This window comes from Clostridium sp. BL-8 (assembly GCF_002006495.1).
Classification (GTDB): Bacteria; Bacillota; Clostridia; order Clostridiales; family Clostridiaceae; genus Clostridium.
In genome coordinates this window covers 1-97,869 of sequence record NZ_LZZL01000001.1, presented here as the reverse complement: position 1 = coordinate 97,869, position 97,869 = coordinate 1, and the positions used below count along the sequence as shown (strand labels likewise).

The 97,869-nt window shown below is 29.7% G+C and carries 82 protein-coding genes and 1 other RNA gene; 72 read left to right on the top strand and 11 right to left on the bottom strand.

Annotated features, from left to right (window positions below; all coding sequences use genetic code 11):
• Nucleotides 1–189: 189 nt before the first annotated feature.
• The 5 genes from CLOBL_RS00410 to CLOBL_RS00390 all read left to right on the top strand — a co-directional run bounded on the left by CLOBL_RS00410 (nt 190) and on the right by CLOBL_RS00390 (nt 6,580).
• A complete protein-coding gene (locus CLOBL_RS00410) occupies nt 190–1,932 on the top strand; it encodes a methyl-accepting chemotaxis protein (protein WP_077857174.1) in 1,743 nt (580 codons plus the stop codon).
• Nucleotides 1,933–2,019: 87 nt separating this feature from the next.
• Nucleotides 2,020–4,212: a HAMP domain-containing sensor histidine kinase gene (locus tag CLOBL_RS00405; protein ID WP_077857173.1), complete on the top strand. Its 2,193-nt coding sequence runs from the start codon at nt 2,020–2,022 to the stop codon at nt 4,210–4,212.
• 170 nt (nt 4,213–4,382) lie between these two features.
• Nucleotides 4,383–4,769 carry a response regulator gene (locus CLOBL_RS00400; protein WP_077857172.1) on the top strand — a complete coding sequence of 129 codons (387 nt, stop codon included), beginning with the start codon at nt 4,383–4,385 and terminating at the stop codon, nt 4,767–4,769.
• A gap of 12 nt (nt 4,770–4,781) precedes the next feature.
• On the top strand, nt 4,782–6,170 hold the full coding sequence (locus CLOBL_RS00395; protein WP_077857171.1) for an HD domain-containing phosphohydrolase: 1,389 nt from the start codon (nt 4,782–4,784) through the stop codon (nt 6,168–6,170).
• Between the two features lie 182 nt (nt 6,171–6,352).
• The gene (locus tag CLOBL_RS00390) at nt 6,353–6,580 is read left to right on the top strand and encodes an acyl carrier protein (RefSeq protein WP_077857170.1); all 228 of its coding nucleotides are present in this window, start codon (nt 6,353–6,355) and stop codon (nt 6,578–6,580) included.
• Between the two features lie 168 nt (nt 6,581–6,748).
• Here CLOBL_RS00390 and CLOBL_RS00385 read toward each other — a convergent pair whose 3' ends face one another.
• On the bottom strand, nt 6,749–7,162 hold the full coding sequence (locus CLOBL_RS00385) for a bacteriohemerythrin (RefSeq protein ID WP_009168645.1): 414 nt from the start codon (nt 7,160–7,162) through the stop codon (nt 6,749–6,751).
• Between the two features lie 279 nt (nt 7,163–7,441).
• Nucleotides 7,442–8,353 carry an AraC family transcriptional regulator gene (locus tag CLOBL_RS00380; protein ID WP_077857169.1) on the bottom strand — a complete coding sequence of 304 codons (912 nt, stop codon included), beginning with the start codon at nt 8,351–8,353 and terminating at the stop codon, nt 7,442–7,444.
• 180 nt (nt 8,354–8,533) lie between these two features.
• On the opposite strand from CLOBL_RS00380, the gene CLOBL_RS00375 reads away from it, so the two are divergent.
• Both CLOBL_RS00375 and CLOBL_RS00370 read left to right on the top strand, forming a co-directional pair.
• Complete coding sequence (locus tag CLOBL_RS00375) at nt 8,534–9,454, top strand: DMT family transporter (RefSeq protein ID WP_242953758.1); 921 nt, start codon at nt 8,534–8,536, stop codon at nt 9,452–9,454.
• A gap of 351 nt (nt 9,455–9,805) precedes the next feature.
• Nucleotides 9,806–11,869 (top strand): MASE3 domain-containing protein, encoded by a 2,064-nt coding sequence (locus tag CLOBL_RS00370; protein ID WP_077857167.1) that lies wholly within the window; start codon nt 9,806–9,808, stop codon nt 11,867–11,869.
• A 127-nt stretch (nt 11,870–11,996) separates the two neighbouring features.
• On the opposite strand, the gene CLOBL_RS00365 is transcribed toward CLOBL_RS00370, so the two are convergent.
• Nucleotides 11,997–13,043, bottom strand: coding sequence for an NADH:flavin oxidoreductase (locus tag CLOBL_RS00365; protein WP_242953757.1), 1,047 nt, complete (start codon nt 13,041–13,043; stop codon nt 11,997–11,999).
• Between the two features lie 212 nt (nt 13,044–13,255).
• On the opposite strand from CLOBL_RS00365, the gene CLOBL_RS00360 reads away from it, so the two are divergent.
• The 5 genes from CLOBL_RS00360 (at nt 13,256) to CLOBL_RS00340 (ending at nt 23,270) form a co-directional block, all read left to right on the top strand.
• Nucleotides 13,256–14,167, top strand: a complete 912-nt coding sequence (locus CLOBL_RS00360; protein WP_179117658.1) for an AraC family transcriptional regulator — start codon at nt 13,256–13,258, stop codon at nt 14,165–14,167.
• A gap of 245 nt (nt 14,168–14,412) precedes the next feature.
• Complete coding sequence (locus CLOBL_RS00355) at nt 14,413–16,710, top strand: YhgE/Pip domain-containing protein (RefSeq protein ID WP_077857165.1); 2,298 nt, start codon at nt 14,413–14,415, stop codon at nt 16,708–16,710.
• Nucleotides 16,711–16,804: 94 nt separating this feature from the next.
• Entirely contained in the window at nt 16,805–19,096 is a 2,292-nt protein-coding gene (locus CLOBL_RS00350; protein WP_077857164.1) for a YhgE/Pip domain-containing protein, read from the top strand.
• Nucleotides 19,097–19,374: 278 nt separating this feature from the next.
• Nucleotides 19,375–21,273 (top strand): HAMP domain-containing sensor histidine kinase, encoded by a 1,899-nt coding sequence (locus CLOBL_RS00345; RefSeq protein ID WP_077857163.1) that lies wholly within the window; start codon nt 19,375–19,377, stop codon nt 21,271–21,273.
• A 2-nt stretch (nt 21,274–21,275) separates the two neighbouring features.
• Complete coding sequence (locus CLOBL_RS00340) at nt 21,276–23,270, top strand: HAMP domain-containing sensor histidine kinase (RefSeq protein ID WP_077857162.1); 1,995 nt, start codon at nt 21,276–21,278, stop codon at nt 23,268–23,270.
• Between the two features lie 80 nt (nt 23,271–23,350).
• Here CLOBL_RS00340 and CLOBL_RS00335 read toward each other — a convergent pair whose 3' ends face one another.
• Complete coding sequence (locus CLOBL_RS00335; RefSeq protein ID WP_077857161.1) at nt 23,351–23,854, bottom strand: TspO/MBR family protein; 504 nt, start codon at nt 23,852–23,854, stop codon at nt 23,351–23,353.
• A gap of 366 nt (nt 23,855–24,220) precedes the next feature.
• On the opposite strand from CLOBL_RS00335, the gene CLOBL_RS00330 reads away from it, so the two are divergent.
• The 10 genes from CLOBL_RS00330 to holA all read left to right on the top strand — a co-directional run bounded on the left by CLOBL_RS00330 (nt 24,221) and on the right by holA (nt 36,479).
• Entirely contained in the window at nt 24,221–26,527 is a 2,307-nt protein-coding gene (locus CLOBL_RS00330) for an AAA family ATPase (protein WP_077857160.1), read from the top strand.
• 400 nt (nt 26,528–26,927) lie between these two features.
• On the top strand, nt 26,928–27,263 hold the full coding sequence (gene spoIIAA, locus CLOBL_RS00325; protein ID WP_009168655.1) for an anti-sigma F factor antagonist: 336 nt from the start codon (nt 26,928–26,930) through the stop codon (nt 27,261–27,263).
• A gap of 14 nt (nt 27,264–27,277) precedes the next feature.
• Entirely contained in the window at nt 27,278–27,709 is a 432-nt protein-coding gene (gene spoIIAB / locus CLOBL_RS00320) for an anti-sigma F factor (RefSeq protein WP_009168656.1), read from the top strand.
• Nucleotides 27,710–27,719: 10 nt separating this feature from the next.
• Complete coding sequence (sigF, locus tag CLOBL_RS00315; protein WP_009168657.1) at nt 27,720–28,475, top strand: RNA polymerase sporulation sigma factor SigF; 756 nt, start codon at nt 27,720–27,722, stop codon at nt 28,473–28,475.
• A 374-nt stretch (nt 28,476–28,849) separates the two neighbouring features.
• On the top strand, nt 28,850–29,299 hold the full coding sequence (gene spoVAC / locus CLOBL_RS00310) for a stage V sporulation protein AC (RefSeq protein WP_077857178.1): 450 nt from the start codon (nt 28,850–28,852) through the stop codon (nt 29,297–29,299).
• A gap of 130 nt (nt 29,300–29,429) precedes the next feature.
• Nucleotides 29,430–30,449 carry a stage V sporulation protein AD gene (gene spoVAD / locus CLOBL_RS00305; RefSeq protein WP_077857159.1) on the top strand — a complete coding sequence of 340 codons (1,020 nt, stop codon included), beginning with the start codon at nt 29,430–29,432 and terminating at the stop codon, nt 30,447–30,449.
• Between the two features lie 91 nt (nt 30,450–30,540).
• On the top strand, nt 30,541–30,897 hold the full coding sequence (gene spoVAE, locus CLOBL_RS00300) for a stage V sporulation protein AE (RefSeq protein ID WP_009168660.1): 357 nt from the start codon (nt 30,541–30,543) through the stop codon (nt 30,895–30,897).
• Nucleotides 30,898–31,105: 208 nt separating this feature from the next.
• A complete protein-coding gene (locus CLOBL_RS00295; RefSeq protein ID WP_077857158.1) occupies nt 31,106–33,628 on the top strand; it encodes a cation-transporting P-type ATPase in 2,523 nt (840 codons plus the stop codon).
• Nucleotides 33,629–33,632: 4 nt separating this feature from the next.
• Complete coding sequence (locus CLOBL_RS00290; RefSeq protein WP_077857157.1) at nt 33,633–35,324, top strand: ComEC/Rec2 family competence protein; 1,692 nt, start codon at nt 33,633–33,635, stop codon at nt 35,322–35,324.
• A 120-nt stretch (nt 35,325–35,444) separates the two neighbouring features.
• The gene (holA, locus tag CLOBL_RS00285; RefSeq protein WP_077857156.1) at nt 35,445–36,479 is read left to right on the top strand and encodes a DNA polymerase III subunit delta; all 1,035 of its coding nucleotides are present in this window, start codon (nt 35,445–35,447) and stop codon (nt 36,477–36,479) included.
• Between the two features lie 41 nt (nt 36,480–36,520).
• Here the strand turns inward: holA and rpsT are convergent, their stop codons facing one another.
• Nucleotides 36,521–36,784: a 30S ribosomal protein S20 gene (gene rpsT, locus CLOBL_RS00280; RefSeq protein WP_009168664.1), complete on the bottom strand. Its 264-nt coding sequence runs from the start codon at nt 36,782–36,784 to the stop codon at nt 36,521–36,523.
• A 173-nt stretch (nt 36,785–36,957) separates the two neighbouring features.
• Here rpsT and gpr point away from each other — a divergent pair, with 173 nt between their 5' ends.
• The 12 genes from gpr (at nt 36,958) to CLOBL_RS00220 (ending at nt 50,536) form a co-directional block, all read left to right on the top strand.
• Nucleotides 36,958–37,941 (top strand): GPR endopeptidase, encoded by a 984-nt coding sequence (gene gpr / locus CLOBL_RS00275; RefSeq protein ID WP_009168665.1) that lies wholly within the window; start codon nt 36,958–36,960, stop codon nt 37,939–37,941.
• A 301-nt stretch (nt 37,942–38,242) separates the two neighbouring features.
• Nucleotides 38,243–39,265: a stage II sporulation protein P gene (locus CLOBL_RS00270; protein ID WP_143323826.1), complete on the top strand. Its 1,023-nt coding sequence runs from the start codon at nt 38,243–38,245 to the stop codon at nt 39,263–39,265.
• Between the two features lie 131 nt (nt 39,266–39,396).
• Complete coding sequence (locus tag CLOBL_RS00265; protein WP_077857154.1) at nt 39,397–39,819, top strand: GNAT family N-acetyltransferase; 423 nt, start codon at nt 39,397–39,399, stop codon at nt 39,817–39,819.
• 109 nt (nt 39,820–39,928) lie between these two features.
• Nucleotides 39,929–40,246 (top strand): hypothetical protein, encoded by a 318-nt coding sequence (locus CLOBL_RS00260; protein WP_077857153.1) that lies wholly within the window; start codon nt 39,929–39,931, stop codon nt 40,244–40,246.
• 204 nt (nt 40,247–40,450) lie between these two features.
• Nucleotides 40,451–42,256, top strand: a complete 1,806-nt coding sequence (lepA, locus tag CLOBL_RS00255; protein WP_077857177.1) for a translation elongation factor 4 — start codon at nt 40,451–40,453, stop codon at nt 42,254–42,256.
• A 199-nt stretch (nt 42,257–42,455) separates the two neighbouring features.
• Nucleotides 42,456–42,896 carry a hypothetical protein gene (locus CLOBL_RS00250; protein WP_077857152.1) on the top strand — a complete coding sequence of 147 codons (441 nt, stop codon included), beginning with the start codon at nt 42,456–42,458 and terminating at the stop codon, nt 42,894–42,896.
• Between the two features lie 123 nt (nt 42,897–43,019).
• Nucleotides 43,020–44,144 carry a radical SAM family heme chaperone HemW gene (gene hemW / locus CLOBL_RS00245; protein ID WP_077857151.1) on the top strand — a complete coding sequence of 375 codons (1,125 nt, stop codon included), beginning with the start codon at nt 43,020–43,022 and terminating at the stop codon, nt 44,142–44,144.
• Between the two features lie 233 nt (nt 44,145–44,377).
• A complete protein-coding gene (gene hrcA / locus CLOBL_RS00240) occupies nt 44,378–45,409 on the top strand; it encodes a heat-inducible transcriptional repressor HrcA (RefSeq protein WP_009168672.1) in 1,032 nt (343 codons plus the stop codon).
• 36 nt (nt 45,410–45,445) lie between these two features.
• The gene (gene grpE / locus CLOBL_RS00235) at nt 45,446–46,033 is read left to right on the top strand and encodes a nucleotide exchange factor GrpE (protein WP_009168673.1); all 588 of its coding nucleotides are present in this window, start codon (nt 45,446–45,448) and stop codon (nt 46,031–46,033) included.
• Between the two features lie 82 nt (nt 46,034–46,115).
• On the top strand, nt 46,116–47,954 hold the full coding sequence (gene dnaK / locus CLOBL_RS00230; protein WP_077857150.1) for a molecular chaperone DnaK: 1,839 nt from the start codon (nt 46,116–46,118) through the stop codon (nt 47,952–47,954).
• Between the two features lie 351 nt (nt 47,955–48,305).
• Nucleotides 48,306–49,439, top strand: a complete 1,134-nt coding sequence (dnaJ, locus tag CLOBL_RS00225; RefSeq protein ID WP_009168675.1) for a molecular chaperone DnaJ — start codon at nt 48,306–48,308, stop codon at nt 49,437–49,439.
• Between the two features lie 320 nt (nt 49,440–49,759).
• Complete coding sequence (locus CLOBL_RS00220; protein ID WP_077857149.1) at nt 49,760–50,536, top strand: GNAT family N-acetyltransferase; 777 nt, start codon at nt 49,760–49,762, stop codon at nt 50,534–50,536.
• A 162-nt stretch (nt 50,537–50,698) separates the two neighbouring features.
• Here the strand turns inward: CLOBL_RS00220 and CLOBL_RS00215 are convergent, their stop codons facing one another.
• Nucleotides 50,699–52,507, bottom strand: a complete 1,809-nt coding sequence (locus CLOBL_RS00215) for a multicopper oxidase (protein ID WP_077857148.1) — start codon at nt 52,505–52,507, stop codon at nt 50,699–50,701.
• A 395-nt stretch (nt 52,508–52,902) separates the two neighbouring features.
• On the opposite strand from CLOBL_RS00215, the gene trmB reads away from it, so the two are divergent.
• The 17 genes from trmB (at nt 52,903) to ppdK (ending at nt 69,397) form a co-directional block, all read left to right on the top strand.
• Complete coding sequence (gene trmB / locus CLOBL_RS00210) at nt 52,903–53,562, top strand: tRNA (guanosine(46)-N7)-methyltransferase TrmB (RefSeq protein ID WP_077857147.1); 660 nt, start codon at nt 52,903–52,905, stop codon at nt 53,560–53,562.
• A gap of 91 nt (nt 53,563–53,653) precedes the next feature.
• The gene (gene prmA, locus CLOBL_RS00205) at nt 53,654–54,598 is read left to right on the top strand and encodes a 50S ribosomal protein L11 methyltransferase (protein ID WP_009168681.1); all 945 of its coding nucleotides are present in this window, start codon (nt 53,654–53,656) and stop codon (nt 54,596–54,598) included.
• Between the two features lie 32 nt (nt 54,599–54,630).
• Entirely contained in the window at nt 54,631–55,398 is a 768-nt protein-coding gene (locus CLOBL_RS00200) for an RsmE family RNA methyltransferase (protein WP_077857146.1), read from the top strand.
• Nucleotides 55,399–55,457: 59 nt separating this feature from the next.
• Nucleotides 55,458–56,801: a tRNA (N(6)-L-threonylcarbamoyladenosine(37)-C(2))-methylthiotransferase MtaB gene (gene mtaB / locus CLOBL_RS00195; protein ID WP_179117659.1), complete on the top strand. Its 1,344-nt coding sequence runs from the start codon at nt 55,458–55,460 to the stop codon at nt 56,799–56,801.
• A gap of 89 nt (nt 56,802–56,890) precedes the next feature.
• Nucleotides 56,891–57,235 carry a histidine triad nucleotide-binding protein gene (locus CLOBL_RS00190; protein WP_009168751.1) on the top strand — a complete coding sequence of 115 codons (345 nt, stop codon included), beginning with the start codon at nt 56,891–56,893 and terminating at the stop codon, nt 57,233–57,235.
• A 144-nt stretch (nt 57,236–57,379) separates the two neighbouring features.
• On the top strand, nt 57,380–57,556 hold the full coding sequence (gene rpsU, locus CLOBL_RS00185) for a 30S ribosomal protein S21 (protein ID WP_008429643.1): 177 nt from the start codon (nt 57,380–57,382) through the stop codon (nt 57,554–57,556).
• A 30-nt stretch (nt 57,557–57,586) separates the two neighbouring features.
• Complete coding sequence (locus CLOBL_RS00180; RefSeq protein WP_077857144.1) at nt 57,587–58,039, top strand: GatB/YqeY domain-containing protein; 453 nt, start codon at nt 57,587–57,589, stop codon at nt 58,037–58,039.
• Between the two features lie 158 nt (nt 58,040–58,197).
• Nucleotides 58,198–58,488: a sporulation protein YqfC gene (gene yqfC, locus CLOBL_RS00175; RefSeq protein WP_009168753.1), complete on the top strand. Its 291-nt coding sequence runs from the start codon at nt 58,198–58,200 to the stop codon at nt 58,486–58,488.
• Nucleotides 58,478–59,608, top strand: coding sequence for a sporulation protein YqfD (gene yqfD / locus CLOBL_RS00170; RefSeq protein ID WP_179117657.1), 1,131 nt, complete (start codon nt 58,478–58,480; stop codon nt 59,606–59,608). Before yqfC ends, yqfD begins: the two co-directional genes overlap by 11 nt.
• A 65-nt stretch (nt 59,609–59,673) precedes the next feature.
• Nucleotides 59,674–61,776, top strand: coding sequence for an HDIG domain-containing metalloprotein (locus tag CLOBL_RS00165; RefSeq protein WP_077857143.1), 2,103 nt, complete (start codon nt 59,674–59,676; stop codon nt 61,774–61,776).
• A 7-nt stretch (nt 61,777–61,783) separates the two neighbouring features.
• Nucleotides 61,784–62,284, top strand: coding sequence for an rRNA maturation RNase YbeY (gene ybeY / locus CLOBL_RS00160; RefSeq protein ID WP_077857142.1), 501 nt, complete (start codon nt 61,784–61,786; stop codon nt 62,282–62,284).
• A 69-nt stretch (nt 62,285–62,353) separates the two neighbouring features.
• A complete protein-coding gene (locus CLOBL_RS00155) occupies nt 62,354–63,055 on the top strand; it encodes a diacylglycerol kinase (RefSeq protein ID WP_077857141.1) in 702 nt (233 codons plus the stop codon).
• A gap of 277 nt (nt 63,056–63,332) precedes the next feature.
• Nucleotides 63,333–64,223: a GTPase Era gene (era, locus tag CLOBL_RS00150; protein WP_009168758.1), complete on the top strand. Its 891-nt coding sequence runs from the start codon at nt 63,333–63,335 to the stop codon at nt 64,221–64,223.
• Nucleotides 64,224–64,314: 91 nt separating this feature from the next.
• A complete protein-coding gene (gene recO, locus CLOBL_RS00145; RefSeq protein WP_077857140.1) occupies nt 64,315–65,055 on the top strand; it encodes a DNA repair protein RecO in 741 nt (246 codons plus the stop codon).
• Nucleotides 65,056–65,061: 6 nt separating this feature from the next.
• On the top strand, nt 65,062–65,688 hold the full coding sequence (locus tag CLOBL_RS00140) for a DUF4342 domain-containing protein (RefSeq protein ID WP_077857139.1): 627 nt from the start codon (nt 65,062–65,064) through the stop codon (nt 65,686–65,688).
• A gap of 199 nt (nt 65,689–65,887) precedes the next feature.
• On the top strand, nt 65,888–66,526 hold the full coding sequence (locus CLOBL_RS00135) for a helix-turn-helix transcriptional regulator (protein WP_009168761.1): 639 nt from the start codon (nt 65,888–65,890) through the stop codon (nt 66,524–66,526).
• A gap of 243 nt (nt 66,527–66,769) precedes the next feature.
• A complete protein-coding gene (gene ppdK, locus CLOBL_RS00130; RefSeq protein WP_009168762.1) occupies nt 66,770–69,397 on the top strand; it encodes a pyruvate, phosphate dikinase in 2,628 nt (875 codons plus the stop codon).
• 206 nt (nt 69,398–69,603) lie between these two features.
• Here ppdK and CLOBL_RS00125 read toward each other — a convergent pair whose 3' ends face one another.
• Nucleotides 69,604–70,215 carry a helix-turn-helix domain-containing protein gene (locus CLOBL_RS00125; protein WP_077857138.1) on the bottom strand — a complete coding sequence of 204 codons (612 nt, stop codon included), beginning with the start codon at nt 70,213–70,215 and terminating at the stop codon, nt 69,604–69,606.
• A 145-nt stretch (nt 70,216–70,360) separates the two neighbouring features.
• Here CLOBL_RS00125 and CLOBL_RS00120 point away from each other — a divergent pair, with 145 nt between their 5' ends.
• From CLOBL_RS00120 to CLOBL_RS00105, 4 genes are all read left to right on the top strand, one after another.
• On the top strand, nt 70,361–71,344 hold the full coding sequence (locus CLOBL_RS00120; RefSeq protein WP_077857137.1) for an aldo/keto reductase: 984 nt from the start codon (nt 70,361–70,363) through the stop codon (nt 71,342–71,344).
• A gap of 403 nt (nt 71,345–71,747) precedes the next feature.
• Complete coding sequence (locus CLOBL_RS00115) at nt 71,748–73,661, top strand: PTS sugar transporter subunit IIA (protein ID WP_077857136.1); 1,914 nt, start codon at nt 71,748–71,750, stop codon at nt 73,659–73,661.
• A 13-nt stretch (nt 73,662–73,674) separates the two neighbouring features.
• Entirely contained in the window at nt 73,675–74,136 is a 462-nt protein-coding gene (locus CLOBL_RS00110) for a PTS sugar transporter subunit IIA (RefSeq protein WP_077857135.1), read from the top strand.
• A 2-nt stretch (nt 74,137–74,138) separates the two neighbouring features.
• A complete protein-coding gene (locus CLOBL_RS00105) occupies nt 74,139–75,530 on the top strand; it encodes a PTS fructose transporter subunit IIBC (protein ID WP_077857134.1) in 1,392 nt (463 codons plus the stop codon).
• Nucleotides 75,531–75,789: 259 nt separating this feature from the next.
• Here the strand turns inward: CLOBL_RS00105 and CLOBL_RS00100 are convergent, their stop codons facing one another.
• Entirely contained in the window at nt 75,790–77,139 is a 1,350-nt protein-coding gene (locus CLOBL_RS00100; protein WP_077857133.1) for an MFS transporter, read from the bottom strand.
• Nucleotides 77,140–77,436: 297 nt separating this feature from the next.
• Nucleotides 77,437–79,434 carry a beta-L-arabinofuranosidase domain-containing protein gene (locus CLOBL_RS00095; protein WP_077857132.1) on the bottom strand — a complete coding sequence of 666 codons (1,998 nt, stop codon included), beginning with the start codon at nt 79,432–79,434 and terminating at the stop codon, nt 77,437–77,439.
• 241 nt (nt 79,435–79,675) lie between these two features.
• Here CLOBL_RS00095 and CLOBL_RS00090 point away from each other — a divergent pair, with 241 nt between their 5' ends.
• Entirely contained in the window at nt 79,676–80,614 is a 939-nt protein-coding gene (locus CLOBL_RS00090) for an AraC family transcriptional regulator (protein ID WP_179117656.1), read from the top strand.
• A gap of 351 nt (nt 80,615–80,965) precedes the next feature.
• On the opposite strand, the gene CLOBL_RS00085 is transcribed toward CLOBL_RS00090, so the two are convergent.
• Nucleotides 80,966–81,526 (bottom strand): TetR/AcrR family transcriptional regulator, encoded by a 561-nt coding sequence (locus tag CLOBL_RS00085; RefSeq protein ID WP_077857130.1) that lies wholly within the window; start codon nt 81,524–81,526, stop codon nt 80,966–80,968.
• 302 nt (nt 81,527–81,828) lie between these two features.
• Here CLOBL_RS00085 and CLOBL_RS00080 point away from each other — a divergent pair, with 302 nt between their 5' ends.
• The 9 genes from CLOBL_RS00080 to CLOBL_RS00045 all read left to right on the top strand — a co-directional run bounded on the left by CLOBL_RS00080 (nt 81,829) and on the right by CLOBL_RS00045 (nt 89,420).
• A complete protein-coding gene (locus tag CLOBL_RS00080) occupies nt 81,829–83,022 on the top strand; it encodes a multidrug efflux MFS transporter (protein WP_077857129.1) in 1,194 nt (397 codons plus the stop codon).
• Between the two features lie 109 nt (nt 83,023–83,131).
• Nucleotides 83,132–83,728, top strand: a complete 597-nt coding sequence (locus CLOBL_RS00075; RefSeq protein ID WP_077857175.1) for a hydrolase — start codon at nt 83,132–83,134, stop codon at nt 83,726–83,728.
• Nucleotides 83,729–83,767: 39 nt separating this feature from the next.
• Complete coding sequence (locus CLOBL_RS00070; RefSeq protein WP_077857128.1) at nt 83,768–84,412, top strand: MBL fold metallo-hydrolase; 645 nt, start codon at nt 83,768–83,770, stop codon at nt 84,410–84,412.
• Nucleotides 84,413–84,686: 274 nt separating this feature from the next.
• A complete protein-coding gene (locus CLOBL_RS00065; protein WP_077857127.1) occupies nt 84,687–85,739 on the top strand; it encodes a substrate-binding domain-containing protein in 1,053 nt (350 codons plus the stop codon).
• A 227-nt stretch (nt 85,740–85,966) separates the two neighbouring features.
• Nucleotides 85,967–86,044: a CAT RNA binding domain-containing protein gene (locus CLOBL_RS27395; RefSeq protein ID WP_242953759.1), complete on the top strand. Its 78-nt coding sequence runs from the start codon at nt 85,967–85,969 to the stop codon at nt 86,042–86,044.
• Between the two features lie 256 nt (nt 86,045–86,300).
• Nucleotides 86,301–86,513, top strand: a complete 213-nt coding sequence (locus tag CLOBL_RS00060; RefSeq protein WP_179117655.1) for a hypothetical protein — start codon at nt 86,301–86,303, stop codon at nt 86,511–86,513.
• 25 nt (nt 86,514–86,538) lie between these two features.
• Complete coding sequence (locus tag CLOBL_RS00055; protein WP_077857126.1) at nt 86,539–87,252, top strand: protein kinase family protein; 714 nt, start codon at nt 86,539–86,541, stop codon at nt 87,250–87,252.
• A 97-nt stretch (nt 87,253–87,349) separates the two neighbouring features.
• On the top strand, nt 87,350–87,916 hold the full coding sequence (locus CLOBL_RS00050; protein ID WP_077857125.1) for a hypothetical protein: 567 nt from the start codon (nt 87,350–87,352) through the stop codon (nt 87,914–87,916).
• A gap of 265 nt (nt 87,917–88,181) precedes the next feature.
• Nucleotides 88,182–89,420 carry a GNAT family N-acetyltransferase gene (locus CLOBL_RS00045; RefSeq protein ID WP_077857124.1) on the top strand — a complete coding sequence of 413 codons (1,239 nt, stop codon included), beginning with the start codon at nt 88,182–88,184 and terminating at the stop codon, nt 89,418–89,420.
• A gap of 151 nt (nt 89,421–89,571) precedes the next feature.
• On the opposite strand, the gene CLOBL_RS00040 is transcribed toward CLOBL_RS00045, so the two are convergent.
• Entirely contained in the window at nt 89,572–90,636 is a 1,065-nt protein-coding gene (locus CLOBL_RS00040) for a CotS family spore coat protein (protein ID WP_077857123.1), read from the bottom strand.
• A 233-nt stretch (nt 90,637–90,869) separates the two neighbouring features.
• Here CLOBL_RS00040 and CLOBL_RS00035 point away from each other — a divergent pair, with 233 nt between their 5' ends.
• The 7 genes from CLOBL_RS00035 (at nt 90,870) to rnpB (ending at nt 97,846) form a co-directional block, all read left to right on the top strand.
• The gene (locus CLOBL_RS00035) at nt 90,870–91,895 is read left to right on the top strand and encodes a deoxyguanosinetriphosphate triphosphohydrolase (protein WP_077857122.1); all 1,026 of its coding nucleotides are present in this window, start codon (nt 90,870–90,872) and stop codon (nt 91,893–91,895) included.
• Nucleotides 91,896–92,169: 274 nt separating this feature from the next.
• On the top strand, nt 92,170–93,951 hold the full coding sequence (gene dnaG / locus CLOBL_RS00030; protein WP_077857121.1) for a DNA primase: 1,782 nt from the start codon (nt 92,170–92,172) through the stop codon (nt 93,949–93,951).
• Nucleotides 93,952–93,956: 5 nt separating this feature from the next.
• The gene (gene rpoD / locus CLOBL_RS00025; protein ID WP_009168776.1) at nt 93,957–95,093 is read left to right on the top strand and encodes an RNA polymerase sigma factor RpoD; all 1,137 of its coding nucleotides are present in this window, start codon (nt 93,957–93,959) and stop codon (nt 95,091–95,093) included.
• A 188-nt stretch (nt 95,094–95,281) separates the two neighbouring features.
• The gene (locus CLOBL_RS00020; protein WP_077857120.1) at nt 95,282–95,974 is read left to right on the top strand and encodes a class I SAM-dependent methyltransferase; all 693 of its coding nucleotides are present in this window, start codon (nt 95,282–95,284) and stop codon (nt 95,972–95,974) included.
• 11 nt (nt 95,975–95,985) lie between these two features.
• Nucleotides 95,986–96,777: a Nif3-like dinuclear metal center hexameric protein gene (locus CLOBL_RS00015; RefSeq protein ID WP_077857119.1), complete on the top strand. Its 792-nt coding sequence runs from the start codon at nt 95,986–95,988 to the stop codon at nt 96,775–96,777.
• A gap of 147 nt (nt 96,778–96,924) precedes the next feature.
• A complete protein-coding gene (locus CLOBL_RS00010; RefSeq protein WP_009168779.1) occupies nt 96,925–97,224 on the top strand; it encodes a hypothetical protein in 300 nt (99 codons plus the stop codon).
• 274 nt (nt 97,225–97,498) lie between these two features.
• Nucleotides 97,499–97,846, top strand: an RNA gene (rnpB, locus tag CLOBL_RS00005) — RNase P RNA component class A.
• Nucleotides 97,847–97,869: the final 23 nt, after the last annotated feature.

Below are 97,869 nucleotides of genomic sequence, written 5' to 3'. Positions count from 1 at the left end.
GTATGACACAAAATAGGCAAGCATACTGGTCTGTTATTTTTTTGATTGTGCCTTATATGATAATAAAATATGCAGTTGGATACAAAAATGAGTTTTGTTTAAATTGATACAATGATGTATCAAGCCAGCAATTAATTGGGGTTAATTGCTGGCTTTTTTGGAATTATTTGATAAAGAGGAGATGTAGCAATGTTCAATTTTATGAGTAAGTTAAAAATTAAATATAAATTATTATTAATAACAAGTTTTTTCGTAGTAGGATTTATTATTTTTGGAATATATGCATTATATTCTTTATCAAAAGTCAAAGTAAATGGAGCAATGTATAATGAAATCGTCCAAGGTAAAGATTTAGTAGCAGATATTTTACCACCACCTGAATATATAATAGAATCAGATTTGTTAACATATCAATTGTTAAATGAAACTGATAAAAATAAAATAGAAGATCTAATTAAGAGAAGTGAAGAATTAGAATCAGAATATAATGAAAGACATGAATATTGGGTTAAAGTTTTACCAGAAGGAGATATGAAAAAATATATGGTGGAGGATGCATATAAATATGCAGCTGAATTTTTTAAGATAAGAGATGATGAATTCTTCACAGCAATTAGACAGGGTGATAAAGAAAAAGCAGAAAGCTTAGTAAATGGAAAACTTCTAGATGCTTATGATAATCATAGGCAATACATAGATAAGGTAGTTAAACTCGCAGATGAAAAGAATAGCTCAGTTGAAAAGCAGGCCTCAGTTTTTATAAATAGAACTGTTATAATTTTAATTGGACTAGCTTTTGCTATGGCTTCTATTGTAATTTTAATTTCAGTAATTATTAGTAAAAGTATCACGAATCCATTAGCCTTTGCTCTTAATAATTTACAGTCTATTGCAAATGGAGATTTTTCAAGAGAATTACCTGGAAAAATGACAGTAAGAAAAGACGAAATAGGGGATATAATCAATGCTATAGACTTAATGAAAAATTCATTAAAAAATTTAATTAAAGAAATAAATACAGAAAGTAATAAGATAAAAGAAATTGGTTCAAATGTTGCAGACAATATGAATAAACTAGATTCAAATATTGAAGATGTAGCAGCAGTAACAGAGGAATTCTCAGCGAATATGGAAGAGAGCTTAGCATCAACTGAAGAAATGTCAGCATCATCAAAAAAAATTGAAAGTTTCATTGATAGTATGACTAAAGAATCCAGAAACGGATTAAATGAAGCAAAAACCATAAAGGATAGAGCTGAAAATATAAAAAGTAATTTTACTGAATCTCAAAATAAAGCTCAAGGTATCATTAAAGATGTCATAACAGAAGTTGAAGAATCAATAGAAGATTCAAAGGTCATAGAAAAAATAAAAATATTGTCAGAGACTATAATGGAGATTACGGCTCAGACTAATTTACTTGCATTAAATGCATCTATAGAAGCATCTAGGGCTGGAGCTGCCGGAAAGGGGTTTGCTGTAGTAGCAGAGGAAATTGGAATATTAGCAGAAGAATCTAAAGCTACTGTAGTTGAAATTCAAAATGTAACAAATATCATTACTGAATCAGTAAATAATTTATCAGTTAATTCAAAGAATTTAATTGGTTTTGTAGAAAATGAAGTTGTTAAAGATTATAAATCAATGCTTAATGTAGCAGATCAATATAGTATAGATGCAAATTTTGTTAATTCTCTAGTGTTAAAATTTACTTCAACAACTGAGGAATTAGCATCATCAATTAATAATGTAATAAGCGCTATAGATAATGTGGTAAAGGCTTCGGCAGATGGAGCAGAAGGAACACAAAATGTTGCACAGAAAGTAAATGACATCACAGTACAATCTAATGGGGTAAAAACTCAATGTAATAAATTAGATAAAAGTATACAGAATCAAAAAGGGCAGATAAGTAAATTTAAGATTTCATAGAAGGTTATGGATATATATTGTAAATTATCAATCTCAACATATATATTAAACTTAGTAGTAGAAATTTTCATTGTAGGAGATTAAAATATGAAGAACTTTTTTAACCTAGGGATATTAATGATGAACAAGCTTAAGATATTTTCCAAATTCTTATTTATAAGTTTTTTCCTGTTTGCATTACTGTGCATTGTTATCTATCAATTTTTTTCGACTAATAATGCGAATATAAAATTTAATGAACAAGAACGCTATGGAGTGGAATATGCCGCCTATTCAAAAAAATTAACCTTAAGCATTCAAGAATATATGGAACTAGATAAGCAGCTTAAGGCAGATGATCCTTCTGCAAAGGAAAAACTAAATAAAGTTGAAGCAGATATTGATATGTATTTTAAAGAAATAAGAGAACTTGATGATAAAAGAAACCATGTTTTAGATAACTCCGCTTCAAAAAAGGAAGTTAGCATAGATATAGAGGACAGCTTCAAGCAATGGGAAAATATAAAGTCTTTAAATCCTAATATAGATGCATATTCAGAAGAAATAGATAAAAAATATTCTGACATTATTTTAAGTCTTTTAACTATACATAGAGATATATCTGACAACTCAAATCTTACACTAGATCCAGATCTAGATAGCTATTATTGTATGGATGTGACAATGTTTAGACAGCTGGATTTATCAGATGCGCTTTTTGAATTAAGAAGAGTAACTAATGATATAGCTTTAAAGAACTATATTACGGGTGATGATACAATTAAATTGGTCACTTTATCAACTAGAATATCTATATTAAATGATACTATAAAAAATGACATGAATACTGCAATTAAGTTTAATGAGAGTAAGGAAACTACAACTCTTACTTCATCAAGGGAAGAAGTTGCAGAACTTACAGATAGTCTTCAAAATCTTACAGATAAATTAAATAAAGAACTAATTAAGTCTAATGATTCTATGATTAACTATGAGGAATATAATAATCTTGTTAACAGCTCTATAGATTTAAATTCAAGGTTTTTTGATGATACTCAACAGAAATTAGATAAATTAATTGAAATGAGAGTCGATAATTATAAAGCACAAAACACTAGGGTTATGATTGGTATTTTTACCATATTACCTATAATATCATACTTATATATAGCCTTTACTATGTCTATAATTAATTCTATTAAGAAGCTAAAAATAGCTACTTCAAAAGTATTAGAAGGAGATTTATCTACAAAAGTATATATTAATACTAATGATGAAATTAACGAAATTGGAGAAATGTTAAATAAGATGATAGAATCTTTTAGAAATCTTATTGAACAGCTAGTTAGTTCAGAAAAAATGGCGGTTTTAGGTCAGCTGGTTGCAGGGGTTGCTCATGAAATAAATACACCTCTTGGGGCAATTCAAGCTTCAAGTACAAATATATCAAGCTATTTAGAACAGTTCATTACAAAATACAGAGAATTGCTCAATATATTATCAGAGAAACAGCAAGATTTGTTTTTTGAATTAGTTAATCAAACTATAGGTCAAAATATATATCTTACATCTAGAGAGCAGCGTAGATATAGAAAAGCATTGACTAATGAATTAGAGGAAAATGACATTGAAGATGCTAGCGAAATAGCTGATAACCTAGTAGATATGGGGATATTTGAAAATATATCGAGTTTTTTGCCTATTTTGAAATCTCCTCATAGGGAATTTATATTACAAATGGCCTATAATTTATCCGCACTTCAAAGGAATAATCTAAATATTACTATGGCGGTTGGGCGTGCATCAAAAATGGTTTTTTCTCTTAAAAATTATTCTCGTCAAAATCAATCTGAGGAATTCGTGGAAGAAAATATAATAGACTCTATAGAAACTGTACTTCAAATATATTATAACCAAATCAAGCAAAACACAGAGATTATAAAAAATTATAGTGAGATCCCTAAAATATTATGTGACCCAGATCAATTAAATCAGGTCTGGACTAATATAATTCAAAATGCGCTGCAAGCCATGAATTATAAAGGGATTATACAAATAGATGTACTAAATGAGGAAGAATACGTAGTAGTTGATATTTCTAATAATGGTAAGGAAATTCCTGAAGAAATTAAAGATAAAATATTTGAGCCATTCTTCACAACAAAGCCGTCAGGAGAAGGGACAGGCTTAGGGCTGGATATAGTAAAAAATATTGTTTCAAAGCATAAAGGTAGTATAAGTGTAAATAGTAATTCAGAAAAAACAACCTTTATAGTTAAGCTCCCTATTAAACAAGCATAGAATTTTATATTATATATTCATTCTACTATATATGTTGCAATATATATAGTATGAAGAAAATCTTATATATATATTCAAAAATGTTTATTCATTAGAATTGATCCATAATTTTAGTTATTTGAATAAAATAAGGTTTGAAAAATAAATTATAAAGGAGAGAATATATTTGTATGGATAAAAGAACATTGCTATGTGTAGATGATGAAAAAATAATATTAGACAGCCTTAAATCACAGCTGAAAAAAAGATTTGGCAATATGTTTAATTATGAAATTGCTTCAGATTCAGAGGAGGCAATGGAGATTATTGAGGAGTTAAATGAAGATGGAGTAGTAATATTAATAATAGTTTCTGATTGGCTTATGCCAGGCATAAAGGGGGATGAATTTTTAATAAAGGTTCATGAAAGGTTTCCTAATATCATTAAGATTATGCTTACTGGTCAAGCTGATGAAGCGTGTATTAAAAATGCCTTTGATAATGCTAATTTATACTGCTGTATAAATAAACCCTGGAAAGAAGAAGAGTTATTCCGAGCCGTTGAAGATTGTATTTAAGGAGACAGACTTATGAAAAAGCCAGTTATTTTGTGTGTAGATGATGAGAAAATAATATTAAACAGTATAAAGGATCAGATTAAAGAAAAAATAAATGACTATTCTATAGAAGTAGCAGAGAGCGGCCAAGAAGCACTTGAAATAATAGATGAAATGCTAGAAGAGAATGTAGAAATTCCAATTGTAATCTCTGATTATATTATGCCAAGCATGAAGGGAGATGAGTTTCTAGGAAAGGTACATAAAATAATTCCAAATACTATGAAAATACTTCTTACAGGACAAGCTACCACTGAGGGAATTTCTACAGCTGTAAATAAAGCAAATTTATATAGATACATTTCAAAGCCTTGGGAAAAGGATGACTTATGTATGACAATAGCAGAAGCAGCGAAGAGCTACTACATGGATAGGCAGCTTGAGAAGCAAAATAAGGATCTGATAAAGCTTAGAAACGGTATTGTAGAAATAATGGTTACTGCACTAGACACGAGAGATAAAACTACATCTGGTCATTCAAAGCGTATTGCAAATTATGCTGTGAAATTTGCTGAAGCTATAAACAGTATTGATTATGGTAAATACAAAGATGTTAATTTTTCTAAAGAAAAAATACAAGAAATATACTTTTCAGGATTATTGCATGACATAGGCAAAATAGGCATTAGTGAAAGTATTCTACAGAAAGAATTAAGGCTTTCAATAGAACATCAAAATGAAATAATGTATAGATTTAGCTATTATAAAAAATGCCTGGAAATAAAAAAATTGCTTAAAGAGATAAATGAACAAGAAATGTTGATTTTGGATAATATAGATCATTATTTATCAATTGTACTTGAAATGAGTAAACGCTCTTACATTAATAAAGAAGAGATTGACGAAATAATATTAATACATTCAATTAAATACATTAATCCTAATGATGAACTCTTAAGTCTATTAGATGATTTAGAGGTAGAGAATTTAACAATAAAAACTGGAAATTTAACCGAAAATGAAAGGCAGATCATAAACTCTCATGTCCAAAAAACCTATGATATATTAAAGAGAATTCCTTGGACAAAAGATCTAGAGCTAATTCCTGAAATAGCCGCAAGTCATCATGAACGTATGGATGGCACTGGATATCCCAGGGGCTTAAAGGCAGATGAAATTTTAATTGAATCAAGAATGCTTGCAATAATAGACATTTTTGATGCCTTAACCTCTCGAGATAGACCATATAGAAAATCTGTACCTGTCTCAAAGGCATTAAATATACTATGTGAAGAAGTAGAATTAAATCATTTAGACAGAGATTTATATGAAATTTTTGTGAAAGAAAAAATATATGATATTATTGGTGATGAAATTAATTTATATAAAAAATCAAACGAGAAACAGGTACACCTTATATAAACTTGAATGGGGGCAAGTAATTTTGAAAAGCTCAAAATTACTGCCCTTATTATTTTATAAGTCTTCTAAAAAATTTTGGCTTCTAATTTATTTTAAGGTCAATTTAATAAGCTTAAACAAGGTGAGTTCTAGTTTCCAGTAAAATTATTAGGATTTTTAAAAGAAAAAGAAATTAATATAATATACTGGGTTCCTTCGGCATATTAAAAGGTGTTAGAGATGATATTGATTTTAGAGAATGTAGAACTTTGATTGATGAAGGGATTTTAGATTCATTTGATATTGTTGAAATTGTCAATTTAATTGATGAGGAATATGATATTGAAGTTCCTGCCATTGAAATAGTTCCTGAAAACTTTAATAGTGTAGAGGCAATTTTAAATATGATACAGCGATTGCAGGAAGAATAAATATTATATGCACCAATCTACATCGTAGGTGATATAGAAAATGAACACACGATTATTTCGGAAAGACAACCGAATCGTGTGTTATTTTTTTGTGTAAATGTGGTTTATGTGTTGAAAAGAAAAATATAGAAATTAGGCATAATAAGTATAAAATATTAATAATAAATTTTATTTATTATATCCGATTTCAATCAAGAAATCTCCTAAATCTTTATCAAGATTCATTATATGGTTTTTAAGCCAATCAATTAAGCTTTGTTGAATATTTAAAGCTAATAGAGTTGAAGCACCATGTGTCTCAAATACTCTTTTAAATTCTTTAAGATCATTTTTGAAATTTTCATGTTGTATATGTTGAATATCAAGCAGAGGATAATTTGTTTTTCTTTGAATTTCTTCCTCTTCATTAAAATGTTTAATTACATAATCTTCAAGAAATTTTAAAGTCTTAATAACCTCATCATCACTTTTCAGATTTTCAATAGACACTAATAATTTATCAATACAATTAAACAATTCTTTATGTTGATTATCAATATTATCAATTCCTATAGATAAGCTGCCATCCCAAATAAAATTCATAAAAACCACCTTCCATAAAATATATTATTAATCTCAATATAATTTTCGACATATTATGTGAAATACCTTTATTTTAGAGCTTGTTTTGTTTGTGCATATAATGTTTATCATAACACATATGATGGATGAATACGAGTCAGAAATAGGTTTAAGAATTACACTTTTATTTAAATAAGCGAGTTATGTTGCATTAAAGACTTTAGTAGAGATATTAAGAACTTTCTTGATCAAATAAAGTGGTAGATAAGGTTTTATCCCTCATTTTACTAAATTTTCGATTTAAATTAACTTGCATTCAGAATATTTATTTCTATATTCAGAGGGTGTATAGTTTGTATGTCTCTTAAATATTTTTCCAAAATAGCTTATCCCATTAAAGCCTACATCAAGGGCAATATTAGAAATAGGAGCTTCACTTTTTATAAGCAGTTCTGATGCTTTTGAAATTCTGTATTCAATTAAATATTCAAAAGGTGTTACATTCAAAAGTCTTTTAAAACAGCGGCAGCATTCACTTTTACTGATATGTGCAGCCGTTGCAATGTTATCTAACAAAATATTATGTGTATAGTATTTGTGTATATATTGCATAGCTAATTTTACACGTTCATCATCATTTGACATTGTAAGAGGTGAACTATTTATTTCATTTTTCATTTCTTTAATTAAATTTAACCAAGCAATACTTAAATAATTTCGCATTTCTAATTCATATCCATATGTTTTTTCATGAGATAAGGTAAATACCTTTTTTAAATGTTTTAGTATGCTTTTTTGCCATGGAATATTAGGTTTTAAAGAGATATATTTTAAGTTTCTATTTTTAATAATTGGAGTTAAATAGTTCTTTTCAATGAGCGACAGTTCGGCACCTCCTATTAAAGTTGAATTGAAATCAATAGAAAACATCATACAATTATTAGTGGTATATGGCTTAATTTGATGAAGTACATTTGAATTTATCATAACTCCTTCATTAGGAGATAAAATTATCTTTTCATCCTCAATAAAAATAACTACTCTATCATGAAGTGAATATGAGAATTGTATTTCTTTATGCCAATGCCATCTGATATATCCTTCTTCAAATAGATTAAATTTATCAGTATAAATTGCTATTGGGAAATCATTAGAACCATGTTTTAATGTTTCCTGTAAATCATCGTTTACTTCTATTTTTGTTGCTTGCATTTTTATCATCTCGCTAATATAGTTTTAATCTTTGACAATATAGTAATTGTTATATATTTGAAATAATATTAGAATTATTACAGATTTATTTAAATAAGTCAATATATCAACAATATTAACTTAAAAAAGAATAGTAAAGAAAATACTAAATTTATGGAGATAGGAGGTGAGTTAAAAGTTATGCAGCATTTACGTTATAAAGGATATACAATGGCCATGATCGGAGCTACCTTGTGGGGAGTATCCGGTACCGTTGCACAAAAGCTTTTCCAAAATGAGGGCTTTCAGCCTGGTTGGTTAGTTACAGTAAGAATGATAATAACGGGTATACTATTACTTTTATTTGCTGGCATTAAGAACAATAGGCAATATAAAGTTTGGTCAATTTTGAATGATAGCACTGGAAGAGTAAGTATATTAATATTTGGAATAGTTGGGATGCTTGGAGTACAATATGCTTATTTTATGTCTATTGAATCAGGAAATGCAGCTACAGCTACATTGTTGCAGTATTTAGCTCCAATGTTTATAGTAATATATTTAGCAATACGATTCAGAAAGATTCCAAGTTTATATGAAACTATTGCAGTTTGTTTAGCAATTTTGGGAACATTTCTTCTAGTAACAAACGGGACGCTTCAAAGACTTACTATTTCATTATCAGCAGTTGCTTGGGGAGTTGGATCAGCTATTGCCCTCGCATTTTATACATTATATCCGAAAACATTACTTGAAAAATGGGGGGCTGTTATTGTTGTAGGATGGGGGATGATTATAGGAGGAATTGGGCTGAGTTTAATAAATCCACCATGGCAGATGTATGGTCAAAATTGGTCCTTAATTTCTGGTGCATATGTAGGATTTGTAGTTGTATTTGGTACTTTGATTCCATTTTATTTGTATATAGATAGCTTACGATATATTGGACCAACTGATGCTAGTTTGTTAGGAAGTGCAGAACCATTATCAGCCACTATTGTATCTGTATTTTGGTTACATGTTCCATTGGGGGTGTTCGAAGTAATTGGAGGATTATGTATTATAGGCACTGTAGTTACTTTAGCCTTAAGATCTGAAAATAGAAGTAAATCTTCAATTTGAGAGAAAATGAGAATGTAGCAATAAGCATTTTCTTAACTTAGTTGAATTTATCTAATATTGAACTTGAAAGTAAATACACTTTATCTTCTAATTTAACAAAACTTAATGAAACAACATCGAACATGCGAAAATAACTGTCCTGCAATTAATATTAGTTGTGTGACAGTTATTTTTTATAAAAGCGAAAAAATGCATGAAATATACTTAAAACATGTTTTTATTTAACTTAATTTTAAGAAAACTACAAATATTCAATAAAAAGTAAAAACTTTACATAAAATAAATAATATAGTAAAATTGTTATTAAGAAGCAAAAGAAGTTAAATAATAAACAATATTTGGAGGGGAATTATGAGACATATGATGAAATTTGAAGAAAAATTAAAAAACACAAAATTTGAGCTGTTAATAGAATGGAGTATATTTCTAATTTTTATGGTATTCTTATTAATAATTAATTTTCACAGTAATCTATTCTTTCATACAGCAATTGAACTATTTATTAATGTTATGTTTATATTAGTATTTGTGTTTACGTTTAATACGTATGGCATAAATAGAAATAATTCAATACTTATTCTTGGTACCGGTTGTTTTTTCGTAGCTGTAATTGGAATATTTCATCTATTAATGTATCAAGGAATGCCATTTTTAGAGAATGCTAATAATACAGATATTTCAGCTCAATTATGGATTGCTGCAAGGTATTTAGAGGCTTTTACAGGTTTAATTTCATTAAATTACATATTAAAACCTAGCAAGAAACTTAGTGTTTACGGTATGTTGATAATATATATTTGCATTAGTATATCTTTACTATTATCAATAGTAATTTTTAATATATTTCCTACTTGCTATATTGGAAAAATTGGTTTAACACCATTTAAGATAATCAGTGAATACATAATTTCTATAATGTTTTTAAGTATGGCTGTCATTTATTTTAGATTAAAAGCAAAAATAGATAGATATTTATTTTTTTGTATTGAATCTTTTTTTATATTATCAGCAATAACTGAAATGTTTTTTACAAGCTATGTGTTTTGGGGTGAGTGGAGAACTGTTGTAGGGCATATAATTAAAGTTATTGCTGTGTATTTCTTATACAAGGGAATTGTTGAAACAGGCTTAAAAAAGCCATATTATGATTTAAATTATGATTTGGGTTTAGCTGATAATAAATTAAAACAATTCGAAGAGATTTTATATAGAAATGAACAATGTTTTAACATGATAATAAATAATTCAGATAACGCTATTTTTGTTATTAATGACAATAAATTTATATTTGCCAATAAAAGAATGGCAGAGCTTATGGGGCTAGAGAAAGTTAACGATGCTATAGGATTGGATGTAGAAACAATAATGGTTAAAGAAACTAAAAATTCAGCTTATGATAGAATTAATAATGCAATATATAATAAGCTAAGTACTCCATTTACTGAAAGCAAAATGTTAAGGATGGATGGAAAAATCATTGATATTGAAGTCACAAATTGTTTTTGCATGTACAAGAATAAGCCATCAGCTATGGTTATGTTTAGGGATATTACTTTAAAAAAACAATTGCATACTCTTGAACGTAATGTATTGGAGAATAAAAAGATAATAAATGAAACAAATGAACACAATAAAATGATGGTTGAGTTTTTCTCTAACATATCCCATGAGCTTAAAACACCTTTAAATGTTATACTAGGTGCTATTCAATTATTATCTTTAGCAGATAATGCTTTAATTAACTATACAATTGAAGCAAAATTAAGTAAATATTTGAAGACTATGAAGCAAAATTGTTACAGGCTTGTAAGACTTGTGAATAATTTAGTAGATATGTCAAAATTTGATTCGGGTTATTTTAAACTTGACTTACATAATCATGATATAGTAAACGTTGTTGAAGGTATAACTCTGTCAGTTGTGGATTATGCGAAAAATAAGGGAATTGAGTTATTGTTTGATACTGATGCAGAGGAAAAAGAAATGGCAATAGACTTAGATAAAATTGAGAGAATTATGTTAAATTTATTATCTAACGCTATTAAGTTTACAAATGAAGGTGGACAGATATTAGTAAGTTTATGGGATAAGGAAGATAAAATAGTTATATCTATTAAAGATAATGGAACTGGTATTCCAGCAGATAAATTGGATTTTATTTTTGAAAGATTTGGACAAGTAGATAAAACGCTTGCAAGGAATAAGGAAGGCAGCGGCATAGGATTGTCACTTGTGAAATCCATTGTAGACATGCATGAAGGGAATATTAAAGTTCTTAGTGAATTTGGACAAGGAAGTGAATTCATTATAGAATTACCTTCTAAACTTGTTGAGGATGAGCAGGTATCTGATAGGTGTATATATGAAAGCAGAGTAGAGAAGATAAACGTAGAATTTTCAGATATATATTCATGATAATTTTTTTAAATAAAGGGGAATGTAAAATCAGACGTGAAATACATTATTTTCACGTCTGGTTTTTCCACATAACGAAGCTAATAAAAACACATCCATAGTTAGCTTCAAAATTTTTTGGATTTTTCTATACCTTATTAAAAACGCATTGTCCTGAATTTTGAGCGCATCCGCTACATCTGATACATTTTGGTTTGCTTGTATCACCATCAGCCCAACGGTTTATTAGATCTGGTTCAGCAATTAGAGGTCTTGCCATAGCAAAATACTCGATATTTTTATCATTTAATATTGTGTTTAATGTTTCAAAATCATTGACTCCGCCTACTAGAATAACTGGTATTCCAAGCTCTTCTGCAATTTTAGTTGTAGAATCCACAAAATAGTAAGAAGATTTAGGGTTAAATGTCGTAAATGCACCGCTTACTTCAATAGCATCTGCACCGGCCTGTTCTAACTGCTTACATGCTATACGGAAACCATCATAAGTAATGCCATTTCCAATATCGTCATTACAGTTAATTTTTACAAGTATCGGATATTCATTACCAACCTTTTCTCTGATAAGTTTAACAGTTTCCACTACCATCCTTGCTCTATTTTCATCTGTGCCACCATATTCATCGGTACGGTGATTATAATATGGTGTTAGGAATTGACTAAATAACAAACCGTGGGCAGCATGCAACTCTATTCCATCAAATCCAGCTTTTTTAGCCCTTAAGGCTGCATCTACAAATCTTTGTTGAACATTTTTTATATCCTCTTTTGTCATTTCAAAAGGAACTTTTTTAGAAAGAAGATTCTTAACTTCACTTGGTCCTAATATTCTAGCCCCTTGCGTGTCTACTAAAGTTACAGAACCAGGATGTACTAATTGAAGTATAATGTTAGCATCTTGTTGATGTATCGCATCTGTAAGCTTGTTATATTCTTGTATAAAAGAATCATCATAAATACCGAGCATACCATCGGCTACAGCATAGTCAGATATATAAGTATAACCAGTGATTATTGTACCAGCACCTCCTTTAGCTAAATTTTCATAAACTTTAAAATCTTTTTCTGTCATATGCCCATCAATAGCATGAAAGCTAGTAACGGCTGCTGCGATAAATCGATTTTTCATATTCATATTTCCAATTTTAGTGTTATCAAACAAGTTTTTTATCATAATAGGTATTTCATCTCCTTCATAATGTTAATAAGTGATCATTTTTTAAGCTATTAGAATTCTTATATAATAAGCTTATATAGATAACCTTGTATTTAAATATAAATGATTTATAATTGAGATTATAGTTAAATAATGCTTATTTATTGCCTAAAACTACGATTTGTTTATGAAATAAAAATATATGATGATAGAGGGAGAAAAATATGTGTTTGGATTCTAAAACAACAAATTCTGTGATAAATGATCTTTTAGAAATAACCTCAAAGTTTCAATTTAATGATGGATTCTTTAGAACTAACATACCATTTCTCTCTGTATTGCGAGCAGTTAAACCTACTGAATTTGAGTATGGATTTCTTAATCCACAAATATGCATCTTAATTCAAGGAAATAAAAAATTATACATAGGTAACAAATCTATTGATCTAGAAGCAGAAAACTATATTGCTTCAAACATTGATATGCCAATTAGCGGGCATGTTTCAAAAGCTTCCCATGAAGCACCTTACATGGCTATTAAAATTGAATTTACACCAGATGAATTTGCCTCTGTAGCATTAGAAGCAAATATTAAACCAAGGAGGGAAAGTGAACTAAAAGAGGGCGCATGTGTTGGGAGAATAGGAGTTGATGTACTTTTAGTAATTGAAAAATTGTTCGATCTCTCAGGTGATATTAAGGCTGCTGAATTTCTTGCACCAGCAATGAAGAGGGAAATCATATACTATCTTCTAACAGGAGAAGATGGAAATATGTTTTATAATAATATGCTCTTACATAATGAAGCTTTAGGAATAAATAAGGCAATTCACTATGTTAAAAGCAATTTTAAAAATCAGCTCAGCGTGGATGAAATTGCTCGTGCCGGTAATATGAGTGTTTCTACCTTACATCATAAATTTAAAGCAGTTACCACACTGAGTCCAATGCAATATCAAAAGCAGCTTAGACTTCAAGAAGCGCGAAGAATACTTTTAAGTGGTGGAGTTGATGTCACTAGAGCTGCTTTAAAGGTTGGCTATGGAAGTTTGACTCAATTTAATCGAGAATATAAGCGGTTATTTGGATTGCCACCTCTAAAAGATATTCAACTTATCCGAACACAGTCAAATCTAAATTGAAAAACATTAAAATGGCAAAAATTATACCAAGTTGAAAAATGGAAGCCTTATAATATATAGAAGGCTTTTATTTTTTTTGTACTCAGAAGATTTCCAAGCTCATAAATTTAAATGTAATATAATTGATAATATTAAAAAAGTAATTATCAAAATGACTATTGGTCATTTTGGTGTTATAATTTATATAGATAAATTATTCATAAATTTGACTTATATATAAAATAATTACCTTAGAGGGATAAGTTATGAAGAATGTAGTAAAAATTTTTATAAGGGACATAAAAAATATATTTACTAATTGGGCAGCTTCAGTTGTGGTAATTGCATTGATGATAATACCCTCGTTGTATTCTCTAACCAATATAGAAGCATCATGGGATCCCTATGACAATACAAAGGGAATAGAAGTTGCAGTTATCAATGAAGATAAAGGTGCGGTGTATAAAGATCAAGATATAAATCTGGGTAAGGAATTAGTTGATAAACTTAAGGATAATGATAAATTAGGCTGGGTTTTTGTGGATAAGCAAACTGCAGAGGAAGGGCTAATTAATGAAAAATACTATGCAACAATTGAAATTCCAGAAGATTTCTCAGAAGATGTTGTTACAATAACTAAAAAAGATCTTATAAAACCTAAGCTCATATACACAGTAAATGAAAAGAAAAATGTAATAGCATCTAAGATAACTGATGCAGGAGTAGAGACAGTGAAAACTGAACTGGATCAAAATATAGTTAAGAATATTTCAGGAATAATGTTTAGATTATGTGATGAAATTGGAGTGGATATACAGAATAATAGACCTCAGCTTAGAAATATAATGGATTCGGTTTATAAGTTAGACGATAATATGCCAGAACTTGAACAGATGTTAGATGAAGCAATTAACGGAACTATAAGTGCATCGGATTTAATAGATAAAACTAATGAACTTATACCTACAGCTGCAGATACCATAGATGAGACTACAGAATTTTTAAATAACACTCAAAATGTTTTGGATGAGAATCAAGAGGATTTACAGAAAGAATCGCCTAAAATTAAAGAGGATTTAATAGAAGCTGAAAATGCACTTGATACCACAAATATAGAACTTAAAAATATTGATGAAAAAATAATGCCCGAAGTTGAAAAGAAGACATTACTTCAAGCTCTAGATACTGTCAAGGCTACTAAGACAAGCATTGATGATGCAAAGACAAAACTCAAGGATATTAAGAAAGCCATTGATAAGCTTAGTGAGATTGAAGTTCCTAAACTTTCAATTCCAGCAGGGCTTCAAAATTCAGAAGAAATTAGTAAAATTCAAGAAAGTCTTGATAAGCAGAGGGAAGCATTAAAAAATTCACAAGATGCATTAAAGGAAGAAAGCAGAGAAATATCAAAAGTTATTGATAGGCTGGATACTATTGATGATAATTTAGATAAATTGCTTGATAGAATTAATGGAGATCTTGATAAATTGAATAATGGCGTTAATCCAATAGATACACAAAATTTAACTGATACTATAAAGGTATTAGATAACGCTGATACTTTAGTTTCAGATATAACAGGCAGCTATGATTCTAAAATTGTACCAACAATCAATAAGGGCTTCGATTCAATGAGAGAAATTTTAGATGATGGATTAAATCTATCAGCTCAAGGAAAGAAGACATTACCAGATGTTCAGGAAATGTTAAATACATTTAGAAATACGGCAGATCTATCTAATGACGAGCTGAAAAAGTTAAAAGAAAAATTTCCGGATATTAAGGATAATGTTCATGAATTGGCTGAGAGACTAAAAAAGATAGATAATGAAGGTGATATAAATGAGCTTTTAGATATGATAACCAATGATTGGAATACTCAAAGTGATTTTCTATCTAGTCCAGTGGAAATTCAAGATAATAGACTATTTCCATGGCCTAATTATGGTTCTACAGTAACACCATTTTATACAGTTCTTTGCCTTTGGATTGGAGGATATATACTTTCAGTATTAATTGAAACAGAGGCGCAGCCATTTGAGAGTGAAAAGGAATTAAAAAATTATGAAAAGTATTTTGGAAGATTGTCATTATTTATATTCATAGGAATAGGACAAGCACTTGTTGCAAGCTTAGGAGCTTTGCTTCTTCTACATTCTTATGCAGTACATCCTATAATGTTTGTATTATATTGTATATTCGTAAGCATTGTGTTTAATTGCATAATTTATACTTCGGTAAGTCTTTTGGGTTATGGGGGAATAGTAATTGGAGTAGTACTTCTGGTAATACAGGTTGCAGGAACTAGTGGTAATTTCCCTATAGAAGTTAATCCAGTAGGTTTTCAAGAGTTATTTCCATTCCTTCCGTTTACATATGCTATAAGCGGAGTTCGTCAGATAATGGCTGGAATAGTATATGCCATCTTATTTAAAGATAGTATCATATTGGGTTTGTTTATGATAGGATCAATTATCATTGGTGTGCTATTTAAGAAGTCAATAAATGAGAAAAGAATAAATATAGTTAAAAAACTTAAGGACAGTTCGATTATGAATGGTTAAGGCACACAAAAGAAAATAACAGATCAAAGGCTGCACGCAATATTTCTAAAGGTGCCTAAAGCAAGTAATATTATAAGTATCAGAGGAATTAATTATGAAGAATGCATTTAAAATTTATAAAAGAGATATAAATAAAATACGAACCAATTGGGTAGCAAGGCTTATGATTATAATAATTATAATTATTCCATCAATGTATGCCTGGATTAATATTAAAGCTTCATGGGATCCATATTCTAATACTGGTGGTATTAAGATTGCAGTCATTAATGATGATAAGGGAACTGTTTATAAAGAACAAAATATAAATTTGGGAAATGATTTAGTTGATAAGCTTAAGGACAATGATAAATTAGGCTGGGTGTTTACAGATAAGGAAAGTGCACAGAGGGATCTGTTATTGGAAAAATATTATGCAACAATTGAAATTCCAGAAAACTTTTCGGAGGATGCAACTACTTTAATGGAGAAAAATATTAAAAAGCCAAAGCTCATATATACAGTAAATGAAAAGAAAAATGCAGTTGCTCCTAAAATGACGGATTCAGGAATAAAAAGTGTAAAAAGCCAAGTAGATGAAAATATAATAAAAACTGTTTCAGGAATAGTTTTTAGAGTCTGCAATGAAAGAGGCGTTGATATACAGGATAATAGACCAAAACTAAGAAAAATTGTAGATAATATTTATGAATTAGATGATAATATGTCAGAGCTAGAAACTCTTTTGGATACTGCAAGCAGTGGAACAGAAGATATGACAAAGGTACTAACAAAAACCAGCGATATGCTTCCAACTATATCAGATTCTTTATATTCTTCACAAGATTTTTTAAAAAACAGTGAAGGAGTTTTGAATGATACTCAAGGAGAATTGTCAGACATTTCACCAATAATAAAGGAAGATTTAGAGAAATCGGAGAATGTCCTTGATAATTCAAGTGTGGAATTAAAGAATTTAGATAATAATATAATTCCAGAGGTTTCTAAGAAAACTTTGTTAAATGTACGAGATACTGCAAAGGCAACAAAGGAAACTCTTAATGATACTGAATCTAAACTTAGAAGTACAAAGAAGTTTATTGATAAATTAAGTAAAATAAATATAGAGATACCTTCATTTGGTGATGAGGTAGATAATTTAGATGAGGTGAAGGGATTAAGAGATCAACTTGATAAACAGGCAGATACAATAAACAATATGCAGGATGATTTAAAAGATATAAGTAAAATAATTTTTAATACTATAGATAAATTAAATACTATGGAGGATAAATTGCAAATAGTAGTTGATAGATGCAATAAAGACATCGAGAAAATAGATAATAAAGAATTATATACTCAAGATCTTAAGGATCTTACAGAAGTAGTGGATGAAGTTCATACTTTAGTGGCGGATGCTGAAGACAGCTATGATTCTGAGATTGTACCAGGAGCCCAAAAGGGATTTGATTTAACTAGAAGTATTGTAGAAAACAGTTTGGACATTATACAAGAAGCAATAAATACATTACCAGATGTTGATAATTTGTTAAACGTTTCTCAGGATGCAGCTCATATATCTCTCGATGAATTAAATAATTTAAAAAATAAGTTTCCAGAGAATAGAGATAAAGTTCATGAATTAGCCGATGATCTTAGAGAGAAAGATGAAGATGATAGTATAGATGAATTACTGGATATGATGATAAATAATTGGGAAAATCAAAGTGATTTCGTAGCAAGTCCAGTTGAAATACAAGATAATAGATTATTTCCGTGGGTGAATTATGGTACGGCTGCAACTCCATTCTATACAACACTGTGTTTATGGGTAGGAGCGTTGCTGGGGTCAGCACTATTGTCTTTAAAAGCACCAGAATTTGAGGATGGCACAAAGATTAGACCCTATGAAATGTATTTAGGAAAGCTGTTTTTGTTTCTATCTGTTGGGGTATGCCAGGCGGTTATTGCAAGTGCAGGAGTGTTACTTATATTAAAGAGTTATGCAGTCCATCCGATAATGTTTGTTTTATATAGTGCATTTATAAGCATAATATTTATAAGTATTGTTTATACTTTTGGTAGTTTATTAGAAGCAGTAGGAAAAGCAATTATGGTAGTTGTGCTTGTATTACAGATGGCTGGATCTAGTGGGAATTTCCCGATTGAGGTTACGCCGCCTATATTCCAAAAAATTTATCCATATTTACCTTTTACTTATGCTATAAATGGAATGAGACAAGTTATGGCAGGAATTATATATCCAATATTGTTTAAGGACATGGCCATGTTAAGTGTTTATGCAGTTATAATACTTATAGTTGGAATAGTAGCAAAAGGTACAATAAATAAACTAACATCAGTAACAATGGAAAAATTGAATATGAGTGGTATAATGCGCCACTAAATTTTTAAAAATAAAATATTAGAATAGCCAAAGTTATCATTTGTCGGCTATTCTTTTTTTAAGTTTTTATGAGACATCATATAAACGGCAGATTGAGATAAATAAGTGACATAAGTTATAAAAAATTGATAATACTTAGCAAAAAGCTTTGAAAAAGTATTACTTTAAATAAAATTAGTCTCATTTAGTTAAATTTTAAGGAAAATGAAGAAAAAGATAGTAAAAAATGGTATTATAAATATTGGTATATACATTATAAATTTAAGGGGGAGAAGAGTATGGAGACATTAAAGAAATTTCTTATGAATAAATATATGATTGCATATCTGTATATATCTAGCATACTTGCATATTTTATATTAAATTTTGTAGTTAGTGATAAGATGCATATATTATTAATATTTAGAATCTTTTATATAAGCCTAAGTATAGTTATATTTATGTTTTTTAAACAAGTAAGAAAAATTCGTGAGGAATATATTTCTCGAATTGTAATAATATTTTTCTCCTTGATAATTTTTATATGTACATTTGAATTTATAATGGATATTGCTGGAGTTAGCGTTGCAAATGAACATTTTAAAGGAGTAGAATCGAGCAGAGACAGCATGCTTTTAATGGAAAGTTTTGTAGGATACATGCTAAGTGAATACTATTTAAATAAAAGAGAGCTGAAAAGATTATCATATTTTGTATTTAATTTTATTATAATTCTTACTATATTAACTTATTTTAATGATATATTTTTAAATTTCATAGAAAAAGTTTATCCTGCCATTGAAGGCGTATTTTTTATAAAAATAGCTTTAAGTTTAAAAAATGCAGATCCATTAAAGGAATATGGATGGAATATCATTAAAACTTATGTCTTTTATACGGCAGTTATAGTTATGATAAATATATATGACTTTGTTTGCAATGACTCAGATTTACCTTTAATATTAACTGAAGTTATTCATCTAATAAGCTTTAGAATGGCATGGAATATTGTTATATTTCAATTAGTACGAAAACCATATAAAGCCTTGTCAAACTCATTAGGTAAGCAAAATAGTGAATTAGATGAATTAAATTATAGAATATCAGCTAGCAATAAAAGATTAGAAAAATCAATAGATCTTTTGAAAAGTAAAGAATATTTATATTATACATTTTTTAAATTTATGCCACATCCAATTATTATGTTAAATTCAGAAAATGACAGGATTATATTTGTAAATAAACAATTTTTAAAATTTGCTGGTATTCATAAAGAAAGGAATATAATAAACAAACATATAAACAATTATATTGAATTTATAGATGGAAGTCATGATAAGACAGATTATAATGCAATCTTTAATATTGGAAGTGAGAAAAAATACATTGAGGCAAAATATTTATCCAATTATGAAGATTTTACAAAAAAATTATTATTAATTAAGGATAATACAACTAAAGTACAAATTGAAGAAATAAAAAAAGAAGTTGAGAGTAAGAAAATTGATGAGAGTATTAGGAAAGAATTCCTTTCAAGCATAAGCCATGATTTGAAAACTCCTGTGAATGTAATTTATTCAGCAATGCAGGTGGAAAAAATATATATTGAGAAAGCGGATGTATCTTTATTAACGAAATATCATAATATATGTAAACAAAATTGTATCTCACTTATTAAATTAACTAATAATTTAATAGATAATTCTAAAATAAATTCTGATTATCTTATTCCAAGAATAGAGAATATTAACGTAGTAGAAGCTATTGAAGATAACGTAATGTCACTAGTTGACTATGTTAAGCTTAATAATATAGATTTAATTTTTGATACTAATACAGAAGAATGTTATTTAAATATTGATATTGAGTTTATGGATAGAATAATCTTAAATTTAGTTTCAAATGCTGTGAAATTTACTCCAGATGGAGGGAAGATAGAAGTAATAGTAGATGATAGAGGTGAAAAGGTTGAAATTTTAGTAAATGATAATGGGAGCGGAATTGATGAAGAATTCATTAGCAATGCATTTAACAGATATGCAGTAGGTGAAAATTGTAAGTTCAGTCGCAAGAGTGGGACAGGAATTGGTCTTTGTGTAGTAAAACAATTGGTTGAACTACAAAGTGGAAATATAGAAATAAAAAGAAATAAGGATATAGGAACAACTGTAAAAATGGAATTCCCAAAAGGAGAGTAGTAATGGATAATAATGTTTTTCTTTTAGTAAGCAAAATAAGTATAGATAATAGTATGAGAAAGTATATAGTTGGAAGTATATTATTAATTATATCTGTAGTTTTTGTGAAACATTTTGAAATTTATCTGCTATTAGATAATGTTATTACAATAGCAGCAATTGTGGCTTTTATGTATGTTAATATGATAAGAACAAAATTTGTTGATAATACATTTATGAAGGGCTTTGGAATCATGTATTTAATGTTAACTTCAATAATAAGCATAAATTTTATTGGGATTATGTCTGTAGTTGAATTTGTTCCAAAACATTATATATTTCTCTTGAGTAGTATTCAAGCTATCTTTGAGTACTGCATAATAGCAAATGTTCTTAGATTAAAAAATAGTAATTTAATGAGTCTTATAATCTGTATATTTTATACTGTGATAGTTGCAGTATTACTTGCTGCCAGGGAGGATTATAGAGAGACATTTTTAATAAATAGTATTGTTTTAAGTCTATTATTAAGTATAGGTATATGTATAACATCTTTAAAAAATATTTTAGAAATTAAATCTAAGTTTTCAAGTGAAGAAATTACTCAAGTAGTAGTTTATGCAATTTCTATAATGAGCAATTATATAGGGCTGATATCTTTTATTTATGGCTATATTGAAATCACTGAAATTATAATAACTATAAAGACTTTCGCTTTGCTAAGGTTTTACAAGTATATGACAAATGAAATACTTTGTAATTCGTCGGAAGAAATCAATAACAATATAAAAAGAGCAATTAAAACAAAGAAAGAGCTTAATAGTATATTAAAAAGAAGAAATGCAATTTTAAATGATATTAATATTATGCTTAAAAGGAGTGGAGACAAAAATAATAAATTAATAGATTCTATTTATGGAGGGGTATTTTTATTCTATTCCAATAAGCTTCAATATATAAATAAAAGCGCTTCAGAAACTTTAAATATAAGTATAGATGAAATTTTAGGAATTGATTTATGTGATTTTATAAATAAGTATTTTGATATAACTTTAGAGTATATAAAAGAATCACAAAATTATATTCCATGGACAAAGATGCAAGGCTGCAATTTAGATGTAGAAGTATTTTTAATTTCTATAGATAATAATAGTAAAGTTTTATATATTCACGATATAAGTGAAGTAAATGAAAATAGAAAGATAAAAGAGGCGCTTGAAGAATGTTTAGAGGAAGATGAAATTAAAAAAGAATTTTTTGCAAATACTTCTCATGAGCTTAAGACACCTATAAATTTAATATTTTCCGCATTACAAGTTGATCAGATTTATTTAAAGGAAAATAATATGGATGGGGTAAACAAGAATAGGAAGATAATAAAACAAAATTGTCTTAGATTAATAAGGACTATAAATAATTTTATAGATGCTAATAAAATTTCAGAAGGTTACGTAAATCCTGATTGTAGAGTATACAATATAGTAGAACTTGTAGAAAGTGCTACACTAGCATCAAATAAATATATAAGATTAATTGAAAATACTCTGACTTTTGATGCAGATGAAGAAGAAATTTATGTTTATTGTGATAAGGATATGATTACGAGAATTGTACTAAACATACTTTCAAATTCTGTTAAGTATGGAAAAATGGGTGGGAATATAAATGTTAGTGTAAGAAATGATATGGATAATTATGTGGTTATAAAAATTGAAAATGATGGTTTAAAAATTGATAAGGAAACAATTCCATATATATTTGATAAATTCACTAAATTGAATAAAGCTTTCAATAGATTGAAGGAAGGCAGTGGATTAGGTTTATTTTTAGCTAAAGCACTGATTGAGCTTCAAGGTGGAAATATAAAACTTTCATCAGATGAAAGTGGAAATAAATTTATAATTACTATGCTTAGAGTAGCGAATCCAGAATATAAAGAATCAATTGAAGATCACTGGAATATGAATCCATTAGAGGAGAAAGTGGATGTAGAATTTTCTGATATATATATAGAATAACAATATAAATACAGTTAAGAGTTAAGGATGAAATTCAAAGAGAAAGCTCGGGCTTTTCTTCCATAACTCCTAATTGTATTTTACATTTCATTCAGCATCCAGATAAAGAAGTTAAGTACTGCTGCATATATGAGCCAGATTAAGTATGGAAGCATTAATAATGCTGCTTTTTTACCAGCTTTATCATAAAATCTTTTGATTGTTAAGATTACAAATATAATAAGTATAAATAATTCTAAAAAGGCTAAGCCATAAAGTCTGAAGCCAAAAAAGATTATTGTCCATAAAAAATTAAGAAGTAATTGTATTAAATATACAAACATAGCAGAACTCACATCAACAGGTTTAAACTTTTTTATATATACTATATATGAAGCTATTCCAATAAGTATATAGAGAATAGTCCATACAATTGGAAATACAATTGGCGGAGGCGCAAAAAAGGGTTTATTTAAGCCTGTATATATTGAACTCATATTTGGAATTATTAATGATGATATGCCTCCAATCAGAAGAGGAAGTCCTATGGATATAATTAGTGGGATAATTCTAACTTTTCTATTTTTATCGGATTTACCAATCATATATTATATCACCTCGAATTTTAATGGTTCAGATTTTTTCTATTTATAATTAAATATATGTTATTAAAGACAAACTATGAATGTTGATTGAAATTCTTTATTGAAAGACTGCTTTTTATTTTTTTATATAAATAAATATTTCATAAGTTAGGCTTAAATATAGATAGAATTATATGTATGTAATTTCGATTGATCATCAAATAAGCTATATTCATATTCGAATAATATATATTAAAATTTTCGAAAAAAAAATATATCTATTTTGATATCTAAAGAATATTAATATTATATACTATTAATTTAGGGAGGAGTCTGCTTTGAAATATTTTAGTTATATTTAGTTGTAGCTTCAAAGTAGAGCAGAATATGAAGAAAGAATTAACTCCAAGTGAAATTATTTTTTGTGCATCTTGCACAGATACAATTAAAAAAAATAAGAATGATAGAATACCTGAATTAACGCCTACTTTAAATAAAATCAAGAAGAGTTTAACCATTCAAAAAGACGGATACAATATATATTATGTGGATTCATTTTCAAAAGAAAAAATGAAAAAATTAATAGAAAATATCAATGGTGTATATGAAACTCTTCCTCCGCCAAAAGATATTTGCTATGCGACATCTTTAGAGCAACTAAATCCTATTGCTCTATTTTTACCAAATGGTAAAGGTAGTTTACTAAAGGAAATGATTGAAGATATTAAAGAGAAATATCTTGAATGCATAATAAATTTTTATAGTAACTCTTCAGATGATGAGAAGGAAGAGATAATTGAAGAGATAAGTGAAAAAAGAAGTAATTATATAACTAAACTCATGGAATCTGCAAAAACTAAAAATTTTGATGTTAAAGCAACTAGCGGTGGATTTGTTTTCATACCATTAAAGGACGAGGGCAATGAAATGACTGAAAATGAGTATGAAAAGCTAGAATCTACGACTCAGGAAACTATAGAGAATCAAGCAACAAAATTAAAAAAGGAAGCAGAAGGTATTTTAGAAGCATTAAAGGACATTGAGATAAGATCAATTGAAAGACTTAAAAATATTTATAAAGATTTTATTAAAAAGAGTATGCAGAAATATAAAGATGATTTATTATTACAATTTATTTCTCAGGATGATGTTTATAAGTATTTGCTTCAAATGTATGATGATGTAGAGGAAAAAATAATTGAATGTTATACAATAAATCTAGATGAAGATGAGGAATATATAAAAGAAATATTTTCTAAATATGATGTAAATGTAATTGTTGATAATTCTAGCATAGATCATCCAAGAGTCATTTATGAAGATGATCCAACCATTACAAATTTAATCGGAAATATTGAATATAGAAACAGTAATGGAGGGTATATCACGGATGTTTCATTGATTAGTGCAGGCAGTTTGTTAAAGGCTAATGAAGGTTGTTTAATATTAAGATTAAATTCTTTAATAAGCAGTGGGGTAAGTTATTATTATTTAAAAAAGACATTAATCCATGGGAAAGTAAGTTACAATTATACCAGGAATTATCTAGAAATGATTTCTATTGCAGGATTGAAGCCGGAATCTATTCCAATAAACCTAAAAGTGATTTTAATAGGAGATTATGAGAGTTTTAGAATACTTTACGATAATGATGAAGATTTTAAGAGAGTCTTTCCAATTAAAATTGAAGCGGAATCTGAAGTGAAATATAATATAGCTATCAGGAACTCTATTGAATCAATAATTAAAGAAAAAATAAAGAAGGATAATTTATTAGAAATAGCAGATGATGCATTTGATGAAATAATAAAATTCTTATCTAGGATTAGTGGAGAAAAATATAAGATATCAGTAGATGATTATTATATAAATAAGTTATTGTATTTAGGTAATAATAATGCAAAAGAAGCTGGAAGGAAAGTTATAAAGAAACAAGATATAATAGATGTTGCATATGAGGATGAAAAGATTTTAGAAGATATGATGGAAGGGTATAAAAATAAGAAAATTTTAATCACCACAAGCGGAAAAATGGTTGGAGTAATCAATGCTCTTTCAGTAATTGGGAATGGATCGTATAGTTTTGGAAAGCCAATGAGAGTAACATGTTTGTCATACATGGGGGATGGAAGAATAATAGATATTCATAGGGAATGCAAAATGAGTGGAAATATTCATGAAAAATCTATTAGTATACTTCGGGGATTAATAACCAAATTAGTAAGCCCTTATGAAAGGCTTCCGGTAGATCTTCAATTGAGCTTTGAACAAACCTATGGAATGGTTGAAGGTGACAGCGCATCTGTCGCAGAAATTATTTGTATTCTTTCAGCTTTAAGTCAAAAGCCTATAAGACAAAATATTGCGGTGACTGGATCTATAAACCAGTTCGGAGAAATTCAGGCAATTGGAGGCGTTAATGAGAAAGTTGAGGGGTTTCATAGAGTCTGCAGTATAGTAGATAAAATAAATGATAAGGGTGTTTTAATTCCAAGTGCAAATGTAGATGAATTAATATTAAGAAGTGAAGTTGAAGAAGATATTAGAAAAAAGAAATTTCACATTTATACAATGGAAACTTTAGATGATGCTATTGAATTATTAATGTTAAGTGAAGGGGAAACTGTAAAAAGTTTTTATAAAGAAATAGAAAATGAAATGCTAAAATATAAGAGTGGGAAAAAGAAGAAATAGTTTAAAGCATGTTTAGATAGGAAATTCAAAAAGAAGTTATTAGAAATATAAAATTAATATAGTCTTTTGATTAGATATATATGATAAAAAATAGATGAAAGAGAGATATCCCAGTATGAATTCAAAGTTTGTGCAGGGATATTTTTAATGTAAAAATAGAAAAAAATGTAAAAAATGTTTGACGTTGAATAAAACAGTATGCTAAAATATGGTAAAAGGGAAAATGGAAAATGGATATGAGAAGGAGGTGAAGGGAGGATATCTCTTATTATATAGGTTCACATAATATTATAGGAAGTTACAATGATAAGTAGTTTATTTTTCATTGAGCATACCAATAAATGATATTATTTTGAATATTATAAGTTTAAAGTGTTAGTATGAGATATTCTTAAATAATATGTATTTGAAATTTGAAAAGCATGGAAATGCTTTAATAGTTATTCTTAGCGGCGAATTAGATCATAATAGCGCTGAAGAAGTTAGAGTTAGGATAGATGATAGGATTGATAGAGATAATATAGATAAAGTTATTTTAAATTTTTCAGAGGTTACCTTCATGGATAGTTCTGGAATAGGAGCCGTTCTTGGAAGATATAAAAAAATATCTAATAAGGGTGGAAAACTCTGCATTGCAGAACCAAATAAAAACGTTAATAGGATATTTGAACTTGCAGGTTTATATAAAATTATTAAAAATTATAATACTGTAGATGAAGCAGTAAGGTGCATTTAGATGGAGGGGTTATCATGGCTGACAATAAAATGAGCATAGAATTTGTAAGCAAATCTCAAAATGAGGGTTTTGCAAGAGTTGCGGTTGCGGCTTTTGTTGCTCAATTAGATCCAACAATTGACGAAATCAATGATGTTAAAACAGCAGTATCAGAAGCGGTTACTAATTCTATAATACATGGATATGAAAATAGAGAAGATGGAATTATTAAAATCGAAGCAGAGACTAATGAGAATGAAGTAACCATAGCAATTACTGATAAAGGAATTGGCATTGATGATGTAAAGCAGGCTATGGAACCACTATATACATCAAGACCGGATTTAGAAAGATCAGGCATGGGATTTACTGTAATGGAAACATTTATGGATGAGTTAGAAGTAGAGAGTAAAAAGGGAACTGGTACAAAGGTGGTAATTAAGAAGAAATTCAACATGGTAAGTTAGGTGAAATAATATGGACAAAGAGGATTTAAGTAGAGAGGATTATAATTATAATAAGAATCCTGAGTTATTAATTTTAGCAAGAAATGGTGATGCCGATGCAATGAATAAATTAATCGAGATGAATCTGCCATTAGTATCATCCATAAGCAAAAAGTTTTTAAATAGGGGATATGACTATGAAGATATATTTCAAATTGGATCAATTGGACTTGTAAAAGCTATAAATAATTTTGATTTAACTTATAATGTTAAATTTTCAACTTATGCAGTTCCTATGATTATAGGAGAAATTAAAAGATTTTTAAGAGATGACGGAATGATAAAAGTAAGCCGTAATGTTAAAAGTCTGGCACGAAAGGTACATTTTTATAAAGAAATTTTAACTAAAAAGCTTAAAAGATCGCCAACGATAGAGGAACTTGCGGAATATGCCAATGTTGATAAAGAAGAGATTTTATTTGCAATAGAATCTTCTAATAGTTTACAGTATTTGTATGATACAATACATCAAGATGATGGAGCACCAGTGCTTTTAATAGATAAACTAAGTGAGAAAAGCATAGATGATGGGAATCTCATTGAGAGGATAGCGCTGAAGGAGGCACTTAGAAGCTTAGATAGCAAAGCAAGACAAATTATAATGCTGCGCTATTTTAAAGACAAAACCCAAGTTCAAGTGGCTAAAATGCTTGGAATAAGCCAGGTTCAAGTATCAAGAATCGAAAAGAAAGTCTTATCTGAAATGAAAAAGAAATTAGAAGAATAAATTCACATTTACAAGACTTAAGCCTAGCGGCTAGTCAAGATTACAATAAAAAGTTAAACAAATGCAAGCTTCTTTTGTATTTAAATTGTTTTTTATGGTGTATTAGCAGGCAGTCTAGCTTCAGCTCGAATTTAGACTGCCTGTTTTTAGCATGAGTATCAATAATTTATTCTCTAATAGCTATAAATTAGAATCTAGAAGACGTATATTTCAAAAATTAATTTTTTACTTTTTGAAAAATCAGCGGCTTTTTCTTTATCAACTGTAAACTGAGATAACTGTGGGAAAAAATAACACGATTAATTTTTATGATTGCGCAAATGCTAGATATATAGATAAAAAGGAGGCTGATCATTTTGAATATTAATGAAACTATGAAAGAAGAAAAAGTTAAGCAAAAGTTTCAAACTATGGCAGCTGAAGCTACACCAAAATCTAAAATAATTACAGATTGTTTAAAAGCATTTTTAGTTGGTGGGTTAATTTGCGATGTAGGTCAGTTTATTTATAATACAGCAGCAGGATTTGGATTTCCAGAGGAGCAAGTGATGAACATTGTCCCAATAATAATGATATTTTTAGGAGCACTACTCACAGGAACAGGTGTATATTCAAAATTGGCAAATTTTGGAGGAGCGGGTACAGTCGTTCCAATAACAGGCTTTTCAAATGCAGTAGTGTCACCAGCTATAGAGTTTAAGAAGGAGGGCTTTATATTTGGAGTTGCGGCTAAAATGTTTACTATTGCGGGTCCTGTATTAGTATATGGAATTGGAAGCTCTGTGATTGTAGGGATAATCTATTACATAATTACATTATTTTGAAAATGGTTAAAAATGTTTTTAGACAAATATTTTTTGAGAAAAATTAAAGACTTTTCAAGATCAACTGTAAATCGCCCACAAGATACCTAAAGGGCATAAACTGTAACTGATTGAAGGAGTGGTGTTTAATATGCAAATTCATAATAAAAAGATAGGTGGTCAGACAGTAAAATTGGATAATCCACCAAAGATAATAGCAGCACATTCAATAGTAGGACCTAAGGAAGGTGAAGGACCTTTATGTAGTTACTTCGACGAAATATTAAATGATGACACTTTAGGAGAAGAGAGCTTTGAGAAGGCAGAAAGTCAAATGATGTTTACAGCTATATCAGAAGCTTTAAAAAAAGCAAATTTAAAGGAAACAGATATAGATTATTTATTCTCTGGAGATTTATTAAATCAAATAATATCGTCAAGTTTTGCAGCTAGAGAATTTAGTATTCCTTTTTTTGGATTGTATGGAGCATGTTCTACTATGTCAGAATCATTGAGCTTAGCGTCGATAATAATGGATGGCGGCTTTGCTAAATACGTGGTTGCAACGACTTCTTCTCACTTTAGTTCAGCTGAAAGACAATTTAGATTTCCACTTGAATATGGATCACAAAGGCCACAGACATCACAATGGACAGTAACCGGCTCAGGAGCAGTAGTTCTTGGACATGAAGGAAATTATCCTGAAGTAACCTATGTAACAACTGGGAAAGTAAAAGATTATGGTCAAAAGGATGCAAATAATATGGGAGCAGCTATGGCACCAGCTGCTGTTGATACAATCGCAAGTCATTTTAAGGATACAGGAAGAAAACCCGAGGATTACGATATTATAGCAACAGGAGATTTGGGTGTAATAGGAAGAGAGCTTGCAGATAAGTTAATACAGGAATTTGGGTATGATATTAGAAAACAACATATAGACTGTGGGGAAATTATATTTGATAATGAAAAACAAAATACTAAGTCTGGCGGAAGCGGATGTGGATGTTCAGCGGTTGTATTTACCGGATATTTATATAAAAGGCTTATAAAGAAGGAAATTAAGAAAGTATTACTAGTTTCAACAGGTGCACTTATGAGTACGACATCATCACTTCAAGGAGAAACTATTCCAGGAATAGCTCATGCGGTTGCTATTGAAATGAATTAAGCATATAAAAAAGCAATTATCTTATAGATGTTTATTAATATAATTATTAAATTTTTAGAAAATATTTTATTAGAAAGGAATGAAAATTTATATGAATTATATAAGTGCATTTATAGTTGGCGGAATTATCTGTGTTATAGGACAAATACTTATAGATACTACTAAATTAACACCAGGAAGAATATTAGTAGTATTTGTGGTTATGGGAGTTGTTGTAGGAGCTTTTGGGTGGTACGATAAATTAATAAACATTGGCGGTGCAGGTGCTACAGTTCCTCTTCCGAGTTTTGGAAATGCATTAGCTAAAGCAGCAATAAAAGATGTAAAAGAAACTGGACTTATAGGTGCTTTCACAGGGGGAATAAAAGGAGCTGCCGGCGGGATAACAGCATCAATATTTTTTGGTTATTTAATGGCACTTATATTTAACCCAAAAACAAAAAAATAGTATTATATATATAGTATATATTTCATGAAAGTGTTAAGAAAAGATAAAAATATATCGAAAAATAAATAAAGTGATACTAATATTTTGCCTTTTAATGTATAAGAACGTATAATTATACTATATATGAATATTTACATATAAAATGATAAATATAGTATAATAATTTAGGGATATATAATGAAGTGAGTTAGAATGGTGGGGGTTGTTATTGGAAAAGTATTGTAATAGTTCTTGGGCTGAAATAGTCGAATTATTAAATAGTAATATTCAACAGGGGATTAGCGAAAATGATTGTGAAGCTTTGAGATCCAAGTACGGTACAAATAAAATTGATTTACCTAGTGGAAATAAACTTTACAAACATATATTTAATGGATTAAAGCAAAAATCTATGATTGTATACATATTGATTGCAATAATTTTATTTGTATTAAAAAGTTATTTACTTGGAGGACTGGTAACATTATCGGTAATATTAAATTTAATAATGCTTATAATTCATACTAGTAAAAGAGATAAGGAAATTGATGCTTTAGAGAGATTAAATTCAGCAGATGTAGTCGTCATTAGGGATGGCGTACAAAGAGTTGTCAAGTCTGAGGAACTAGTAATTGGAGATATAATTAAATTCGATGTTAATTCTGTTATTCAGGCAGATTTGAGAATTATAAGTGCTAATGATTTAAAAGTAGATGAAAAGAGCATAACTGGAGAAGCTTTTTATAAAGAGAAATTTGAAACAAAAATAATAGGAACTATTTCTTCACTTGCTGAGATGAAAAATATATTGTTTAAGGGTTCTGCAATAAAGTCAGGAAGCGGGCTTGGAATAGTTATTTCTGTTGGGAATTCTACTCAATTAGGAAGAATGCTTGCTATGCTTACATATGCAAGCAACAGAAAACATAATTTTGGGAAGATGATAGCTAAGTTTTTAGAGAAATATTTATTAACATATTTTATAGGAACTGTCCTTATAGGTTTATATTTTATACATTCAGGACAGGATGCTAAAGGAAATTACATATCTATAGCATTATTTGCACTTGGATTTTTCCCAGTTACGATAATTGCTAAGTTCGTTTTAAAGAATGTAGTTAAGAATTTTTCAAATGAAAATATTGAGATAATTAATTTTTCAGTATTTAATTTGGTTAAGGACATAAATATTTTATTTTTGGATAAGGTTGGAGCAATAAGTAAAAAGGAAATGATAGTAAAAAAGTTATTTCTTAATAATACTTTAGTATCAACTAATGATCCGTATGTAAAAGAGATAACTTTTGATAGAATAGTTGAGATATCGTTAATATGTAATAATGCAATTTATAATATAGATGTTGAAACTGGCGGAAAAGGTGAATTAGATGAACTTGCTTTTTTAGATTATGCTGCTAAAAAGAAAATATATAAAGCTTCTATTGATAGCAAGAACCAAAAGGTTTTGGAAATACCTATGGATTCTGATAAGAGATTTCTAACTGTTGTATCCAGAGTTAACAAGAGATATAGAGCTAATACCAGAGGAAATGTTGATGCGGTTTTAGATCAATGTACTTACATTATGATTGAAGGTGTAGAAAAAGAACTTACAGAGGAATATAAGTCTAGGATAAAAGAAATAGATATGAGTTTATCTATTGAAGGTCTTATAACTCAAGGCTTTGCCTACAGAAATTTTAATTATGAGCCATCTAGGTCGGAAAATATAGAAAGTCACATGGTTTTTGTAGGAATAATAGGACTTGAAAATCCGCTTGAGGAAAGCCTTGAAGAAAGTATAAATCGAATTAAAGATAAAGCGATAGTTCCAATTCTCTTCACTGAGGAAAGTAAATTAAGTGCTATAACAAATGCAAAAAAAGCTAATATAATAAGAAATAAAAACCAAGTAGTAGCGGGTATAGAGTTAGACTCTTTAAATCAACAAGAGCTTAAGGATCTCCTTTGCAGAGTAAGAGTATTTTGTAGGGTGAATCCTGAAATTAAGTCTAAAATAGTTTCGTTATTCATTAGAGATGGCCATAGTGTTGCGACTACAGGAGAAACTTTAGGCGATTTACCAGCTCTTAATTTATCAAATGTGGGAATAGGAAAAGGAAAAGCGTCTTCAATAGTTAAAAAAGTAGCTGATGTGTATATTCAAGAGAATTATCTAGATGGTTTTTTCAAAATAAGAGATTTCTCTAAGTCTTTTGCTAGAAATATAGATAGAGGTTTCAAAATATATTTTATGACTATTTTTGCAGAACTTTTAGTTCTAGTAGGAAGTTTGATAATGGGACAAACAGCGGATTTAAATTTATGGAATGTTTTGATTATAAATGGAATTTTATTTATCCCGTTATCTCTAATGATATTATTAAAAGATGGACGAGAAATTAGTACTAATGAAATGATATTTAGAGGATTAGTATTAAGTATAATAACGATGATTTCTATTTATAGAGTTGATGATAAAGAAGGAGCAATAGTACCTTTGGTTATTTTGTCTATAGGAGTTCTACTGTTTACATTTTTTAATGGAAGTATTTCTATAAGAAGAAAGTCTCATGAACTTATTATGGGATTAATAGCATTATTAATAATAATTATAGGCTCAGCTAGCATTATTTTGATTAATAATTTCATTCCAAGAAATATAATTTTCTTAGAATTAGGAGTTTCAATAATATTTTTGATTATTTTTGAAATTTTAGCTAGAAAGTGGCAAAACTCACTAATGAGGTGAGCAAATGTTTCATAAAAAAATAAATGAAGTGGGAAATCCATTAGTATATGTTTTTTTATCATTAATGGTTGGATGCATTTATTATGGGATAAATGAAGAATTAAGAGGGCTTGCAATATTTATTGTGGCTTCTTTTTTTATTTGTATGTTTTATTATTGTGGGTTCAGCTTCAGCTGTATTATGAGTATATTTTTTATAATAGGAGTTTTAATCAATTATTCGTATTATGAAGTTCCTAGTGAAATAAATGATGAAGTAAGGATAACAAAGGTAAGCAGCTTTGGTATTCAAGGAGAATTTGAAGGAAAGAGCATCACAATAAAAACTAACAGGAAAGATTTAAAGGTGGGAGAGAAGTATAAAGTTGCAGGAAAAATTAATAGAATACAGGATAAAGTAAGTGGAGTTGTTGGAGAGGTTGAACCTAAATTTATAGTAAAGACAAAAGATGATCTTATAACAAAGCTTTATAATGTTAAGAGAAATATATACTATAGACTAGAAGAAAACTTAGGGGAAAGGAAAGCTGGATTAATATCATCAATTGCTTTTGGTTATTCAGATTATCTAGATGCAGAAGATAAAGATGATATGAATAATTTAGGTATTATACATAGTATAAGCGTTTCAGGCCTGCATGTAGTTATAATATATGGTTTTTTTAGAATTTTTCTAGGCAGCAAACTAGGGATTATTTTAACAGGGGCATATGTTATATTTACAGGCAGCAGTTATTCTAGTATAAGAGCCTTTGTAATGCTTGCCTGTGTTGAAGGAGCAGAGATATTAAAAAGAAACAAAAGTTCAATTTCTGCATTGTGTTTTTCAGCTATAATATTAGTTGTTTATCAGCCCTATTGTATTTTTAATATATCCTTTCAACTGTCGTATGTGGCTACTCTAGGAATAATAATGTATAATAAAAAATTAAATGAAAAACTTTATAAAATGCCTGGTAAATTAAGAGAATCATTAAGTTTGGCATTAAGTGCTCAAGTGTTTACTTTACCGTTTTTGATATTGATATTTAAGAATTTTTCTGTAAATTTTATTGTTGGAAATCTGTTTTTAGCACCTTTTGTTGATCTTATGGTTATCACAGGAAATATATTAGTAATCACATATATTTGGCCTAAAGTATTTGATTTCTGCAGTTACTTAAATTTATATATAATAAAAGCTTTTGATTGGACCTTAGATATTATTGATAAAGTCTCACTTCCAATGTTCTACGGAAACGAATATATAGTACTTTTTTATTTCTTTATAATGCTGAGTTTTTATTTTGTAAGAAAAGGATATAGGAGTTTTATTTATATTCCTCTTATATCAATTCTTGCAATAGCTATTCAGATATACAGCCCGATTTTAAATATTTCATATTATAATGAAGGTGCTATATTGATTAGTTACAGGGGGGAGAGAGTACTTCTGGCTAATAAAAACCAAATTGACATAAAGAAGTTATCAGAAGCAGCTTTTGCAACTGAATACTATAGAGAAGAAAAGTTAATTAGGATAAAAGATATAGGAAGTATTAAATCTCAAGGGAAAAATTATATCTTAGAAACGCCTGAGAAAAAATATTTATTAAAAATGACAAGTACTGAGAATGAATCTAAAGAGTATGATATAATAAATTTTAAAGATGCACCCATTAACAGAATATTTGTAATAAATGGGAAAGTAGTATAGAAAGAATTATGAGTTATAAGTTATGAATTTAGGAAAAGCCAGAGGTTTTTCTTCATCAACTCTTAACTTATAATTTTTAACTCATAACTGAAATAAGTGTTGTTTGAGAGGAAAATTAAAGTGATTAATTATGAAGTTTATGAAAAAGAAATTGAAAAAGGTAACATAAAGAATGGATATGTTTTTTGTGGATTAGATGAAGAGCTTATTAAGGACGGGATAAGTTTAATTACAAAAAGAGAGATACCAGAAGAGTTAGAAGAACTTAATTTAATTAAAATAGATGGAATGAATACGAGTTTAGATGATATTGTGAATGCTTGCGAAACAATGCCTTTTATGGGAGAGAAAAAAGTTGTTCTAGTGTATAGAGCAAGTTTTTTGCAGGAAAAAAATGATTCGACAGGTACTAAGATATATAATGAACTTAAGAAATACATTTTGGATTTGCCTCCATATACTATTTTAATCATGTATTATTTGTTAAATGATAAAAGAGAAAGACCTAATAAGAATAGAAAATTAAGCACCATTGAGAAATCATTAACTGTAGTTCATTGTGATAAATTAAAGAAGGATAAATATTTAAAAAAGGTTTCTGATATATTTAAAGATAAAGGAAAAACAATTGGGCGTGTTGAATTAATGTACTTTTGCGAAAAGGTGCAGAACAATTTTGATATCATAAAAAGAGAAATTGATAAACTTGTTTCATATTGTGAAGGTAGGGAAATAAGAAAAGAGGATATTAATTTACTTATTTTAAATTCTAATGAAGAAGATATTTTTGATTTGGTAGAATTAATAGCTATGAAAAAAGTTGATAAGGCTATAGACATAATGAAGGAAATTTTATATAAGTCAGATCAGCATATGCTCATAATAAGTGCAATTCAAAAACATTTCCTAAGGTTATATGAAATAAAAATAAAAATAATGAATGGGAAAAGAGTAGAAGATATAGTATCTGATTATAAATTGCCTCAATTTGTATGCGAAAAACTAATGGGCCAGGCTAGTAAGTTTACCCAAAGGCAGTTATCACAATTGATTAAGCTTTGTGTAAGCGCTGAAACAAAATTAAAATCAACAGGAATGGATAAGACTATGGAAATGGAATTCCTGCTCATAAATACACTTACTGTTAAGAAATAATATAAAAAAACAACCCATCTGTAAGTAGATGGGTTTTAAGATTATGCCATAGCGTTTAATCTAGCAGCTAATCTTGATTTCTTTCTAGCAGCCATGTTCTTATGGACAACTCCCTTAGTAGCAGCCATGTCTAATGACTTAACAACTGATGTATATAAAGCTTTAGCTTCTTCATTATTCTTAGCTTCTACAGCAGCTTCAAACTTCTTTATAGCAGTCTTTAAAGCAGACTTAACCATTCTGTTCTTTAAAGTCTTAGTTTCAGTAACTTTAATTCTCTTTTTTGCTGATTTTATATTTGCCATTCTTAGTTCACCCCCTTAGATTTTTATAGGGTCTCTGCAGTTTTTGGGGAAATCTGCGTACGAGTTCATATTCAACAAACCTTATTATAACATCACAAGTTATGTAATTCAAGTATTAAATCTAAAGAAAAAGGAAAAATAATACTAACTAAATTTATAACGAGGTGTTAATTATGATTAATGTTAGAACAGATTTGGTACTTGAAGCAAGAGATATTTATAAAGAAAGCCATAAAGGTGAAAAAGATATTGATGGTATAGAAGTTATTGAAGAAAGTGAAAAAGATATTAAAGTAACTACTGTAAAAATAAAAAATGATGAAGGAGCTGAAAAACTTGGAAAACCGAAAGGTAATTACATAACAGTAGATATGCCAGAGTTTACAGCTTATGATGGTGAGACTATGGATAGAGTTTCAGAGGTTGTTTCAGAGGTTTTGGGAAGATTAATTAAGGTTGATACTGAAAAGACGGTGTTAATTGTTGGACTTGGAAATTGGCAGGTAACGCCTGATGCATTAGGGCCTAAAGTTGCAGAAAAAATAATGGTAACAAGACATTTGCAGACAGTAATGCCTGAAGCCATTGATGATTCGGTTAGACCAGTCTGCTCAGTATCACCAGGAGTATTGGGAGTAACGGGTATTGAAACTGTGGAAATAGTTAAAGGAGTTGTGGAAAAAGTTAAACCAGATTTAGTAATATGCATAGATGCATTAGCAGCAAGGAAGGTTGAAAGGGTAAATGCAACAATCCAGATTGGTGATACAGGCATATCACCAGGTGCCGGGGTAGGCAATAATAGAAAGCAGATAAATGAGGAAAACTTAGGAATTAAGGTAATTGCTATAGGAGTGCCTACTGTAGTAGATGCTACCACAATTGCTAATGATACCATAGACTCCGTTATAGATTCTTTAATTAATAACTCATCAAGTGGTGGAGACTTCTATAAGATGTTAAAATCTCTTGACAAATATGAAAAAGAAAGGCTTATTAGAGAAGTAATGTCATCAAAAACTGGAATGGATATGATAGTTACACCTAAGGAGATAGACCTGGTTATTAATTCTTTATCAAAAATAATAGCTAATGGTATAAATATGGCAGTACAACCTAATATGAATATGGAAGAAATTAATAAATTTATGGGATAATTTATTAAGTTTATAGTTAACAGTTTATGTTTTTAAGGGTATCCTGTGGCAATTTACAACTAATGAAGAAAACCTAAAGGATTTTTCTTGAAAATAATTTCGAAGCGAGCCTTTTGGCTCGCTTTTGCTTTTATATAATTTTTTTTATCATATGAAGAAATTATAGGAAGGCAGTTAATTGAAAATTAAATCAGAATAATTATGTAAATTGATTAATATAAATATAAAAGAAATACAAGGGGGGATCAAGGTGGCATACATTAGTAGAGAAAAAAAAGGTGAAATTAATAGAAGAATAAGAATGAAATCAAATACTAGTATTGGAGTAATAGTATTAATACTAATTACAAGTTTATTATTTATAAGGCTTGGCAATGTTTTGAAAAATAGCAAGGAAAGAGGAGCATTTGCTTATGTACAGATGTTAAATTTAGGAGCGCCAATAGTAGAATCTCAAATTTATGATGAAGGGACTTACTCGGAGAATAAGCTTTCATTAAGTAATGTATGCTTACAGGTTTTAGGAATTAATAATTTGAGCTACAAAGGGATAATTCAAAATGAAGTCAGTTATTTCACTGATGTGGATAGTGATAGTGTTAGTAAACCAGATTCTACATTTAGTTTATTTCAAATAAATGATGATAGTATTTCAAAGGTACCAGCTAATAATACTGATAGTACAAATTCAAAGATTTATGATCCGAGCTTAAAAAAAGAACTGAATGAATCAAAGCCAGAAGTATTAATATATCATAGCCATACAACTGAAAATTACGATGCCTCACAGCCTGAAAGTTTAGATGAAGATACCAATGTAGTAGGGGTGGGGGATGTTCTTGCGGATGAACTTGAAAAGAATTATGGGATATCGGTAATTCATGATAAAACAAATCATTGCATTTCATATAATGATAGTTACACGAGATCTGGTGAAACTGTAGATAAATACCTAAAACAATATGGGGATTTTAAAATGCTTATAGATCTTCATAGAGATTCTGTAGAGGATAAATCTGCAACAACCACAGAAGTAGATGGAATGAGCGCATCTAAGATAATGTTTGTAGATGCAGAAAATAGTACAAGATATGCAAAAAATAAAGAGCTTACAGAGAAGGTGTTTAATAAAACAGCAGAATTATTTCCGACACTGCCAATAAAAATATTAACATACCATAGAGGGAAAAATGCATTTAATCAAGATAAGAGTGATGGATGTTTACTTTTTGAAATAGGTTCTCATACTAATACACCAGAGGAATCAAAGGTTACAGCACAGTGTATGGCCAGAGTAATTGCAGAAATTTTAAATAAAAAATAAAACTTGCGTAAAATGTAGAATTACTATTGCAATATATATACTTAAAATTTGCTAGTTGACTTCTACCTTAGGTATGGATATATACTATGTATTAAATAATTAGACTAATATTAACACTAGGAGGAAAAAGGATGAATATAAAATTTAAATATAATTGTTCAAATGTCAATTGGAATGATGTATCTAATATATTAAAAGAGGTTGGAATGACATATTTTGAAGGAGAAGTGCACAAGAAAGCTTTTGAAAATAGTCATACTACTGTATTTGCTTTTGATGGGGATAAGTTAATTGGTTTTGGTCGTGCAATTTCGGATGGAGTTTATCAATCAGCAATTTACGATGTTGCAGTATTGCTAGAATATCAAGGGAAAAAGATAGGTTCAGCAATTATTGATCACATATTAAGATTTACTCCTAATTGCAATTTTATTTTATATGCTTCACCGGGAAAAGAAACTTTTTATGAAAAACAAAGCTTTAGAAAAATGAAAACAGGAATGGCGATATTTATTAATCCAGAGAAAATGAAGACGAGAGGGTTTATTGAATAGAATGCTATAAATTAATAGTATTGAATAATAAACTTTAAAAATGGAGATAATTTAAATAAAATTTTTATACGATGAAGTATTAAAAAATATTATTTAAAGGGTGTTTTTATTGAAGAAGATTTTTAGTAGAAAAGTGCTGCCGGTATTTTTTATTTTAGTGTTAGTTTTTATTGGAATAATTAAGATAGATTTGATTAATACTAAGGCATTATCTCCGCTTGGAAATACAAATGAAAATTATAAACTTGTAAGTGATGAATTTGGAGAGGATTTTTCTAATTTTATTAAAGATAATTCATTTTTAAAGATTTATGAGGAAGATGGTAAAGATATTTTAGTAAGATTAGGGGACAGTGATTTTAAAATTAAAGAAGAATCTCCTTATATAAAAAAAATACAAGAGATGTTTAAAAATATAAAACTATAGATGAGTAAATTATAAATCGAAGGCTATTTTAATTTAAATGTAAGCTTAAGGCACATGAAAATAGACTGGCAAATGGACTTGTTATTTATTTGATTGTACCTAAAGTTTTAATAGCCTTTTTTTATGTATGTATGTTATAATTTAGCTGATTTAATTATAACGGGGGTGAAAGGACTGTTTTAAAGAGAAAAGACAGTCATGCATATGAAAAGTGAAAGACAAAAACATATCAGGAATTTTTCAATAGTAGCACATATTGATCACGGTAAGTCAACCCTTGCGGATAGATTACTTGAAACTACAGGAACCTTAACTAAAAGGGAAATGGAAGAGCAAGTTCTAGATAATATGGAGATAGAAAAAGAAAGAGGAATTACAATAAAGTCTCAAGCAGCGAGACTTGTATATAGAAGAGATAACGGTGAAGAATATATTCTTAATTTAATTGATACTCCGGGACATGTAGATTTCAATTATGAAGTTTCAAGAAGTCTTGCAGCTTGTGAAGGTGCAATATTGGTTGTTGATGCGACTCAAGGTATTCAGGCTCAGACTTTAGCTAATTGTTATTTAGCTTTGGATAATGATTTAGAGATTGCGCCAGTAATAAATAAGATTGATTTGCCTTCTGCAAGACCAGATGAGGTTAGGAAGGAAATTGAAGATGTAATAGGTATAGATGCAGAGGAAGCACCTGCTATATCTGCGAAAACCGGACTTAATATAGGAGATGTTTTAGAGAGCATTGTTAAAAATATACCTAGCCCAGAGGGGGATGAAGAAGCTCCTTTAAAAGCACTTATTTTCGACTCATATTATGACAGCTACAAGGGTGTTGTATGTATAACAAGAGTTTTTGATGGAAGCGTGAAGGTTGGAAGCAAAATTAAGTTAATGGCAACTAATAAAGTTTATGAAGTTACTGAAGTTGGAGTATTTACTCCGGGAGTTCTTCCAATTGGCAGCTTAAGTGCTGGGGATGTTGGATATGTAACAGCATCAATTAAAAATGTGAGGGATGCGAGAGTTGGAGATACGATTACAGAAGCTGACAGACAAACAGACAAAGCACTTCCTGGGTATAAACCTGCTATACCAATGGTTTATTCAGGAATATATCCGGTTGATGGAGCAAAATATGATGAACTTAAAGAAGCATTAGAAAAATTACAGATAAATGATGCAGCTTTAAGTTTTGAACCAGAAACATCTATAGCACTTGGCTTTGGATTTAGATGTGGATTCTTAGGATTATTACATATGGAAATAATTCAAGAAAGAGTTGAAAGAGAATTTAACTTAGACATAATTACTACTGCACCATCAGTTATATATAAAGTAATAAAAACAGACGGAACCATTCTTGAAATAACAAATCCAACAAATCTTCCACCTGCAACAGAAGTAGATTATATGGAAGAGCCAGTAGTTAAGGCATCTATAATAACGCCTAAAGATTATGTAGGGGCAGTTATGGAATTATGCCAGGATAGAAGAGGAACATATATTGATATGCAATACATAGAAGAAACTAGGGCAGTTGTAAACTATGATATTCCTTTAAATGAAATAATATATGATTTCTTTGATACCTTAAAATCAAGAACAAGAGGCTATGCTTCTTTGGATTATGAATTCAAAGGATATACTCAGACTAAGTTAGTTAAGCTAGATATATTATTAAATGGAGATATAGTTGATGCATTATCAATGATAGTTCCCGAAGAAAGAGCTTACCATAAAGGAAGAGGAATTGCAGAAAAATTAAAAGAAATTATTCCAAGACAGTTATTTGAAATTCCAATTCAAGCTGCGGTCGGATCTAAAATCATTGCGAGAGAAACCGTAAAAGCAATGAGAAAAGATGTATTGGCTAAATGTTATGGTGGAGATATTTCAAGAAAGAAGAAGCTGCTTGAAAAGCAAAAAGAAGGAAAGAAGAGAATGAGGCAGGTTGGTTCTGTTGAAGTTCCACAAGAAGCATTTATGGCTGTTTTAAAGGTAGACTAGATTATAGATAGATATAAAAGCTTAATTTACAAGTTACAAGTAAGAAGTAAATCTTATGATTTATTTCTATATACTAGGCATAAGACAATATAGATTCCTAAAATTATTATAAATAAAAGATATTATTTTCAAGGAATTATTTGTATAATAGTAGATAGTAGTATGCAAATAATTATTGGTAGAAAGATGGAGGGGTTATATGTTTTTGAATGAACTTAGTAAGAATGAAGGAATTGTATTTATGCAATTAGTTAAGAATCTTGCGAATATAGATAATACCTTTGCTAAAGAAGAAAAAAATCTTTATTATGATTATTTAAAGGAATTAAATATAGAGGAAAACGAAGTAGCTGATGATGATTTAAACTCAATATGCAGAGTTTTAGAAGATTCTTCTGAAAGAACAAAGAATATAATTTATTTTGAATTGATAGGTCTTGCACTTATTGACGGAGAGTATGATGAAAAAGAAGTTACTTTCTTAGAAGAAGTAGGAGATAAATTAAGCATAAAACGTAATAAAAGGATAGCTTTTGCCAATTACTTCTACAATTTTATTGATGTATATGGTTTTTCAGTTGTTGATGCAGAGAGTAAAATAGCTTTATTAAAGGAACAAGCAGAAAAATTATTAGTTTAGTAAGTTAAAATAAAATTACTTAAAATAAATATTGAGCAAAGAAAGGAAATGTACAGCATAAGTTCCTCTCTTTGCTCAATTGTTTTAGTGTACAGATAAATAGTGAATTGGAGGAGATTTTAATTGAAAGATATTTCATTATATATACATATACCATTTTGTAAGCAGAAATGCCTTTATTGTGATTTTCCATCGTATTCAGGAAAAGAAAAATTAATGGATAAATATATTGATGCACTAAATAAGGAAATACTGCAAAAAGCAGAGGCTTATTCTATAAACAGCATATTTATTGGTGGAGGCACGCCATCTCATCTTAATGATTCCAATCTGAAAAGTCTGCTAGATACTTTAAATAAGCTTAATTTGAAGACAGATATAGAATTTACAATAGAATGTAATCCTGGAACAGTAAATAGAAGTAAACTTAGTATTATGAAAGACGGTAAAGTAAATAGAATAAGCTTTGGATTACAATCTGCAAAAGATTCTATTCTAAGGGAAATTGGAAGAATACATAATTATAAAGAATTTAAAAGCAATTATTTATTAGCCAGAGAGATTGGATTTGATAATATTAATGTTGATTTAATGTTTGGCTTACCGAATCAGAGTAGTGAGGATTTTAAAGAGACCTTAGAAGAAATTGTGAAGCTGAATCCAGAGCATATATCGGCATATAGCTTGATAATAGAAGAAGGAACTTATTTCTACGATTTATATGATAAGGATAAGCTGAAACTCCCCGATGAAGAGCAGGAAAGAGAGATGTATTTATTAGCAAAGGAAATTCTAGGTCAATATAGTTACCATCAATATGAGATATCTAATTATGCAAAGAAAGGAAAGGAATGTTTTCATAATAAGGTCTATTGGAAGTGTAATGAATACTTAGGATTAGGTGTGTCTGCTAGCTCTTTCATAAATGAAAATAGAATCAAAAATATAGATGATATTGAAGAATATATAAAAAGAATAAATGAAGCTGAAGATGTTACGCAGGAAGTTCATGTAAACACTATAAAAGATGATATGGAAGAATTCTTATTTATGGGACTTAGAATGATTGAAGGTATAAAAATAAGTGAATTTGCCAAAAGATTTAATAAAGATATATATGAAGTCTATGGAGATGTAATTGAAAAAAATATAAAAAAAGGATTATTAATTTCAAGTTCGGGGAAACTGTATCTGAGCTCGAAAGGAATAGAATTATCCAATTATGTGATGAGCGATTTCATTTTATAATGTGATATTTAAATAAATCTTTTATTGTGAAATAGATTGCAAAAAGATTACTGGAGAAAACTAAAGAAAATAGCAGTAATATAGAGATAAATTTATAAAATCGAAAAAATAATAACTAAATAAAGTTATAATAAAAATAAATAGAATTGACAAAAAACATCATAAATAATATATTAAAAACATAGTCATTAGCACTCGAGCTTAATGAGTGCTAACAAAAAGAGGGTGAGGTTATGAGTATTGATGAAAGAAAGATAAGGATACTTCAAGCTATTATCAATGACTATATTCGCAGCGGAGATCCTGTTGGATCTAGAACTATTGCGAAGAACTATAATTTGGGCATTGGATCTGCAACTATTAGGAATGAAATGGCTGATCTTGAAGACATGGGATACTTAGAACAACCTCATGCTTCTGCAGGAAGAATTCCTTCTAGCAAAGGATACAGATTATATGTTGATCAGCTTATGGAGAGTCAAAGATTGACAGTTGAAGAAGACTTGAAGATTAAACAATATATAATTGATACTGCAATGCTTGAAGTAGATAAAATAGTTAAGCAGACTAGCGCTTTATTATCTGAGCTTACTAAGTTAACTTGTATAATAGAAGCTCCATCGGTTAAGAAGAGTTTTATTAAATCTATTCAGCTTATTAAGGTTGATGAACACAATTTAGTATCAGTTTTTTTAACAGACACAGGGCTTATTAAAAATCATATAATGAAGCTCAATAGCAAGGTTCCAGAAGTAGAAACTTTAAATCAAATAAACAAAGTTATCAATAATAGATTGGTGAATCTTTCTATACAGGAAATTAATCTAGAAGTAATTAATAATCTGAAGAAAGATTTAGGACAATATGAAGAAATATTTAATGCAATTTTACCACTATTATATGAAACATTAAATTCAGCAGATACTACAGAAGTGTTTATGGAAGGAACAACCAATATATTCAATTATCCAGAGTACAATGATATTGATAAGGCAAAAGAGATGCTGTCGCTTCTTAATGATAAAGAAGCTTTAATAGATTTATTTGATCCACAGGATAATATAACAGTCAGCATAGGCGATGAAAATTATAAGCTGCAGGCTAAGGATTGCAGTATAATATCAGCCGAATATTCTTTCAGAGATAGGCCTATTGGAAAAATTGGATTAATTGGGCCTAGAAGAATCAATTATTCAAAAGTAATAGCAATCATGTCTGAAGTTATAAAGGAGCTTAATAATATATTAAGCAATGATAAAATATAAGTCCTAGATTAAAGAGAAGAGGTGTTACTTAGATATATGGCAGAAAATAATGTTAAAGATGAAGAACTAAAGAATGAAGAAATTAAAGAGGAAGAAGTAACTGAAGCTACAGCTAATGATGCAGTAGAAAATCAGGAAACTAGCGAGGCTGTAGATGAAACTTGCAAAGATGCAGGAAATAATTTAGAAGAGGAAAATAAAAAATTGCAGGAAGAATTAGATAATACAAAAGACAGATTATTAAGATTAACAGCTGAATATGACAATTATAGAAAGAGAACTTCTAAAGAAAAAGAAGGAATATATAGTGATGCATATGTTGATGTATTAAAAGAAATTATTCCTGTTCTTGATAATTTAGAAAGAGCTATTGCAGCAGATGGAAGTATAGAAGATTTGAAAAAAGGAATTGAAATGACTATTAAAGGCTGCAAGGATGCATTTGCAAAACTTGGAGTTGAAGAAATAGATGCTTCAGGAGAATTTGATCCGAACCTTCATAATGCAGTAATGCATGTAGAAGATGAGAACTTAGGCAAAAATGTTGTAGCTGAAGTTTTCCAAAAGGGATATAAAAAAGATGACAAAATAATAAGACATACAATGGTTAAAGTAGCTAACTAAAAAAGTAAAATTACTTATTAAAATATTTAATTGAAAAATTCAAATTAAAATAAACTAATAGAGTTTTAGGAGGAATAATATCATGGGAAAAATTATAGGAATTGATTTAGGAACTACAAATTCATGTGTAGCCGTTATGGAAGGTGGAGAACCAACTGTTATAGCAAATTCAGAAGGAGCTAGAACTACTCCTTCAGTAGTATCATTCCAAGCAAATGGAGAAAGATTAGTTGGTCAAGTTGCAAAAAGACAAGCGATTACAAATCCAGATAAGACAGTTATCTCAATAAAGAGACACATGGGAACAAGTTACAAAGTTGATATAGATGGAAAACAATATTCACCACAAGAAATTTCTGCTATGGTACTTCAAAAGATCAAAGCTGATGCTGAAAGCTATTTAGGTGAAACTGTAACACAAGCAGTTATAACTGTACCAGCTTACTTTAACGATAGCCAAAGACAAGCAACTAAAGATGCAGGAAAAATTGCTGGTCTTGAAGTATTAAGAATAATCAACGAGCCAACAGCAGCATCACTTGCTTATGGTTTAGATAAAATGGATTCAGCACACAAGATTTTAGTTTACGATTTAGGTGGTGGTACTTTCGATGTATCTATCTTAGATCTTGGAGATGGAGTATTTGAAGTATTATCAACTAACGGAGATACTAAACTTGGTGGAGATGACTTTGATGAAAAAGTAATGCACTATATTGCTGATGATTTCAAAGCTTCAAATGGAATTGATTTAATGCAAGATAAGATGGCAGTTCAAAGATTAAAAGAAGCTGCTGAAAAAGCGAAGATTGAATTATCTTCATCAATGCAAACTAACATTAATTTACCATTTATCACAGCAGATGCAACAGGTCCAAAGCATATAGACTTAACTTTAAGTAGAGCAAAATTCAATGAAATCACTCACGATTTAGTTGAAAGAAGTATTGAGCCAATGAAAAAAGCATTAGCTGATGCAAAACTTTCATTAAGTGATATTGATAAGATAATCTTAGTTGGTGGATCAACAAGAATTCCAGCAGTACAAGATGCAGTAAAGAACTTTACAGGAAAAGAACCATCAAAAGGAGTTAATCCAGATGAATGTGTTGCAGTCGGTGCAGCTATTCAAGCAGGTGTACTTACTGGAGAAGTTAAGGATGTAGTATTACTTGATGTTACACCATTAACACTTGGAATTGAAACAGCAGGAGGAATCGCTACTCCATTAATCGAAAGAAATACAACTATTCCAACAAAGAAGAGTCAAGTATTCTCAACTGCTGCAGATAATCAAACATCAGTTGAAATCAACGTAGTACAAGGTGAAAGACAAATGGCTGTAGATAATAAGTCACTTGGAAGATTCACATTATCAGGAATAGCTCCAGCTCCAAGAGGAATTCCTCAAATCGAAGTTACATTTGATATAGATGCTAATGGTATTGTTAAAGTATCAGCTTTAGATAAAGGAACTGGAAAAGAAGCTAACATCACAATTACAGCTTCAACTAACTTAAGTGATGATGAAGTAGATAAGGCTGTAAAAGAAGCTGAAAAGTTTGCAGAAGAAGATAAAAAGAGAAAAGAAAAGATTGAAGCTGTAAATAACGCAGATCAAACAATTTATCAAATAGAAAAGACATTAAATGAAGTAGGAGATAAAGCTACAGAAGATGAAAAAGCTACTGTAAAAGCTAAGATTGAAGATCTTAAGAAAGTTAAAGATGGCGATGATGTAGAAGCAATTAAAGCAGCAATTGAAGCTGTAAATCAATCATTCTATCCAATAGCTACAAAGATGTATCAACAAGCTGGAGCAGAAGCAGGTGCTGACCAAGATGCAGCAGGTGGAGCACAAAGTGCACCACATGATGATAATGTAGTAGATGCTGATTTCAAGGTTGATGAAGATAAATAATATAGTTTAGTTGTAATAAAACTTAATTATTAATATAAGTGAGAATCAAAATCTTGTATTTTGCAATTCGAACTTACCCAGCGAACGCATGTGAGTCGGGTTTCATTAGAGATAGGGGAAGGCAATTTCGTCTTCCCTTTTCTAAAGTATGCAGAGAAAATAATAAAAGTTGCACATTTTACTATTGTAAATTGTATATTTATAATTGGAGAAGTTATTATTTATACATTTATGATCTGGATTGTGTGGAGTTTAAATTTAAATTATGCATTGTACATTGCATGCAGTTCGCTGTAAATCGTGAATTGCGAACTGTACACTGATAAAGTACTAGGTGGTGAATATAAACAAATGGCAAATAAAGACTATTATGAGGTGCTTGGACTTGAAAAAGGTGCAAGTGATGATGAAATAAAAAGAGCCTTTAGAAAATTAGCAGTAAAATATCATCCAGATAGAAATCAAGGGAATGCTGAAGCTGAAGAAAAGTTTAAAGAGATAAATGAAGCTTATCAAATTCTTTCAGATCCAGAAAAGAAGGCTAAATATGATCAATTTGGATCTGCCGCTTTTGATGGAAGTGGAGGCTTTGGAGGCGGTGGCTTCGGAGGTTTCGATGGCTTTGATATGGGAGGTTTTGGAGATATTTTTGAATCGTTCTTTGGTGGAGGGGGATCAGGTTCTAGAAGAAGAAATGGTCCTGTAAGAGGTAATGATCTTGAATATACAATAACCTTAACATTTGAAGAAGCTGTTTTTGGAGTAGAAAAAGAAATTTCAATAACTAGAAATGAAAATTGTGAACACTGTAATGGAAGCGGAGCTGAGCCTGGAACTAGTGCAAAGACTTGCCCAACTTGTGGAGGTTCAGGTCAAGTAAGAGTTCAAAGACAAACTCCTCTTGGAAGCTTTGTTTCAACTTCTACTTGTGATACTTGTAGAGGAACAGGTAAAATAATAGAAAAACCATGTTCAAGTTGTAGAGGAAATGGTAATGTTAGAAAGACAAGAAAGATAAAAGTTAACATACCAGCAGGAGTAGATACAGGCAATGTTATGCCACTACGTGGTCAAGGTGAACATGGATTAAGAGGTGGAAACCCTGGAGACTTATATGTTAGAATTAATGTAACTCCATCGAAGGTATTCACAAGAAAAGGAAATGATATATATATTGATGCTCATGTTTCTATGGCTAAGGCTACTTTAGGTACAGAAATAACTGTAGCTACAGTAGATGGAAATGTTAAATATTCTGTTCCAGCAGGTACTCAATCTGGAACTATGTTTAGATTAAAAGGTAAGGGAATACAAAGAGTTAATTCAGGTGGCAAAGGAGATCAATATGTAAAAGTCATAGTTGATATTCCTAAGACATTAAATAAAGAACAGAGAGAGGCATTGTACAGCTTTATGAAAGCATCAGGTGAAGAAGTTGATGAAGCTGTGGCTCCAAAGAAAAAGTTATTCGGGAAAAATAGATAAAATAAGTAAAATTTTTAAGAAACTGTTTAAGTAGCGGCTATGCTGTGAAAATTTAAGCAGTTTCTTTTTTATATTGAATCAGTAAAAACTAGCAGTTAAAGATGAAATTTCACAATCAGTTAAAGATGAAAAATTCACAGATTATTTAAGATATATGAAAAATAAGAAAAAAATTACAGTTTGTGCTACAATTGATTTATAATGTTGATTAGTAAAACAATAAAATAATTTATTAAAAAGAAGATTTAAATGAAGGAAAATAAAATGATTTTATTTTCAAGAAGGCCACTATTTTTGATAATAATGAGAGGGCTTAGGATATGATTAGAGTAAAGAAGGTAGAATACATAGAATTAATAGAAGAGCAAAGAGAAGTGTATATGAGGTCGCTGCCTTTTGCTCAAGAAGAATATCTTGAGCAGATAGTTAATAGATGTGATTATTATAAAATTGAACTAAAATCAAAAACACAGGGATATTTTTGTGTGGATAAAGATAAAGTGCTGTATGAGTTTTATTTGAATGATGAAGTGGTAACATTTGCGCAAGATATATTTAAAACTTTGCTAGAGGAAGAATATTTTATAGCAGCAGAATGTAAATCATTTGATTATTTGTTGATGTCATTATGTTTAGATTTTAATAAAAAGGCTTTTTGTTCAGGATATTTGTTTAGAAATTTTGTTAATGTAAAAAATTCATTGAATGGATTTAAGAATATATGTTTTAGGTTAGCAAATTTAAAAGATAAAGAAAAAATTTCTGATATGAGCGAAGACTTTTTTGAAAATTTAGAAGAACAAATTTTAACAGAAGAGATATTCGTATTGTATTCTGATGAAATTTTACTTGCAGCAGGTGTTGCTCAGAAAGTTTTCAGAAGCATGGATTATTATGATATAGGTATGATAGTAAAAAAGGAGTATAGAAACAGGGGGATTGGAACATATATTATAACAAAATTAAGAGAAAACTGCTGTGCACATAATGTGGTACCTATTTGCGGCTGCTGGTATTATAATCATGCTTCAAAAAGAACTCTTGAAAAAGCTGGATTTATTTCAAAACATAGAATCATAACATTTAATTTTAAATGAGTAATAAAAATACTATAAGCTGTAATATTACAAAATAATACATATAAATTTAATGCACTAGACATTATTAAATTTAATGTTTAGTGCATTTGGTTTTAGGCCAATATAATTCTAAGATATTAATGAATGGGTTAATACGGTATTTTCTAGTGTAAAATTAGATTATTCTTCTGATTTAATCTGATAAGGTCTCATCATGTCATTATCTTCGTGGTCTAAGATGTGGCAGTGCCATACATAACCAGGACCAGCGGAAGGATCAAATGGAAATAAATTTTCACCAGGATGTGAATTAGCATTTTGAGGAGCAAAGCGAATTCGCATTTTTGTTATTTCTCCAGGATATGCTTTTACAGTATCCTTCCAGCCAGCTTCGTTATCTTCTGGAGGGATAGGATTACCTATTATATATGGTGTTGTATAAAGTGTTTTCGGTTTAACCATCCATGGTGGATTTCCTAAATCAGAATTTAATTTAAGCCAGTCCTGGGTATATTCATCTACCTCAAACTTTTGCCTGCATGATAATTTGAATTCTACAAGATGCAAGTGGATAGGATGTGCATCAGCGGTTAGATTAACTATATACCATTCCTCTGTTGAACCTACAACTGGCAATTCGGAAATTGGAGCTGACCAACGTTGTCCGTTTAATGTTACTATTAATGGACCATTATCTCCTGCAGTTTCATAAAGCGTAAATATTCTTACTTTTGATGGAACAGGCAAATATGGTATAGGATTACTTCTTAGTGTCTTTGGTAAAGGAGGAGGCATTGTCATGTCGGTATTATGGTTGATGGTAAACTGCATTATTTGTCCTACAGTATCAGGATTAGGTTTATCACCTGTAGGATAAGGTGCATTTGCATCATTACAGAGAATTATTTTAGTACAGCTAGGAATCTCAGAAAAGTCTACAAGTATATCCGCACGTTCTGCAGGAGCAAGAAGAATGGAAGTTAGTGGTATAGGTTTGTTAAGATAACCGCCATCTGTTCCTATTTGCCAAAATTGCATTCCATTTGAAAATTTAAGATTATAGAATCGTGCATTTGAACCATTTAAGATTCTAAAACGATATCTGGTCATGTCAACGTCTAGATTAGGCCATACTGTTCCATTTACCATAATGGTGTCTCCAAAAAACTCAGGCTGCCAATAAGGATGGATTTCTGGATTGTCACCTTGAGTAGGAAAATTTAAGCTGCCATCAGCATTAAAGGAACGGTCTTGAATAACTATTGGTATTTCATATTTTGAGTTTGTAATTAATGGACCTGGGTAATCAAAAGGATTAGCAGGATCTTTAATAATATAAAAACCGGCAAGTCCCATTACTACATTAAGACGAGTCACGCCTAGTGCATGGTCATGATACCATAATGTAGTTGGCTCTTGAGTATTTGGGTAGTGAAAAGTGTCAGTGATATATTTTGGGCCAGTTAGACCATTTGCAGTCCACCATGCTTCAGGGTGACCGTCAAATGTTGATTGCTGTTCACCTCCATGAAGATGTGTTACTAATGGGACATCTTTTTGAGCACAGTAAACTCCAGGTGGAAAATCAGGCCATTTCCCATCAGGAGGCATCATTGAGGTGTCATTAGGATTTGCCCAATGAAGACTTGGATCAACTGCTAATGAATAAGCGTCTGTAATTTCATTTATCCATTTAACATTTACAGGAATGCCTCGTATGGCTTCAAAAGTTGCTCCAGGAGAACTCCTAAATTGAATTTTTTCTCCAGTGAATTTATCTCTGATTATACCGCTATATCCCCATACAGTAGTTTGAGCAAATTCAGAAGGGAGAATTTGCTGTTTAAATTGACACATACTGATTTTATAATTATCGCTTAGAGCACCACTCACAGAATCAGTTACTCTATTAGGCAAGAATACTGGAGGAATAATTAGTTCCTGCGTGTATTTTGGTATTGTTTCAGGATCGAGTGTTTCCTTTGTCATAAGTACCTCTCCTTGTTTTTGAATTTAGTTAATAAAAATATAATACATTATATTCATTAGGAAGTATTATTGATACTGTTTAAACATATTGTTAAGCAATATTAATTAGAAAATAAAAAATTGCAATAAAATTTTTTATAGGTATAATTATTATGAAAGCATATGGCCATTTTAAAAACGGCAAGTTACCATGCAGATAATGCACAATCAAAAAAATAACAAGTCCATCTGCAAGTTTTGGAATTATTATTTTATTTCTGTGCTTAAAGTTATTTTGTGATTATATCCTTAATGGAAAGAGTAATTATAATGTAAGATATTTCTTTGTCTTACTCGCGAAATATAAATTGCATTATTTACTTGTTGTTTTTGGCCCAAAGATGGAGTGAATTGACATGAGAATGAGAAAAAAGCCATGGGCAAGACCTGAACTTGAAGCAAGTGATTTTTTTGTTGTAAATCCTAAGGATTATAAAGGTAAATGGAAAGAGTTTTTTGGAAATGACAAACCTATATATATGGAACTTGGATGTGGAAAAGGTACTTTTATAGCAGTACATGGTTCAAAGAATCCTGAGATTAATTACATTGCAGTTGATATAAAAGATGAGGTTTTAGGTTTAGCTAAGAGAAATATAGAAAGAGCTTATAAAGAGAAAAATAGATCAACAGATAATATAAAGTTAATGGCTCATGAAATAGGGATTATTAATGAAATGCTAAGCGAAGATGATGTAGTAAGCAGAATATACATAAATTTTTGTAATCCTTGGCCTAAAAAGAAGCATAAAAAGAGAAGATTAACCCACATAAATCAATTAAATCAATATAAGGTTTTCTTAAAAGATGAAGGAGAAATATATTTTAAAACAGATGATGACGAATTATTTGAAGAATCTCTTGAATATTTTAAAGAAGCTGGGTTTAGAATTAAATACATAACTTATGATCTTCATAAAAGTGACTTTGAAGGAAATGTAGAGACAGAACATGAAAAGATGTTTACTGAGCAAGGAATAAAAACAAAATTCTTAATTGCTACAAAAAACGATTAATTGGTTAATAGTTGACTGAATTACGGGGGCGTATTGTAAAGTTGATGATATAAAAATTATTACAAAATCAAAGAGAAAGGTTGATACAAAGATGGATGGAATATGGATTGAAGTAAGTATAATAACAAAAAGTGAGGCATTAGAGCCTATATCAGGAATATTTTATGGATTAGGATGTCCGAACGTTGCAATTGAAGACCCTGAGGATTTACTTTCAAGAGAACAAGGCCCATTGACTTGGGATTTTGCAGATATAAATATCTTAGAACATAAAGGAAACGCTGCTGTTGTAAAAGCATATTTTTCTCAGGATGATAAGGTTGAAGAAATAGTTGAGCAGGTTAAAGAAAAGCTTGAAGAAATAAAAGATCTTGGAATTGATATTGGTGAAGGTAAAGTAGAAGCAAAGAAAATGCATGAAGAGGATTGGGCAAATAATTGGAAGCAATATTATAAGCCAGTTAAAATAACAGATAAAATTGTAATTAAACCTATTTGGGAAGAGTATGAAAAAAAGAAAGACGAAATAATTATTGAATTAGACCCAGGAATGGCATTTGGGACAGGAACTCATGAAACTACTAGGATGTGTATTCAGGCACTAGATAAGTACGTAAAGCCTAATACAACAGTATTTGATGTGGGATGTGGCTCAGGAATACTTGCAATAGCGGCTGCAAAGCTTGGAGCTAAACATGTAGTAGGTGTTGATTTAGATCCAGTAGCAGTTGATTCATCTAAAGAAAATATAAGCTTTAATGATTTAGATAATATTGAAGTTTTAGAAGGAAATCTTTTAGATGTAGTTGAAGGAAAAGCAGATATAGTTGTTGCAAACATAATTGCAGAAGTTATATGTATATTAACAGAGGACGTTAAAAAGGCATTGAATGAAGGCGGTTTGTTTATTACATCAGGTATAATACATGATAGAGTTGATATGGTTACAAAGAAGTTTGCAGAGTGCGGCTTTGAAGTTATAGAAATAAATAAAGATGGAGAATGGAACTGCATAGTGGCTAAAGCGGTTAATTAATCTTAACTTGTAACTGAATGAAGGGTGGTTTTATGCATAAATTTTTTACAGAACCTTATAATATCACAGATATAGAAGGAAGAATACTTGGAGATGATGTAAAACATATATATAAAGTTTTAAGATTATCCGAAGGTGAAGATGTAGTATTAAATAATTGTGAAGGCATAGAATATTTAGGAAAGATAAAGACTATAACAAAGAGTGAAGTTGTAGTCAGCATAATTAAAAAATTAGATATAAATAATGAAAGCAAAATTAAAGTGCATTTATTTCAAGGATTACCAAAAGGGCAAAAGATGGATTTAATAGTGCAGAAGGGAACTGAGCTTGGAGTGCATGAATTTATCCCAACAATCACAGCAAGGGTTGACGTTAAGCTTAAGGGAGAATTTAAAAAACTTGATAGATTAAATAGAATAGCATTAGAAGCATCTAAACAATCTAAAAGAAGCATTATACCACAAGTTAGAGAAGTTATTGACTTTGAGGAAGCATTAAGCAAGCTAAAAGATATGGATTTAGCTTTAGTACCTTATGAAAATGCGGAAGCTTTCGGCATTAAAAGTCTTATGAGACAGCTTGAAAAAGAAAATGTAGATTTAAGTAATATTAATGATGTTGGAATCTTAATTGGTCCAGAGGGTGGATTTGAAGAGGAAGAAATAAATACATTAAAAGCGCAAGGAGCTTATATTGTAACTCTTGGAAACAGGATACTTAGAACGGAAACAGCAGGATTTATAAGTGCAGCATTAATTCAGTATGAATTAGGAGATTTAGGAGGAATGCTACTATAATGGAAGAAAATCAAATGAAAAAATTAAAAGTAAGTAATGGAAAGACTGTATTAAAAAAAATGACATATAAAGAGCCAATAAAATCTTCAAGTGGGAAAAGATTAGTTGCTTTTGCTACTCTAGGCTGCAGAGTAAACCATTATGAAACAGAGGCTATGGCAGAAAAATTTATAAGAGAAGGTTATGAAATCACCCAATTTGAGGATTTTGCGGATGTTTATGTAATAAATACATGTTCAGTGACTAATATGAGCGATAAAAAATCCAGACAGATAATAAGTAGGGCGAGAAGAAGAAATAAAGAAGCTATAATTGCTGCAGTTGGCTGCTATTCTCAAGTAGCACCAGATGAGGTTTCTAAAATAGAGGGCGTAGATGTTGTACTTGGAACTAGAAACAAGGGAGATATTGTTTATTACGTAAACAAGGCTAAAGATGAGCATAAGCCTCAATTAATGGTTGGAGAAGTTCTTAAAAATAAGCAATTTGAGGAATTAAATATAGAAGAGTATCAAGATAAAACCAGAGCTTTCTTAAAGATACAGGATGGATGTAATAGATTCTGTGCATATTGTTTAATACCATATACAAGAGGAACAACCTGTTCAAAAGATCCTGATAAAGTGCTAACGGAAATAAAGAAGTTAAATGAACATGGGTTTAAGGAAATAATATTATCTGGAATTCATACTGCGTCTTATGGTGTTGATTTAGATGGAAATGTAAGCTTAATAACTTTATTGGAAGAAATTGAAAAACTGGATGGTATAGAAAGAGTGAGAATAGGCTCAATTGAACCTAGTTTCTTTACTGATGAAGTCATAGAAAAAATAAAGAACATGAAAAAATTATGTCCGCAATTTCATTTATCTCTTCAAAGTGGATGTGATGCTACTTTAAAGAGGATGAATAGAAGATATACGGCTAAAGAGTATGAGGATGCAGTGAATAGAATTAGAGAAAATTTGAAAGATGCATCAATAACAACTGATGTAATCGTAGGATTTCCAGGTGAAACTGACGAAGAATTTAATGAAACCTATGAATACTTAAAACGAATAAAATTAACTAAAACGCATATATTTAAATTTAGTCCGAGAAAAGGAACTAAGGCAGCAGATATGTCAAATCAGGTTGATGGAAATGTTAAGGAACAGAGAAGCAAAGCTCTAATTGAGCTTAACGAAAAAAATGAAGGCGATTTTAGTAAATTCTTAGTTGGAAGAGAGCTTGATGTCTTAATTGAACAAGAAGTTTCAAATAAGCCTGGGGTATTTGAGGGATATACAAGAAACTATGTCAAAGTTGAGATTTTTATTGGAAATGAAAACATGATAGGTAAATTGGTTCCTTGCAAAATAGTAGAAGCATGTGGAAATTATGTGGTTGGAAAAAAAATATAAATTTGGTATAATGATTGTTAAGAAAAATAAATACAAGAAAACTAAGTTGGAAATTTGTCACTTGTAACTACTTAGAGGGAGGTGAAACCATGGAAGATTGTATATTTTGCAAAATTGCGATGGGAGAAATTCCAAGTAAAAAGTTATATGAAGATGATAAGGTATATGCTTTTTACGATATAAATCCAGAAGCTCCTGTTCATTTTTTAGTGATACCTAAAGAACACATTGAAAGTGTAAATGCTTTGAATGATAATAATATTAATATTGTTTCACACATATTTAATGTTATTAACAAGTTAGTTGTGGAACTTAATATATCAGATACAGGGTATAGGATTGTCAATAATTGCGGTGAAGATGGAGGTCAAACAGTGAAACATATTCATTTTCATGTACTTGGAGGGAGAAGTTTAAAGTGGCCTCCAGGCTAAGAATTAAGGGGATAAGTAATCCGCAAATCAATGGAGATTTTTTCTTAATTTCTTGACATTGTTTATTTAAATATTGTATAATATAGCATGTGTTATTAAGCCCATAGCTGAGTTAATTTAAGCTAGCGGAGGGAGGGATAGTAAATGTCAGAAATTAAAGTTGGAGAAAACGAAACACTTGAAAGTGCGTTAAGAAGATTTAAGAGAAAATGTGCTAGAGCTGGGGTTCTTTCAGAAGTTAGGAAGAGAGAACATTACGAAAAGCCAAGCGTTAAGAAAAAGAAAAAATCAGAAGCTGCTAGAAAGAGAAAGTTTAAATAGTGAGATTTTCTTTTGAAAGAAGGTACAATTATGCTAACAATTAAAGATAAATTACAAGATGATTGGAAAGCTGCTTTAAAGACAAAAGATAAATTCACAGCTAACGTAATTAGTACTGCTAAGTCTGCTATATTATTGGTTGAAAAGACTGATAATAGAAAGCTTGAAGATGATGAAGTTATTAGTATATTAGCTAAAGAAATCAAGCAAAGAAGAGAATCCATGCTTGAATTTGAAAAAGGAAATAGGCAAGATTTAGTAGATCAGTGTAAAGCTGAAATAGAGATTTTGTTAAAATACCTTCCTCAGCAATTAGGTGAAGAAGAGATAAAACAAATAGTAAAAGAATCGGCTGAAGAGTTGGGTGCAAATAGCATTAAAGATATGGGAAAAGTTATGTCAGCTGTTAAGCCTAAAGTAGTAGGAAGAGCTGATGGTAAACTTGTAAGTCAAATTGTTAAAGAATATTTAAATAATAAATAATAAAAGAACTCAAGGTTTTCTTGAGTTCTTTTATTATTTATTGCTGAAAAGATTCTAAAATTAATCATATATAAAAAATACTTAAAGATAATAATTTGTGTATTAATTTCCAGGCGCCATCATAAATTACAATGAAGAAGTTTATGAGGGAGGCAATTATGGAAGAAAAATTTCAAAAGGGAAGAGAGAAGATACTAAATAAATTAGATTTTCCAAGTGATATTTCATTAGATTTACCGAAGATAATAGTTGTAGGGGATAGAGAGATAACAATTGAGAATCATAAGGGCATTATATTTTTTGAAACTAATATGGTTAAAATAAATTCAAGAATTGGAGCTATAGTAATAAGTGGGAGAGATTTTGAAATACTTTTTATAGCAGAGACAAGCATTACAATAAGTGGTGTGTTTAAGGGTATTTCATATGAGGCAAAAAATGATTTATAAAAGTCTGAAATCGGGAATGATAACCATAGAAGTTAATGCGTTAATGCCAGAAAAAATGTTAAATTTGCTTTGGAATAATGAAATCTACACTTGTAATATAATTAAAGTTAACTTGACAACAATCAGATTTACTATATACTTTAAAGATTACAAAGAAGCAGAAATGCTTATAAAGAAACATAAAGGAAAGGTAAAAACAATTAGAACGAGTGGTATAATAGTCTTACTTATGAAAATGAAAAAGAGAATCTCTTTAGTTATTGGGGCAATGTTATTTTTTGTTGTAATATATTTACTATCTAATTATATATGGGCTATAGATATTCAGACAGAGAGAAATCTAAGTCCTTTTGAAATTAGGCAGCAGCTTTCATCAATTGGAATTAGACCGGGACTTAGTAAATCAAGAGTAAATGTGTATCAACTTGAGAAAAAGATGGAAGATTTAAATGATCAGATAATGTGGATCAGGGTAAGAATAGAAGGATCAACTTTAAAATTAGTTATAAAGGAAAAAGTCAATCCGCCCTCTACAGAAAAAACATTATATAATCAGGTTGTTGCCAGTATGGATGGTGAAGTAAAAAGAGTCTATACCAATTCTGGAAATCCAGCGGTATCACCAGGAGACATAGTAAAAGAGGGAGATGAGTTAATATCACCAGTTCAAGGAAGAGAAGGCTTTGAAAAAGAAGTGAAACCAAGTGGAACTGTAATAGCTAATACCTTCTATGAAAAACTCATGGAAATTCAAGTTAGCGGGGAAAAGCTTGAAAGGTCTGGAAGAAAAAACAGTGATATATACTTGAGTTTCTTTGGGAAAAAAATTTACTTGAAAAAAGCTATAAATGCATTTGATTATTATGATAAAATAGAAGAAAAGAATGGATTTTTTAACAAGATAACATATTATGAGAAAATAGGAACAAATGTAAATTTAGATAAAGATGCTGCGGTTGTAGATGCTGCTGATAAGTTACAAGCATCATTAATTAAAACACTTAGTAATGATGCTAAGATTACAGATAAAAAAATTACTGTAGAGGATATAGAAAACGGAAAAATATTAGTTAAAGTTATATTTACTGTGGAGCAGAATATTGCAAAAAACATATCATAAATGACATCTTTAAATGTTATTTTTAATACCTAATAACTTTATTACAGGATGAAAAGGTGAAAAGCATGAATATAGGACAAAATAATAAAATTAATAATAATAAACTTCAAAGAGTTATATTGTTTGTGCTTGTGTTTATTATAGGTTATTTATTGCTTGTTACTGCAATAACACCAAAGCAATATAGCTTGAAGGAAGGGGATATCCCTAGAGTGGATATAAAAGCACCTAGGGATACAGTAGATGAAAAGGCTACAAAAGAGAAAGAAGATCAAGCTCTCGAAAAAGTTGGAAAGCAATATACATTAAAACCAGAAGTAAAAAAACAAGCAGAGGATAATATTAAAGCTTTATTTGATAAGCTGATTTCTTTGAGTAGTACGGCGAATTCTGCAAGCGGTGAAAGTGATAAAATAGCAGAATTAAAGAAATTAACAGCATTTCAATTGACAGATGATCAATGTAAGGTATTGGTGAATATTCAAGCGGATAAGCTATCGGATTTAGAAGAGAAAATAACCAATATAGTTGATAAGGTTTATGAAAAAAATATAAATGAAAATGATGATGCGGCTCTTAGCGAGGCAAAAAACTCAAGTATGACTCAAATAGATGCTTTGAATTTAGATGTTGCAACAATCAATGCGTTAAAACAATTGGTTCCAACACAGATAAATCCTGATGTCTTTTATGATGAAGAAAAGACACAAGAAAAGATTCAAGAAGCTCAAAAAGGTGTTTCAAAGGTAATAATAAAGCAAAATCAGACCATAGTGAAAGAGGGAGAACCCGTAACTCAAGATCAATTAGATATCTTGTCAGATTTAGGAATGTTGGATAACCAGAATAAAACTGTATATATATATGTATATTTGGCAGTTGCAGTGTTTTTAGCTATAATACTATTTCTGCAATACAATTACGTTAAAATGAATTATAATGATATATTCATGAATACTAAAAAGCTTACTTTAATAAGTACCATTAATATAATTTCATTATTATTTGCAAGAATAATAGGAGTTATATCACCATTTCTAATTCCTTTTGCTTGTGCTCCAATGATGATGACTTTGCTGTTTAATTATAAGATAGCAATTGTGTTAAGCACCCTAAATATAATAATTATAAGTGCAGTGAATGGATTTGACGTTCAGGTTATAATATTAGGTATAGTAAGTTCCATATTAGGTGCTGCACTGCTTAGAAGAATGCAGCAAAGAAATGAATTATTATATTCAACTGTATATATTGCAGTTATCAGTGCTATATTATCATTGTCTACAGGAATATTAGTTTCAAGTAACTTTAGTGATGTTTTATTAAAAGGTGGAATCGCAATTGCCGGAGGGCTTTTGTCTGGTGTATTTGCATTAGGAATATTGCCATTTTTAGAGGGAACCTTTAATGAAGTTACATCCTTAAAGCTATTAGAATTATCAAATCCGAATAATCCACTTTTGAAAAAATTATTAATGGAGGCACCAGGAACTTATCATCATAGTATGCTTGTTGCAAATCTCGCAGAAATGGCAGCAGATGTTGTAGGTGCAAATTCTGTAATCACAAGGATTGGATCATATTTTCATGATGTTGGAAAAATAGAGAGACCATATTTCTTTGGTGAGAACCAAATGGGAGGAGACAATCCACATAATAATATACCCCCTAATTTAAGCACAATGATAATAAAATCCCATGTAAGTGATGGACTTGAACTGGCAAAAAGATATAAATTGCCAAAGGTAATTCAGGATATTATAGCTGAACATCATGGAAAAACATTGGTAAAATATTTTTATTATACAATGAAGAACAGTGCTGAAGATCCAAATGAAATAAAGGAATCAGATTACATGTATGAAGGCCCAATACCGAGTTCAAAGGAAGCTGCTATAGTAATGCTTTCAGATAGCGTTGAAGCTGCTGTAAGGTCAATTAAGGAGCCTAACAAGGAAAAAATCAATGAAATGGTTAATTTCATAATAGATGATAAATTGTCATCAGGACAGCTTAATAATTGCAATTTAACATTAAAGGATATAGAAAAAATTAGAGAATGTTTTTGCACTGTATTAAATGGAATATATCATCAAAGGATAGAGTATCCAAAAGAAAAGATTAAAGATTTAAACAGTGAAAAAAATAAAGCAGAGACTAAGGAGTAACATAATAATGATATATGTAGACAACAGACAAGATAAATTGGAAGTAAAAGAGGAATTTATAAAGGGATTAGAGGAAGTAATAGAATTTGCATTAAAAGAAGAAGAAGTTGATATAGAATGCGAAGTTTCTCTAGTATTTGTAGACAATAATGAAATTAAAGAGATTAATAATGATACAAGAAAAATAAATAAGGAGACTGACGTACTTTCTTTTCCTATGCTCGAATATGACGATAAGAAGGTTTTTAAGGACGTATATAAAAATTATAAATTTTCAGCAAGTGATTTAGATGGAGATGAACTTGTCCTTGGAGATATTGTATTATCTTTAGAAAAAGCATTAGAGCAAAGCATAGAGTTTAATCATTCATATGAAAGAGAAGCATCATATTTAGTAGTGCACTCAGTACTGCATTTATTGGGATATGATCATATGGAGGATGAAGAAAAACAAATCATGAGAAAGAGAGAGGAAGAGATTTTAGCTAAACTTAATATAAGTAGATAAAAGTTAATTTGGTATTAGCGGGTATGTTATTTTATTTAAAGAGTTAAATATGAGAAGCAGGGGTAAACTATGAAAATAAAAAAAACATTAGAAAGCTTTAATAATGCAATAAATGGGATTATAGATACAGTAAGAACAGAAAGAAATATGAAAATACATTTGTTTGTAGCTCTGGGTGTATTAATTGCCAGCTTTTTCTTTGATATAACAAGAAATGAGTTTCTAATACTGGCAGTAACAATAACTATGGTAATAGCAGCAGAACTAGTAAATACAGCTATAGAAGCAACTATAGATATGACTACAAACTATTATCATCCATTAGCAAAAATAGCTAAAAATGCAGCAGCTGGCGCAGTGTTAATAACGGCTATAAATGCATTATTAGTTGGGTATATTATATTTTGGGATAAGTTAGCTAAGTTTTCATTTACTACAATCAATAAATTCAAAAATTCTGAACCATATACAATATTTATAGTACTAGTAATAGTATGTATAGCAACATTAATTGCAAAAGCTATTTTTGGAGAAGGAACTCCTTTAAAAGGAGGAATGCCTAGTGGTCACAGTGCATTAGGATTTTCTATTGCAACTGCAATATCTTTGATTACAGAAGAGCCAATATGCATATTACTTAGCTTTTTACTAGCATTCATAACAGCGCAGAGTAGAGTCGATTCAGAGGTTCATAGCATTTTTGAAGTAATAGTTGGAGCAATTTTTGGAATAGTGCTGACCCTATTTATTTTTACTTTATTTAGACTATAATTAAGGTTTCTTATAATAAAGATGTTATTTTTAGGATAAGATATATGATAAAAAATATATGGTGAGCAGCATTAATAATGATGAAGAATATAAAATTAATAAATTATAATATACATGATAATTAGAGCAAGATAAATAAATTATCATAGTAATGAGAATACCACATTGTCAATTAACTTATAAATAGAGTATACTATTTGTAAAATCGTATAACATTAGCTATGCCTTTTAGCACAATCATGTGCCTTAAGGTAAAGCTTATTTTGAGGAGGAAAAAATGTTTAAATCAGGATTTGTTACAATAGTTGGAAGACCTAACGTAGGAAAGTCAACTTTGTTAAATTATATAATGGGAGAAAAGCTATCAATAGTATCTAATAAACCGCAAACTACAAGAAATAATATTCAAACAATATTAACTGGTGATGATTATCAGATGGTTTTTGTAGATACTCCAGGTATACATAAACCTAAGCATAAATTAGGAGAGTACATGGTAAATTCTGCAAAAGAATCTACTAAGGATGTTGACCTAGTACTATTTTTGACTAATCCAGATGAGGAAATAGGACGAGGAGATAAATTTATATTAGAAACCTTAAAGGACAAAAAATGTCCAATATTTTTGGTCTTAAATAAAATTGATGAAAATACACAGGATAGAGTGGCTAAAAGCTTAGAGATGTATGCAAAAGAATTTAATTTTGCAGAGATAATACCTATTTCCGCAGTTAAGGGAAAAAATGTCGATAAGTTAGTAGATCTTATGAAGAATGTAATGCCTGAAGGACCTAAATATTATCCAGATGATATGATAACAGATGTTCAAGAAAAATTTGTTGTATCAGAAATAATTAGGGAGAAAGCCTTGAGAACACTAAGAGATGAGGTACCACATGGTATAGCTGTAGACATAATTCAGATGAAACAAAATGAAAAAGGTACATATCATATAGAAGTAGATTTAATTTGTGAAAAAGACTCTCATAAGGGAATAATAATAGGTAAGAATGGGCAAACCCTCAAAAGAATTGGGGAAACCTCAAGATACGAATTAGAAAGATTTTTAAGATGTAAGGTTAATTTAAAAATATGGGTTAAAGTCAGAAAAGAGTGGAGAGATAACCAACTACTATTAAAGGAGCTAGGTTATAAGGCAAAAAAATAATAGCAGGCAAAATTAGTGGTAAATGATAAGTGACAAATTATATTATTTAACTTGTCACTCATAGCTTATCACTAAATAAGGGGGTGGTAGTCTGGCGATTTTTAAAACTAAAGCTGTAATTATTAAAACTCAGGATTTTAAGGAGAATGATAAGTTAGTTTGGTTTTATACAGAGGAACTCGGAAAGATTACAGCAGTGGTTAGAGGAGCCAAAAAGAGCAGGAGTAAGTTTTTATCATTAACACTGCCATTATGCTATGGAGAATATGTTGTGTATAAAGGGAAGAACTTATATACTCTTCAAGAAGGAAAGATAATTAATTCATTTCAAGGACTTTTAAATAATTTATATAAACTTACCTATTCATCATATTTATGTGAGCTCATAGATATTGCCTGCACAGATAATGAAGAAAATATTGAAATTTTTAGAAATTTGGTTACGACATTATATTTATTAAATACAGATGCACTAGATTATGAACTGCTTATAAGAGCTTTTGAATTAAAGTTATTAAGAGCTACAGGATATTCTTTGACATTAGATCATTGTAGTATCTGTAGAAAGAAAATATCAACTTCAAACTATATAAGTTTATCTTATTATGGAGGGGTATGCGATGAATGTCCTAAAGAACACGGGGTATTTATATCAAAAGGTACATACAATGCACTAAGGTTTTTAATGAATATGAATGTTGATAAATTGTATAGATTAAATTTAAATGATGAAATAAAAGCTGAAATAGAAAAAGTTATTACTTTTTTAATATCCAACAATTATGCAAAAAGACCTAAAAGTTTAGATATGTTAAAGTTTATTAAGGAGTGATGAATTATGGAAAATGTAACATTAGAAAAAGTTGATATGATACGAGAAAGAACAGGTATTAGTTATGAAAAGGCAAAAAATGCATTAGAAATATGCGAAGGAGATGTATTAGAAGCTTTAATATACATTGAGAAGAATGAGAAAATATCAGAGAATAATAAATCTGCTGATGATGAAAAAAATAAAACTTCGATTTCTATAGAAGAGTTAAAAGCATGGTTTAAACAGATTATAGAAAAAGGTAATGTGACAAGGATAAAAATTAAAAAGGATGAAACTGAACTAATTGATATTCCAGTTAATGCAGGAATCGCAGCAGGAGTTGTGGCAGTTGTAATACCACCAGTCCTTGCAGCAGGTGTTATTGCAGCAATAGCGACAAAAATTACAATAGAAATAACTAAAGAAGATGGTTCAATAGAAGTAGTAAATAAATATGTTTCAGAAGTTGCTAATAATGTTAAAGATAAAGCAACAGATTTTGCAGATAAGATTAGAACTAAAGTTAATGAAGTGAAAAATGATGCTAATTGGCACAATAATGATTCGAAGCAAAAAGGAACTACAGGTTCTGATACAGTATATAGTTATACTGTTAATTTTGAAGACGAGAAAGAAAAATCAGAAAATTAACTGATATTATAAGTAAAATGAAGAAAAACAGATTTAAAAGTGATATAAAATAATTAAACAAGAAATATTTGGTGAATTTATTTGATTTTTCTGAAAATTAAGTCTAGTCAAACAATAATTACATGATATAATTAGAGTGTAATAAAAATTATTGAATGTGTGCCAAATATTTCTTGTAAATGTAGAAAGAGGGATAAGATTGGAATTATCACCTAGGCAAGAAGAAATAGTATGTTTAGTAAAAGAAGGTGCACCAATAACAAGTGAAGCACTTGCTGAAAAAATTGGCGTGACTAGGGCTGCACTTAGAGCTGATCTAGCAGTACTTACAATGATAGGAGTTTTAGATGCTAGACCAAAGGTTGGATATGTATATACTGGAAAGCCTTCTAGTGGATTAGTTTATCAACACATAAGCAAAATAAAAGTATCCGAAATAATGTCAAAACCTGTGACTGTAAGTGAAGATACAATGGTATATGATGCAATCGTATACCTGTTTCTTAACGATGTAGGGACATTATTTGTAGAAAATAACGGGGTACTTACAGGGGCAGTTTCAAGAAAGGACTTCCTTAAAATTTCAATAGGGGGAACTGATATACATAAGGTACCAATTGGTGTAATTATGACAAGAATGCCAAATATAATTTGTGCAAATGAAAATGACAATGCCTATGATTTAGCTAAGAAGATTATTGAACATGAAATTGATAGTATTCCAGTTGTTGATGTTTTGAAAAAAGCAGATGGAAAAGATGGGATTAAAATAATAGGCAAGGTTTCTAAGACCAACATAACAAAATTATTTGTTAAACTTGGAGAAAATCAAAACTAATTAATAGGGTGACTACGAAGTCGTTAGGCATATGAAAGAAAATAATAGGTCCATGATGCGATGTATATTTCTAGTTAGATAGGAAGGATGTTTACCTCATAATGGGCTTTAGATCGAGGGTTAACATGCTTACGAAATAAACTAAAAGTATAGTGGCATGCTGACTTATTATTTTTTTATATGGTTTAGTCAGGCATCGATAGTAAATATATTGAGAATAACAAGAAGAGAGGGAGTATTGAAATGACAAATAAGTATGTATACCTTTTTAGTGAAGGAAATGCTTCAATGAGAAATCTGCTTGGAGGAAAAGGTGCTAATTTGGCAGAAATGACGAACTTAGGTATTCCAGTTCCTCACGGATTTACTGTTACTACAGAAGCATGTAATAAGTATTATGAAGATGGTAAGAAAATTTCTGATGAAATTATCGACCAAATTTATAATGCTTTAGCAAAGCTTGAAGAAGTAACAGGAAAGAAATTTGGAGATAACTCAAATCCTTTACTAGTTTCAGTAAGATCTGGAGCAAGAGTTTCAATGCCAGGTATGATGGATACTATTCTAAACTTAGGATTAAATGATGTAGCTGTAGAGGCTATGGCAGAATTAACTAAGAATCCTAGATTCGCTTATGATTCTTATAGAAGATTTATTCAAATGTTCTCAGATGTTGTTATGGGAATAGAGAAGAGATTATTTGAAAATAAAATTGATGAAATTAAAGAAAAAAAGGGTGTTGAGTTTGATACAGAATTGACAGCTGAAGATTTAAAGGAATTGGTTAGTCAATTTAAGGAAATTTATAAGAAGGAAAAGGGAGAAGAATTTCCAAGTGATCCAAAAATTCAATTGGTTGAATCTGTTACAGCTGTATTTAGGTCATGGGATAATCCAAGAGCAATAGTATACAGAAGACTAAATGATATACCAGGTGAGTGGGGTACAGCAGTTAATGTACAACAAATGGTATTTGGTAATAAAGGAGAAACATCAGGAACAGGAGTTGCATTTTCAAGAAATCCAGCTAATGGTGAAAAAGCTATTTATGGTGAATATTTGATGAATGCACAAGGTGAAGATGTTGTTGCTGGTATTAGAACACCACTTGTAATTGGAAAGTTAAAAGAACAAAATCCAGAAATATATGCTCAATTTGAAGGAATCGTTAATACTCTTGAAAATCATTATAAAGATATGCAAGACATGGAATTCACAATAGAAGAAGGTAAGTTATACTTCTTACAAACTAGAAATGGTAAGAGAACTGCTCAGTCTGCTTTAAAAATTGCAGTTGATTTAGTTGAGGAGGGAATGCTTACTAAAGAAGAGGCAATATTAAAAGTTGAACCAAAACAATTAGATACATTATTACATCCAGCATTCTATACTGAAGATTTAAAGAAAGCTACTCCAATTGCAAAAGGATTACCAGCATCTCCAGGAGCTGCATGCGGTAAGATTGCATTTACTGCTGATGAGGCTAAAGATAGAGCAGCACTTGGTGAAGATGTAGTGCTTGTAAGACTTGAAACTTCTCCAGAAGATATCGAAGGTATGATAGCTGCACAAGGTATTCTTACAGTAAGAGGAGGGATGACTTCTCATGCAGCAGTTGTTGCAAGAGGAATGGGAACTTGCTGTGTAGCAGGATGCGGAGCTATTAAAGTCGATGAGGAAAAGAGAATAATAGAAGTCGACGGAAAAGTTTATACACCTGATGATTATATTTCAATTGATGGTACTAGTGGTAATGTATATGGAGAAAAGATAAAGACAGTTACACCAGAAATCTCAGGTCATTTTGCAACATTCATGGAATGGGCTGATGAAATAAGAAAATTAAAAGTTAGAGCTAATGCAGATAGTCCAAGAGATGCAAAGCAAGCAGTTGAATTTGGAGCACAAGGAATAGGGCTTTGTAGAACAGAGCATATGTTCTTTGCAGAAGATAGAATAATGGCAGTAAGACAAATGATTACATCTAAAGATGTAGAACAAAGAAAAGTAGCTTTAGATAAGATATTACCAATGCAAAAATCAGATTTTGTAGGAATTTATGAAGAAATGGGTGAAAGACCAGTTACTATAAGATTATTGGATCCACCTTTACATGAATTCTTACCAACTGCAGATCAAGATATTAAGGATTTAGCAAAGGAAATCGGTATAACTTACGAGGAATTAAAAGCTACAGTTTCTGAATTACATGAGTTTAATCCAATGATGGGTCATAGAGGCTGCCGTCTTGCAGTATCTTATCCAGAAATTGCTGAAATGCAGGCAAGAGCAATTATAGAAGCAGCTATAGAGGTTAAAAAGGATAAGGGATATAACATTACTCCAGAAATAATGATTCCATTAGTTGGAGAAATTAAAGAATTGAAATATGTTAAAGATGTTATAGTAAAGACTGTAGAAGAAGTTATGAAAGAAAAAGGAGTGACTTTAGAATACAAGGTTGGTACTATGATTGAAATACCAAGAGCAGCTTTAACAGCTGATGAAATAGCTAAAGAAGCAGAATTCTTCTCTTTTGGTACAAATGATTTAACTCAAATGACTTTTGGATTCTCAAGAGATGATGCAGCTAAATTCTTATCTGCTTATTATGATAAGAAGATATATGAACAAGATCCATTTGCTAAACTAGATCAAACAGGAGTTGGTTCTTTAATTAAGATAGCAGTAGAAAAAGGAAAGGCCACTCGCCCAGACATTCACTTAGGAATTTGCGGAGAGCACGGTGGAGATCCATCATCAATTGAATTCTGCCATAATACAGGTCTTGACTATGTATCATGCTCACCATTTAGAGTACCACTTGCAAGACTTGCAGCAGCACAAGCACAAGTTAAAAAGCCAAGATAAATCTAATAAATAAAATAGCAGAAGATAATTCATAAAGCGTTATGACATTAAGGCTTAGAATGAATAAGTGAAAAATAAAGTATGGGTATTGGCCTTAAGAAATTTTAAGGTCGATACCTATTTTTATTCTACAGAAAATTATAGATAAATTGTAGTAATATTTTATTTTTTAAGGGATATTTTATGTATGCCATACTTTATCTGTTCTAGATACTATAAGTTTTAGATATCTTCTCCTGTATCTCTTCACGAAATACTACTTTGCCTTTTTCTGTGAGTATAGGATAGATTATGCTCCAAAAGCAGGTCATAATATCTACTTGACCTAACAAATCATTGGAAGGCATCCAATATATTTTAATCAAATTTAGTACTTCAATTATACCATTGATTTGTTCTGGAATTTCCTCTTTTATAATAAATCCGCTTTTTTGCAAAATAGTGAAGGAACTTTGAAGTACCTCATGTCGTTTTTTTATATTAGATACCTGAATTTGATAAACTTGTGGACTTATTTTTGCGAGTTGATCAAAGTGACGATAATAGTAGGAGTTGTTTTTTTGATGCTGTATTCCATGGATAAAAAATTCATTTAATTCTATTAATGTCGTTGGAATTTTGGGAATACTAAAATTCTTGTTTTGTTCAAGAATAACTGCCTCAATCAAGTCCTCTTTTTTTTTAAAATAATAGGTAAGATTTCCAACACTGATATTAATGGCATCTGCGATATTTCGCATAGAAACATTATTATACCCCTGCTCATTAAATAATTGTCTGCTCATTTCTAGGATTTCGCTTTTTCTGTCTTCATTCATAGATATACCTCCTCAATTTGAATTACTGTTCTTATATTGACATGTTAGTACAGTTGTGCTAATATGTCAATATATTAGTACGGCTGTACTAGTACATAATCTAGAATTTTTAATGAAAACTAAAAACAAAAGGAGGTTTTTTACTATGAATTACAAAAAAAGCGGGATTGAAATATCAAGACTTGGACTTGGATGTATGCGTATGACAAATACTACTGGATATGCTAATAAATCTGAAAGCATAGCTACAATCCATGCTGCCCTAGATGCTGGAATACAACTTATTAACACTGCAGATTTCTATAGTAGCGGTTATAACGAAATGCTAATTGGAGAAGCATTGAACGGCTATAAGCGAGACAAAGCGTTTATATCTGTAAAGTTTGGTGGGTTAAGTGATCCTAAAGGAAATTATTATGGTTTGGATGTAAGACCACTAACAATAAAGAACTATATCACTTATTCTCTTAAACGGTTAAAAGTGGATTACATAGATCTTTATCAACCTGGAAGAATTGATCTAGGAATACCTGTTGAGGAGACTATAGGAGCTATTTCAGATTTGGTTAAAGCTGGATATGTAAGGCATATTGGACTTTCAGAAGTTGATGCTGATACTTTAAGAAAGGCGAATTCAGTTCATCCAATAAGCTTTATAGAATCGGAATATTCTCTTTTCAATCGTAGAATAGAAACGGAAATTTTGCCTACAGCAAGAGAACTGGGAATTGGTGTTGTAGCTTTTGGGTCATTAGCTTATGGCTTGCTTGGAGGCAATTGGTCAAAAGAACGTATAGTAGAGGGTGCTAATGCCAGAATTCCACTGTTTGCTAAAGAGAATATAGAGAAAAATCTTTCTCTTGTTGAAGCATTACGTGAAATAGCCGAAGAAAAGCAAATTACTTTGTCACAGATTGCTGTTGCTTGGGTTTTAGCAAAAGGCGAGGACATTATACCGCTAATTGGTGCTAAAAAGGTGTCACAAATCCAAGATGCAATAAAAGCTGAGGATATTACTCTGAGTGAAAATGAAGTAAAACGAATTGAAGCGGTTATACCGGAAAGTGCCATAGCTGGAGCTGCTAAATCTAATGGATTGTTATTCAAAAATGGAATAATGGTCCGTTAAGAATATTGTCATAGGTGAGGGGATAAATCAAACTATCACAAAAGGCTAAAATTTGATTAATTTTGTACCTTATACGGATCAGAAAGTACTGCTTGATCTTATGAAACGCAATGTTGTTTATAAAAATATGTATTAGGCTTATTATCTTAAAGCAAGTAAGTTGAAGTGTATTCAGATTAACTAAGGATTATATTATAGAAAGTAAGGTATTGTAACTTAATTTCATTTTTGATTTTAAGTGCAATACCTTATTGTACTTTTAATGCAATTTGTACGCAGATTGTTATAATATATAAACTCAAAACTTTTTAATTTTTATAAAAAATCATGTGTTTTAGTTCGGTTTAAATTATATTATTATATTATCAGACAAACAATAAAAATCTGTAAAGAGAGGAACGTTATGGAAGTAACGAAACGTCAAGTGAACATTCTAAAATGTTTAAATGAATATCCTAATATAACATTAAAAGTGATTTCCAATAGGCTAAACATTTCAATGCAGACAGTTAAAACTGAATTGAAGAATTTGGAGGAATTATTAGCTTCTTTTGACATTTTTATAGAAGTTTCTCAGGGAAATAAATTAGATATTAATGGAATTGAAAATATGACAAAGATGATAAAGTCTACAGAAACTTTTTTTGAATTTTTTCTTGAAAATCAGATATTGCTTGTTTTAGTGTTGAACAAAGATTTTATAACTTTGCAGGAAATAGCAGATAACTTGTATGTTAGTAAATCATTAATAGAGAAACAAATGGTTACATTATTAAAAAAATATAACGCTGAATTACAATCAGCAAGGCATTATGGAGTTAAGTATGTATCATCTCTAATGGAGAGAGGACAGCTATTTGTAAAATTGATTGAAACATATATATGCGGATTAGATTTTAAAGTAGAGTTAGCTCAATTTCATGAAAATCATTTTTCAATTATGAATTATTTTGATAATGAACAAATTGAAAAAAGCATTGAAGTAATTAAATTTGTTCAGCATAGGAGTAAATTTAGCTTTACTGATGAATCGATTAAACAACTATTTTTATATATTTTATTTTTTATTTACTATAATGAGCCGGAAAATGAGGTATCCAGTCTTGATACTTTTGTGACACTTATAAAAGATCAGATAAACATAGGTTTATATATAGAGTTTGTAGAGCTTTTAAATGAATCATTAGGAATTGGATTTACTGAAAAAAAGAGATATTATGTTTGCTATCTTTTATTAAGCTTGCGAAAACAGAGGGTTCAAGATAATAAAGATATTATTTTAGAAATGAGCAGCTTAATACATCAAATCTTAACTAAAATTAAAGAATGCTTGGAAATAGATTTTTTTGAAGACAAGGTGTTATTTGAAGGATTATCTCTGCATATCTATGCAACAGTATTAAGAAAGAGTATGGTAAAGCCATTTGACGAATTTTATAGCTTGAATGATATTAAAAATCAGTATGCATTAGGATTTGAAATGTCAACTATAACTGCTGATGTAATAAAAGATAAATTTAAATATTTGGTCTCAGAAAATGAAATGATTTATTTAACACTTCATTTTCAAGCAGCAGTTGAACGAATGAATACAAAAGTTCGGAAAGTTAAAACAATAATAGTTTGTCATTATGGTGTAGCAGCGGCTAGTTTGATTAGTATAAAAATAGAGAGAATGATTCCAGAAATAGAAGTGATTGGAGGGTATTCTGTTCAAGAATTTCTAAAACTGAAGGAAGTATTCTGCGATTTAATATTAACAACAGAAATACTACCAAACAGCAATATTCCTATCATATATGTAACTCCAGATTTAAAAGAAACCCAGTTGAAAAATATTAGTGATTTTTCGGAAAAGAAAAAAATAAATAACATACTTTCGGAAAAAATTTTAGAAGCGGATATATTAAATATTAAAAGTGCTAAATCTGTTGAAGAAGTTATATATAAAATGATAAATCCATTAGTAGTTTCTAATTATGTTACGATTGAATATTACATGAGTATTATTGAAAGAGAAAAAATATCTTCTACAAATATAAGAAACATAGCTATTCCACACGGCAATCCTGATTTTGTAAAACAAACAAAATTAGTTATTTCAAGGTTGAACAAACCCATAAAGTGGAATGATTCTTATGTAAAATATATATTTTTATTTGCTTTTTCAAAGGAAGTATTAAGTAAAAATCAAAATGCATTTTCTACATTCTATAGAAAACTTGCGACTCCAGAGTTAGAAGAATATTTATTTAATTTAGAAGAACCATTAGGAGATAAATTTAAAAAAACTTTAGTAAATTTAGTTAAAAAGTGAAGGAGAAATAGAAATGATTAACACAATCTTAGAACCAGAAAACATATTTATAGAAGTAGAAATAGACCAAGCTGAAAAAGAGTATGCAGTTAGGGAAATTAGCAGATTATGCTCAGAAAAGACAGGGATAAAGAGTGAAGTTTTATATAAAAATTTTATGGATAGGGAGGCATTAGATTCTACTGGATTTGGAAATGGTGTAGCTATTCCTCATGCTAAAGTTAAAAATTTGAAGAAACCAATGATTGGAATTATTAAATTTTCAAAACCAATTGAATGGGATGCTATTGATGGCAATCCTGTAAACGTTGTAATACCCTTGATTATGCCAGCAGAAGATGAAAATAACTTACATCTAAAAATAATATCATCTTTTGCAAGAAAATTAGCTCATAAAGAATTCATCGAAAAGTTAAATACTGAGATGGATACTATGAAATTATACAAATATATTATTAAAGAAGTGGGGGAATAAATATGAAAATTATTGGTGTAACTAAATGTCCTACTGGTATAGCACATACTTATATGGCTGCAGAAAAATTAGAGCAAGCGGCTAAAGCATTGGGACATGAAGTGAAAATCGAAACTCAAGGGTCACAAGGAACTGAAAATCTACTAAAGCCAAAGGATATTGAAACAGCGGATTATGTTATTATTGCGGCAGATGTTGCTATAGATGATAAAGAAAGATTTAATGGCAAAAAAGTATTGGAAATGGGAATAAAAGGTGCTATTAAAAATCCAGAAGAAGTTATAAAAAATATTGCTAATACTTCAAAGGTTCAAAAGGCAGGCGTTTCTCAAATAGATTATTCAACTGGAGGAGATGTAACTAATGCATTAAAACAATTAACTAATGGTGCATCACACATGATTCCATTTGTTGTAGTTGGTGGCTTATTTATAGCATTATCACTTGCAGCAGGGGGAAATCCAACAGCAGATGGAATGAAAATCACTTCACCATTCTGGCAAAAAATTAGTGATATAGGAGCAGCTGGATTTGGCCTAATGTATCCTATTTTAGCTGGATTTATTGCATTTTCTATTGCAGGTCGTGCAGCATTAGCACCCGCAATGATATCAGCTCAAGTAGCTGTTAGTCCAAGCATATTAGGAACAACAGCAGGTACAGGATTTTTAGGTTGCATAGTTGTTGGGTATGCAGCAGGACACTTAGTAAAATGGTTTAATACATGGCCTGTTCCGAAAGCTATAAAACCTATAATGCCAATATTTGTAATACCGTTACTTGGAGTTGGAATAATATCTGCAGCATTTATTCTATTACTAGGAGCTCCTATTTCTTGGTTAATGACAGGATTAAATTCATTACTTGCGGCTTTATCAGCTAATTCATCAACAGCAATTATTTTAGGACTAGTACTTGGTGCAATGGTAGCTGTGGATATGGGAGGTCCTGTAAATAAAGTAGCGTTTCTTTTTGGCGTAGCTTCAATAGCATCAGGAAATCCACAAATTATGGGATCAGTTGCATGTGCAATCCCTGTTCCTCCATTAGCAATGGGGCTTGCAACATTAATAAATAAGAAGAAGTTTACGGAGGAGGAACATGGCTCTGGTATTTCAGCTTTATTAATGGGATTAATCGGAATTACAGAGGGGGCTATTCCTTTTGCATCAGCAGATCCTAAACGTGTACTTCCAAGCATTATTGTAGGAAGTGGTGTTGCAGGAGCTTTAGGTATGTTAATGGGAATTACAGATAGTGTTCCTCATGGTGGACCAATTGTTGGGGTATTAGGAGCAACAAACAATTTATTATTATTCTTAGTATGTATACTTGCAGGTACTTTAGTTGGAGCCTTTATGGTAGTTGGATTGAAAAAAGAAATAAAAGGTTAAATTATTATTAAAGATATTATTACTATAATAGCAAAAGGAGTAGTTGTTTTTTCATTGCAGCAGCACAAGCTCAAGTTAAAAATTCGAGATAAATTTAGAAATAAAAATATAGAAATATAATAAAAGTTAGTTCTTCTTATATAATTAATTATTGTGAAAGGCAAAAAATAAAATAGTGCATTAAAATCATTGCTAATTTTAAATGCACTATTCTATTTTGTTAGTAATTATGATTAGTACTAGTAGTACAAAACATTAATTAACTTATACATCTTTCTTCAAGTTGATTCTTTAGCGTTTCTTCATTATTTTCATATTTTCCATAGAAAAGCATAGGGATAGTTGCCAAAATGAATAAAATTGCAGGAAGCCATATGAAGCTTATTTGAATCCCGAATAATGCTGAAGCTGATTGAGCCTTATTTGCCACATATCCAAAGGAAGACATAATTTGTGCTGGAATAAATCCACAAATACCGCTACCAGCTTTAATACAAAAAGCACTGCCAATTGAAGTCAAAAAACCACTAGCTCTTATACCTGTTTTCCATTCTCCGTAATCTACAGCATCTGATAGCATAGCAAAAGGCATAGAACATGCTACTCCTGAACCAATAGAACCTAGTACATATAAGGTAATAACTGCAGTTACATTATTTGATGCAAATTGTATTGAGATATTTGAGATAGCAGCAACAAGAAGCGAACCAATCATAACAGTTCTTTTATTTGATAGCTTAACCATAAATGGAATAAGCATCATACCAAATACTGTAAGTGTAGATAATGAGCCAACTATAGAAACTAAATATTTCATATGCAAATTATATTCAAAATAATATATTAAGCCTGAAGATCTAACATTGCTTCCGATCCAATATATTAAATTAGCAGAAACTATTAAAATCCAAGGCCAATTTCCTTTTACAGCTTTTACACTGTTTTTAATTGGAATTGATTTCATTTCAGTAGTATGATTCTCTCTCAAATTCATAAAAGCTGTTATAAGCATTATAATAGCGACAATTCCAAAAATGGCTAAAGTTAAAGAAAAGCCTTTTTTATCGTTTCCAGCGCCTAAAATTGCAACTAATGGCAAAGTAAGATTAGTAAAAAGAACTCCTATATTTCCACCAACCATTCTATATGAATTTAAAACAACTCTTTCTGTAGAATTCTGTGACAAGTTAGGTAATATCGACGTTATTGGAGTAGCAATTCCTGTATAACAAATACCTGCAAAAATATAAGTTACTGCGGCATAGAAGACTTTCCAGGTGCCAGATATATTAGGAGTTGTAAAAGTGAGCCATGTAAAAAATGCAAAAGGAATACATAACCATAAAAAATATGGTCTGCTTTGTCCCCACTTTGTATGAGTATGATCCACTAAAAACCCCCATATTGGAGCATCAATGGCATCTACAAGTCTAGTTGCTAATAATAAAGTTCCCGCAACAGTAACGGATAATCCAAAAACGTCTGTAAAAAAATATAGTAAATAAGTACTTATTACGACATAAAGTAAGTTACCCGCGCAGTCAGTCATTCCATAACTGATTCTTTGATAAAAAGGAACTGGTTTAAATTCAATATTTTTATTATTCATTGCATATTTTCTCCTTTGCAAAATATTTTTATATTCATTTGTGAAATTCAGTAAATTTTAACTTACCTGAATTCTCAGACTTTCATATCTTCATTTGATAAAGTATAATGTAATTACACCACATAATACAAAATACCATAATTGAAGGATTTATCATTTTGAACAAGTGCTTTAATTAAATGGATTTTGTAATTTGCACAAAGCAGAATTATTTTAAATATGCTTTGGCATTAAAACATAGCTAAATATCCATAATATGATTTAGATAGTATCTTAGATTATGTTATGGGTATTTTACTATCTATCATCCTTATCTATCCATACTCTCATTTCACCAGCAGACCGATTTGCCCAACTGTAATAAGGAATGAATGTAAGGATAGAATTCTCATAGATAGAAGCTTCCACGTTTCTCTTATATAACTGATTTTCCCAATCGTTATTTATTGTCATTTTTTTGCCATGAACTTTGATTTTCCCAACGCCACCAAGCATTTCTGAATCAAATTCAAATTTATATTCAGCATCCTTAGGCAGTGTAATTAGGTGTAAGTTTTTACCGTTATCAACTTCTTCTAAGCAGTATACAAAAGGTCCTTTTTGTATAGCAACTTTTCCTACGTTATATTTAATATATGGGTTTGCTCTTACTTCCTGGATTTCCATTTCAAAATGAATTTCTATTATATCAGACTTACTCCAAGTTCTTGAAATATAAGCGTAACCACTACAAATACTATATTTAGAAACTTCACCATTAACCGTGATGGAATAGGAATTGCACCATTCTGGTATTCTAAAAGCTAAACTGAAGTTAACGTTTTCTTCAGCGGCTAGAGATATTTTAATATTTTCAGACCATGGATAGTTTGTCTCTTGTTTGACAGATATTTTATTGTTATTTACTAAAATATTTGATTCATTAGAGATATATAAGTGAATGTATAAAGTACTATTGGACACAGTATATATATACTTACCTAAAGAAGTTAAAGTTCTTGCAACATTTGGAGGACAACATGCACATCCAAACCAGGCTGGTCTTGTTGGTTTTACATGACTTTTTGTAGGATCTTTCTCGCTGGCTTCAGGATTAACTTCTAAGGGATTTACATAAAAGAAGTGTTTACCATCCAGTGCCATTCCACTAATGACAGAATTATATAAGCATTTTTCCATAACATCTCCATATATACTTAGAGGTTCGTTTTTAAGCATATTATAAGCAAAAAATATTAGTCCAACTGAAGCACAGGTTTCGCTGTACATTGTATCGTTAGGTAAGTCATAGTCAAATGTGAAAGATTCACCTATAACAGTAGAGCCAATACCTCCTGTTATATACATTCTTTTTTCTGTTATGCTTTTCCACAATGTTTTACAAGCATCTAACATTTCTGTATCATCTGTCAAATAAGCAACATTTGCTAGAGCTGTACACATGTATACTAGTCTTACTGCATGTCCTTCAGCATCTTTTTGTTCTAAAATTGGTTTGTGGACCTGAAAATATTTATATGAGAATCTTTCCATTCCTGGCAATATATAATTTTTATTAGGATCTTCATTTATTTGATTTTTAAGAAAATCTTTATTTTTCCCTCTCTCGGTTAAAAAATATTTGCTAAGTTCTAAATATTTTATATTTTGAGTTACAGAATATAACTTAGCTAAACCGATTTCTATCTCTTCATGACCATCATATCCATGAATTTTAGATTCCTCTGGTCCGAAACAACTGTCAATATTGTCAGCTAAGCGGCAAGCTATTTCCAATGCTTTTCTTTTATTAGTAGCTTCATAGTAAGCTATAGCTGCTTCAAGAAAATGACCTGCACAGTATAATTCATGACTTTCTAGTAGTCTTTTGAATTTTCTTTCACGAGCATCAATAGAAAAATAAGTATCGAGATACCCGTCTTTTTCTTGTGCTAGAGCTATTAAATCGATAACATTATCAGCAATAGCCTCCAATTCAGAATCTGGATGGTTAACTAAAGAATATGATACAGCTTCTAACCATTTATAAACGTCACTATCTTGAAAAACATATCCATAATGGTGACCTTCTTTCAAACCAGCAGCGATTTTAAAGTTTTCAATTGCATGGCTTTTTTCAGATGGAATATTTTCGTCATCTCTTTCTCTTTCAATTACTATATCAGCTTCATCATTCAAAACTTTCCATTGGTAGGGGAGCATTTCATTTTTAACTAAATCAATATAATTAGTCCAAAATTCATCAGTGATGTTAATGCTTTTTAAATTTATTTCATTACTTTTTGTACGTTCCAAAATTATCTCTCCTTATAACATGTTTTTTAGGTGGACAAATACGACATTTAGTGTTGAAAATATCTAGTAGATCATTATGTAATTCACCTCCATTAAATATTATTTTTTTCTTTGTTTGACATTAAATTTTAAGCAAATTATAATGTAGGTAGGAATTAATAGGGTATTTTTGATTTTATTATAAATCGTTTACTTTTATCGAACAACTGACAAAATCATGTTTTTGGTGGTGAAATCAGATATGTTATATTTTAAAACAAATGTAAGTAAACCTCTTTCTTATTTTAAGTCAGGAGAGTTTGTTTGTGGGAGGAATTGGTACCATAAATCTTTTACTTTTATAAGAGATTATGAAATCATTGTTGGAATTAAAGGAACAATATATATTCAGCAAGGAAATGAACAATATGAAATAAATCCAGGAGATGTTTTATTTTTAGTTCCTAAAGTATTACATTTTGGATATGCACCTTCACAAGAAGGCAGTAGTTTTTATTGGATTCATTTTTTTTGTAATGCCGAAGAGAAAATGATAAATAAGTCTGAAATTTATAAAGAAATTATTTCAATGTTAAATTCAAATGAGTCAGAGAATATTCTATTACCAACTTTCTTTTCATTAACTGATCTAGATAAAGCATTAATTTATTTGAAACAGATACTACACACGGCTAATTCATCATATTATACTCATTTATCAACTGATTATCTGGTATCAGAATTAACAGTTGAGTTAACTCAACAATTCATAAATTCAGTTAACACATCTAGTGCAGAGAAAAATGTATTAAATCAAAAATTCTTTCAAATGCTAGAGTGGATACGGGTAAACGTGGGGAAAGACATATCAGTGCAAATGTTAGCAGATAGATTTAATTTTACTGCTGATCATGTAAACCGTTTGTTTAAAAAAAATACGGGTATAAGTACATTAAAATATATAAATAATGTTAAAATAAACAAAGCAAAAGAATTATTAATAAGCTCCGATAAAAGCATTAAAGAAATCTCTCATATACTAAGCTTTAAAGATGAAAAATATTTTATGAAACTTTTTAAGAAATACGAAGGCGTAACTCCGTCGAAATATAGAGATGCATACCCTAAAACGTATATTAATACTGACTCTCACGATCCAGATATCCCTTTGCCAGATTATTTGCAATCTAAAAACTTATAAAAGGTTTATAGCAATATACATTTAATATTTACAAGTTTTAAATTAATTAAGTATATTTCATAATTTGAATATCTGAATATGCATATAACTTTTAGAAACTTTTCGAAAAGTTATATGGAAAAATATAGTAAAATGGTCATCTATTTTTGCTATTCTAAATTAAAGTAATTAAGCCACAGATAGCATAAAGTTTTTAACACAATCTATAGAAATTATTATGCAACAATACACTTGAAGAAAGAAAATGATTTTACTTTCTTCAAGTGTATTGTTGTATGAGGACATCTATATTTTAAGTGATTTCAATTTTTGGTCTGCATAAGAATATAATAAATATGCAATGAAATCGTCTTATTTATCCTTAAGTGATGAAATAAAATCATCGATCATTACTTGAAAGCTTTCATCTATATTTATTTCACCCTGGAAATATCCAAAAGCATGTAAAGATACAAAACCATGTAGAAGACTTCGTAAGGTTCGGCTCTTATGAACCAAGAGAATTTCATCTTTAATATAAAATTCTAAAAGCTGACGAATAATATGAGTAGTTTCTCTTGCTAAACGAAACAATTCAGTATTTTCTGTACTTGGAATACTAATAAAAAGCCCATAAGCAACGGTATTTTCAAAAGCAAATTCTTTATAAATAGAGGCATATTCCATTATAGCATCGTCTCCGCTCTTGCCAACTAATCTATGCATTAATTTCACATTCAATTCATTTAAAAGATACACAGTCATTTCTGTTTTTAGGTTATCCATATTAGTAAAATAATTATATAAAGATTGGTATTTTATATTTAATTCCTTTGCAATTTTTTGAAAGGTGACTTGATTAATGCCAATTTCATCTGCCAAAGAAAAAGCAATTTTAATAATTCTTTCTTTTGTTAAATTTCTTTTTTGCATTCGATTTTCACTCCTATAATCTTACGTTATAATAGTAGTTTAACATTATAAAATGTACTTATCAAATTATAATTATAAACTATAATCTATATTTTATAATTTACAAACTATAAAATATAGTTTATAATAAAAGTGCGGATATGAGATGACTAAAAAAATAAATAATGCACAATTTAGTGTTGTGTTATTTAATAAGACTTTTGTTGCATATTATTCTATTTTATATTGTGTTATAAATTAGGATAATTATTATCAAAAAATTTTATCATATATTAATTTATACAAAAGAGAGGAGTATATTTATGGAAATGTGGAGGAAGAATTTAATAGTATGTTGGTTTGGAATATTTGTGGCTGCTATAGGAATGAGCCAGATTGCCCCAGTATTACCACTTTACATACAACATCTTGGTGTTCAAGATACAGCAACAATTACAAAAATTTCAGGAATTGCCTTTGGGATTACGTTTATAATTTCTGCTATTTTTTCACCAATTTGGGGAAGTGCAGCTGATAAATATGGACGAAAGCCAATGATACTTAGAGCAAGCCTTGGTATGGCAATAACCATAGGCTGCATGGGGTTTGCACCAAACGTGTATATACTCATAGGCTTAAGGTTGCTTCAAGGAGTAATTACTGGTTACAGTACAGCCTGTACTGCACTAATTGCAACTCAAACTGATAAGGAACATGCGGGATATGCGTTAGGTACACTATCAACAGCAAGTATTGCAGGTTCTTTACTAGGCCCAACAGTTGGTGGTTTTATAGATGAGATATTAGGACTACAAAGTGTATTTTTCATAACAGGGGCTTTACTTTTAATTTCATTTATTACAACGCTTATATTTGTGAAAGAATCCTTTGTTAGAGAAGAGAAAAAGGTACTTACTATTAAAGAAATTTGGAGTTCTGTTCCACAAAAAAGCTTAACTGTTACAATGTTTTTAACTTTCTTTATATTATCTGTAGCATTGTATTCTGTAGAACCAATTGTAACAATATATGTTAAGCAGTTATCTAATAATAGTTCACATATCGCCCTTCTAGCGGGAATTACATTTTCAGCTTCTGGTCTTGCAAATATAATTGCTGCTCCAAGGCTTGGAAAACTTTCAGATAAGATAGGAGCTCATAAAGTAATGTTAGCATGTCTTATAGGTGCGGTGATTATTTTTATACCACAAGCTTTTGTACAAAATACTTGGCAGTTAATGGGACTTCGATTTCTATTAGGACTAGCATCTGCGGGGCTTAATCCATCTGTAAATATTATATTAAAAAAAATAACACCGTCTTCTCTTACTGGCAGAGTATTTGGTTTTAATATGTCAGCAGGATATTTGGGAGTATTTGGAGGTTCAGTCTTAGGTGGGCAGATTGCAGGAATTTTAGGAATGCAATATGTATTCTTTGTTACAAGTGCGTTGTTACTTGCAAATGCAATTTGGGTTTACTTTAAGGTTTATAAAAAACTTAGTTTAAGCGAATAATTATTAGATTATGGAATTATTAATTTTCATAGCAAGTATTTAAACAATTCTTATTTAATAGATAATTAATTCTATAAAAAATAAAATTTAAAAGGAGATATGAATGAATATGGAAAATATAAAATTAAATGAAAATGAATTTATTAATGCAGAAAAAAGTGCTCTTGTACTTATAGACTTACAAAATGGAATTGCATCTAGAGAGCTTTCCCCTTCACCTTATACAAGTGAAGAAGTTATCCAAAATGCAAGCAAGTTAGTTAAGACGTTTAGCGATAAAGGTGCATTTATAGTTCTTGTAAGAGTGTCTACTATAGACGGTAAAGATATGGTTAAACCAAAAACTGATTTAAAGGCTGCTGGGATGAAATATCCAGAAGGCTGGGATAACCTTGTACCTGAAATAGCAGATACTAAGAATGCACATATTATTACTAAGAAACAATGGGGAGCATTTTATGGTACTGACCTAGACTTACAATTAAGACGTCGAGGAATTGATACTATTATATTAGGTGGGGTTTCTACTAACATTGGTGTGGATACTACAGCAAGAGAGGCTTATCAACATGGATATAATCAAATTTTTGCAGAAGATGCAATGTCAGCTATAACTAAAGAAGAACATGATTATGTTTGTAAGTATATCTTCCCTAGGATAGGCAAAATTAGAACGACAAAAGAAATAATTTCATCATTAAAATAAAATGAAAACTTAAATATCAAAAAAGATTGGAGAATTAAGATGAAAATTAAATGGTTTGGTCAATCATGTTTTATGATAACATCTAAAAGTGGAATAAAAGTATTAACAGATCCATATAAGAAAATGCTTGGTTATAAGCTGTCTGAAATGGAAGCTGATATAGTATCTACAAGTCACGATCATAGTGACCATAATAACACAAGTATAGTCAAGAGTAGTTTCGTACACATAAATGAGCCGGGAAGTTTTTCAGAACATGGAATAGAAATAAAAGGTGTCCAAACATTTCATGATAAAACTTCTGGATCTAAGAGAGGGAAAAATACTATATATAATTTTAAGATTGATGATATAAATATTTGTCATTGTGGTGATCTTGGACATCTTCTAAATTTCAATCAGATAGAGGAGTTAGGAAATGTAGACATACTACTTCTTCCTGTTGGGGGATTAGCCACACTTAATGCAGTTGATGCGGTTCAAGTAATGAAGCAGTTAAACCCAACAATTGTTATACCTATGCACTACAGGACAAAAGCACTAGGGCTAGTTGGTTATATCTTTGGAAAGGTTGATAAATTCATTTCAGCTTCAGGACTAAAAGCAAAAGAGTATGAAAAGCTTGAATTAAGCAAAGCAAATATTAAGGATTATTCAGGGATTGCTGTGCTTAAATATGATTAGAATTTACGTACAAAATTAATAATTAATGAAACGTAACAGATGAGCAATGCTTAAGATATAATTCATCTATATATTAGAAACGTATAAATTTCGTATCATAAAATAATACTAGATATCATAGATAGAATTTTTATAATTCTATCTGTATAAGTTTAAATAATGAGATTACATCACTATTATTTACATGAAGACGAACTTAAAATATGCAATGTGAACTATTTAATTTAACTTATATATGATATAGAATGTACGAAATTAATATGAGGAGAATAAGATGAACATCTTAAAGAAAACAACTTCAATAAGTATAATATTTTTTATTATAATAGCTGTATTATTACAAGGATGTAAGAAAAATTTTAGAAGCATTGAAACTGCCAATACCAAACATACTATTAGAGTTGGTGTGTTATTTAGCAATTACAATATATCTTCTATAAAGTTACTTACTGAAGATATGAAAAAAATTGAACAGGAAAATCTGGGAAAGGTAGAATATACTTTCTATGATGGAAAGGGAGATCAAAAGGTACAGGATGACCAACTTGAAGATATCCTTTCAAAACAAAATGCTGACATTATAACTATAGACATAGTGGATGCAACCCATACAAAATATACTATAAATAGAATCAAAGAATTTAATATACCAGTAATTTTTGTTTATAATGCTGAGCAAGAAATGATAAAATCCTATGAAAAAGCTTTTTTGGCAAGCATAAATCCAGCTGAACAAGGAACTTTAGAAGGTGATATTATTGTAAATGCATGGAATAAGAATAAAAGAGCCATAGATAAAAATGGAGATAATATACTAAGCTATATTATGTTATTAGGCTCACCCGATAATGTAATTTCTATCAACAGAGCAAAATATTATGCTTTGAAAATAAATAGCAGTAATATACAAAGTAATAAAATTGGCGAGAAATTTTGTTATTGGGATCAGGATGTGGCTAAAAATGATGTAGATGAATTTTTTTTAAGATTTGGAAATAGAATAGAAGCAATAATTACTGTTGAAGATGGTATGGCTATAGGTGCTATAAAATCTTTGCAGGAACATGGTTATAATTTAGGAAATAATGAAAAAAAGATAGTTGTCATTGGATGTGATGGTATACCAGAAGCGTTGGATTTAATAAAAAAAGGAGAAATGACAGGTACTGTTGTTACAAATACATATAGTGTTGCTAAAGATTTTTACACATTTGAAATGAATATATACAATAATAAAAATATTATTGAAGGAACAAACTGCACAATTGATAGTACTGGAAAATTAGTAACTATTCCTCTCGATGGAGTAGTCACTAATTTAGACTAAATTTATATTATAAAAGTCTATTTCATATACTATAATGATGTTAATGGATGGTGATTGCAAAAGCAATCTATACCTGTTTATGTATTATTATGAAATGTTTTATATTCATAATAATACATAAACAGGTATTTTTTTTATACATGATTGCAAATGTTAGTATGATAGTATAAAAATTATATTTAGCGTTTATTATATAAGAATCAAATTACTATAAAGGGTGGTGTACAATGGTAATTTATAAAATTTTCAATAATAATGCTGTAGTAATTAAAGATGAAAATAATACAGAAAAAATTGTTGCTTGATGTGAACTTGCATTTTATTGGTATAAAAAAGTTATTGAAATGAAGGAGAAGAATTAGAATAAAAAAAGTCTACTTAAATTTTTAAATGTAGAAGAAAATGAGTAACATAAGATTTAGTTAATTCATACTATATAACATAAAGATAACTTTATAGTTATTAAAAAAACAAAAGAGGTGTTATGTATGAATTCTTATATAAATGAATCATATAATGGTCATAGCTATTACAAAATTAGCGCATCAAGAAGTAATTCGAATGTATCAGGAAGCAATTCTAGAAGTAATTCAAATAGCAATTCCAATAGTAATTCAAGTAGATCCAATAGTAATTCAAGTAGCTCAAGAAGCCATTCAAGCAGTAGATCAAATAGTAGTTCAAATAGTAGTTCAAGATCATGGAGTAATCCAAGTAGATCAAGTGAGTCATATAGCAGACCATATAGTGAATCATATAGCCGATAATATTTAAGATAAAATGGCGATAAGATTTTATTATGGATAGGTATTATGAGGTAGGAGAAAAGGTAAGTGGATACTCTGTTCTTAAAATAATAGGTGAAGGCAGATATGGAATTGCATATTTAGGTGTCAATAACGAAGATGAAAAATGTGTAATAAAGCAATTAAAGAAAGAAATGCTTGAGGAAACTAGAAAAAAGTTGTTTTATGAAGAGAAAATATTGCAAGATTTAAACTATCCTAATTTTCCTAAATTTATATCAAAATTTAAAGATGAAGATAGGGAAGGCTATATATTAGAATATGTGGAAGGAAAAGTATTTCAAGATTTATTAGCTAGAGAACAATATGAATTTAGCAAAAATGAGATTTATAAAGTTGGGAGCCAGCTTTTAGATCTAGTTGAGATACTGCATAATAATAATATAGTACACCGAGATATAAGGCCCACTAATGTAATTTTGAAAGAAAATGGAGATATAGCATTAATTGATTTTGGATTAGCTCGAATTATTGATAATAAAAGGTATGTAAAAGATGTGGATTATTGGTTTATAGGTGACTTTTTAATTCATTTGTATTATTCATCTTATAAAGAAACAGATGAAGAAGAAAAACCCTGGTTTGAAGAACTTGACTTAAATTTAGAGGAAAAGATTTTCTTAAAGAAACTAATGAATATTGAAGAGAGTTACAAAAGCATTGGAGAGATAAAAGAACAACTTGATAAAATTAAAAATGTAAATTGATATTAAAGATGGACCATGTGATTGAGGAGACTTTTACTAATATCACATGGTTTATCTCCTAATAGAACTCAAAAGATTAAATTGAGGAGGTATTATTATGCCAAATTCAATCAAGATATTAGGAATTTATCCGAAAACCTTCGTAGCAAATTTATATTCAGAAAGACCTTTTAGAATGATTGGGTTAATAGACGTTAGTATTGAATATATATACGGAATAGAGAGAGTTACTTTAGCTTATTTTAGATCATCAGGAACTAATAGTGGAAAGATAAAAGGCTTATGGTATCCTATTGTTGGAATAAAAACTCATACAGGAAGATTTACGGAATTTACAGAGTATTTAAATTTTGTCTTAACAAATACTACAAGAAGAGGAATGGCAGAAGAAGGCTGGCTGGCTAAATCTTTATTTTTTTTCAGCCAAGATGATGAAAATCCTATAATTAGAGGCTTCTCAAACGGAAAACATTATGAAAGTCTTTTAAAAATAGGAGAAACTTTAAGAGATTTATATGAAAATAATAAATATGATGAAATGTATTCATTAGACGCTGATGAATTAAACTTAGTAGTAACTTCAAAACAAATATATCAAGATAATGAGCATACTCAAAGAGAAAATTTCGAGAAATTCATAGAAGATATATTTAATGAAGATTAGTAATATGTTAGATCAATTATGTAAATAAAAGTTTATTAATAATTCTTGTATAGAGAAAATTTAAATCTATTAATACAAGAACAAGTACAGGCATTATAGTTTAAAATTATTAATTTTGAATTTAATGCCTTATTTTTATTATAGGGTAAGTATTAATTTTTAACATAAATGGAATATAATAAAGATATAAAATAAAGAGCAAAATAGTAAAAATAAAGTTAGTTATATACTAGCAGGCAAATGATATAAATCATAAGGAGGAGTTATGAAGGATACAAAGAAATATCTTCAAGTATATGGTGATTTTAAAATGAGAAAGCTTACAGAAGATGACTTGGAGCAGTTTAATGGGCTTTTGCGTTATGCTTTTCAGATAACCATGGAGGAACTTTTGCGCTCTGGCTGGACAGAAGATCAAATTATGAGAGCTAAAATGCCAATTCTTAAAAATGCTTATGTGCTTGGATGGTTTTATCATGAAAAATTAGCTTCAATGATTGTAGTATATTCAATGAAGGTGAATATTCATGATAATATTTGTAAGATGGGCGGGGTTACTGGAGTGGCTACTTATCCAGAGTATACAGGTAAAGGATTAATTCATTCACTAATCAAACAAGTTATTACTCATATGCATAAGGAAGGGCAAACAATTTCTTTTTTATATCCATATTCTATACCTCTTTATAGAAAACATGGTTGGGAAATAATTTCTGATAAAATTACTTTCAGAATAAAGGATTCTCAGCTCCCTAAAAAAAGACTTGTAGAAGGTATGATGGAACGTGTGGATTTAGAATGCGAGGATCTTTCAAATGTGCATGATTATTTCTCGATGCAGCGTCATGGAGCAATGATTCGTGATGAACTAGCGTGGGATGAATATTGGCGCTGGGATAGTGATGATATTATAGCAGCTATTTATTATAATAAAAATCACAAGCCTCTTGGATATTTAATCTATTATATTAGAAATGATACATTTTATATTAAAGAAATGGTCTATTTAAATACAGAAGCACATCATGGAATTTGGAATTATATAAGTGCTCATTATTCAATGGTAAATGAAGTGAAAGGGTATAACTATTCTGGAGAACCAATGGCTTTTTTGTTTGAAGATAGTGAAATAGTTGAAACTATTGAACCTTATTTTATGGCGAGGATCATAAATGTTCAGGAATTTATTTTAAGATACACTTTTTTAGATAAGTCAAAGAATTTAAAAATTAATTTTAAGATAAATGATCCAATAGCTTCATGGAACAATGGAACATTTAGTATTTATTGGAGAGATGAAGAAACAGTATGTGAAAAAATTGAAGAGACTCATGCTGCAAACCTAGTAGAAATGGATATTCAAACTTTAACAACCATGCTAATGGGATATAAGCGTCCTACGTTCTTATATGAATGTGGGAGAATGCAAACAGAATATTATATGTTAAAAGTTTTAGAACAGCTGATACCAGTAGAAAAACCTTATTTTTCGGATTATTTTTAATTATATGAAATAGTGATTGTGCCTAAGAACTAATACACCACTATATATTTAATGATAAAGATTAGTTTAAATATAAATTAAAAATTGAAGTTAAAAAGTATCCCTGATTTTAAATTTTGGGGATACTTTTTAGCCTATAAAATGAAGTTAATTATAAGTTTACATTAAACTTTTTCTGAACTGAGTCTATTATATTTAATGCAAAAGCGTATTGGAAATCGGTTTTTGAAGTTGCATTTGAGAGTAAAGTAAAAAAGGCGGATTTATTACATTTATGAATATTTCTATAGTAATCTCGTGAAATTCTCCAATATTTTTGTGGGAAACAAATATATGAAATTAGGTACCTTAGATCTGAATCTGTTAATCTAGAGGATTCGTTGTAAGTATTTAACACAGATAAAGCTAAATCAACATCCCATTTCGTATTTTCTCGTTTTAGCAGCCGGCGCATGAAATATGCAAGGTCTTTTGCGCAATAATCCATTTTACATTTATCAAAATCTATTACCCAAGGATCAAGATCTGTTGGAAAGATTAAATTTTTATTTACATAATCACCATGACATAAAGATTTACTTAAATTAGAAGTATCAATTTTGTTTGATATATCTAGTGAAATTTTTGCAAGACGCAAATTCAAGTCAAAGTTTGAAATAAATTGTCTTGAAAAAGTATCTTTATATTTAAAAGATTCATTTGAAGCATGAAGTAAATCTTGAAAATGTTTTAAGGTTGATATGTAATAATCTTCAAAACTTTCTTTTTGTGAACTACCTATAATAGGTTGAAAATTTCGAGATTTTAAATGAATAGCAGAAAGTTTTTTTACAGATATCATAACATGATTCATATTGTCAAAACTGCATTTTTCACCTTCTATCCAAGGAGTTAATATAAACAGCATATCTTGGTAGGATACAAAGCGATTATTATCAATAGTAGGTAAAAGTTTTGGAACTCTTATATTATTTCTATATAACCATTCAATAGCAGAATATACGTAGAGCAGGTCTCTTAGATTATAGTAAACTTTTTTCAAACAATAACTTTTTTCTCCAGAATCTATTCTATATACCGCTCTCTGTTTATCAGTGTCTTTAAATTTTACTATTGAAATTCTTGAGTTTTGTAAATTATAATACGGCAAAACATTTTGTTTTACGATTTCAGGTGAAAGATTAGAATCTTGTAAAGATAAAGTTTCAGTATTCATAAGTACACTCCTTCATAAAGAGATTGTTTAATTTAGTTCATATGCAAGATAAAAAACTTCATTAATAAATAATATTAAAATAATTTTACTAATATACTTAAAGTATTTGATAAAATTATAAAATTTCATATGTAAAGGATATTATTTTCAAATAATTTGCAAATAATAAATATAGGCAATAAATAGAGGAATATAATGATAAAGATAGAATACATAAAAAGAGGTGAGAATATATGAATGTGAGGGAAAAAATTCAGAATTTTGAAAACTTGACATTGATTAAAGAAGCAGCCTTTTCAAAGCATTCTCGAGGAAGAAAAATTAAGGAAGAGGATGATGATATCAGAACTTGCTATATGCTTGATAGAGATAGAATTATCCATAGTAAATCATTTAGAAGATTGAAACATAAGACACAAGTTTATATAAAAACATTCGGTGATCATTATAGAACTAGACTAACTCATACGTTAGAGGTATCTCAAGTTGCACGAAATATTGGTATTGGAATTGGATTAAATGAAAATTTAATTGAAGCAATAGCGTTAGGTCATGATTTAGGGCATGTTGCATTTGCACATATTGGTGAAGAAGTATTAAACGAATATTTAAAGAATGGTTTTAGGCATAATGAACAAAGTGTGAGGGTAGTAACAAAACTTGAAAATGACGGCTTAGGATTAAACTTAACTGAAGAAGTGATAAATGGAATATTACATCATAGTGGACTTGGGACAATAGAGGATATACTTACTTTAGAGGGAGTTGTAGTTAAGCTTAGTGATAAAATGGCTTATCTAAATCATGATATTGATGATTCCATAAGAGCAGGTTTATTAAGCAAAGAGCAAATACCAAAAGAAATAGTTAAAGTTTTAGGGGATGATTCAAGTCAAAGATTAAATACATTGATTAAAGATTGTGTAAAAACTTCAACATATAATATAAACAATGAAATCAAAGAAGTTGGATTGAGTAAAGAAATTAATGAAGCAATGATAGAATTAAGAAAGTTTATGTTTAAAAATATATATTTAGGAGAGAAATTGAAAGAAGAGAGAGTTAAAGCACAATTTATAGTTAGACAATTAATTGAGTATTTTGAAAAAAATCCAGAAGAAATGCCTCGAATTTATTTGAAAATAACAGAAGAGGAAGGATTGAAGAGAGGTGTAGCAGATTATATTGCAGGAATGAGTGATGATTATTGTTTATTACTCTTTAATAAGATATTTGTGCCTAAATTAGTTATAGATTAACGGCAAATTATAATTTATAAGGCAATATTTAAAAGAATATATATAAATAAAATTTTTTTTATTAGAGGAATAGTCATTTAAAAATAAAAAGAGGATTTTAAAATAAAAAAAAGAATTATTTAATAGCAATGTTATTCAATAAAAAGTATTTTTAGACGGGTTGCACCTATAATTAAAATAAATAAAAAATTTATAATATTTTTAGAAGGAAAACTCGTTATTATGTCGAATAATATATAATTGCTGAAAAAATCAGCAGGAAGGAGATGTCTCCTTGCAAATACCAGAGGAAGTAATTCAAAGTATAAAAGAGCAGAATGATATTGTTGATATTATTTCAGAGGATGTAAGATTAAAAAAGTCAGGTAGAAATTACATGGGATTGTGTCCGTTTCATAATGATAAATCCCCGTCATTCAGTGTTTCAAGCGAGAAGCAAATATATAAGTGCTTTTCATGTGGTGAAGCAGGAAACGTATTTACTTTTGTCATGAAGTACAAAAAATTTACATTTGTGGAAGCAGCAAAGTATTTAGCGGATAAAGCTAATATTGTATTAAGATTAAAAGAAGAGGAAAACACTGCAGTTTCAAGAAAAAGAGATCTTTTATATAAAATAAATGTTGAAGCGGCTAGATACTATTTTGCTAATCTGCAAAAAAATAAAATGGCAAAAGAATATTTTCTAAGAAGAGGAATTAAAGAGGAAACTATAAAAAGGTTTGGATTAGGTTATTCCTTGAATGACTGGCAGGGATTAATAAGTTATCTAAGGACAAAAGGATATAAAAATGACTTATTGATCGAAGCAGGATTAGCGTCTAAGAGCGAGAAGAGTGGAAATATATTTGACAAATTTAGAAATAGAGTAATGTTTCCAGTATTTGATGCAAAGGGAAAAGTTATTGGATTTGGAGGCAGGGTTTTAGATGATTCAAAACCAAAATATTTAAATTCACCAGAGACAAAAGTTTTCCAAAAGGGAATTAATCTTTATGGATTAAATTTTGCAATTAAAAATCAGCTGCAAGAAGATTATATCATCATAGTTGAAGGATATATGGATTTAATATCGCTTCATCAATATGGAATAACTAATGTTGTGGCATCACTTGGAACAGCTCTTACTGTAAACCAGGCAAGACTTCTTAAAAGATATGTGAGTAAGGTTATAATCTCTTATGATGCTGATTTAGCAGGACAAAATGCAACTTTAAGAGGATTAGAAATCTTGAGAAATGCTGGCTTTGATGTGAAAGTATTAACGGTACCACAAGGAAAAGATCCAGATGAATTTGTAAGAAACAATGGGAAAGAGGCATTTTTAAAATTAACAAAAGACGCATTGCCATTAATTGAATATAAGATAAAAAAGGCAGAGCAAGGTATAAATTTAAAAAATGGAAATGAATTAGTACAATATGGAGAAAAAATTGCTGAAATTTTAGCGGATTTGAATCCAGTAGAAAAAGATGTATATATAAAGAAAATTTCGGAGGAAACATCAATTAAGGAACAGGCATTATATGACTTACTTTCACAAGTAATAGCAAAAAAACAAAAAGAAGACAATTTTGTGAATAAAAAGGAATATGATGGAACAAAATTATATGTAGAACCAGCATATTTAAAGGCTGAAAGAGCTTTGCTAAAGTTGATGTTTGAAGAGGAATTCTATGATGAACTCAATAATGTTATAAATGTTGGAGATTTTGTAATAGAAGCACATAATAAAATTTATTCATTAATATTACAAGGTAAAAAAGAAGATACTAAAGATATAAAATTATATTTAGAAAGCAGATGCAATGATATTGAAAGTTCAAAAGAATTAATAAAAATAAAGGAACATGAAATTCTAGCTGTTGCTGATAAAAATAGGATTATTAATGATTATCTAATGGAAGTTAAAAATTTTAAACTTAAATTAAAAATTGAAGAATTAAAGAAAAAGCAAAACAGATTTGAAAAAGAAGGGAATATTGAGGAATCTATAAAAATAGCGATAGAACTCACTAAATTATCAGAAGCACTTAAAAAGGGAGAGAGAGGTTAAAGGTTATGACGGAAGGAGGCAATAATAATATGGAACAAAAGGCAAATGGAAAAGTGATAAAGCCGAAAGATGACAAGAAAGATAAAAATGCTAAAATGGCAGCTGTAAAAGAGTTAATTGACAAAGGTAAAAAGAATGGTTCATTAACATATAAAGAAATAATGGAAGCTATGGATCACATTGATTTAAGTCCAGAGCAAATAGAAAAGATATATGAAGTTTTAGAAATGACAGGTGTTGAAGTCATAGGCGATGTTAATGATAATAGCGTTGAAGAGGAAGAAGAAATTGATTTATCAGTACCAGAAGGTATTGCAATAGATGACCCAGTTAGAATGTACCTAAAGGAAATTGGAAAGGTACCTTTATTGTCTTCTGAACAAGAAATAACTTATGCTAGAGAAATAGAAGAAGGAAACCAAAAGGCTAAGAAGAAATTAGCTGAAGCAAATTTAAGATTAGTTGTAAGTATAGCTAAAAGATATGTTGGAAGAGGAATGCTATTCTTGGATTTAATTCAAGAAGGAAATTTAGGACTTATTAAAGCCGTTGAAAAGTTTGATTATAGAAAAGGCTATAAGTTTTCAACTTATGCTACTTGGTGGATTAGGCAAGCAATAACAAGAGCTATTGCTGACCAGGCTAGGACAATAAGAATACCAGTCCACATGGTAGAAACTATAAATAAACTTATAAGAGTACAAAGACAATTATTGCAGGAATTAGGAAGAGATCCATTTCCAGAAGAAATTTCAAAAGTTATGGAGCTCCCAGTAGATAAGGTTAGAGAAATTCAAAAGATTGCTCAAGAACCAGTTTCATTAGAAACTCCAATAGGTGAAGAAGAAGATTCACATTTAGGAGATTTTATTCCAGATGATGAAGCACCAGCACCAGCTGAAGCAGCGGCATTTACAATGCTTAAAGAGCAATTAATAAATGTATTAGATACATTAACTCCAAGAGAGGAGAAAGTATTAAGACTAAGATTTGGACTTGATGATGGAAGAGCTAGAACTCTTGAAGAAGTAGGTAAGGAATTCAATGTTACAAGAGAAAGAATTAGACAAATTGAAGCTAAAGCTTTAAGAAAGTTAAGACATCCATCAAGAAGCAAGAAATTAAAGGATTATTTAGATTAGTCAGCTAAGAGGAAATTTTACAGCTTAGTAATTTGAATTTAATTGAAGTTATAAAGTTATATTAATGCACAATGTACAATACGAAATTCACAATTAGGAAATAGAGTATATCGCTCTTAATTATTCTTAATTATGTATTAAAGATTGTTCATTGTGCATTATACATTATAAATCAGAAAGAGGTAATTATGGAAGTAAGTAAAAGATTAGCTTGGATTATGGAAAAGATGGATAAGGTTCAAGTTGCAATGGATGTTGGAACAGATCATGGATATATACCAATTAATTTAGTAAAAAGAGATATGGTTAATAAAGTTATTGCATCAGATATAAATAAAGAACCTCTAAACAAGGCCAGAATTAATGCATCGTTAGAAGGTGTCATGGATAAAATAGATTTAAGACTTGGAGGAGGCTTAGAACCCTTAAGAATTAAGGAAGCAGAAGTAGTATTAATTGCAGGAATGGGTGGAAATTTAATTAGAGATATATTAGAAAAAGATTTGGAAAAAGTAAAACACTTGAAGTATCTATTGCTACAACCAGCTCAAAATCCTGAAATACTACGAGAATATCTATATAATAATGACTATGAAATTATAGATGAAGATATATGCTTAGATGAAAACAAATATTATGAAATATTTAAAGTAAGATATAAGAAGAGAGATTATATATCGTTAGAAAATATATTTTATGAAATAAGTCCTATAATGTTAAATAGAAAATTACCTTTGTTAAAAGCATATATAGAAAGTAAAATTGAGAAAAATAAAAAGATTATGGATTTTATTAAAGATAATACTGAGCATGCAGCAATGCGAAAAAGCGAATTATTAGAGAAAAATAAAAAATTACAAGGGTTATTAAAGAATTTCTAGGTGGTGTAATTATGAGTACAGTATCAAATATAATACGGGAAATTGAGGAATTTGCTCCGAAATTTTTAAAGGAAGATTATGATAATGTGGGATTAATGGTTGGAGATGAAAATAAGATAGTTAAAAAGGTTCTTTTAGGTTTAGATTGTACAAATGAAGTTATTAAGGAAGCAATAGAGCTTGATGCAGATTTGATTTTGACTCATCATCCATTGTTATTTAAAAGGCCTAAGAGCATAGTTAAAGGAGATCTTACAGGGGAGAAAGTTATAACTTTAATTAAGGAAGATATAGCTTTATATTCATGTCATACTAATTTAGATAGTACAAATGGCGGAATTAATGATACAATCGTGAAGATGCTTGGATTTACTTCGGAGGGAATAATAGAAGTAAATGAATCTAGAAATTACAAGGATTGTGGAATTGGAAGAATAGTTAAGCTTAAGAATGAAGCTTCATTCTCTGATATTATAGAGCTCGTTAAACACAATTTGGGTGTAGGTCATATGAGAGTTGTTAGAGGTTCTGATAAAGTAAAAACATTGGCAATAATAAATGGCAGTGGGCAAGATCTTTTTTATAAGGCAAAAAATCTTGGAGCTAACTGCATAATAACAGGGGATACAACTTATCATTTTGCATCAGACTTTAAGGAATTAGGTATAAGTATAATAGATGCAGGGCACTTCTGCACAGAATATCTTGTGTTTCTTAAAGTCTTAGAATTTTTGAAGGAGATATTTAAAGATGTTGAATTTTTAACATCAAAGAAAAGTGCTGATCCATACGAATTTATTTAATTCTAAAAATGAGATTATATTTATTATGTATATGTGATAAGTATAATTTTGTATCTGTTTTGTAAATGGGAATTTCTAGAAAATAATTAACTAAAATAGAATATATATGCATATACTTATATTGTAATAATAATTTTGTGGTGAGTTATGAGTAAAAACGATGATTCAAGCAAATTTGGAGAGCAATTAAAAGATGATTTTAAAAGCATATTTAAACATAGTAAGCTGGCAATGGGAAATATTTTTAGAGGATCAGGTAGAAAAAGTTCATGGGCAGGTTTAAATAGAGGTTTTTCACCTTTTTTTAGTAAGAATCCATTTTGGTGTTTATTTTATCCTAAAATAATAGTGGCAGCAATAATACTTTTAACATTATTACTATGCGGTGTAAGTATATATGGATTGATTATAATAATTTTACTAGCAGTAATTTTTATTTTAATATGAGAAAACATATATGCTTAATTTAAGTGATTTATGATATAAGATTAATATATATGTTAAAATAATAAAATTACATATGGGAAGTCTATAGGTTAAATAAATATCCAGATGTAAAATGTATAACTAATTGCAACATATAAAATACAAATATTGATCTTATAGAGAAAAATTAGCTGACTGTAAGTGGGAAGTTTTAATATGAGATTTTGTAATATACAGAAATTGCCTTTTGAAATATATTTGCATATTGAAAGGAAGTATGTTAAGATATATTTTGCGAGTGAGACGTGCAATCGCTGCTAGACTTAGATCTAGGAGAGGAAAGTCCGAGCTCCATAGGGCAGGGTGCTGGATAACGTCCAGTCAAGGCGACTTGAAGGAAAGTGCAACAGAGATATACCGCCTAAGTTTACTTAGGTAAGGGTGGAAAGGTGATGGTAAGAGCTCACCAGCGTGATGGAGACTTCACGGCTATGTAAACCCCACTTGGAGCAAGACCGAATAGGGAGGCAATTAAGGGGCTGCCCGTCCCGCCTCCGGGTGCGTCGCTTGAGCTTACTGGCAACGGTAAGCCTAGATAGATGATTGCTTAATACAGAACTCGGCTTATGGCTTATCTCGCAACAAGGTAAATGAATGGCTAAGCGG

Bases quoted from the DNA above. Each gene is read 5' to 3' on its own strand.
- hrcA (WP_009168672.1), top strand. From the start codon at position 44,378: ATGAGTATTGATGAAAGAAAGATAAGGATACTTCAAGCTATTATCAAT.
- CLOBL_RS00370 (WP_077857167.1), top strand. From the start codon at position 9,806: ATGAGACATATGATGAAATTTGAAGAAAAATTAAAAAACACAAAATTT.
- CLOBL_RS00340 (WP_077857162.1), top strand. From the start codon at position 21,276: ATGGATAATAATGTTTTTCTTTTAGTAAGCAAAATAAGTATAGATAAT.
- CLOBL_RS00015 (WP_077857119.1), top strand. From the start codon at position 95,986: ATGAGTACAGTATCAAATATAATACGGGAAATTGAGGAATTTGCTCCG.
- CLOBL_RS00115 (WP_077857136.1), top strand. From the start codon at position 71,748: ATGGAAGTAACGAAACGTCAAGTGAACATTCTAAAATGTTTAAATGAA.
- CLOBL_RS00040 (WP_077857123.1), bottom strand. From the start codon at position 90,636: ATGAATACTGAAACTTTATCTTTACAAGATTCTAATCTTTCACCTGAA.
- CLOBL_RS00085 (WP_077857130.1), bottom strand. From the start codon at position 81,526: ATGCAAAAAAGAAATTTAACAAAAGAAAGAATTATTAAAATTGCTTTT.
- CLOBL_RS00375 (WP_242953758.1), top strand. From the start codon at position 8,534: ATGCAGCATTTACGTTATAAAGGATATACAATGGCCATGATCGGAGCT.
- CLOBL_RS00125 (WP_077857138.1), bottom strand. From the start codon at position 70,215: ATGAATGAAGACAGAAAAAGCGAAATCCTAGAAATGAGCAGACAATTA.
- CLOBL_RS00400 (WP_077857172.1), top strand. From the start codon at position 4,383: ATGGATAAAAGAACATTGCTATGTGTAGATGATGAAAAAATAATATTA.
- CLOBL_RS00035 (WP_077857122.1), top strand. From the start codon at position 90,870: ATGAATGTGAGGGAAAAAATTCAGAATTTTGAAAACTTGACATTGATT.
- CLOBL_RS00055 (WP_077857126.1), top strand. From the start codon at position 86,539: ATGGATAGGTATTATGAGGTAGGAGAAAAGGTAAGTGGATACTCTGTT.
- dnaJ (WP_009168675.1), top strand. From the start codon at position 48,306: ATGGCAAATAAAGACTATTATGAGGTGCTTGGACTTGAAAAAGGTGCA.
- grpE (WP_009168673.1), top strand. From the start codon at position 45,446: ATGGCAGAAAATAATGTTAAAGATGAAGAACTAAAGAATGAAGAAATT.
- CLOBL_RS00190 (WP_009168751.1), top strand. From the start codon at position 56,891: ATGGAAGATTGTATATTTTGCAAAATTGCGATGGGAGAAATTCCAAGT.
- CLOBL_RS00250 (WP_077857152.1), top strand. From the start codon at position 42,456: ATGTTTTTGAATGAACTTAGTAAGAATGAAGGAATTGTATTTATGCAA.
- CLOBL_RS00410 (WP_077857174.1), top strand. From the start codon at position 190: ATGTTCAATTTTATGAGTAAGTTAAAAATTAAATATAAATTATTATTA.
- ppdK (WP_009168762.1), top strand. From the start codon at position 66,770: ATGACAAATAAGTATGTATACCTTTTTAGTGAAGGAAATGCTTCAATG.
- CLOBL_RS00395 (WP_077857171.1), top strand. From the start codon at position 4,782: ATGAAAAAGCCAGTTATTTTGTGTGTAGATGATGAGAAAATAATATTA.
- yqfD (WP_179117657.1), top strand. From the start codon at position 58,478: ATGATTTATAAAAGTCTGAAATCGGGAATGATAACCATAGAAGTTAAT.
- gpr (WP_009168665.1), top strand. From the start codon at position 36,958: ATGATTAATGTTAGAACAGATTTGGTACTTGAAGCAAGAGATATTTAT.
- rpoD (WP_009168776.1), top strand. From the start codon at position 93,957: ATGACGGAAGGAGGCAATAATAATATGGAACAAAAGGCAAATGGAAAA.
- CLOBL_RS00010 (WP_009168779.1), top strand. From the start codon at position 96,925: ATGAGTAAAAACGATGATTCAAGCAAATTTGGAGAGCAATTAAAAGAT.
- CLOBL_RS00180 (WP_077857144.1), top strand. From the start codon at position 57,587: ATGCTAACAATTAAAGATAAATTACAAGATGATTGGAAAGCTGCTTTA.
- CLOBL_RS00100 (WP_077857133.1), bottom strand. From the start codon at position 77,139: ATGAATAATAAAAATATTGAATTTAAACCAGTTCCTTTTTATCAAAGA.
- rpsT (WP_009168664.1), bottom strand. From the start codon at position 36,784: ATGGCAAATATAAAATCAGCAAAAAAGAGAATTAAAGTTACTGAAACT.
- dnaK (WP_077857150.1), top strand. From the start codon at position 46,116: ATGGGAAAAATTATAGGAATTGATTTAGGAACTACAAATTCATGTGTA.
- trmB (WP_077857147.1), top strand. From the start codon at position 52,903: ATGAGAATGAGAAAAAAGCCATGGGCAAGACCTGAACTTGAAGCAAGT.
- CLOBL_RS00265 (WP_077857154.1), top strand. From the start codon at position 39,397: ATGAATATAAAATTTAAATATAATTGTTCAAATGTCAATTGGAATGAT.
- CLOBL_RS00120 (WP_077857137.1), top strand. From the start codon at position 70,361: ATGAATTACAAAAAAAGCGGGATTGAAATATCAAGACTTGGACTTGGA.
- CLOBL_RS00365 (WP_242953757.1), bottom strand. From the start codon at position 13,043: ATGATAAAAAACTTGTTTGATAACACTAAAATTGGAAATATGAATATG.
- spoVAC (WP_077857178.1), top strand. From the start codon at position 28,850: ATGAAAGAAGAAAAAGTTAAGCAAAAGTTTCAAACTATGGCAGCTGAA.
- CLOBL_RS00290 (WP_077857157.1), top strand. From the start codon at position 33,633: ATGTTTCATAAAAAAATAAATGAAGTGGGAAATCCATTAGTATATGTT.
- ybeY (WP_077857142.1), top strand. From the start codon at position 61,784: ATGATATATGTAGACAACAGACAAGATAAATTGGAAGTAAAAGAGGAA.
- CLOBL_RS00060 (WP_179117655.1), top strand. From the start codon at position 86,301: ATGTATCAGGAAGCAATTCTAGAAGTAATTCAAATAGCAATTCCAATA.
- CLOBL_RS00380 (WP_077857169.1), bottom strand. From the start codon at position 8,353: ATGCAAGCAACAAAAATAGAAGTAAACGATGATTTACAGGAAACATTA.
- CLOBL_RS00155 (WP_077857141.1), top strand. From the start codon at position 62,354: ATGAAAATAAAAAAAACATTAGAAAGCTTTAATAATGCAATAAATGGG.
- mtaB (WP_179117659.1), top strand. From the start codon at position 55,458: ATGACATATAAAGAGCCAATAAAATCTTCAAGTGGGAAAAGATTAGTT.
- CLOBL_RS00090 (WP_179117656.1), top strand. From the start codon at position 79,676: ATGTTATATTTTAAAACAAATGTAAGTAAACCTCTTTCTTATTTTAAG.
- CLOBL_RS00080 (WP_077857129.1), top strand. From the start codon at position 81,829: ATGGAAATGTGGAGGAAGAATTTAATAGTATGTTGGTTTGGAATATTT.
- spoIIAB (WP_009168656.1), top strand. From the start codon at position 27,278: ATGGCTGACAATAAAATGAGCATAGAATTTGTAAGCAAATCTCAAAAT.
- CLOBL_RS00355 (WP_077857165.1), top strand. From the start codon at position 14,413: ATGAAGAATGTAGTAAAAATTTTTATAAGGGACATAAAAAATATATTT.
- sigF (WP_009168657.1), top strand. From the start codon at position 27,720: ATGGACAAAGAGGATTTAAGTAGAGAGGATTATAATTATAATAAGAAT.
- CLOBL_RS00045 (WP_077857124.1), top strand. From the start codon at position 88,182: ATGAAGGATACAAAGAAATATCTTCAAGTATATGGTGATTTTAAAATG.
- spoVAE (WP_009168660.1), top strand. From the start codon at position 30,541: ATGAATTATATAAGTGCATTTATAGTTGGCGGAATTATCTGTGTTATA.
- CLOBL_RS00105 (WP_077857134.1), top strand. From the start codon at position 74,139: ATGAAAATTATTGGTGTAACTAAATGTCCTACTGGTATAGCACATACT.
- CLOBL_RS00270 (WP_143323826.1), top strand. From the start codon at position 38,243: ATGAAATCAAATACTAGTATTGGAGTAATAGTATTAATACTAATTACA.
- CLOBL_RS00345 (WP_077857163.1), top strand. From the start codon at position 19,375: ATGGAGACATTAAAGAAATTTCTTATGAATAAATATATGATTGCATAT.
- CLOBL_RS00215 (WP_077857148.1), bottom strand. From the start codon at position 52,507: ATGACAAAGGAAACACTCGATCCTGAAACAATACCAAAATACACGCAG.
- CLOBL_RS00385 (WP_009168645.1), bottom strand. From the start codon at position 7,162: ATGAATTTTATTTGGGATGGCAGCTTATCTATAGGAATTGATAATATT.
- CLOBL_RS27395 (WP_242953759.1), top strand. From the start codon at position 85,967: ATGGTAATTTATAAAATTTTCAATAATAATGCTGTAGTAATTAAAGAT.
- CLOBL_RS00075 (WP_077857175.1), top strand. From the start codon at position 83,132: ATGGAAAATATAAAATTAAATGAAAATGAATTTATTAATGCAGAAAAA.
- CLOBL_RS00140 (WP_077857139.1), top strand. From the start codon at position 65,062: ATGGAAAATGTAACATTAGAAAAAGTTGATATGATACGAGAAAGAACA.
- spoVAD (WP_077857159.1), top strand. From the start codon at position 29,430: ATGCAAATTCATAATAAAAAGATAGGTGGTCAGACAGTAAAATTGGAT.
- CLOBL_RS00020 (WP_077857120.1), top strand. From the start codon at position 95,282: ATGGAAGTAAGTAAAAGATTAGCTTGGATTATGGAAAAGATGGATAAG.
- CLOBL_RS00070 (WP_077857128.1), top strand. From the start codon at position 83,768: ATGAAAATTAAATGGTTTGGTCAATCATGTTTTATGATAACATCTAAA.
- CLOBL_RS00110 (WP_077857135.1), top strand. From the start codon at position 73,675: ATGATTAACACAATCTTAGAACCAGAAAACATATTTATAGAAGTAGAA.
- spoIIAA (WP_009168655.1), top strand. From the start codon at position 26,928: ATGTATTTGAAATTTGAAAAGCATGGAAATGCTTTAATAGTTATTCTT.
- CLOBL_RS00330 (WP_077857160.1), top strand. From the start codon at position 24,221: ATGAAGAAAGAATTAACTCCAAGTGAAATTATTTTTTGTGCATCTTGC.
- CLOBL_RS00050 (WP_077857125.1), top strand. From the start codon at position 87,350: ATGCCAAATTCAATCAAGATATTAGGAATTTATCCGAAAACCTTCGTA.
- CLOBL_RS00405 (WP_077857173.1), top strand. From the start codon at position 2,020: ATGAAGAACTTTTTTAACCTAGGGATATTAATGATGAACAAGCTTAAG.
- CLOBL_RS00200 (WP_077857146.1), top strand. From the start codon at position 54,631: ATGCATAAATTTTTTACAGAACCTTATAATATCACAGATATAGAAGGA.
- era (WP_009168758.1), top strand. From the start codon at position 63,333: ATGTTTAAATCAGGATTTGTTACAATAGTTGGAAGACCTAACGTAGGA.
- prmA (WP_009168681.1), top strand. From the start codon at position 53,654: ATGGATGGAATATGGATTGAAGTAAGTATAATAACAAAAAGTGAGGCA.
- CLOBL_RS00165 (WP_077857143.1), top strand. From the start codon at position 59,674: ATGAATATAGGACAAAATAATAAAATTAATAATAATAAACTTCAAAGA.
- CLOBL_RS00335 (WP_077857161.1), bottom strand. From the start codon at position 23,854: ATGATTGGTAAATCCGATAAAAATAGAAAAGTTAGAATTATCCCACTA.
- yqfC (WP_009168753.1), top strand. From the start codon at position 58,198: ATGGAAGAAAAATTTCAAAAGGGAAGAGAGAAGATACTAAATAAATTA.
- CLOBL_RS00220 (WP_077857149.1), top strand. From the start codon at position 49,760: ATGATTAGAGTAAAGAAGGTAGAATACATAGAATTAATAGAAGAGCAA.
- lepA (WP_077857177.1), top strand. From the start codon at position 40,451: ATGAAAAGTGAAAGACAAAAACATATCAGGAATTTTTCAATAGTAGCA.
- rpsU (WP_008429643.1), top strand. From the start codon at position 57,380: ATGTCAGAAATTAAAGTTGGAGAAAACGAAACACTTGAAAGTGCGTTA.
- CLOBL_RS00350 (WP_077857164.1), top strand. From the start codon at position 16,805: ATGAAGAATGCATTTAAAATTTATAAAAGAGATATAAATAAAATACGA.
- CLOBL_RS00065 (WP_077857127.1), top strand. From the start codon at position 84,687: ATGAACATCTTAAAGAAAACAACTTCAATAAGTATAATATTTTTTATT.